The organism is Burkholderia sp. 28_3, from assembly GCF_003253915.1.
GTDB classification, from domain to species: Bacteria; Pseudomonadota; Gammaproteobacteria; order Burkholderiales; family Burkholderiaceae; genus Burkholderia; species Burkholderia cenocepacia.
The window spans coordinates 1-111984 of record NZ_QKZF01000013.1; the positions used below are offsets into that span (position 1 = coordinate 1).

Below are 111984 nucleotides of genomic sequence, written 5' to 3' on the forward strand. Positions count from 1 at the left end.
CGAACAGGACCGTGAAACGACTCTACGCCGATGATAGTGCGGATTCCCGTGTGAAAGTAGGTAATCGTCAGGCTCCCTAAGCCAGAAACCCCCGCCCGACAAGGCGGGGGTTTTTGCATTGGCGCGCCAAAAAAGCATGCGGCGAAGCGCCGTGTGGCACGAGTTGGGTGTCGAAGGCGTTGGCTCAAATCGAAATCGTCTCCTCGAGATTGGCCAACTGCATCTCGCCCGTCGGGATGCCTGTACGTCAGCAACTGATGTTGCTGAAATCCCGAACCTTCTATTTTTCGTTTGTGTCGGCGGCCATCAGGTCCGCGGCGAGAAATCGCCTTGGGCAACTTCGCCAGAGTAATCTTCCGTCCGGCCTTGCTCGACACAGGCGCCCGCCAGGTCTGGCTAACTCCCGTCACCCGATAATCGATCAACGCGCCTTGATCGCCGGTGTATCGAGCGCGTCTTCTGCCTCGGTGCGCTGCGTATATCGCGTGGCAGCGGATGCGCCCTGCGCTCGCTCTATCTCCCGCGGGTTGGTGGCAAGAACGGGCGGGATGTCCGCGCGTCCGGCTCTCTTGTCGCAAGCGCCAAATGTGCGTGCGTTCCTCGCGAAACCACGCAACCGGGCTGCGTCGCGCCAGGGAGGCGCGGCGTTGCTATTAGGCGGCATTTCCGTTCTAACTCGCCATATCTCCGCCTGAAATAACCCTATCGGGCCGCGACCTACGCTTGAGTCGCGGCCGACGGTCCGCCGAGCCGTGTGCGTATCGCGGGGCCAAAGAAGATCAAAAAGCGGTGCGATTCTTCTCGACGGTCACCCCTTGATCGTTCGGGAACGCGTAAATTTCCCCGATAAGCGGATAGGTAGCCTCACCTCCGTGGCCTCGCCCTTTTCCCATCGATGTGAAGGATGTGCTGTCGGCGTCGACGCCTAGAGCGCATTTTGTGCGCACCGTATTCGGATCGCCGGGCAGAGAGTCTCCCGCAGATGGAGGCTGCAGCGTCGTGTTCCGGTCGTGAGTCCGGGGCAGCTCGAACACTGCCGGACAGCGCACGTCGGATGTCGACGCTCCTGCGCCATCTATACGCTTTCCAATGTCTTTGGGAGCGTGTGGCGTGACGGCGGCTCATCCGTGGAGCGCGGCGCCGACATTGGCGGCGCAGTTGGACGTGGCGGGCACCATACGAACAGCTGTGATGTCTCGGTGTACGCCGAAGATTCGCCGCGATGCCGATTCGATGCTGACGCTGAGCGGTTTGCACGACGAGACACAGCGATGCCGACCGGCGGAACGTTCGACGCGGCGGTAGCAAGGCCAGAGAGAGGCCTGGACCAGGGCACGCGTCGCCTGCAGTGCCCGCAAGCAGGGCAGCGGGACGTGCAGAACCGTCGGGTTCATCCCTCGAGACGGCATCGAGCCATCGCTTCCCGATTCCGCTGTTGTGCCGCGAGAGAGCCGGCGCGTGCCGACCCACACATCAAGGAATCGAGCGCTGGCTTCAATCGTTGATGCTCCCCAACCGCGGAGCATGTCGCCGGTAACGCCGGTGCAGCCGAGAGTGCTGGCTGTCGAATCGTCCCGATCGGCCTCGAGCGGGCACCAAGTCTGCCGAAGCCGCGGCATGTCGCTGCACCACAAAGGAATGCCGTTACAGAGCAAGCGCGGCATATGAAGGAAGCAGGCTGGCGCGTGGAGATGGGCACCGGAGGGAGGCCGGCGATTCGGGACGATATCGTGCCCCCGGGAAAGTCGTCGAACGCAACAGGGTGATCGAATTCGGCAATGAGGCCGGTTCGCCCCGATTGCGGAAGGGGGCGCGAAAGCATTTGTCCCCATGTTGGCCTGGATCGGGGCAGGCAGCCTGCAGTGCTCGCTACAAAGCCGCTATTTCCTGCAAGAAGCGCTAACTAACCTCCCGTGAACCCCCGACGCCCGGCTGGCCGAACACGCCCGGCACGAAATTTGCCGAAATTTTGTGTCTACCCGCTTGGCATTGTGCGAAAGAGGCCGTATGATGGCGGTCTTTCGTTTTTAGCGCAGATGCAGATCCGCGCTGAAGGCGGAGTCTGACGAAGATGTGGCGCCGGTCGGCAACATCTCGCGCTTGCCTTAGCCGGGCAAGGGCGGGGATCGGCGGGAAGCAGGAGTCGGGAAGAAAGTGAAAATAATCTTCCGGATATGCTTGACAGGAGTGCGATGCACCCCCATAATCGTCAGTTCTCTACGGAGGGGTGCCCGAGTGGCTAAAGGGGGCAGACTGTAAATCTGTTGGCTTACGCCTACGTTGGTTCGAATCCAACCTCCTCCACCAAGATATCAGCGCAGTGAGCGGTAAGGAATCGTTAGTGGCCCGTGCGGGTGTAGCTCAATGGTAGAGCAGAAGCCTTCCAAGCTTACGACGAGGGTTCGATTCCCTTCACCCGCTCCAGACCGCTAAGTTGAAGCGTAGCGCCCATGTGGCTCAGTGGTAGAGCACTCCCTTGGTAAGGGAGAGGTCGGCAGTTCGATCCTGCCCATGGGCACCAGCAGTAAAAAGTCAGTGTCTTGTTTGCGCGCGGCGCAACCTGTGAAATTCCTTTTGGGAGTTGAAAATGGCCAAGGAAAAGTTTGAGCGGACCAAGCCGCACGTGAACGTTGGTACGATTGGTCACGTTGACCACGGCAAGACGACGCTGACGGCAGCGATCACGACGGTTCTGACGAAGAAGTTCGGCGGCGAAGCGAAGGCATACGACCAGATCGACGCGGCACCGGAAGAAAAGGCGCGCGGCATCACGATCAACACGGCGCACGTCGAGTACGAAACGGCTAACCGCCACTACGCACACGTCGACTGCCCGGGCCACGCTGACTATGTGAAGAACATGATCACGGGCGCGGCGCAGATGGACGGTGCGATCCTGGTTTGCTCGGCAGCAGACGGCCCGATGCCGCAAACGCGTGAGCACATCCTGCTGGCGCGTCAGGTTGGCGTTCCGTACATCATCGTGTTCCTGAACAAGTGCGACATGGTGGACGACGCTGAACTGCTCGAGCTGGTCGAGATGGAAGTTCGCGAACTGCTGTCGAAGTACGACTTCCCGGGCGACGACACGCCGATCGTGAAGGGTTCGGCGAAGCTGGCGCTGGAAGGCGACACGGGCGAGCTGGGCGAAGTGGCGATCATGAGCCTGGCCGACGCGCTGGACACGTACATCCCGACGCCGGAGCGTGCAGTTGACGGCGCGTTCCTGATGCCGGTGGAAGACGTGTTCTCGATCTCGGGCCGTGGTACGGTGGTGACGGGTCGTGTCGAGCGCGGCATCGTGAAGGTCGGCGAGGAAATCGAAATCGTCGGTATCAAGCCGACGGTGAAGACGACCTGCACGGGCGTTGAAATGTTCCGCAAGCTGCTGGACCAAGGTCAGGCAGGCGACAACGTGGGTATCCTGCTGCGCGGCACGAAGCGTGAAGACGTGGAGCGTGGCCAGGTTCTGGCGAAGCCGGGTTCGATCACGCCGCACACGCACTTCACGGCTGAAGTGTACGTGCTGAGCAAGGACGAAGGCGGCCGTCACACGCCGTTCTTCAACAACTACCGTCCGCAGTTCTACTTCCGTACGACGGACGTGACGGGCTCGATCGAGCTGCCGAAGGACAAGGAAATGGTGATGCCGGGCGACAACGTGTCGATCACGGTGAAGCTGATCGCTCCGATCGCGATGGAAGAAGGTCTGCGCTTCGCGATCCGCGAAGGCGGCCGTACGGTCGGCGCCGGCGTCGTCGCCAAGATCATCGAGTAAGCCAGTTATTCGTTGATCGACAGTTTTGGGGCTGGCATCAGCCGGCCCCAACATGGTTTAGGGGTATAGCTCAACTGGCAGAGCGTCGGTCTCCAAAACCGAAGGTTGGGGGTTCGATTCCCTCTGCCCCTGCCAAAAATCGCCACGTGTCCCACGTGGCATTTGTTTTAAGGTGTTATGGCGAATCCATCCGTCGAAACTGTAAATACCTCCGGCGATAAGCTGATGCTGGCCCTGGGCGTATTGCTGGTGTTGGCCGGATTCGTGGGCTTCTTCTGGCTGGCCAATCAGCAGTGGTATGTCCGCGGTGCCGCGTTAGCGGTAGGTATCATCGCCGGCGTGGCCGTCGGGCTGATGTCCGCCCCTGGCAAGAGCCTCATCGCGTTTGCCAAGGATTCGTACAAGGAAGTCCGGAAGGTCGTATGGCCCACCCGCAAGGAAGCAACGCAAACCACACTCGTCGTGTTCGGTTTCGTGCTCGTGATGGCGATTTTCCTCTGGTTGAGCGACAAATCGATCGAATGGGTGATTTTCTCGGCGATTCTGGGTTGGAAATGATATGAGCGATACTCCGGCATCCCCGAGCGGAAAGCGTTGGTACGTCGTGCACGCCTACTCCGGTATGGAGAAGAGCGTGCAACGCGCGCTTCAGGAGCGCATCGAACGTGCTGGCATGCAGGACAAATTCGGTCAGATCCTGGTCCCGACCGAAGAAGTGGTCGAAGTCAAAGGCGGCCACAAGGCAGTGACCGAGCGTCGTTTCTTCCCCGGCTACGTGCTGGTGGAAATGGAAATGACGGACGAAACGTGGCACCTCGTGAAGAACACGGCGAAGGTCACCGGTTTCGTCGGCGGTGCGCGTAACCGCCCGACCCCGATTTCCCCGAAGGAAGTCGAGAAGATCATGTCGCAGATGCAGGAAGGCGTCGAAAAGCCGCGCCCGAAGACCCTGTTCGAAGTCGGCGAGATGGTGCGCGTCAAGGAAGGCCCGTTCACGGACTTCAACGGCACCGTCGAAGAAGTCAACTACGAAAAATCGCGTGTGCGTGTGTCGGTCACGATTTTTGGCCGATCCACCCCGGTCGAACTCGAATTCGGCCAGGTCGAAAAAGTTTGATCCCGATTCGGTGGGCAGCCTCGGCTGCCCACCTTCGCGCTTACGGCCCGCGTCATGGCCGTTGAGGAGCGTCAGTAGCCAGCGGCGAAAGCGCGTTATCACTCACCGAACGCCTTCTCCGGCGTTCCAATGAGGTTTCAAATGGCAAAGAAGATTATCGGCTTTATCAAGCTGCAGATCCCTGCAGGTAAAGCCAACCCGTCGCCGCCGGTCGGTCCGGCACTGGGCCAGCGCGGCCTGAACATCATGGAGTTCTGCAAGGCGTTCAACGCGCAGACTCAAGGCATGGAGCCGGGTCTGCCGGTGCCGGTGGTCATCACGGCATTCGCTGACAAGAGCTTCACGTTCGTGATGAAGACGCCGCCGGCGACCGTCCTGATCAAGAAGGCGGCGAAGGTGGACAAGGGCTCGAGCAAGCCGCACACCGACAAGGTCGGTTCGATCACGCGCGCTCAAGCCGAAGAAATCGCGAAGACCAAGATGCCGGACCTTACGGCAGCTGATCTGGACGCAGCCGTTCGCACCATCGCTGGTAGCGCACGCTCGATGGGTATCACTGTGGAGGGCGTGTAAATGGCTAAGATCTCCAAGCGCCGTCAGGCATTTGCCGCCAAGGTCGACCGTCAGAAGCTGTACGCGATCGAAGACGCACTGAGCCTCGTGAAGGAATGCGCGAGCGCGAAGTTCGACGAGTCGATCGACGTCGCAGTCCAGCTCGGCATCGATGCGAAGAAGTCGGACCAGGTCGTTCGTGGTTCGGTCGTTCTGCCGGCAGGTACGGGCAAGTCGGTTCGCGTTGCCGTGTTCGCGCAAGGCGAAAAGGCCGAGCAGGCTCGTGCAGCAGGCGCGGAAATCGTCGGTATGGAAGACCTGGCTGAGCAGATCAAGGCTGGCCAGATGGACTTCGATATCGTGATCGCTTCGCCGGACACGATGCGTATCGTCGGTACGCTCGGCCAGATCCTCGGCCCGCGCGGCCTGATGCCGAACCCGAAGGTCGGTACGGTCACGCCGGACGTCGCCACCGCCGTCAAGAACGCGAAGGCTGGTCAGGTGCAATTCCGTGTCGACAAGGCCGGTATCATCCACGCGACCATCGGCCGTGCATCGTTCGAGCCGACCGCGCTGCGTTCGAACCTGTCGGCGCTGATCGAAGCGCTGCAGAAGGCAAAGCCGGCAACGAGCAAGGGCGTGTACCTGCGCAAGATCGCACTGTCGAGCACGATGGGCGTCGGCGTGCGTGTCGACCAGGCTACGCTGGCAGCACAGTAAGCAAGTATTCGGGCCGTTTCGTTCGCGAAGCGGCCCACATGGGCTTTGGGCGGTTGTCCGTGCAGCAGGGCGGACAACCGGTTATCAAAGACCGTTGGTGGGGCGCAGCAGTCGGGTGATCCCCTTAATTCAAGCCAACGCAGATGGCGAACCCGAAAAAGTTTTGCAGTGGTGAAGCCGCAGGCCGCGAAGCGATTCGCGGCGTGAGGTGGAAATACTCCTAACGAGGTCGGACGCCGTTGTTGAACGAGGTACGTGAGGTTTCGGCCATGCCGGCCATGCCGAACGTATCGTTTCTGGAGGCTAACCGTGCCGCTTAATAGAGAAGACAAGCAAGCCGTCGTCGCTGAGGTTTCCGCGCAAGTCGCGAAGGCCCAGACCGTTGTGCTGGCTGAGTATCGTGGAATTGCGGTTGGCGATCTGACCAAGCTGCGCGCGCAAGCGCGTGAGCAAAAGGTTTACCTGCGCGTGTTGAAGAACACGCTGGCGCGTCGCGCCGTCGAAGGTACGCCGTTTGCTCCGCTGGCAGAGCAGATGACTGGTCCGTTGATCTACGGCATCTCGGAAGATGCAATTGCTGCTGCTAAGGTCGTCAACGACTTCAGCAAGAGCAATGACAAGTTGGTCATCAAGGCTGGTTCGTTCGATGGCAAGGTGATGGACAAGGCTGGCGTGCAAGCGCTGGCAAGCATCCCGAGCCGCGAAGAACTGCTCTCGAAGCTGCTGTTCGTTATGCAAGCGCCTGTTTCGGGCTTCGCGCGTGCTCTGGCCGCGCTGGCCGAGAAGAAGCAAGCGGAAGCTGCATAAGCGAACGTGCATCAGCGTTACTGATCGCTGGCTGTATCCGAATTCAATTTAGGAGTATTTCAAATGGCAATCGCAAAAGAAGACATCCTGGCAGCAGTCGAAGGGATGACCGTTCTGGAACTGAACGAACTGGTCAAGGCGTTCGAAGAGAAGTTTGGCGTGTCGGCAGCTGCAGTGGCAGTCGCTGGCCCGGCAGGCGGCGGCGCTGCTGCTGCTGCAGAAGAGAAGACCGAATTCACGGTCGTCCTGGCTGAAGCCGGCGCCAACAAGGTTTCGGTCATCAAGGCCGTTCGCGAACTGACGGGCCTGGGCCTGAAGGAAGCGAAGGACCTGGTTGACGGTGCACCGAAGCCCATCAAGGAAGGCGTCGACAAGGCTGCTGCTGAAGAAGCCAAGAAGAAGCTGGAAGAAGCTGGCGCGAAGGTCGAAGTCAAGTAAGTTTCGGCGCGCTGTGCGAAGGCTGGCGGTATTTTCACCGCCGGCCTTTTTGTGCTTTGTGGGGACGTTATTCTGGCACTCATTCGGGAGCCCGAATAATCGGCCCCAGAAGCCAAAGAAAACCGCCTGATCGTTGTGATGAATCACGCACGATTGGCGGTTCTCTTTGTCTTCTGAAGCGACTGCAGAAGGCAAGTTTGGTCGGGTAGCGGGCAACACAGGCATCCGCTGCCGTCAGCCAGCGGTTGGTAGCGGCCAACCACCAAGCTTCTCGGCTCGTTCAAGCCGTCGAACGGCCATCGGGTCTCAGTCGGTGAACACTCGGGTTTGAAACGTCCAGGTATTCCGCCTCGATAGCACCCGCCGTGATTCGGAGATCGTATGCAATATTCCTTCACCGAGAAGAAGCGCATTCGCAAGAGTTTCGCGAAGCGCCCCATCGTTCACCAAGTTCCGTTCTTGCTGGCTACTCAGCTTGAATCATTCAGCACGTTTCTGCAAGCCGATGTGCCCGCGACGCAACGTAAGCCCGAGGGTTTGCAGGCCGCGTTCACGTCGGTATTTCCCATTGTTTCGCACAACGGTTTCGCGCGCCTCGAGTTCGTGAGCTATGCGCTGTCCTCGCCGGCATTCAACATCAAGGAATGCCAGCAGCGAGGCCTGACGTACTGCTCCGCGCTGCGCGCGAAGGTCCGCCTCGTCATCCTCGACAAGGAATCGCCGAACAAGCCGGTCGTCAAGGAAGTGAAGGAGCAGGAAGTGTACATGGGCGAAATTCCGCTCATGACGCCGACGGGCTCGTTCGTCATCAACGGCACCGAGCGTGTCATCGTCTCGCAGCTGCATCGTTCGCCTGGCGTGTTCTTCGAACACGACAAGGGCAAGACGCACAGCTCGGGCAAGCTGCTGTTCTCGGCACGGATCATTCCGTACCGCGGTTCGTGGCTCGACTTCGAATTCGATCCGAAGGACATCCTGTACTTCCGCGTCGACCGTCGCCGCAAGATGCCGGTCACGATCCTGCTGAAGGCCATCGGCCTGACGCCGGAACAGATCCTCGCGAACTTCTTCGTGTTCGACAATTTCACGCTGATGGACGAAGGCGCGCAACTCGAGTTCGTGCCCGAGCGCCTGCGTGGTGAAGTCGCGCGTTTCGACATCACGGATCGTGATGGCAAGGTCATCGTCCAGAAGGACAAGCGGATCAACGCGAAGCACATTCGCGACCTCGAAGCCGCGAAGACCAAGTTCATCTCGGTGCCGGAAGACTATCTGCTCGGCCGCGTGCTGGCGAAGAACGTCGTCGACGGCGACACCGGCGAAGTGATCGCGAGCGCGAACGACGAAGTCACGGAAAGCGTGCTCGAGAAGCTGCGCGAAGCGGGCATCAAGGACATCCAGACGCTCTACACGAACGATCTGGATCAGGGCCCGTACATCTCGTCGACGCTGCGTGTCGACGAAACGACCGACAAGACGGCCGCGCGCATCGCGATCTACCGCATGATGCGTCCGGGCGAGCCGCCGACCGAAGAAGCGGTCGAGGCCCTGTTCAACCGTCTGTTCTACAGCGAAGAAGCGTACGACCTGTCGAAGGTCGGCCGCATGAAGTTCAACCGCCGCGTCGGCCGTGACGAGATCGTCGGCCCGATGACGCTGCAGGACGACGACATCCTCGCGACGATCAAGATCCTCGTCGAGCTGCGCAACGGCAAGGGCGAAGTGGACGACATCGACCACCTCGGCAACCGTCGCGTGCGTTGCGTCGGCGAACTGGCGGAAAACCAGTTCCGCGCCGGTCTCGTGCGTGTCGAGCGCGCGGTCAAGGAACGCCTCGGCCAGGCCGAAAGCGAAAACCTGATGCCGCACGACCTGATCAACTCGAAGCCGATTTCGTCGGCGATTCGCGAGTTCTTCGGCTCGTCGCAGCTGTCGCAGTTCATGGACCAGACCAACCCGCTGTCGGAAATCACGCACAAGCGCCGTGTTTCCGCACTGGGCCCGGGCGGTCTGACGCGCGAACGCGCAGGCTTCGAAGTCCGCGACGTGCACCCGACCCACTACGGCCGCGTGTGCCCGATCGAAACGCCGGAAGGTCCGAACATCGGCCTGATCAACTCGCTCGCGCTGTACGCGCACCTGAACGAGTACGGCTTCCTCGAGACGCCGTACCGCAAGGTCGTGGACAGCAAGGTGACCGATCAGATCGACTACCTGTCGGCGATCGAGGAAGGCCGCTACATGATCGCTCAGGCGAACGCCGCGATCGACGAAGACGGCCGACTCATCGACGAACTCGTGTCGTCGCGCGAAGCCGGCGAAACGATGATGGTCACGCCGGACCGTATCCAGTACATGGACGTCGCGCCGTCGCAGATCGTGTCGGTGGCCGCATCGCTGATTCCGTTCCTCGAGCACGATGACGCGAACCGCGCGCTGATGGGCTCGAACATGCAGCGTCAGGCCGTGCCGTGTCTGCGTCCGGAAAAGCCGGTCGTCGGTACGGGCATCGAGCGCACCTGCGCGGTCGACTCGGGTACGACGGTCCAGGCGTTCCGCGGCGGTGTGGTCGACTACGTCGACGCAGGCCGTATCGTGATTCGCGTGAACGACGACGAAGCAGTCGCGGGTGAAGTTGGTGTCGACATCTACAACCTGATCAAGTACACGCGTTCGAACCAGAACACGAACATCAACCAGCGTCCGATCGTGAAGATGGGCGACAAGGTCTCGCGCGGCGACGTGCTGGCCGACGGCGCCTCGACGGACCTGGGCGAGCTCGCGCTCGGCCAGAACATGCTGATCGCGTTCATGCCGTGGAACGGCTACAACTTCGAGGATTCGATCCTGATCTCGGAGAAGGTGGTCGCGGACGATCGCTACACGTCGATCCACATCGAAGAGCTGAACGTCGTTGCACGCGACACGAAGCTCGGGCCGGAAGAAATCACGCGCGACATCTCGAACCTGGCGGAAGTCCAGCTCGGCCGTCTCGACGAATCGGGCATCGTGTACATCGGTGCTGAAGTCGAAGCAGGCGACGTGCTGGTCGGCAAGGTCACGCCGAAGGGCGAGACCCAGCTGACGCCGGAAGAGAAGCTGCTGCGCGCGATCTTCGGCGAGAAGGCTTCGGACGTGAAGGACACGTCGCTGCGCGTGCCGTCGGGCATGAGCGGCACCGTGATCGACGTCCAGGTGTTCACGCGTGAAGGCATCCAGCGCGACAAGCGTGCGCAACAGATCATCGACGACGAACTGAAGCGCTACCGTCTCGACCTGAACGACCAGCTGCGCATCGTGGAAGGCGACGCATTCCAGCGTCTCGCCCGCATGCTCGTGGGCAAGGTCGCGAACGGCGGTCCGAAGAAGCTCGCGAAGGGCACGAAGATCGACCAGGCTTACCTGGAAGATCTCGACCACTACCACTGGTTCGACATCCGCCTCGCGGACGACGAAGCAGCGGCATCGCTCGAAGCGATCAAGAACTCGATCGAAGAGAAGCGCCACCAGTTCGATCTCGCGTTCGAAGAAAAGCGCAAGAAGCTCACGCAAGGCGACGAACTGCCGCCGGGCGTGCTGAAGATGGTCAAGGTGTACCTCGCGGTGAAGCGCCGTCTGCAGCCTGGCGACAAGATGGCAGGCCGTCACGGTAACAAGGGTGTCGTGTCGAAGATCGTCCCGATCGAAGACATGCCGTACATGGCCGATGGCCGTCCGGCAGACGTCGTGCTGAACCCGCTCGGCGTGCCGTCGCGGATGAACGTGGGTCAGGTTCTGGAAGTGCACCTCGGCTGGGCCGCGAAGGGCCTCGGCTGGCGTATCGGCGAAATGCTGCAGCGTCAGGCGAAGATCGAGGAACTGCGCACGTTCCTGACGAAGATCTACAACGAGTCGGGCCGCCAGGAAGATCTGGAGAGCTTCACCGACGACGAGATCCTCGAACTCGCGAAGAACCTGCGCGAAGGCGTGCCGTTCGCGACGCCGGTGTTCGACGGTGCGACCGAGGAAGAAATGGGCAAGATGCTCGACCTCGCGTTCCCGGACGACATCGCCGAACAGCTCGGCATGAACCCGTCAAAGAACCAGGTCCGTCTGTACGACGGCCGCACGGGTGAAATGTTCGAACGTCGCGTGACGCTCGGCTACATGCACTACCTGAAGCTGCACCACCTGGTCGACGACAAGATGCACGCGCGTTCGACCGGCCCGTACTCGCTCGTCACGCAGCAGCCGCTGGGTGGTAAGGCGCAGTTCGGTGGCCAGCGTTTCGGTGAAATGGAAGTGTGGGCACTCGAAGCGTACGGCGCGTCCTACGTGCTGCAGGAAATGCTGACGGTGAAGTCGGACGACGTGACCGGCCGGACGAAGGTGTACGAAAACCTCGTCAAGGGCGACCACGTGATCGATGCAGGCATGCCGGAATCCTTCAACGTGCTCGTGAAGGAAATCCGCTCGCTCGGTATCGATATCGATCTCGACCGCAATTAATCGGACTACGGAGAGAAAGCAATGAAAGCTCTGCTCGATCTATTCAAGCAAGTCCAACAGGAAGAAGTTTTCGACGCGATCAAGATCGGTCTGGCCTCGCCCGACAAGATCCGTTCGTGGTCGTTCGGCGAAGTGAAGAAGCCGGAGACCATCAACTACCGTACGTTCAAGCCGGAACGCGATGGTCTGTTCTGCGCGAAGATCTTCGGGCCGATCAAGGACTACGAGTGCCTGTGCGGCAAGTACAAGCGCCTGAAGCACCGCGGCGTGATCTGCGAGAAGTGCGGCGTCGAAGTGACGCTGGCGAAGGTGCGTCGCGAACGGATGGGCCACATCGAGCTGGCCTCGCCGGTCGCGCACATCTGGTTCCTGAAGTCGCTGCCGTCGCGTCTGGGCATGGTGCTCGACATGACGCTGCGCGACATCGAACGCGTGCTGTACTTCGAAGCGTACGTGGTGATCGAACCGGGCATGACGCCGCTGAAGGCGCGGCAGATCATGACCGAGGAGGATTACTACAACAAGGTCGAGGAATACGGCGACGAATTCCGTGCCGAAATGGGCGCGGAAGGCGTGCGTGAACTGCTGCGCGCGATCAACATCGACGAGCAGGTCGAGACGCTGCGCACCGAGCTGAAGAACACGGGCTCGGAAGCGAAGATCAAGAAGTACGCGAAGCGCCTGAAGGTCCTCGAGGCATTCCAGCGTTCGGGCATCAAGCCCGAGTGGATGATCCTCGAAGTGCTGCCGGTGCTGCCGCCGGAACTGCGTCCGCTCGTGCCGCTGGACGGCGGCCGTTTCGCGACGTCGGACCTGAACGACCTGTATCGCCGCGTGATCAACCGTAACAACCGGTTGAAGCGTCTGCTCGAGCTGAAGGCGCCTGAAATCATCGTCCGCAACGAAAAGCGGATGCTGCAGGAAGCCGTCGACTCGCTGCTCGACAACGGTCGTCGCGGCAAGGCGATGACGGGCGCGAACAAGCGTCCGCTGAAGTCGCTCGCCGACATGATCAAGGGCAAGGGCGGTCGTTTCCGTCAGAACCTGCTGGGCAAGCGCGTCGACTACTCGGGCCGTTCGGTCATCGTGGTCGGCCCGACGCTGAAGCTGCACCAGTGCGGCCTGCCGAAGCTGATGGCGCTCGAGCTGTTCAAGCCGTTCATCTTCAACAAGCTGGAAGTGATGGGGGTAGCTACGACCATCAAGGCTGCGAAGAAGGAGGTCGAGAACCAGACGCCGGTGGTGTGGGACATCCTCGAAGAGGTGATCCGCGAGCACCCGGTGATGCTGAACCGTGCGCCGACGCTGCACCGTCTTGGTATCCAGGCGTTCGAGCCGGTGCTGATCGAAGGCAAGGCAATCCAGCTGCACCCGCTCGTCTGCGCGGCGTTCAACGCCGACTTCGACGGTGACCAGATGGCCGTTCACGTGCCGCTGTCGCTCGAAGCGCAGATGGAAGCGCGCACGCTGATGCTCGCGTCGAACAACGTGCTGTTCCCGGCCAACGGCGATCCGTCGATCGTGCCGTCGCAGGATATCGTGCTGGGTCTGTACTACGCGACCCGCGAAGCGATCAACGGCAAGGGCGAAGGCCTGTCGTTCACGGGCGTGTCGGAAGTCATCCGCGCGTACGAGAACAAGGAAGTCGAGCTGGCCTCGCGCGTCAACGTGCGGATCACCGAAATGGTCCGCAACGAGGACACGTCGGAAGGCGCGCCGGAATTCGTGCCGAAGATCACGCTGTACGCGACGACCGTCGGCCGCGCGATCCTGTCGGAGATCCTGCCGCACGGCCTGCCGTTCTCGGTGCTGAACAAGCCGCTGAAGAAGAAGGAAATCTCGCGCCTGATCAACACGGCATTCCGCAAGTGCGGTCTGCGCGCGACGGTGGTGTTCGCCGACCAGCTGATGCAGTCGGGTTTCCGTCTCGCGACGCGTGCCGGCATCTCGATCTGCGTGGACGACATGCTCGTGCCGCCGCAGAAGGAAACGATCGTCGGCGACGCCGCGAAGAAGGTGAAGGAGTACGACCGCCAGTACATGTCGGGTCTCGTCACCGCGCAGGAACGCTACAACAACGTGGTCGACATCTGGTCGGCGACGTCGGAAGCGGTCGGCAAGGCGATGATGGAGCAGCTGTCGACGGAGCCGGTGATCGATCGCGACGGCAACGAGACGCGCCAGGAGTCGTTCAACTCGATCTACATGATGGCCGACTCGGGCGCCCGGGGTTCGGCGGTTCAGATTCGTCAGCTGGCCGGTATGCGAGGCCTGATGGCGAAGCCGGACGGCTCGATTATCGAGACGCCGATTACCGCGAACTTCCGCGAAGGTCTGAACGTGTTGCAGTACTTCATCTCGACCCACGGTGCACGTAAGGGTCTGGCTGATACGGCACTGAAGACCGCGAACTCGGGTTACCTGACGCGTCGTCTCGTCGACGTCACGCAGGATCTGGTCGTGGTGGAAGACGATTGCGGCACGTCGAACGGCGTGGCGATGAAGGCGCTGGTCGAAGGCGGTGAAGTCGTCGAAGCGCTGCGCGACCGTATCCTCGGCCGCGTCGCGGTCGCGGACGTCGTGAATCCGGAAACGCAGGAAACGCTGTACGAATCGGGCACGCTGCTCGACGAAACGGCGGTCGAGGAAATCGAACGCCTCGGCATCGACGAAGTGCGCGTGCGCACGCCGCTGACCTGCGAAACGCGTTACGGCCTGTGCGCAGCCTGCTACGGCCGCGACCTAGGCCGCGGCTCGCTCGTGAACGTCGGCGAAGCAGTCGGCGTGATCGCGGCGCAGTCGATCGGTGAACCGGGCACGCAGCTGACGATGCGTACGTTCCACATCGGTGGTGCGGCATCGCGTGCGGCAGTGGCTTCGTCGGTCGAAGCGAAGAGCAACGGTATCGTCCGCTTCACGGCGACGATGCGCTACGTCACGAACGCGAAGGGCGAGCAGATCGTCATTTCCCGTTCGGGCGAAGCGATGATCACCGACGACTTCGGTCGCGAGCGCGAGCGTCACAAAGTGCCGTACGGCGCGACGCTGCTGCAGCTCGACGGCGCGACCATCAAGGCCGGCACGCAGCTCGCCACGTGGGATCCGCTGACGCGCCCGATCATCACCGAGTACGGTGGTACGGTGAAGTTCGAGAACGTCGAGGAAGGCGTGACCGTCGCGAAGCAGATCGACGACGTGACCGGCCTGTCGACGCTGGTCGTGATCGACGTGAAGCGCCGCGGTTCGCAGGCTTCGAAGAGCGTGCGTCCGCAGGTGAAGCTGCTCGACGCGAACGGCGAGGAAGTGAAGATTCCGGGCACGGAGCACGCAGTGCAGATCGGCTTCCAGGTCGGCGCACTGATCACCGTGAAGGATGGTCAGCAGGTGCAGGTCGGTGAAGTGCTCGCACGTATCCCGACGGAAGCGCAGAAGACGCGTGACATTACCGGCGGTCTGCCGCGGGTGGCGGAACTGTTCGAAGCGCGTTCGCCGAAGGATGCCGGCATTCTCGCGGAAGTCACCGGTACGACGTCGTTCGGCAAGGACACGAAGGGCAAGCAGCGTCTCGTCATCACGGACCTCGAGGGCAACCAGCACGAGTTCCTGATCGCGAAGGAAAAGCAGGTTCTGGTTCACGATGCACAGGTCGTCAACAAGGGCGAAATGATCGTGGACGGTCCGGCCGATCCGCACGACATCCTGCGTCTGCAGGGTATCGAGGCGCTGTCGCGCTACATCGTCGACGAAGTGCAGGACGTGTACCGTCTGCAGGGCGTGAAGATCAACGACAAGCACATCGAGGTGATTGTTCGCCAGATGCTGCGTCGTGTGCAGATCACCGACAACGGTGATACGCGCTTCATCCCGGGCGAACAGGTCGAACGTTCCGACATGCTGGACGAGAACGATCGCATGATCGCCGAGGGCAAGCGCCCGGCTTCGTACGACAACGTGCTGCTCGGTATCACGAAGGCATCGCTGTCGACCGACTCGTTCATCTCCGCGGCATCGTTCCAGGAAACGACCCGCGTGCTGACCGAAGCGGCGATCATGGGCAAGCGCGACGATCTGCGCGGCCTGAAGGAAAACGTGATCGTCGGCCGTCTGATTCCGGCCGGTACGGGTCTCGCGTTCCACAAGGCACGCAAGGCGAAGGAATCGTCGGATCGCGAGCGTTTCGACCAGATCGCAGCGGAAGAGGCATTCGACTTCGGCACGCCGAGCGCGCCGGCGGAAGAGCCGCAACACCCGGCAGCCGAGTAAGCGCGGGGCGGCGCAAGCCGCGTTGCCTTGCTATCATCGCTGTCACCGAAACCGCCCGGTTCTGCCGGGCGGTTTTTTTTCATCCTTCGTTCACGCGCATCACGTGCCTGCGCAGCGCCGCGGCACATGCCCGGCGATCGCGTCCGATCCGGCCGCGGCAGGCCCGTGATGCACGCGAACGAACCCTGACCGAACGGCCAACATCGCGCGATTCGCCACGCGTCGCGCGAGCGGGTTGTTAAAATTGCGGTCATCGCTTAGCCGTCCCAGTTCTCATTCATGTCCCGCGCCCTCGAAATACTCGACGAAGTCTTTGGTTATTCCGCCTTTCGCGGCCAGCAGGGCGAGATCGTCGAGCACGTCGCCGGCGGCGGCGATTGCCTCGTGCTGATGCCGACCGGCGGCGGCAAGTCGCTGTGCTACCAGATTCCCGCGCTGCTGCGCCGCGAGGCCGGGCAGGGCGCCGGCATCGTCGTGTCGCCGCTGATCGCGCTGATGCAGGACCAGGTCGCCGCGTTGAGCGAAGTCGGCGTGCGCGCGGCCTACCTGAATTCGACGCTGTCGGGCGCCGAGGCCGCGGCCACCGAGCGCGCGCTGCGCGAAGGCGAAATCGACCTGCTGTACGTCGCGCCGGAGCGCTTGATGACGGGGCGCTTCCTCGAGCTGCTCGAGCGCGCGAAGATCGGCCTGTTCGCAATCGACGAAGCGCACTGCGTGTCGCAATGGGGGCACGATTTCCGCCCGGAATACATCCAGCTGTCGGTGCTGCACGAGCGCTTCCCGTCCGTGCCGCGCATCGCGCTGACCGCCACGGCCGATGCGATCACGCGCGACGAGATCATCCATCGTCTCGCGCTCGACGACGCGCGCGTGTTCGTGTCGAGCTTCGACCGTCCGAACATCCGTTACCGGATCGTCGAAAAGGACAACGCGCGCGCGCAGCTGCTCGACTTCATCCGCGCCGAGCACACGAATGCCGACGGCACGACCGATGCGGGTGTCGTCTATTGCCTGTCGCGCCGCAAGGTCGAGGAAACGGCTGAATGGCTGAAGGCGCAGGGCGTGCGCGCGCTGCCGTATCACGCGGGGATGGAATTCGAGGTGCGGCAGAAGCACCAGGAAATGTTCCAGCGCGAGGAAGGCATCGTGATGTGCGCGACGATCGCGTTCGGCATGGGCATCGACAAGCCCGACGTGCGCTTCGTCGCGCACCTCGATTTGCCGAAGAGCGTCGAAGGCTATTACCAGGAAACCGGCCGCGCCGGCCGCGACGGGATGCCCGCGAACGCGTGGATGGCGTATGGCCTGGGCGACGTCGTCCAGCAACGCAAGATGATCGACGAGTCCGATGCGGACGACGCGCACAAGCGCGTGCAGACGTCGAAGCTCGATGCGCTGCTCGGGTTGTGCGAGACGATCTCGTGCCGCCGCGTGCGGCTGCTGAATTACTTCGGCGAGGCGAGCCAGCCGTGCGGCAACTGCGACACGTGCCTCGAGCCGCCCGCGTCGTGGGATGCGACGCGCGAGGCGCAGATGGCGCTGTCGTGCGTGTTCCGCGCGCAGCGCGCGAGCGGCTTCAATTTCGGCTCGAGCCACCTGATCGAGATCCTGCGCGGCGGGCGTACCGAAAAGGTGTTGCAGCGCGGCCACGACCAGCTCAGCACGTTCGGCATCGGCGCGGCGCTGTCCGAACCCGAGTGGCGCGCGATTTTCCGGCAGCTCGTCGCGTACGGCTACCTGGCGGTCGACCATGGCGGCTTCGGCGCGCTGATGCTGACCGAGGCCGCGAAGCCCGTGCTGAAGAACGAGGAAAAAGTCACGCTGCGCCGCTACGTGAAGCCGCAGCGCACCCGCCAGTCGTCGAGCCGCAGCGGCACGCGCGTCGACCCGACGGCCGGCATGGGCGCCCGCGAGCGTGCGCGGTGGGACGCGCTGCGCGCATGGCGCGCGGAAACCGCGAAGACGGACGGCGTGCCGGCCTACGTGATCTTCCACGACGCGACGCTCGCCGAAATCGCACGCAACGCGCCGGAGACGATCGACGACCTGCGCCACATTCCCGGTATGGGCGTGCGCAAGCTCGAGCGCTTCGGCGACGAGATCATCGACGTCGTCGAATCGGCCTGACACAGCGTTCCGACCCCTCACGTAAACCGCGCGATCGGCCGGCAGATCACGCAAGCCGTTGACTTAGTTGGCATTTCCGGAATATCATGCTGGGTTCCGGTATTCGGTGGGCCGAGTCGCGTTCAATAGTTCGCGCCCGATTCGCCGGTTCGGAAGTCAACTGTGCGTCGATTCTCGCTTTGCCCGAAATCGGCGTGCAGATTTTGTTCAATTTCAGGAATAAACAATGCCAACCATCAACCAACTGGTTCGCAAAGGCCGTCAGTCGGAAACGACGAAGAGCAAGAGCCCGGCCCTGCAGGACTGCCCCCAGCGTCGCGGCGTGTGCACCCGTGTGTACACGACGACGCCGAAGAAGCCGAACTCGGCACTCCGTAAGGTCGCCAAGGTTCGTCTGACGAACGGCTTCGAAGTGATTTCGTACATCGGCGGTGAAGGCCACAACCTGCAGGAACACTCGGTTGTGCTGATCCGCGGCGGCCGTGTGAAGGACTTGCCGGGTGTGCGTTACCACATGGTTCGCGGCTCGCTGGATACCCAGGGCGTCAAGGACCGTAAGCAAGCGCGCTCGAAGTACGGCGCGAAGCGTGCAAAGGCTGCCAAGTAAGCAGTTTTTGATCAGGGATCGCCGCAGGGCGGTCAAGGCGGGAGTGCCGGATTGCCGGTGCTGTCGAGTAAGTGGTCACCCGGCCAAGCTGGTTAGTCGTGAAGATGTGATCGGGTTTGTTGGTGGCCGCGGAGCTGAATCCAGCTCCAACTGAACAAGTAAAGGAAGAATCATGCCGCGTCGTCGCGAAGTCCCCAAGCGGGAAGTGTTGCCGGATCCGAAGTTCGGCAACGTTGATGTTGCCAAGTTCATGAACATGCTGATGCTGTCCGGCAAGAAGTCGGTCGCAGAGCGCATCGTTTATGGCGCATTCGAACAAATCCAGACCAAGGGTGGCAAGGACCCGCTGGAAGTGTTCACGGTTGCGCTCAACAACGTGAAGCCGGTGGTCGAAGTGAAGAGCCGTCGCGTTGGTGGTGCCAACTATCAAGTTCCGGTCGAAGTGCGCCCGTCGCGTCGTATGGCATTGGCGATGCGCTGGCTGCGTGAGGCTGCGAAGAAGCGTAGCGAGAAGTCGATGGCCCTGCGCCTGGCAGGTGAACTCTCCGAAGCGGCCGAAGGCCGTGGCGGCGCGATGAAGAAGCGCGACGAAGTTCACCGCATGGCAGAAGCCAACCGCGCGTTCTCGCATTTCCGTTTCTAAGCGCCTGGCTGGGCTGTTTGCGGAAATAAATTCCGGGCGGGTGCGCTTTTCAGGCGCCTCGCCCGTTTGTGTTGAGGCGTGATGCAGCAGGGCTGCGTCACGTCATCCCAGTAGAGGATCAAAGTGGCTCGCAAGACTCCTATCGAGCGCTACCGCAATATCGGTATTAGCGCTCACATCGACGCCGGCAAAACGACGACGACCGAGCGCATTCTGTTTTACACCGGTGTGAACCACAAGATCGGTGAAGTCCACGACGGCGCAGCCACGATGGACTGGATGGAGCAGGAACAGGAACGTGGCATCACGATCACGTCCGCTGCTACCACGGCCTTCTGGAAGGGCATGGGCGGCAACTATCCGGAACACCGCATCAACATCATCGACACCCCGGGCCACGTCGACTTCACGATCGAAGTGGAGCGTTCGATGCGCGTGCTCGACGGCGCGTGCATGGTGTACTGCGCAGTGGGCGGCGTGCAGCCGCAGTCGGAAACGGTGTGGCGTCAGGCGAACAAGTACAAGGTGCCGCGTCTCGCGTTCGTCAACAAGATGGACCGTACCGGCGCGAACTTCTTCAAGGTCTACGACCAGCTCCGTCTGCGCCTGAAGGCGAACCCGGTTCCGGTCGTGGTGCCGATCGGCGCGGAAGAAAACTTCAAGGGCGTCGTCGACCTGATCAAGATGAAGGCGATCATTTGGGACGAAGCGTCGCAAGGCACGAAGTTCGACTACGTCGACATCCCGGCCGAGCTCGCGGAGACCTGCAAGGAATGGCGCGAAAAGATGGTCGAAGTGGCTGCCGAAGCCAGCGAAGACCTGATGAACAAGTACCTGGAAGAAGGCGATCTGCCGGAAGCCGACATCGTCAAGGCGCTGCGTGATCGTACGATCGCGTGCGAAATCCAGCCGATGCTGTGCGGTACCGCGTTCAAGAACAAGGGCGTGCAGCGTATGCTCGACGCCGTGATCGACTTCCTGCCGTCGCCGGTCGACATCCCGCCGGTCAAGGGCGAACTCGAAAACGGTGAAGAAGCAGAGCGCAAGGCATCGGACGAAGAGAAGTTCTCGTCGCTCGCGTTCAAGATCATGACCGACCCGTTCGTCGGCCAGCTGATCTTCTTCCGTGTGTACTCGGGCGTCGTCAACTCGGGCGACACGCTGCTGAACTCGACCAAGGGCAAGAAGGAACGCCTCGGTCGTATTCTGCAGATGCACGCGAACCAGCGTGAAGAAATCAAGGAAGTCCGCGCAGGCGACATCGCTGCAGCGGTCGGCCTGAAGGAAGCAACCACGGGCGACACGCTGTGCGACCCGGCGAACCCGATCGTTCTCGAACGCATGGTGTTCCCGGAGCCGGTGATTTCGCAGGCGGTCGAGCCGAAGACCAAGGCCGACCAGGAAAAGATGGGCCTCGCCCTGAACCGTCTGGCTCAGGAAGACCCGTCGTTCCGCGTGCAGACCGACGAAGAGTCGGGCCAGACCATCATTTCGGGCATGGGCGAGCTCCACCTCGAAATTCTGGTCGACCGGATGAAGCGTGAATTCGGCGTGGAAGCGACCGTCGGCAAGCCGCAGGTTGCGTACCGCGAAACGATCCGTTCGACGGCGAAGGATGTCGACGGCAAGTTCGTCAAGCAGTCGGGTGGTCGCGGCCAGTACGGTCACGCGGTCATCACGCTCGAGCCGAACGAACAAGGCAAGGGCTACGAGTTCTTCGACGAGATCAAGGGTGGTGTGATTCCGCGTGAATACATCCCGGCGGTCGACAAGGGTATCCAGGACACGCTGAAGTCGGGCGTGCTGGCTGGCTTCCCGGTCGTCGACGTGAAGGTTCACCTGACGTTCGGTTCGTACCACGACGTTGACTCGAACGAAAACGCGTTCCGCATGGCCGGTTCGATGGCGTTCAAGGAAGCGATGCGCAAGGCGAATCCGGTCGTCCTCGAGCCGATGATGGCTGTCGAAGTCGAGACGCCGGAAGACTACATGGGCAACGTGATGGGCGACCTGTCGGGCCGTCGCGGTATCGTCCAGGGCATGGAAGACATGGTTGGCGGCGGTAAGATCGTGCGCGCCGAAGTGCCGCTGTCGGAAATGTTCGGCTACTCGACGTCGCTGCGCTCGCTGACGCAAGGTCGTGCAACGTACACGATGGAGTTCAAGCACTACGCTGAAGCTCCGCGCAACGTTGCCGAAGCGATCATCAGCGCGAAGTCGAAGTAAATCTGTAGCTACCAACTGATTATTTTTTGAAAGAAGAGAATCATGGCAAAAGAAAAGTTTGAGCGGACCAAGCCGCACGTGAACGTTGGTACGATTGGTCACGTTGACCACGGCAAGACGACGCTGACGGCAGCGATCACGACGGTTCTGACGAAGAAGTTCGGCGGCGAAGCGAAGGCATACGACCAGATCGACGCGGCACCGGAAGAAAAGGCGCGCGGCATCACGATCAACACGGCGCACGTCGAGTACGAAACGGCTAACCGCCACTACGCACACGTCGACTGCCCGGGCCACGCTGACTATGTGAAGAACATGATCACGGGCGCGGCGCAGATGGACGGTGCGATCCTGGTTTGCTCGGCAGCAGACGGCCCGATGCCGCAAACGCGTGAGCACATCCTGCTGGCGCGTCAGGTTGGCGTTCCGTACATCATCGTGTTCCTGAACAAGTGCGACATGGTGGACGACGCTGAACTGCTCGAGCTGGTCGAGATGGAAGTTCGCGAACTGCTGTCGAAGTACGACTTCCCGGGCGACGACACGCCGATCGTGAAGGGTTCGGCGAAGCTGGCGCTGGAAGGCGACACGGGCGAGCTGGGCGAAGTGGCGATCATGAGCCTGGCCGACGCGCTGGACACGTACATCCCGACGCCGGAGCGTGCAGTTGACGGCGCGTTCCTGATGCCGGTGGAAGACGTGTTCTCGATCTCGGGCCGTGGTACGGTGGTGACGGGTCGTGTCGAGCGCGGCATCGTGAAGGTCGGCGAGGAAATCGAAATCGTCGGTATCAAGCCGACGGTGAAGACGACCTGCACGGGCGTTGAAATGTTCCGCAAGCTGCTGGACCAAGGTCAGGCAGGCGACAACGTGGGTATCCTGCTGCGCGGCACGAAGCGTGAAGACGTGGAGCGTGGCCAGGTTCTGGCGAAGCCGGGTTCGATCACGCCGCACACGCACTTCACGGCTGAAGTGTACGTGCTGAGCAAGGACGAAGGCGGCCGTCACACGCCGTTCTTCAACAACTACCGTCCGCAGTTCTACTTCCGTACGACGGACGTGACGGGCTCGATCGAGCTGCCGAAGGACAAGGAAATGGTGATGCCGGGCGACAACGTGTCGATCACGGTGAAGCTGATCGCTCCGATCGCGATGGAAGAAGGTCTGCGCTTCGCGATCCGCGAAGGCGGCCGTACGGTCGGCGCCGGCGTCGTCGCCAAGATCATCGAGTAATATCGACGATCCGCGGGTCCCGGTGGGGTCCGCGATTCCCGCGGTACGCCGTTGTACCGCCGAAACCGGGTGCCCAGCTTGTGCTGGCGCCCGGTTTTGTTTTTGCGGCCGCGCGTTGCACGGGCCGAGAAACACGCCACACTGCTCCAGAATTTCGTGTAGAATCGCGGGCTTAGCAGTGGAAGTACCGTCCGGAACCTGATGCTTCGCTCCCCGCTGGTGTCATGTTTCACGTTCTTTTAGTGTCCGGCGATGCAATATCGCCTCGCTCTTTTCAAGGAATTGTCATGCAGCAACAGAAAATCCGCATTCGCCTGAAGGCTTTCGACTATCGTCTGATCGATCAATCGGCTGCCGAAATCGTCGATACCGCGAAGCGGACTGGCGCAATCGTCCGTGGCCCGGTGCCGCTGCCGACGCGCATCCAGCGTTTTGACATCCTGCGTTCGCCGCACGTCAACAAGACGTCGCGCGATCAGCTCGAAATCCGTACCCACCAGCGCCTGATGGACATCGTCGACCCGACGGACAAGACCGTCGACGCGCTGATGAAGCTCGACCTGCCGGCTGGCGTCGACGTGGAAATCAAGCTGCAGTAAGGCTTTCGGCGCCGACCGGCGTGCCGGATGGCGCTAAGTCTTTGTATTGCTTGCGGAAATCGAGAAGTCGGGCTATACTGCTTGGCTTTTCGCGTATTCGCGTAAAAAAGTTGGGCCTTGCGTGCCCGGCATTTTGTAAATCAGCCCCGACCAATCGCAGTCGGGAATGGAGAAAATGATGAGCCTTGGACTCGTAGGTCGCAAGGTTGGCATGACCCGTATCTTCACGGCGGAAGGGGATTCGATTCCCGTCACCGTGCTGGACGTGTCGGACAACCGCGTGACGCAGATCAAGACTGTTGAAACCGACGGCTACACGGCCGTGCAGGTTGCATTCGGCTCCCGCCGCGCATCGCGCGTGACGAAGCCGCTGGCAGGTCATCTCGCCAAAGCCGGTGTCGAAGCCGGTGAAATCCTCAAGGAATTCCGCATTGACGCGGCCAAGGCAGCCGAGCTGTCGAATGGCGCCGTGGTCGGTGCAGATCTTTTCGAAGTGGGCCAGAAGGTCGACGTGCAAGGCGTGTCGATCGGTAAGGGCTACGCCGGTACGATCAAGCGTTACAACTTCTCCTCCGGCCGTGCCACGCACGGTAACTCGCGCTCGCACAACGTGCCGGGCTCGATCGGTATGGCGCAGGATCCGGGTCGTGTTTTCCCGGGTAAACGCATGACGGGTCACATGGGTGACGTGACGGTGACGGTGCAGAACCTCGAAATCGCTCGTATCGACGCAGAGCGCAAGCTGCTGCTCGTGAAGGGTGCGATTCCGGGCGCGAAGGGCGGCAAGGTCTTCGTGACGCCGGCCGTCAAGACCAAGGGGGCGAAATAATGGAACTCAAGCTCCTGAACGAAAATGGTCAGGAAGGTGCAGTGGTCAACGCATCGGACGTCGTGTTCGGTCGTGACTACAACGAAGCGCTGATCCACCAGGTCGTCGTCGCTTACCAGGCGAATGCTCGCCAGGGTAACCGCGCACAGAAGGACCGTGAGCAAGTCAAGCACACGACCAAGAAGCCGTGGCGCCAGAAGGGTACGGGCCGCGCTCGTGCCGGTATGTCGTCGAGCCCGCTGTGGCGTGGCGGTGGTCGTATCTTCCCGAATTCGCCGGAAGAAAACTTCTCGCACAAGGTCAACAAGAAGATGCATCGCGCAGGTCTCTGCTCGATCTTCTCGCAGCTGGCCCGTGAAGGCCGTCTGTCGGTCGTCGAGGACATCATCCTCGAAGCGCCGAAGACCAAGCTGCTGGCCGACAAATTCAAGACCATGGGTCTCGACTCCGTGCTGATCATCACCGACACGGTCGACGAGAACCTGTACCTGGCTTCGCGCAACCTGCCGCACGTGGCGATTGTCGAGCCGCGCTACGCTGACCCGCTGTCGCTGATCTACTTCAAGAAAGTGCTGGTCACGAAGGCTGCGGTCGCCCAGATCGAGGAGTTGCTGTCATGAGCGAGATTCGCAAGAACGATCATCGTTTGATGCAGGTCCTGCTCGCACCGGTGATCTCGGAAAAGGCGACGCTGGTTGCCGACAAGAACGAGCAAGTCGTGTTCGAAGTCGCACCGGATGCCACGAAGCAGGAAGTGAAGGCGGCTGTCGAGCTGCTGTTCAAGGTTGAAGTTGATTCCGTCAACGTGCTGGTTCAGAAGGGCAAGCAAAAGCGCTTTGGCCGTTCGATGGGCCGCCGCAAGGACGTGAAGAAGGCGTACGTCTGCCTGAAGCCCGGCCAGGAAATCAACTTTGAAGCGGAGGCCAAGTAATCATGGCAATCGTTAAAGTTAAGCCGACATCGCCGGGTCGCCGCGCGATGGTCAAGGTGGTCAACAAGAACCTGCACCAGGGCAAGCCGTTCGCGGCACTGCTCGACTCGCAGAGCTCGACCGCCGGCCGTAACAACAACGGTCGTATCACCACGCGTCACAAGGGTGGTGGTCACAAGCAGCACTACCGTATCGTCGATTTCCGTCGCACGAAGGACGGCATCCCGGCAAAGGTCGAACGTCTCGAGTACGACCCGAACCGCAGCGCGAACATCGCGCTGGTGCTCTACGCAGACGGCGAACGTCGCTACATCATCGCCCCGAAGGGCCTGACCGTCGGCCAACAGCTGATGTCGGGTTCGGAAGCGCCGATCCGTGCAGGCAACACGCTGCCGATCCGCAACATTCCGGTCGGTACGACGATCCACTGCATCGAGATGCTGCCGGGCAAGGGCGCGCAAATGGCGCGTTCGGCTGGCACGTCGGCCATGCTGCTGGCACGCGAAGGCGTCTACGCGCAGGTTCGTCTGCGTTCGGGCGAAATCCGCCGCGTGCACATCGAGTGCCGTGCAACGATCGGTGAAGTCGGCAACGAAGAGCACAGCCTGCGCCAGATCGGCAAGGCTGGCGCGAACCGCTGGCGCGGTATCCGCCCGACGGTGCGTGGCGTTGCGATGAACCCGGTTGATCACCCGCACGGTGGTGGTGAGGGCAAGACGGCTGCAGGTCGCGACCCGGTGAGCCCGTGGGGTACGCCGGCTAAGGGTTACCGCACCCGCAGCAACAAGCGCACGACGACGATGATCGTCCAGCGCCGTCACAAGCGTTAAGGAGTAGGCAATGGCACGTTCTGTAAAAAAAGGTCCGTTCTGCGACGCCCATTTGCTGAAGAAAGTTGAGGCGGCTGCAGCTTCGCGCGACAAAAAGCCGATCAAGACCTGGTCGCGTCGCTCGACGATTCTGCCGGATTTCATCGGCCTGACGATCGCTGTTCACAACGGCCGTCAACACGTTCCGGTGTACATCTCGGAAAACATGGTCGGCCACAAGCTTGGCGAGTTCGCACTGACCCGTACGTTCAAGGGTCACGCAGCCGACAAGAAGGCCAAGAAATAAGGGGCAATCAAGATGGAAGTGAAAGCAATTCATCGCGGTGCCCGCATCTCGGCGCAAAAAACGCGCCTTGTGGCTGACCAGATCCGCGGTTTGCCGGTCGACAAGGCGCTGAACGTTCTGACGTTCTCGCCGAAGAAGGCGGCTGGCATCGTGAAGAAGGTTGTGCTGTCGGCAATCGCGAATGCGGAGCACAACGAAGGCGCTGATATCGACGAGCTCAAGATCAAGAGCATCTACGTCGACAAGGCTGCATCGCTCAAGCGTTTCACCGCGCGCGCAAAGGGCCGCGGTAACCGCATCGAGAAGCAATCCTGTCACATCACTGTGACGGTCGGGAATTAAGGAGCCATACGATGGGACAGAAAATTCATCCGACTGGCTTCCGCCTGGCTGTCAGCCGCAATTGGGCTTCGCGTTGGTACGCGAACAACAACAATTTCGCGGCGATGCTGCAGGAAGACATCGGTGTTCGTGAATACCTGAAGAAGAAGCTGAAGAACGCTTCGGTCGGTCGGGTCGTCATCGAGCGTCCGGCGAAGAACGCGCGCATCACGATTTACAGCTCGCGTCCGGGCGTGGTCATCGGCAAGAAGGGCGAGGATATCGAACAGCTGAAGACGGAACTGCAACGCCGCATGGGCGTGCCGGTTCACGTCAACATCGAAGAAATCCGCAAGCCGGAAACCGATGCTCAGCTGATCGCTGACTCGATCACGCAACAGCTCGAGCGCCGGATCATGTTCCGTCGCGCGATGAAGCGTGCGATGCAGAACGCGATGCGTCTGGGTGCCCAAGGCATCAAGATCATGAGCGCAGGCCGTCTGAACGGTATCGAAATCGCTCGTACGGAGTGGTATCGCGAAGGTCGCGTGCCGCTTCACACGCTGCGTGCTGATATCGACTACGCGACTTCGGAAGCGAAGACGACTTACGGGATCATCGGCGTCAAGGTGTGGGTCTACAAGGGCGATACGCTCGGCCGCAACGACGCACCGGTGGTGGAAGAAGTAGCCGAAGACAAGCGTCCGCGTCGCAATGCGCGTCCGGGCGACCGTCGTCCGCGCCGTGACGGCGAAGGCGGCGCTCCGGGTGCTCGTCGTGGCGCACCGCGCCGTGGCGCCGGCAAGCCCGAAGACGGCAAGACTGGAGAATAACGATGCTGCAACCGAAACGCAGAAAGTATCGTAAAGAGCAGAAGGGTCGTAACACCGGCAAGGCGACGCGCGGCAACGCAGTGTCGTTCGGTGAATTCGGCCTGAAGGCGATCGGTCGCGGTCGTTTGACCGCACGTCAGATTGAAGCGGCGCGTCGTGCAATGACGCGTCACATCAAGCGTGGCGGCCGTATCTGGATCCGGATCTTCCCGGACAAGCCGATTTCGCAGAAGCCGGCCGAAGTGCGTATGGGTAACGGTAAGGGTAACCCGGAGTACTACGTCGCCGAGATTCAGCCGGGCAAGATGCTCTATGAAATGGACGGCGTAACCGAAGAACTGGCACGCGAAGCGTTCCGTCTGGCTGCAGCCAAGCTGCCGCTGAAGACGGCATTCATCGTGCGCCAGCTCGGCGCCTAAGGAGAAAACATGAAGGCTTCCGAACTTCTCCAGAAAGACCAGGCCGCGCTCAACAAGGAGCTGGCGGACCTGCTGAAGGCGCAATTCGGCCTGCGCATGCAACTCGCGACCCAGCAGCTCACGAACACGAGCCAGCTGAAGAAGGTTCGTCGCGACATCGCACGTGTGCGGACCGTCATGACTCAGAAGGCGAACCAGAAATGAACGATAGCGTGAAAACCTCGCTGAAGCGGACGCTGGTCGGTCGGGTCGTCAGCAACAAGATGGACAAGACCGTCACCGTGCTGATCGAGCACCGCGTCAAGCACCCGATCTACGGCAAGTATGTCGTGCGTTCGAAGAAGTACCACGCGCACGATGAAGCGAACACCTACAACGAAGGCGATCTCGTCGAAATTCAGGAAACGCGTCCTGTTTCGAAGACGAAGGCCTGGACGGTGTCGCGCCTCGTCGAAGCCGCTCGCGTCATCTAAGCGGGCAGCGCAGTAGGCAGTAACGGGCACTTCTCCACGAAGTGCTTGAAATCGCAAAGTTTTTGCTTGCGTGACCGGGATTATTTGTTATAATCCCGGTCTTCCCTCTTTATGGGAGCCCCGTCGCGGGCGAAGTTGGTGGGGGAAGCGGACTGGCGCCTGCCTGTCCGAAAGATTCACCGAATTGCGATGGCGGGTTTCGTTTGCCGTCGCTGCTGTTCCAACCCAAGCAGCCGATTGGCTGACGGGACCAAGACTGACCGAATGCATCATGGTGGTGCATCCGGATTAAGTTGGGAAAGACAAACCATGATCCAGACCGAATCTCGGCTCGAAGTAGCCGACAACACGGGTGCACGTGAAGTCCTGTGCATCAAGGTGCTCGGCGGCTCGAAGCGTCGTTATGCCGGCATTGGCGACATCATCAAGGTGAGCGTCAAAGAGGCAACGCCGCGCGGGCGCGTGAAGAAAGGCGAAATTTACAACGCCGTGGTGGTCCGCACCGCCAAGGGCGTGCGCCGTCAAGACGGCTCGCTGATCAAGTTCGACGGCAACGCCGCTGTGCTTTTGAATAACAAGCTCGAGCCGATCGGCACCCGTATTTTCGGGCCGGTGACGCGTGAGCTGCGTAGCGAACGATTCATGAAGATCGTTTCGCTGGCGCCGGAAGTGCTGTAAGGAGTCGCGATGAACAAGATTCGCAAAGGTGACGAAGTCATCGTCGTCACTGGCAAGGACAAGGGCAAGCGCGGCGTCGTGCTGGCTGTCGGTGCTGAACATGTGACGGTTGAAGGTATCAACCTCGTCAAGAAGCATGTGAAGCCGAACCCGATGAAGGGTACGACGGGCGGCGTGGAAGCGAAGACGATGCCCCTGCATATTTCGAACGTCGCACTGGTCGACGCGAATGGCAAGGCGTCGCGTGTTGGCATCAAGGTCGAGGAAGGCAAGAAGGTTCGCTTCCTGAAGACGACCGGTGCCGTACTGAGCGCCTGACGCAGCGGAGTAAAAAATGGCTCGTTTTCAAGAGTTTTACAAAGAAAAGGTTGTGCCCGGCCTGATCGAGAAGTTCGGTTACAAGTCGGTCATGGAAGTGCCGCGCATCACCAAGATCACGCTGAACATGGGTCTTGGCGAAGCGATCGCTGACAAGAAGATCATCGAGAACGCCGTTGGCGACCTCACGAAGATCGCCGGCCAGAAGCCGGTCGTCACGAAGGCCCGCAAGGCAATCGCAGGCTTCAAGATCCGCCAGGGTTACCCGATCGGCGCGATGGTGACGCTGCGTGGCCGCGCGATGTACGAATTCCTCGACCGTTTCGTGACGGTTGCCCTGCCCCGCGTGCGTGACTTCCGCGGCGTGTCGGGTCGTGCTTTCGATGGCCGTGGCAACTACAACATCGGTGTGAAAGAGCAGATCATTTTCCCCGAAATCGATTACGACAAGATCGACGCACTGCGTGGGCTGAACATCAGCATCACGACGACTGCGAAGACCGACGACGAAGCAAAGGCTCTGCTCGCCAGCTTCAAGTTCCCGTTCAGAAACTGAGGTTACCGTGGCTAAACTGGCACTGATCGAACGTGAAAAGAAGCGCGCCCGCCTGGTCGCGAAGTTCGCAGCAAAGCGCGAAGCGCTGAAGGCGATCGTCGAAGACCAAAGCAAGTCGGAAGAAGAGCGCTACGAAGCACGCCTGGAGCTGCAGCAACTGCCCCGCAACGCAAACCCGACCCGCCAGCGTAACCGCTGCGCGATCACGGGCCGTCCGCGTGGCACGTTCCGTAAATTCGGCCTCGCGCGTAACAAGATTCGTGAAATCGCATTCCGTGGCGAGATTCCTGGCCTGACCAAGGCGAGCTGGTAATAGGAGAAACGTAAATGAGCATGAGTGATCCTATCGCCGATATGCTGACTCGCATCCGCAACGCGCAGATGGTCGAGAAGGTATCGGTCGCGATGCCCTCGTCGAAGGTCAAGGTTGCAATCGCGCAAGTCCTGAAGGACGAAGGTTATATCGACGATTTCGCCGTGAAGGCGGAAGGTGCGAAGTCCGAACTGAATATCGCGCTGAAGTACTACGCAGGTCGCCCGGTCATCGAACGCCTCGAGCGCGTGTCGAAGCCTGGTCTGCGCGTGTACCGCGGCCGTAACGACATTCCGCAGGTCATGAATGGCCTCGGTGTGGCAATCGTGTCGACGCCGAAGGGCGTGATGACCGACCGCAAGGCGCGCGCTACCGGCGTCGGCGGCGAAGTCATCTGCTACGTCGCTTAAAGCCGAGGAGAGAGAAACATGTCTCGAGTAGGTAAGAGCCCGATCGCGCTGCAAGGCGCGGAAGTCAAGCTGGCCGACGGTGCAATCACCGTCAAGGGCCCGCTGGGCACCATCACGCAAGCGATCAATCCGCTCGTGAACGTGGCGAACAACGACGGCACGCTGAATCTGTCGCCGGTCGACGAAAGCCGCGAAGCAAATGCACTGTCGGGCACGATGCGCGCGATCATCGCGAATGCCGTGCACGGCGTGACCAAGGGTTTCGAGCGCAAGCTGACGCTGGTTGGCGTCGGTTACCGTGCGCAAGCGCAAGGCGACAAGCTGAACCTGTCGCTGGGTTTCTCGCACCCGGTGGTGCACCAGATGCCGGAAGGCGTCAAGGCTGAAACCCCGACGCAAACCGAAATCGTGATCAAGGGGATCAACAAGCAACAAGTCGGTCAAGTGGCTGCGGAAGTCCGCGGTTACCGTCCGCCGGAGCCGTACAAGGGCAAGGGCGTGCGTTATGCCGACGAGGTTGTGATCCTCAAAGAAACGAAGAAGAAGTAAGGGTGCGCAATCATGGATAAGACTCAATCTCGCCTGCGCCGCGCTCGCCAGACGCGTATCAAGATCGCTGAGCTGCAGGTCGCGCGTCTCGCCGTGCATCGCACGAACACGCACATCTACGCTCAAGTGTTCTCGCCCTGCGGCACCAAGGTGCTGGCCAGCGCGTCGACGCTCGAAGCGGAAGTGCGCGCAGAACTGGCCGACAAGTCGGGCAAGGGCGGCAACGTCAATGCCGCGACGCTGATCGGCAAGCGTATTGCCGAAAAGGCAAAGGCTGCCGGCATCGAATCCGTCGCCTTCGACCGCTCGGGCTTCCGCTACCACGGCCGCGTCAAGGCGCTGGCTGAGGCAGCTCGCGAAGCTGGGCTCAAGTTCTAAGGAAGGAATTCGTCATGGCAAAGATGCAAGCGAAAGTTCAGGCTGACGAGCGCGACGACGGCCTTCGCGAAAAGATGATTTCGGTCAACCGCGTGACCAAGGTCGTGAAGGGTGGCCGTATTCTCGGCTTCGCCGCACTGACCGTGGTTGGCGACGGTGATGGCCGCATCGGTATGGGCAAGGGCAAGGCGAAGGAAGTGCCGGTCGCTGTCCAGAAGGCAATGGAACAAGCTCGCCGCAACATGTTCAAGGTGCCGCTCAAGAACGGCACGCTGCAACACGAAGTGCACGGCAAGCACGGCGCATCCGCTGTCCTCCTCGCTCCGGCGAAGGCAGGTACGGGCGTGATCGCCGGCGGCCCGATGCGCGCAGTGTTCGACGTGATGGGCGTTCAGAACGTCGTGGCGAAGAGCCACGGTTCGACGAACCCGTACAACCTCGTTCGCGCCACGCTGGACGGCCTGCGCAAGCAGTCGACCCCGGCAGACATCGCGGCGAAGCGCGGCAAGTCCGTCGAAGAAATTTTGGGCTAAGCCCGGGTGGTCACCATGTCTGAAAAAACTGTCAAGGTTCAGCTCGTCAAGAGCCTGATCGGGACCCGCGAATCGCACCGCGCGACCGTGCGTGGCCTGGGCCTGCGCCGACTCAACTCGGTTAGCGAGCTGCAGGACACGCCGGCGGTCCGCGGCATGATCAACAAGGTCTCGTACCTCGTTAAGGTCATCGCGTAAGCGGCCCTACGGATCAAGGAGTTGATATGGAATTGAATAACCTGAAGCCGGCAGCTGGCGCCAAGCACGCCAAGCGTCGCGTCGGTCGTGGCATCGGTTCGGGCCTCGGCAAGACGGCTGGCCGTGGTCACAAGGGTCAGAAATCGCGTTCGGGCGGCTTCCACAAAGTCGGTTTCGAAGGCGGTCAGATGCCGCTGCAACGTCGTCTGCCGAAGCGCGGCTTCACGTCGCTGACGAAGGAATTCGTCGGTGAAGTGCGCCTGGGCGACCTCGAGAAGCTGCCGGTCGACGAGATCGATCTGCTCGCACTGAAGCAAGCCGGCCTGGTCGGCGAGCTGACGAAGAGCGCAAAGATCATCGCGACGGGCGAACTGAAGCGCAAGATCGTCGTGAAGGGTCTCGGTGCCACCAAGGGTGCGCGCGCTGCGATCGAAGCGGCTGGCGGTTCGTTCGCCGAGTGACACGCGTAGCGCGTCGTCACTTGCATTCATCGGAGAAGGTACTTGGCTAACAGCCCGAGTCTTGCAAAACCCGGTCGAAGCACGGCGAAATTCGGCGATCTGCGCCGGCGAGCGATGTTCCTGCTCCTGGCGCTGATCGTCTATCGCATCGGCGCGCACATTCCCGTGCCGGGCATCGATCCGGATCAACTGGCAAAGCTGTTCCAGAGCCAGGCGGGCGGCATCCTGGGCATGTTCAACATGTTCTCGGGTGGCGCGCTTTCCCGCTTCACGATCTTTGCGCTGGGGATCATGCCGTACATCTCGGCGTCGATCATCATGCAGTTGCTGGCGATCGTTTCGCCGCAGCTCGAGGCGCTGAAGAAGGAAGGGCAGGCAGGGCAACGGAAGATCACGCAGTACACGCGGTATTTCACCGTGGTGCTCGCGACCTTCCAGGCATTCGGTATCGCGGCTGCGCTGGAAAACCAGCCGGGCCTCGTCACCGATCCCGGCATGCTGTTCCGTCTGACGACGGTCGTGACGCTGGTAACGGGCACGATGTTCCTGATGTGGCTCGGTGAGCAGATTACCGAGCGTGGTCTGGGCAACGGTATCTCGATCATCATCTTCGGCGGGATCGCAGCAGGGTTCCCGAATGCCGTGGGTGGGTTGTTCGAGCTGGTGCGTACGGGTTCGATGAGCATCATTTCGGCGATCATCATCGTCGTTCTGATCGCCGCGGTGACTTACCTGGTCGTGTTCATCGAACGCGGTCAGCGCAAGATCCTCGTGAACTACGCAAAGCGTCAGGTCGGCAACAAGATCTACGGTGGGCAGTCGTCGCATCTGCCGCTGAAGCTGAACATGTCGGGCGTGATTCCGCCGATCTTTGCATCGTCGATCATTCTGTTCCCGGCAACGATTCTCGGCTGGTTCAGTACCGGTCAGCCGACAGGAAGCTGGATTTCCAATACGTTGCATAACGTTGCGGAAGCGCTGAAGCCGGGCCAGCCGGTCTATGTGCTGCTGTACACGCTGGCAATCGTGTTTTTCTGCTTCTTCTACACCGCACTGGTGTTCAACAGCAGGGAGACCGCAGACAACCTGAAGAAGAGCGGCGCGTTTGTTCCGGGCATCCGTCCGGGCGATCAGACCGCACGATATATCGACCGCATCCTCACGCGTCTGACGCTGGCCGGTGCGATCTACATCGTCTTCGTGTGTCTGCTGCCGGAATTCCTGGTGCTGCGCTGGAACGTGCCGTTTTATTTTGGTGGAACGTCGCTGCTGATCATTGTCGTCGTCACGATGGACTTTATGGCGCAGGTGCAGTCGTACGTTATGTCGCAACAGTATGAGTCACTGCTCAAGAAGGCTAACTTCAAGGGCGGCAACATCCCGATGCGTTGAAAGGACTATGGCCAAAGACGATGTAATCCAGATGCAGGGTGAGGTGATTGAAAACCTCCCGAATGCGACCTTCCGCGTGAAGCTGGAAAACGGCCATGTCGTGTTGGGGCATATTTCCGGGAAGATGCGGATGCACTACATCCGCATCCTGCCGGGCGACAAGGTGACGGTTGAATTGACGCCTTACGATCTGTCTCGTGCGCGGATCGTGTTCCGGGCGAAGTGATTTGAAAAAAGGGTATTATCATGAAAGTGATGGCATCGGTTAAGCGCATTTGCCGCAATTGCAAGATCATCAAGCGCAAAGGCGTCGTTCGCGTGATCTGCAGCTCGGATCCGCGCCACAAGCAGCGCCAAGGCTGACCGCGCGTTTGTTTGCGCTTTTTGTTTGAGGAAAAACAATGGCTCGTATCGCAGGGGTTAACATCCCGAATCACCAGCATACCGAGATCGGCCTGACGGCTATCTTCGGTATCGGCCGCACCCGTTCGCGCAGCATCTGCGTGGCAGCTGGCGTCGATTTTTCGAAGAAGGTCAAGGATCTGACCGACGCAGACCTGGAAAAGCTGCGTGAAGAAGTAGGCAAGTTTGTCGTCGAAGGCGATCTGCGCCGTGAAGTGACGATGAACATCAAGCGCCTGATGGACCTCGGTTGCTACCGCGGCGTCCGTCATCGCAAGGGCCTGCCGATGCGCGGTCAGCGTACGCGTACGAACGCACGTACCCGCAAGGGTCCGCGTCGTGCAGCGCAAGCGCTGAAGAAGTAAGCGGAACTGACAGTTACAGGAAAACGTAATGGCTAAGGCTTCGAACACCGCGGCGCAACGCGTTCGCAAGAAGGTTAAGAAGAACGTCGCTGAAGGCGTGGTTCACGTTCACGCGTCGTTCAACAACACGATCATCACGATCACCGATCGCCAAGGCAACGCTCTGGCATGGGCGACGTCGGGCGGTCAGGGCTTCAAGGGCTCGCGCAAATCGACGCCGTTCGCTGCTCAGGTCGCAGCCGAGTCGGCTGGCCGCGTCGCGATGGAATACGGCGTGAAGAATCTGGAAGTGCGGATCAAGGGCCCGGGCCCGGGTCGCGAGTCGGCAGTGCGCGCACTGCACGGCCTCGGCATCAAGATCACCGCGATTTCGGACGTCACCCCGATTCCGCACAACGGCTGCCGCCCGCCGAAGCGTCGTCGTATCTAAGGATGTGCTGGCACGTTCGTGCTAGCGCATTGCCTGTCGCCGCTCAGCGTCGACGGGCGTTGCTTTTTTGATTGACTAAGCCCACCGTTCGCCCCAAAGGGAGCGGACTAGCGCGGATTTCGATCCGCGTGACTGATTGATAAAGGAATGCAAAGTGGCACGTTATATCGGCCCCAAAGCCAAGCTGTCCCGCCGTGAAGGCACCGACCTGTTCCTGAAGAGCGCACGCCGCTCGCTCGCCGACAAGTGCAAGCTCGACAGCAAGCCGGGTCAGCACGGCCGTACCTCGGGCGCACGTACGTCCGACTACGGTACGCAGCTGCGCGAAAAGCAGAAGGTCAAGCGTATCTACGGCGTGCTGGAGCGTCAGTTCCGTCGTTACTTCGCCGAAGCCGATCGCCGCAAGGGCAACACGGGTGAAAACCTGCTGCAACTGCTCGAGTCGCGCCTCGACAACGTCGTGTATCGCATGGGCTTCGGCTCGACCCGCGCTGAAGCGCGTCAGCTGGTGAGCCACAAGTCGATCACCGTGAACGGCGTCGTCGCGAACGTCCCGTCGCAGCAAGTGAAGGCGGGTGACGTCGTCGCGATCCGCGAAAAGGCGAAGAAGCAGGCGCGTATCGTCGAAGCGCTGTCGCTGGCCGAGCAAGGCGGGATGCCGAGCTGGGTTGCAGTCGATGCGAAGAAGTTCGAAGGCACGTTCAAGCAAATGCCGGAACGCGCTGAAATCGCAGGCGACATCAACGAAAGCCTGATCGTCGAATTGTATTCGCGTTAATCCGATTGACGGCCGAGGTACCCCGATTGCGTTGCGCAAGGAGGGGCCTCGGCTGTTTATTTTCTGGTTGTTACCGGTCAGCCTTATCGGTGTAACGAGCCGAGGGTATTGAAAAGGAAAGCCCATGCAAACCAGTTTGCTGAAACCCAAGATCATCGCCGTGGAATCGCTGGGCGAGAACCACGCGAGGGTGGTCATGGAACCGTTCGAACGCGGTTACGGCCACACCTTGGGCAATGCGCTTCGCCGCGTGCTGCTGTCGTCGATGGTAGGCTACGCGCCGACCGAAGTCACGATCGCAGGCGTGGTGCACGAGTACTCGACGCTGGATGGCGTGCAGGAAGACGTCGTCAACCTGCTGCTGAACCTGAAGGGCGTGGTGTTCAAGCTGCATAACCGTGACGAAGTGACGGTTACGCTGCGCAAGGAAGGCGAAGGCGTCGTGACGGCCGGCGATATCGAGCTGGCTCATGATTGCGAAGTCATCAACCCGAATCACGTGATTGCGCACCTGTCGAAGGGTGGCAAGCTCGACGTTCAGATCAAGATCGAAAAGGGTCGCGGCTACGTGCCCGGCAACGTCCGTCGCTACGGCGAAGACACGGCCAAGATCATCGGCCGCATCGTCCTCGACGCCTCGTTCTCGCCGGTTCGCCGCGTGAGCTACGCGGTTGAAAGCGCACGTGTCGAGCAGCGTACCGACCTCGACAAGCTCGTGATGAACATCGAGACGAGCGGCGTGATCACGCCGGAAGAAGCGATCCGCCAGTCGGCCCGCATCCTGGTCGACCAGCTGTCCGTGTTCGCGGCGCTGGAAGGCACGGAAACGGCAGCCGAAGCGCCGTCGCGTGCACCGCAGATCGATCCGATCCTGCTGCGTCCGGTGGACGATCTCGAGCTGACGGTTCGTTCGGCGAACTGCCTGAAGGCCGAGAACATCTACTACATCGGCGATCTGATCCAGCGCACGGAAAACGAGCTGCTGAAGACGCCGAACCTCGGTCGCAAGTCGCTCAACGAGATCAAGGAAGTGCTCGCTTCGCGCGGTCTCACGCTGGGCATGAAGCTCGAGAACTGGCCGCCGGCTGGTCTCGACAAGTAAGCCCGGTTGTTGCTGTAGTTGGCAAAGATGCGGATTTTCCTTTAAAATCCGCATCTTGCTTTTTTTCGTTACCGGCCCGTGCACCCTCCGAGGTGCGATAGAAGAGCTGGATCAAAACTTTGAATCAAGGAAACTGAAATGCGCCATCGTCATGGTCTGCGGAAACTGAACCGCACGAGCAGCCACCGTCTGGCTATGCTCCGTAACATGTCCAACTCGCTGATCGAGCACGAAGTCATCAAGACGACGCTGCCGAAGGCGAAGGAACTCCGTAAAGTCGTCGAGCCGCTGATCACGCTCGGCAAGAAGCCGTCGCTGGCAAACCGTCGCCTGGCGTTCAACCGCCTGCGCGATCGTGACTCGGTGGCGAAGCTGTTCGACGTGCTCGGTCCGCGTTTCGCGAACCGTCCGGGCGGCTACCTGCGCGTGCTGAAGTTCGGCTTCCGCGTGGGCGACAACGCACCGATGGCACTGGTCGAACTGCTCGACCGTCCGGAAGTCGACGAAACGGAAAACGTGCAAGAAGCTGAGTAAGCTTCCGGTACGCAGCAGGATCTGAAAGGGGCCGAGCGAATGCTTGGCCCTTTTTGTTTTGGGATGTCGGCTGCGATCGATTGTCGCAGGCCGACGCCGGCAGCGTCGCGCGGGCTGCGCTACGATACGGGGCAACCGGTGCGGCCCCTGAACGGGGGTGACCGGCGCCGGCAGGAGCCGGCAGACCAGCGAGGAGGGCGCGGATGATAGTGGTGCTGATGCTGACGACGGTGCCCGATGCGGCGACGGCTGCGGCGCTTGCCGACGGCGCGCTCGACGCGCGGCTGGCCGCATGCGTATCGGAGCTCGGCACGATCAAGTCGCGCTATCACTGGCAGGGCAAGGTCGAAACGGCCGAAGAGATCCAGTTGCTGTTCAAGACGAGTCCCGTGCGGGCGCTCGAACTGGAGCGATTTATTGTCGCGCATCATCCTTACGAGACGCCTGAAATCGTCTCGTGGCAAACGACGGCATCGGCCGCGTATGGCCAGTGGGTGACCAACGAAACTCAACGTCTATTTCATGTTTAACGGTATGGCGCTTTCGGTGCGCGTGCGCGCGCTGCGGTTTCTTGCGGTCCTGTTGTCGTTCGTGTTCGTGCTGGGCGGTCTGTCCGTCGCGCGCGCGGCCGACGATTTCCTCGATCCGTCGGTCGCGTTCAAGTTCAGCGCGAGCGAATCGCCGGGACAGGTGGACGTCCGCTTCAAGATCGCCAGCGGCTATTACATGTATCGCGAGCGGTTCGCGTTCGCGGTGAAGAGTGGCCAGGCGACACTCGGCGAGCCGCAGTTCCCGGCCGGCCACGTGAAGTTCGACCAGACGTTCCAGAAGGACGTCGAGACCTATCGCGACGAAGTCGTCGTTCACGTGCCGGTGAAGCAGGCAGCCGGGCCGTTCGAGCTCGCGGTGACGTCGCAAGGCTGCGCGGACGAAGGGATCTGCTATCCGCCGGCCGAGCACGTGATGAAGGTCGATGGCGCCGCGCTCGGCGCCGCATCGTCGTCCGGCGACACGGCTGCCGCGGGTAGCTGGTTCGACAAGGTCACGAGCGCCGATTTCGCGCAGTCGCTGCTCGAAGGCCACGGCTTCTTCACGATCGTCGCGCTCTACTTCGTCGCGGGCGTCGTGCTGAGCCTGCTGCCGTGTTCGTATCCGATGATTCCGATCGTGTCCGCGATCATCATCGGCCAGGGCACGCGCGCGACGCATGCGCGTGGCTTTGCGTTGTCGTTGACCTACGTGGTCGGCATGGCGCTGGTCTACACGGTGCTCGGCATCGCCGCCGCGCTGGTTGGCCAGAGCCTCGGCGCGTGGCTGCAGAATCCGTGGGTGCTTGGCGCGTTCGGCGTGCTGCTGACCGCGTTTGCAGTGTCGCTGATCTCGGGCAAGGACATCGCGTTGCCGGAGCGCTGGCAGAACGGCGCGGCCGAGGCATCGAGCGCGCGCCAGGGCGGCCACTTCGTCGCGGTCGCGGCGATGGGCGCGTTGTCGGCGCTGGTCGTCGGCGCGTGCATGACGGCGCCGCTGTTCGCGGTGCTCGCGTTCATCGCGCATACCGGCAACGCGTTGCTCGGCGGCGCGGCGCTGTTCGCGATGGGGCTCGGCCTCGGCGTGCCGCTGCTGGTGGTCGGCGTCGGGGCCGGGACGGTGCTGCCGCGCGCCGGCGCGTGGATGGACGGCGTGAAGGTGTTCTTCGGCATCGTGCTGCTCGCGGCCGCGCTGTGGATCGTGTGGCCGGTGCTGGCCGGCGGGCTGAAGATGGTGCTCGCGGCGTTGTGGCTGCTGATCGCGGCGGCGGCGCTCGGCCTGTTCACGCCGAACGCCGGCGCCGCGTCGATCTGGCGTCGCCTGGGCCGCGGCGTGGGCGCCGCGCTCGCGATCTGGGCCGCGACGCTGCTCGTGGGCCTGGCTGCGGGCTCGACCGATCCCGTCAAGCCGCTGGCCGTGCTGGCGGCGCGTACGGCGGCGTCCGGCGGTGCGGCGACGGCCGGTGCGGCTGCCGCGGACGGCCCCGCGTTCGCGCCGGTGCGCTCCAGCGGCGAACTCGACGCGTTGCTGAAGACGTCGGGCCGGCCCGTGATGCTCGACTTCTATGCCGACTGGTGCGTGAGCTGCAAGGAGATGGAGCATCTGACGTTCACCGACGCGCGCGTGCAGGCGCGGCTCGCGCGGCTTCACCTCGTGCGCGCGGACGTCACCGCGAACAACCCGGACGATCAGGCGCTGCTCAAGCGCTTCAACCTGTTCGGGCCGCCGGGCATCATCTTTTTCGATCGCAACGGCAACGAGATCGGCCGGGTGGTCGGCTATCAGGCGGCCGACACGTTCCTGCGCAGCCTCGATCGGGCGGCCGTGCCGACGGTATGACGATGGCTTGCCGGGGCGAACCGGCGAATCGCAGATTCGGGCCGGCTGACAGCTTCGATCGGCGATAAACAAAAAACGGCGGGACACCGAAGTGTCCCGCCGTTTTTGCTGATGCGCGCCGGTGCGCGATCAGCGCTGCGCTTTCAGCAGACGCGCGGCATCGAGCGCGAAGTACGTGAGCACGCCGTCGGCGCCCGCGCGCTTGAACGCGAGCAGCGATTCGAGCACGACCTTGTCGTGGTCGAGCCAGCCGTTCATCGCGGCGGCCTTCAGCATCGCGTATTCACCGCTCACCTGGTACACGTAGGTCGGGAAGCGGAACTCGTCCTTCACGCGGCGCACGATGTCGAGATACGGCATGCCGGGCTTGACCATCACCATGTCGGCGCCTTCGTCGATGTCGAGGCGTACTTCGCGCAGCGCTTCGTCGCTGTTCGCCGGATCCATCTGGTAGGTCATCTTGTTGCCCTTGCCCAGATTGGATGCCGAACCGACCGCGTCGCGGAACGGGCCGTAGAACGCCGATGCGAACTTCGCCGAATAGGCCATGATCCGCGTATGGATATGACCGTCGCTTTCCAGCATCTCGCGGATCGCGCCGATGCGGCCGTCCATCATGTCCGACGGCGCGACGATGTCGACGCCGGCTTCCGCCTGCGCGCGCGCCTGTTCGATCAGGATTTCGATCGTGTCGTCGTTGATCACGTAGCCGTTCTCGTCGAGCACGCCGTCCTGGCCGTGGCTCGTGTACGGATCGAGCGCGACGTCGGTCAGCACGCCGAGCTCGGGGAAGCGCTTCTTCAGCTCGCGCACGGCGCGCGGAATCAGGCCTTCGGGATTGGCCGCCTCGCGGCCGTCGGGCGTCTTCAGCGATGGCTCGATGGCCGGGAACAGCGACAGCACGGGCACGCCGAGTTCGACGCACTGCTCGGCGACCTGCATCAGCAGGTCGACCGACACGCGCTCGACGCCGGGCATCGACGGGATGGGCTGGCGTTGCTGGGTGCCTTCGACGACGAACACCGGGTAGATCAGGTCGTCGGTGGTCAGGCGGTTTTCGCGCATCAGGCGGCGGGAGAAGTCGTCGCGGCGCATCCGGCGCGGACGATGAAGCGGATGGAAGCTCATGGCGATTTGGCAGAAATCAGGGCAAGAAGACCTTACGGAACCCTTAGGTCATTTTCGAGATCGTTGGTATATGATAGCGATCGAGCGGCACGCGTTGCGTGCAGCTCCCCGCTTCTCCTCCCTGAGCGGGTGCCTGTCGTTTTTCGATTAGGCTGTTTGACCCGCCGTTCAACGGCGGGTTTTTTTATGAGCCGGCCGAATCCGCAGGTACCGTCAGGTGCGCACAGCCGATCCCAGCCGCGCGTTGCCCGCTCATTGTGCTACAGGCTCGCTTTTTTCGTCGGCGACGGACGGCCGCAGCCAGCTCTCGATCAGTTCATGGGCCTCGTCGAGCCCCGTACGCTTCAGCGCCGAGAACAGCTGGACCGTCAGCTTGCCCTTCACGCCCTGGTCGCGATACGCGTCGAGCCCCTTCTGCGTGTTGCGCAGCGCATTGATGCTTTCCTGGCGCGTCAATTTGTCGCACTTCGTCAGCAGCGTGTGGATCGGCTTGCCGGTCGGCGCGAACCACTCGATCATGCGTCGATCGAGATCGGTCAGCGGACGGCGCGAATCCATCATCAGGATCAGGCCGCAAAGCTGCGAGCGCGTCGCGAGATAGGACGACAGCAGCATTTCCCAGTGCGCCTTCGCGGCACCGGGCACTTCCGCGTAGCCGTAGCCGGGCAGGTCGACGAGGTTCGCGACGGGCTCGGCGGCCGGGCCGACGGAGAAGTAGTTGATATGCTGCGTGCGGCCGGGCGTCTTGGACGCAAAGGCCAGCCGTTTCTGGTTGCACAGCACGTTGATCGCCGTCGACTTGCCGGCATTCGAGCGGCCCGCGAACGCGATTTCCGGCTGGACCGTCGGCGGCAGGTCGCGCAGATGGTTGACGGTCGTGTAGAAGCGGGCTTGATGGAGCAGAAAGGCCATGGGAACCGGAAGGACGGGCGGCGCGAGCCGCTTGGTGGAGGCGGGGTAGCCCCGATAGGCGCGGGAGCTTTCAGCACGATATTGTACAATACGGCGGTTTTACCGAAGGCCAACGGGCGCCTGCCTCGCGCTTTTATGTGGCTTCTGCGGTAGACTGAACGCCGTCGTTTTTTGCAGAACCTCAAATTCCCACAAGACGAAACAGGGTGTGCGAATGAATCGACTGTGCAAGTCTCTGATGGTGCTTCAGGTTGCAGCAGGGTTCGTAGGTTTCGTAGCGGAGGCAAACGCGGCAGATGCGGCGAAGCCGGATCTGGACCGCGGCAAGGCGATTGCCGGGCAGGTCTGCGCGTCGTGTCACGGCGCCGACGGCAATAGTGCGTCGGGCAGTTTCCCGAAGCTCGCCGGCCAGCATCCCGAATATCTGGTCAAGCAGTTGAACGACTTCAAGACGCAGCCGGGCGCGAAGGGGCCGGTGCGTAACAACGCGGTGATGGTCGGATTCGCGAGCGCGTTGAGCGCGGACGACATGCGCAACGTCGCCGCGTACTACGGGTCGCAGACGACGAAGCTCGGTACCGCACGCAATGCGGCGACCGTGCCGGTCGGCCAGAAGATCTATCGCGGCGGCATCGCGGAGAAGGGCGTACCGGCCTGCGCGAGCTGCCACGGGCCGACGGGGCAGGGGATCCCGGTCCAGTACCCGCGTCTGTCGGGGCAATGGGCCGATTACACGGTCGCGCAGTTGACCGCGTTCCAGCAGGGTGCCGGCGCGCGCAACAACAACGAGGCGATGCATCAGATCGCGTCGCGGCTGTCGGATACCGAGATCAAGGCCGTCGCCGATTACATCGCGGGTCTGCGTTGAGCGGTCAACCGCGCATGGAATGACCGGCCGCCCGAAGGGCGGCCGGAGTCAGAACAAGAAAAGGGTGGGGCGCCGCTGTTCGCGGTCGCCTTGCCCTTTTTTGTTGGCACTCGCCGGGCCGTCCCGAGCGTGCCGATCGCCCGTTGGGGCGCAGCGAACATAGTGAGTGTGGGGGCTGTTTCCCCTGAGTCGGAGTTTGAATGAGCGTTACCACGTCGGGGTTGCAGTCGAAGTCGAGTCAGGGTGCGTCGAAACGCGCGGTCGAGCTGCTCAGCTCGATGCGCTTCGCGATCGCGCTGCTGGTGGTGCTGTCGATCGCGAGCATCATCGGCACGGTCCTGACCCAGGACGATCCGTATCCGAACTACGTGAATCAGTTCGGGCCGTTCTGGGCGGACATCTTCCGCTCGCTGGGCCTGTACAACGTGTACAGCGCGTGGTGGTTCATGCTGATCCTGATCTTCCTCGTCGTGTCGATCTCGCTGTGCGTGATCCGCAATGCGCCGAAGATGCTCGCCGATGCGAAGAGCTGGAAGGACAAGGTCCGCGAAGGCAGCCTGCGCGCGTTCCACCACAAGGCCGAGTACACGGCGTCGGGCACGCGCGCGACGGTCGCGGCGACGCTCGCCACGCTCGTCACGAAGGCCGGCTACAAGCACGTCGTGCGTGAAACCGACGGCGCGACGCTGATCTCCGCGAAGCGCGGCGCGATGACCAAGTGGGGCTACATTTCCGCCCACCTCGCGATCGTCGTGATCTGTATCGGCGGCCTGCTCGACAGCAACCTGCCGATCAAATTCCAGATGTGGATGTTCGGCAAGAGCCCGGTCAACACGAGCGCGACGATCAGCGAGATTTCGCCCGACCATCGCCTGTCCGCGTCGAACCCGACGTTCCGCGGCTATGCGTGGGTGCCCGAGGGCCAGTTCGTGTCGACCGCGATCCTGAACCAGCCGAGCGGCTCGTTGATCCAGGACCTGCCGTTCTCGATCCAGCTCGACAAGTTCATCGTCGATTACTACACGACGGGCATGCCGAAACTGTTCGCGAGCGACATCGTCGTGATCGATCGCGAGACCGGCCGGAAGATCCCGGCGCGGGTCGAGGTCAACAAGCCGTTCACGTACAAGGGCGTGTCGATCTACCAGTCGAGCTTCCAGGACGGCGGCTCGCAAATGCAGATGACGGCCTACCCGATGACGGGCAGCCATGCGGCGACCGTTCCCGTGAAGGGCACGATCGGCAGCTCGGCGCCGCTGCAGGTCCCGGGCGCCGACGGCGACACGATCGAGTTCTCCGATTTCCGCGCGATCAACGTCGAAAACATGGCCGACGCGAACGGCAAGCCGGACGTGCGTGGTGTCGCGACGACCAGCTCGCTGAAGGAAGTATTCGACGAGCGGCTCGGCTCGGGCGCGAAGACGTCGAAGCCGACGCAGCTCCACAACATCGGCCCGTCGGTGCAGTACAAGATTCGCGGCAAGGACGGCCAGGCGCGCGAATTCAACAACTACATGCTGCCCGTCGACATGAACGGCGAACGCGTGTTCCTCGCCGGCGTGCGCGCGAACCCGAACGATCCGTTCCGTTACATGCGGATCCCGGCCGACAGCCAGGATTCGATCGGCGAATGGATGCGCCTGCGCGCCGCGCTCGAGGATCCGGCCGTGCGCACCGAAGCCGCCGCGCGCTTCGCGCAGCGCTCGCTGCCGGGCGACGCGTCGCTGCGCGGCCGCCTGCAGGATAGCGCGTCGAAGGTGCTGACCCTGTTTGCGGCGAGCGACGACAGCGTCGGCCGCGGCGCGGATGGCCAGCCGGTCGGCGGATTTCAGGCGGTGGCGACCTTCATCGACCGCTCGGTGCCGAAGGGCGAGCAGGAGAAGGCCGCGAGCCTGCTGCTGCGGATGCTCGAGGGCTCGATGTGGGAGGTCTGGCAGATCGCGCGCGAGCGTGCCGGCGAGCCGGCCGCGCAGCAGGGCACCGACACGATCCGCTTCGTGCAGAACGCGATCAACGCGCTATCCGACAGCTTCTTGTATGGATCGCCGGTCTATTTGCAGCTTGATTCCTTCAAGCAGGTGCAAGCTTCGGTATTTCAGCTGACGCGCGCACCCGGCAAGAATCTGGTGTATCTTGGCAGCCTGCTGCTGGTCGCCGGCATCTTCTCGATGTTCTACGTGCGCGAGCGGCGACTCTGGTTCTGGCTGAAGGACGCCGGTTCGGGCGTCGATGTGGTGATGGCAATGTCCACGGCCCGCAAGACCTTCGATTTCGAGAAAGAATTCGTGCAGACGCGCGACGCGGCCGGCGCCGCCTTGCGCGCCGCACCTCGCGATGCCGCGCCCGCCGGTGCGGCTTCGACGGCCCGCCCGCCTGTCGGCGGCGGTTCCGATTCCGAGAATTCCACCCGGTAACATCATGGATCTCACGCAAGTTTCCTCTTCCCGTACGGCGTCGGCCCCGGCGCCGGCATCGTCGCCGTTGTTCGACGAGCGTCCGTTCCTCGCACGCCTGTCGCTGTTCGACTGGCTGTTCGCCCTGGCGCTCGTGGCGGGCGCGGGCTATGCGCTCGTGCACTACAACGCGCACATGGATTACTACGACAAGGCGGTGATGATCGGCACCGTGCCGGCGCTCGTCGCGCTCGGCTGGCGCTGGAAGCCCGCGCGGCTGATGATGGCGTCGATCGCCGTGCTGTCGCTGTTGTCGATCCAGATCTACCAGGGCGATCTCGCCCGCGCCGATTCGGCGTTCTTCCTCAAGTACTTCCTGTCGAGCCAGTCGGCGATCCTGTGGATGAGCGCGATGTTCGTGCTCGCGACGATCTTCTACTGGATCGGGCTGCTCGCGCGCGCCGAAACGGGCGCCGCGATCGGCCAGAAGCTCACGTGGGTCGCCGTGCTGATGGGCTTCACGGGGCTGATGGTGCGCTGGTACGAGTCCTACCTGATCGGTGCGGACGTCGGGCACATCCCCGTATCGAACCTCTATGAAGTGTTCGTCCTGTTCAGCCTGATCACGGCGCTGCTTTATCTGTATTACGAAGGCCACTACGGCACGCGTTCGCTCGGCGCGTTCGTGCTGCTGGTCATCAGCGCGGCGGTCGGCTTCCTGATGTGGTACTCGGTCGCGCGCGATGCGCAGCAGATCCAGCCGCTCGTGCCGGCGCTGCAAAGCTGGTGGATGAAGATCCACGTGCCGGCGAACTTCATCGGCTACGGCAGCTTCGCGCTGTCGGCGATGGTGTCGGTCGCGTACCTGATGAAGGAGCGCGGGATCCTCGCGGATCGCCTGCCGACGCTGGAGGTGCTCGACGACGTGATGTACAAGTCGATCGCGGTCGGTTTCGCGTTCTTCACGATCGCGACGATCCTCGGCGCGCTGTGGGCGGCCGAAGCGTGGGGCGGCTACTGGAGCTGGGACCCGAAGGAAACCTGGGCGCTGATCGTGTGGCTGAACTACGCGGCGTGGCTGCACATGCGGCTGATGAAGGGCCTGCGCGGCGCGGTGGCCGCCTGGTGGGCGCTCACCGGCCTGCTGGTCACGACGTTCGCGTTCCTCGGCGTCAACATGTTCCTGTCCGGGCTGCACAGCTACGGCAAGCTGTAAGATTTCCGCCGCTCGTCCGACCATAGACCGCCGGTGCACTGCGTGCCCGGCGGTTTTCTTTTGTAATGGGCGGGCGAACCGGGCGTCGAACGGCGTGCGACGGGCCGGGTCGAACGCTGATGAAGCATGCGCGTCGCGCATGCGGGAGGAACTGCACGATGTGGATCAAACGCCCTTTGCGTAACGTACTGACCGGCGCGGATATCGCGCCGAGCGAGATCACGCCGCGCGCGGTATTCGAGAATCGGCGGCGCGTGTTGCAGGCGGCCGGCCTCGCGGCCGCGGGCGGCCTGTTCGGCACCAGCGGCGCGGCGCTCGCCGCGTATGCGTCACCCGACGCGCGGGCGGCGAAGCTCGCGGCAAAAACCAACCCGACATTCGTCGCCATCGACAAGGTGACGCCGTTCAAGGACATCACGTCCTACAACAACTTCTACGAATTCGGCACCGACAAGAGCGATCCGGCGCAGAACGCGGGCACGTTGCGGCCGCGCCCGTGGCGCGTGAGTGTCGAAGGCGAGGTGCAGCACCCGAAGGTGTTCGATCTCGACGAGTTGCTGAAGCTCGCGCCGCTCGAGGAGCGCGTGTACCGGCTGCGCTGCGTCGAGGGCTGGTCGATGGTGATCCCGTGGATCGGCGTGCCGCTGTCCGAGCTGATCAAGCGCGTGCAGCCGACTGGCAACGCGAAATACGTGCAGTTCGTCACGCTGGCCGATCCGTCGCAGATGCCGGGCCTGTCGACGCCCGTGCTCGACTGGCCGTATTCGGAAGGGCTGCGCATGGACGAGGCGATGAATCCGCTGGCGCTGCTGACGATGGGCGTCTACGGGCAGGTGCTGCCGAACCAGAACGGTGCGCCGGTGCGGATCGTCGTGCCGTGGAAATACGGGTTCAAGAGCGCGAAGTCGCTCGTGAAGATCCGCTTCGTCGACAAGCAGCCGAAGACGAGCTGGAACACGTACGCGGCGAACGAGTACGGTTTTTATTCGAACGTGAACCCGAACGTCGATCATCCGCGCTGGAGCCAGGCGACCGAGCGGCGCATCGGCGAGGACGGCTTCTTCACGCCGAAGCGCAAGACGCTGATGTTCAACGGCTACGGCGACTTGGTCGCATCGATGTATCAGGGCATGGACCTGAAAAAGAATTTCTGAGCGCGACCGTGAGAAACGACATGCATCCTTCGACGCTCACACCCGCGCGCGCCGCGGGCGCCGGGCAGGCCGCCCGCACGGCGCGGGCCGGGGCGAACCGTCCTGCCGCGCCGCGCTGGCTCGCGCCGGCCAAGGTGCTGGTGTTCGCGGCCGGCCTCTACCCGCTCGCGCGCATCGTGCTGTTCGGGCTGACCGACCGGCTCGGCGCGAACCCGATCGAATTCATCACGCGTTCGACCGGCTTGTGGACGCTTGTCCTGTTGTGCATCACGCTGGCCGTCACGCCGCTGCGGCGCATCACGGGCTTCGCGCCATTGCTGCGCTTTCGTCGGATGATCGGGCTGTTCGCGTTCTTTTACGCGACGCTGCACTTCACGACCTACCTGTGGTTCGACAAGTGGTTCGACGTCGTCGCGATCCTGAAGGATGTCGGCAAGCGCCCGTTCATCACGGTCGGTTTCGCGGCGTTCGTGCTGCTGATTCCGCTCGCCGCGACGTCGCCGCGCGCGATGGTGCGCCGGCTCGGTCGCCACTGGGCGACGCTGCACAGCGCAATCTACGCGATCGCGCTGTTCGGCGTGCTGCACTTCTGGTGGATGCGGGCGGGCAAGCACGATCTTGCGCAGCCGAAGCTCTACGCGGCGATCGTCGCCGCGCTGCTCGGCTGGCGGCTGGTGACGTGGGGCTGGCGCCGCGTGCGCGCGTGACGGCGCGGCCGCTGAAAAACAAAAGGCGATGACCGGGAAGTCATCGCCTCGTTTCGTGCGCCGCGCGGGCGGCAGTGCGTCGTTACTTCGTCGCGGCCGGGCCCGATGCCGGGGCGGGCATGTTCGATGTGCTCGACAGTTCGGGCGACAGCGTGAGCGGCGAGCCGGACGTGTCGGGCGACTCGTCGGACGACGCGTTTTCGTCGGTCGGTTTCACGTCCGACGGCGGCGTATTCTGCGGCTGGATCGGCTTGGGCATCGGAGGCACGGTGGGCAGATAGAGCGCGCCGCTTTGACCGCAGCCGGCAAGAATCGCCAAAGCCGCTACAATCGCGCTCATCCGGAAAACGACTCGCATGATCGTCCCTGAACAATTTAACCGATAGAGTTTAGCATGTCCGATACTGAATACTTGGCCCGTGCAGAGGCCGTGCTGGCGGCCGTCGAGCGTACCGTGGACGTCGCGAACGACGGCGATCACGACATCGATCTGGAACGCAATGGCAGCGTGCTGACGCTGACGTTCGAGAACGGCTCGAAGATCATCGTCAACCTGCAGCCGCCGATGAAGGAGGTGTGGATCGCCGCGAAGGCCGGCGGATTCCACTACCGTTTCATCGACGGCGAATGGCGCGATACGCGCACGGGCACCGAGTTCTTCTCGGCGCTCACCGACTACGCGACCCAGCAGGCCGGCCTGCCGATCACGTTCAGCGCGTAACGGCGGGAGCGCAGCGCTCCGCGCGTCGTGCCCAAAGAAAAAGCGCCCCGCGGGGCGCTTTTTTCATGGCCGGGCCGCGGGTCAGTGGCCGCGGAACAGGTTCATGATGTCCTGCTTCTCCTGCTCGTCGACGTGCGGCACGGCCTCGTCGACGTTCTGCGCAGCGGGCGCCTGCGGCACGCCGACCGTCGACACGAAGCCGTGGCCCGGCGTGAACTCGGTGAAGTACAACTCGCCGCCGAGCGATTCGACGCCTTCCGGCACCGTCGGCTTGAATTCCGGCACGCCCTTCAGCGCAGCGCCCATGTAGTCGATCCAGACCGGCAGCGACAGGCCGCCGCCGGTTTCGCGATCGCCGAGGCTGCGCGGATTGTCATAGCCGATCCATGCGATCGCGGCGAGCGTGTGCTGGTAGCCGGCGAACCACGCGTCGTGCGAGTCGTTCGTCGTGCCGGTCTTGCCCGCGAGATCGGTGCGCTTCAGCACGTTGGTCCGCGCGCCCGTGCCGCGCTGCGCGACGCTCTGCAGCAGGCTGTTCATCACGTAGGCGTTGCGCGCGTCGATCGCGCGCGGCGCGTTCTGCTCGGCGACGAGCGGCTGCGCGCGCGCGACGACCGCGCCGTTCGGATCGGTGACTTCGGCGATCAGGTACGGATTGACGCGATAGCCGCCGTTCGCGAAGACCGAATACGCGCCGGCCATCTGCAGCGGCGTGACCTGGCCGGCGCCGAGTGCCATCGGCAGGTAGGCCGGATGGCGCTCGGCGTCGAAGCCGAAGCGCGTGATGTATTGCTGCGCGTATTTCGTGCCGATGTGATTCAGGATCCGGATCGACACGAGGTTGCGCGAGCGCTGCAGCGCGGTGCGCATCGACATCGGGCCTTCGAAGCCGCCGCCGTAGTTCTTCGGCTCCCACGGCTGGCCGCCGGTTTCCGCGGCGCTGAAATACAGCGGGCCGTCGTTGATCACGGTGGCGGGCCCGAGGCCCTTGTCGAGCGACGCCGAGTAGATGAACGGCTTGAACGACGAACCGGGCTGCCGCCACGCCTGCGTGACGTGGTTGAACTTGTTCTTGTTGTAGTCGAAGCCGCCGACGAGCGAGCGGATCGCCCCGTCCTGCGGGACGATCGACAGGAACGCGCCTTCGACCTGCGGCAACTGCGTGATCGACCATTTGCCGGCGTCGTTCTTCACGACCCGGACGATCGCGCCGGGGCGGATGCGCCGGTTCGGCTGCGCGTTGGCCGACAGCGCGCCCGACGCGAAGCGCAGGTTGTCGCCCTCGATCGTCGCCGTGCTGCCGTCGATGAACGCCACCGTGATCTGGCGCGGGCTCGCGGCCGTCACGACCGCGGCGATCAGCTCGCCGTTGTCGGGATGCTCGAGCAGCGCGTCGTCGATCGCCTGTTCGCGATCGTCGGCGCCGGCCGGCAGTTCGATGAAGCCTTCCGGCCCGCGATAGCCGTGGCGGCGCTCGTAATCCATGATGCCCTTGCGCAGCGCGGTGTACGCGACCTGCTGGTCCGCGGAGTCGATCGTCGTGACGACGTTGAAGCCGCGCGTGTAGGTTTCCTCGCGATACTGCGCATACATCATCTGTCTGACCATTTCCGCGACGTACTCGGCGTGCACGCTGAAATCGCGGCCCGGACCCTTGACGACGAGCGGCTGCGCGGCGGCTTCGTCGTACTGTTCGCGCGTGATGAAGTTCAGCTCGAGCATCCGCTGCAGGATGTATTCCTGGCGCACCTTCGCGCGCTTCGGATTCACGACCGGGTTATACGCGGACGGCGCCTTCGGCAGCCCCGCGAGCATCGCGGCTTCCGCGAGCGTGATGTCCTTCAGATCCTTGCCGAAATAGACGCGCGCCGCGCTCGCGAAGCCGTACGCACGCTGGCCGAGATAGATCTGATTCATGTAGACCTCGAGAATCTGATCCTTCGTCAGCGCGCGCTCGATCCGGTACGCGAGCAGCATTTCGTAGATCTTGCGCGTGTAGGTCTTCTCGCTCGACAGGAAGAAGTTGCGCGCGACCTGCATCGTGATCGTGCTCGCGCCCTGCGACGCGTGGCCGTTCGTCAGCGCGACGAAGCCGGCGCGGATGATGCCGGTGAGGTCGACGCCGCCGTGATCGTAGAAGCGCGCGTCCTCGATCGCGAGGATCGCCTTCTTCAGCGAGTCGGGCACGTCCTTGAAATGAACGACGTCGCGGCGCTCCTCGCCGAATTCGCCGATCAGCACGTGATCGGACGTATAGATGCGCAGCGGTACCTTCGGCCGATAGTCGGTCAGCGCGTCGAGCGACGGCATGTTCGGCCAGGCCACGACGAGCGCATAGCCGAGCACGAGGCCGCCGGCCACGACGAGGGCCACGCACATCGCGGCGAAGCCGAGCAGGACTTTTTGCCACCAGGGCCGCTTCTTCGGCTCCGGGGCGGGAGGCGGGGACGTAGGAGTCGTGGATTGCATAGGCATACCGGAAAACAGTCCCGCGATTATAGCTGCCCGGTAAGACCGGTCCTGACGCGGGGGCCGCCCGTCGGAAAGCCGCGGGTCGGCGTGCCGTCAGCATAGTCCGCGCATGGCCACCGCGAGCGGATGCTGGCCGTTTGGCCGACTGTCGGCCGCATGCGCCGCTTTGCAGAATCAGGTCTCGGAAACGCGGCGTGGGTCGCGACGATCTCGGGAGGCTGGGATGGCAGGACGATGGGTGGCGCGGTTTGCACAGGGCAGGCACCGGTCGACGGGAATCGACGTCGGTGCGCACGAGGTGAGGGTGGCCGTGCTGAGCCGGCGCGGCAGGGACGCGGACGTGCGCGTCGAGGGGCTCGAGCGGGAGCCGGTCGGGTTGGCGGGCGGGCCGGAAGACGCACGCTGGGCGGCGGTCGCGCGATCGCTGGCGGCGGCCGTGTCGCGGCTGTCGGCGGCCGAGGTGCGGTGCGACGCGCGCGGCGTGATGGCGCTGCACGATGACGAGATGCGCACCGCGACGCTCGATCTGGCCGGGCGCGGCGACATTCCGGACGCCGCGCGGCAGGCGGCCGAACGCATCTCGGGGCTGGCGCCGGACAGTCTCGCGTTCGACTGGCGGCACTACGGCGGCGTGCGATCCGGCGAGATCGCGGTGGCGGTGGCGCCGCTGGCGTTGCTCGAGCGGCGCATCGACGTGGCCGCGCAGGCCGGTATCGACCTGACCGTGATCGACGGCGAGTCGGCCGCCGTGCTGCGTGCGCTGCGCTATGCCGCGCAGTTCGAACTCGACGCGCAGGGTGCCTACGCCGCGCTGTGGTTCTGCGACGCGGGCGTGCGCGGCTGGCGAATCGAGGGTTCGTCGGCTATCCCGGTGCTGACGCTGTCCGGCACGTTGCCGGAAGCACTGCCCGATGCGTTGCGGCGGCGCGCGCTCGGGGCCGTCCATTGCGTATTCGTCGCCGGGGACGAGCGATGTATCGCCCGCTTCGACACGTCCGTCGCCGAGATCGGCGACGTGCTCGGCACGGCGGTGGTCCCGTTCGACTGCACGGGCTGGGACGGACAGCCGTGCGCGCGCGCCGGCATGCCGGGCGGCCCGGCGTTTGCCGTCGCATTCGGGCTGGCGTTGCGCGGGGTGTGGGAATGACGGCCGCTCACGTGTCGGCAAGCGAAGGCGCGGCGGCGGCCGAGCAGGCGATACTCGGCGACTTCAACCTGCTGCCGTACCGCGAGCGATTGGCGCAGGCCTTGCGGCGTCGCCGGGTCGCGCAGTGCGGTGTGGCGATGCTGCTCGGCGTGCTCGGTGCGGGGCTGTGGACGGGCGCCGCCGTGTTGTCGCGGTGGCGGGTGGATGCCGAGCGCGCCAGCGTGGAGACGCGGCTGCGGCAGTTGCAGCCCCAGGTGGCGGCTGCGACGCGTGCGGTCGATGCCGCCGCCGCCATCGCGCGACGCGACGCACAGGCGGCTGCGCTGGCCGCGCCTTACCGGCGCATGGCGGGGCTGTTGGCGACCTTGAAGCAGGTGCGCGCCGATCGTATCCGGCTCGACGCGCTGCGCATGACGTCGACCGGCGCGGTGCTCGAAGCGCGCGCCGAGAGTTTCCGGGCCGCTGCGCGATGGCTCGCCGCGATGGCGCGCGAGCAGCGCGACTGGCGGATCGATATAGAGACGTTGAAGCCGGCCTCGGATGCGCCGGCTCCCACGGCCGGGATGCCGTTCCGCTTCTCGGTGCAGTTGCGCTGGCACGACCCGACGGCGTCGCGGACGATGTCGGGAGGCGGCGCATGACGACGCTCGTGCATCGGCCGGCGCCGGGTGGCGGCGTCGGGCCAGGCGGCATGCCGCGCGTGTCGCCGGCGGCCGCGCATGCCGCGGGTTGCGTGCTGGCATTCGCGGCCGTGCTGGGCGGCGGCATTCATCTGGCGAATGCGGCCGACTGGAGCGGGCTTGCCCATAGTCGCGCGTTGCTCGCCGCAGCGCAGGCGCGCGCGGCCGACGCGCAACGCGTGCTCGCTTCCGCTGGACAACGACGCGACGGGCATCGTGCGTTGATGCGCGACGATCGTTTGCCGCATGCGCCGGAATGGGCCGCGCTGATGCTGGAACTGGCCGATCTCGCCGCGTCGAGCGGGCTGAGCGGCGTATCGGTCGAACCGCAGCGCGCCGATGGCGCGGCACCGGACGGCCGGCGCACCGTGCACATCGCCGCCGATGGTGGTTTTCGCGCGCTGCTGCACATGGTTGGCGGCCTGGCGCGGTTCCCGGTGCTGGCCGTACCGTCGGCGCTGCGTATCGAGCGTGGCACGTCGGCGGCGCGGGTCGACATGTCCGTCGACGTGTTTTCGGCGCTGCCGGCGACCACGACCGCGGACGGCAACACGCCGGTTCGCGTCGCTGCGCCCGACGCCGATCCGTTCGGCGACGCCGGCGCGGCCGAAGCGGCGGGTCACGCAGCCCGCTTCGCCGGCACGATTCGCGACGCGCGGGCCGGCCTCGCGTTGTTCGACGACGGCGACGGCGCGTTCACGGCCGTCGCGCCTGGCGACGTACTGGGTGCCGCGCGCGTGGTGCGCATCGATCGCGCGGCCGTGACGCTTGCGACGGCGGACGGCTCGCAGCGGCTCGTCCTGGACGACGGAGGTCGGCCATGACGAAACACCGTTGTTGGGTGCTTGCCCTCTGGGCCGGCGTGACGGCGGCCGGCGCAAGCGCGTCGTTGCCGCCGCTGCCGGCGGTCTGGCCCGCCGGGTCGACGGATGTGTCGGTGCCGGGTCTGCCGCTGCGTGTGGCCGACGGCGTGGATAGTGCGGCAACGGAAGACGCCGGCCCGCCACCGTTCGATCATGCGGCGCGCGCGGCACGGCAGACGGAAACCGCCGCACCGGGCCCCGCGCTGGAGGGACCGCCGATCCCGCTGGCGCCGCCGGCCCGGATGAGCGACGCCGCGGCCCGCCAACCGGGCGATGCGGACGACGCACGGCGGATCTCGCTGAATCTGCAGGGCGTCGGGCTCGCGGCGGCATTCGACGCGATCGCGCGGTTCACCGGGCTCAATATCGTCGTCGGCGAGCAGGTGCGCGGCACGGTCACGTTGCGTCTGAACAATGTTCGCTGGCGCGAGGCGTTCGACACGCTGCTCGACATGCACGGGCTTGCGATGTCCCGGCGCGGCAACGTGATCTGGGTCACGCCGGCAGCCGAGCTGGCTGCGCGCGAACGCGAGCGCTTCGACATGCACGCGCGGGCCGCCGATCTCGAGCCGCTGGCGAGCCGTACCTTCATGCTGCACTATCCGCGCGCGCAGGACGTACAACGGCTGCTGGCCGGCGCGACCGGCCAGCGCCTGCTGTCGAAGCGCGGCGCCGCGGCGGCCGATCCGCGGACCAACCTGCTGTTCGTCACCGATCTCGCACCGCGTATCGTGCAGATCGCCGGCCTGATCGACGCGATCGACCGGCCGTCGCGGCAGGTCCGGATCGAGGCCCGCATCGTCGAAGGCGAGCAGGGTTTCTCGCGCAACCTCGGCGCACGTGTCGCGCTGCGTGCGCAGGGGCGGCCGCCGTCAGCCGAGGGCACGTCGTTCACGGCGGACGCGCGCAACGCGCTCGACCTTGCCGCGCGGCCGCTCGGCGGTTTCGACGCGGCCACCGCCGGCTTCACGCTGTTCGCCGCGCCGCTCAGCCGCGTACTCGACATCGAGCTCAGCGCGCTGGAGGCGCAGGGCCGGGGCCAGATTGTTTCGCGTCCGCGGGTGGTCACGGCCGATCGCGTCAAGGCCATCGTCGAACAGGGTTCCGAGCTGCCGTACCAGGCGAAGGTCGGCAATGGCATGAGCGGCGTGCAGTTCCGCCGCGCGACGCTCAAGCTGGAGGTCGAGCCGCAGATCACGCCGGACGGGCGCGTGGTGCTCGATCTCGACGTGACCAAGGACAGCGTCGGCGAGCCGACCGCGGCCGGCCCCGCCATCCATACGAAGCATGTGCAGACGCGCGTCGAGGTCGAGAATGGCGGGACGGTCGCGATCGGCGGTATCTATGAACAACTGAACCGGAACGATGTGACGCGCGTGCCGCTCTTGGGCAAAATACCCATTCTGGGCGCGCTTTTCCGGCACCGCGCGCAGCGCGACCAGCGCAATGAACTGGTCGTCTTCATCACGCCGACCGTCGTCGATCCGCGGTGCGGCGCACCCGGCGCGGGCGACGAGGATGCCGAGAAAACGGGGCCGGAAGCCGCCGACGCAGGCTCGACAAGGCAGCCGCTTTGCCAGTAAGCTGCGCCACACACCAGCAAGATTGAAGCAGAGGAAGCCGTTGCAAGCGCGGGACCCACATGCAAACGTATTTTTCGTCGGCCTTATGGGAGCGGGTAAGACCACCGTGGGCCGTGCGGTCGCGCGTCGTCTCGACAGGACGTTCTTCGACTCCGACCACGAAATCGAGGCCCGTACGGGCGCGCGCATCCCGGTGATCTTCGAACTGGAGGGCGAGGCCGGGTTTCGCGACCGCGAAACGCAGGTGATCGCCGATCTCACGCAGCGCGAGAACATCGTGCTCGCGACGGGCGGCGGCGCGGTGCTGCGCCCGGAAAATCGCGACAGCCTGAAAACCAACGGCATCGTCGTCTACCTGCGCGCCAATCCGCACGATCTATGGCTGCGCACGCGCAAGGACAAGAATCGCCCGCTGTTGCAGACGGACGATCCGAAGGGGCGTCTCGAAGCGCTGTACGAAGTGCGCGACCCGCTGTACCGCGAATGCGCGGATTTCGTCATCGAGACCGGCCGTCCGTCGGTCAACGGTCTCGTCAACATGGTGCTGATGCAACTCGAACTGGCCGGCGTCATCGCCAAGCCGCTACAAGCATGATTACTGTCAACGTCGATCTGGGCGACCGCGCCTATCCGATTCATATTGGCGCCGGCCTGATCGGCCGCACCGAGCTGTTCGCGCCCCACATCAAGGGTTCGTCCGTCACGATCGTCACGAACACGACGGTCGATCCGCTCTATGGCGACGCGCTGCGCGCGGCGCTCGCGCCGCTCGGCAAGCGCGTGTCGACGGTCGTGCTGCCGGACGGCGAGGCGTACAAGAACTGGGAAACGCTGAACCTGATCTTCGACGGCCTGCTGACGGACCACGCCGATCGCAAGACGACGCTCGTCGCGCTCGGCGGCGGCGTGGTCGGCGACATGACCGGTTTTGCCGCCGCGTGCTACATGCGCGGCGTGCCGTTCATCCAGGTGCCGACGACGCTGCTGTCGCAGGTCGATTCGTCCGTCGGCGGCAAGACGGGCATCAACCACCCGCTCGGCAAGAACATGATCGGCGCGTTCTACCAGCCGCAGGCCGTGATCGCGGACATCGGCGCGCTGACGACGCTGCCCGATCGCGAGCTGGCGGCCGGCGTCGCCGAAGTCATCAAGACCGGCGCGATCGCCGATGCCGAGTTCTTCGACTGGATCGAGGCGAACGTCGAGGCGCTGAACCGTCGCGAGCCCGCCGCGCTCGCGCATGCAGTGAAGCGTTCGTGCGAGATCAAGGCGAGCGTCGTCGCGGCCGACGAACGCGAAGGCGGCCTGCGCGCGATCCTGAACTTCGGCCACACGTTCGGCCATGCGATCGAGGCCGGGCTCGGCTACGGCGAATGGCTGCACGGCGAAGCGGTCGGCTGCGGGATGGTGATGGCGGGCGACCTGTCGGTGCGGCTCGGCCTCCTCGACGAAGCATCGCGGCAGCGCCTCGATGCGGTGATCGCGGCCGCACATCTGCCGACCCGCGCGCCCGCGCTCGGCGATGCGCGCTACATGGACCTGATGCGCGTCGACAAGAAGGCCGAGGCCGGCGCGATCAAGTTCATCCTGCTGAAGCGATTCGGCGATACGCTGATCACGCAGGCGCCGGACGAAGCGGTATTCGCTACACTGGCGCAGACGACCCGCTAACGGCGGCCCGGATGCGCCGGCGCCCCTGACATGGAGGAGACGTGAGCGAGACATCCAGCAGCACATTGCCCGAAGCCAGCCGCGCATCCGCTGCGCCGGTGGCCGAGCCGCCGACGCTGGCGGCGCTGGAAGCCCATCTTGCTCCGTATGCCGCGCACGCGTCGCAGTCGCGCGGCCGCCGCCATCCTGAAACGCCGCCGGCGGCGCGCACCGAATTCCAGCGTGATCGCGATCGGATCGTCCACTCGACCGCGTTTCGCCGGCTCGAATACAAGACGCAGGTCTTCGTCAATCACGAAGGCGACCTGTTCCGCACCCGCCTCACGCACAGCCTCGAAGTCGCGCAGATCGCGCGCTCGGTCGCGCGCAACCTGCGCCTGAACGAGGATCTCGTCGAAGCGATCTCGCTCGCGCACGACCTCGGCCATACGCCGTTCGGCCATGCCGGGCAGGACGCGCTGAATGCGTGCATGCGCGAGCACGGCGGCTTCGAGCACAACCTGCAGAGCCTCGCCGTGGTCGACGAGCTCGAGGAGCACTACGGCGCGTTCAACGGGTTGAACCTGTGCTTCGAGACGCGCGAAGGCATCCTGAAGCACTGCTCGCGCGAGAATGCGCGCAAGCTCGGCGCGCTCGGCGAGCGCTTCCTGCAGGGCCGCCAGCCGTCGCTCGAAGCTCAGCTCGCGAACATCGCCGATGAAATCGCGTATAACAACCACGACGTCGACGACGGCCTGCGCTCCGGCCTGATCACGATCGAGCAGCTCGCGGAAGTCGAGCTGTGGCAGCGTCACTACGAAGCGGCGCTCGCCGAATTCCCGCACCTCGAAGGCCGCCGTCTCGTGCACGAGACGGTGCGCCGCATCATCAACACGCTGATCGTCGACCTGATCGACGAGACGACGCGCAATCTTGCCCGCGTCGCGCCCGCATCGCTCGACGACGTGCGCGCCGCGCCGCCGCTCGTGTCGCACAGCCCGGCAGTCGCCGCGCAGGCCGCCGCGCTCAAGCGCTTCCTCTTCAAGAACCTGTATCGCCATTACAAGGTGATGCGCATGGCGAGCAAGGCGCAACGCGTCGTCACGGGGCTGTTCGACGCGTTCATCGACGATCCGCGCCTGCTGCCGCCGCCGTACCAGTCCGACGACGCGGCGCAGCAGCCGCGTCTCGTCGCGCACTACATCGCCGGCATGACCGACCGCTTCGCGCTGAAGGAATATCAGCGCCTGTTCGTCATCAGCGACAACTGACTGTCATAAACGATCACTAGACTTCGCCGGTTCAATGGCGACGGGAATGTTGCACACGCTGTTGGTAACGTTTTCATAGGAGAGGTCGATGAAGAAGAAGCCTGCGGGGACACTGGTTCGTTCGATCGCGCTCGGCGGCGCGCTGATGTTCGGGGCGCAGCACGTCGCGCTCGCCGCGACGGAAATTCAGTTCTGGCATGCGATGGAGGCTGCGCTCGGCGAGCGGGTCAACGCGATCGCCGACCAGTTCAACGCGTCGCAAAGCGACTACAAGATCGTGCCGGTCTTCAAGGGCACTTACGACCAGGCACTCGCGGCGGGCATCGCGGCCTATCGCAGCGGCAACGCGCCGGCGATCCTCCAGGTCTACGAAGTCGGCACGGCGACGATGATGCAGGCGAAGAAGGCGGTCGTGCCGGTCTACGACGTGTTCAAGCAGGCGGGCGTGACGCTCGACGAGAAGGCGTTCGTGCCGACCATCGCGAGCTACTACAGCGATGCGAAGACGGGCCACCTCGTGTCGATGCCGTTCAACAGCTCGACGCCGGTGCTGTACTACAACAAGGATGCGTTCAAGAAGGCGGGCCTCGATCCGAACCAGCCGCCGAAGACGTGGGCCGACGTGAAGGCCGATGCCGAGAAGCTGCGCAAGGCGGGGATGGCGTGCGGCTTCACGACCGGCTGGCAGGGCTGGATCCAGCTCGAAAACTACAGCGCGTGGCACGGGCTGCCGTTCGCGAGCCGCAACAACGGCTTCGATGGCACCGACGCCGTGCTCGAGTTCAACAAGCCGCAGCAGATCGCGCACCTCTCGTTCCTCCAGCAGATGGCGAAGGACGGCACGTTCACGTACGCGGGCCGCAAGGACGAAGCGTCGGCGAAGTTCTACAGCGGCGACTGCGGGATCCTGACGACGTCGTCCGGCGCGCTCGCGAACGTGCAGAAGTTCGCGAAGTTCAGCTACGGCACGGGGATGATGCCGTACGACGCGAACGTGAAGGGCGCGCCGCAGAACGCGATCATCGGCGGCGCGAGCCTGTGGGTGCTGGCCGGCAAGGATCCGGCGACCTACAAGGGCGTCGCGAAATTCCTCGCGTACCTGGCTTCGCCCGCCGTCGCCGCGAAGTGGCATCAGGACACCGGCTACCTGCCGGTCACGACCGCCGCGTACGACCTGACGCGCCAGCAGGGCTTCTATGCGAAGAACCCGAGCGCCGAAACCGCGATCAAGCAGATGCTGAACAAGCCGCCGCTGCCGTACACGAAGGGGCTGCGCCTGGGCAACATGCCGCAGATCCGCACGGTCGTCGACGAGGAGTTCGAACAGGTCTGGGCGCAGAAGAAGGCGCCGAAGGACGCGCTCGATTCGGCCGCGTCGCGCGGCGACGAACTGCTGCGCCGCTTCGAGAAGTCGGGCGGCTGAGCGCGCATCGCTGCGTGCCGCCGGCGGTGTCGCGCGCCAGCGCGTGCCGTCCGGCGGTGCGGTTTCCTTTCCGTTTCGCCTGACCGGATATCCGCGATGCAATCCCGTTCCCGTTTCGGTACGAGCCCGGTGCCGTACCTGCTGATCGCGCCGCAGCTCGCGATCACCGCCGTGTTCTTCCTGTGGCCGGCCGGCGTCGCGCTGTGGCAGTCCACGCAGATGCAGGACGCGTTCGGCACGTCGAGCGAATTCGTCGGCTTCGCGAACTTCACGCACCTGTTCGCCGATCCGCTGTATCTCGATTCGTTCCGCACGACCCTCGTGTTCAGTTCGCTCGTCACGGTGAGCGGGCTCGTCGTGTCGCTGCTGCTCGCCGCGTGCGCCGACCGCGTGATCCGCGGCGCGCGCGCGTACCGCACGCTGCTGATCTGGCCGTACGCGGTCGCGCCGACGATCGCCGCCGTGCTGTGGGCGTTCCTGTTCAACCCGAGCATCGGCCTGATCACGTATGCGCTCGCGAAGGGCGGCATCGTGTGGAACCACGCGCTGAACGGCGGGCAGGCGATGTTCCTCGTCGTGCTGGCGTCGGTGTGGAAGCAGGTGAGCTACAACTTCCTGTTCTTCTACGCGGGGCTGCAGGCGATTCCGCGCTCGCTGATCGAGGCGGCGGCGATCGACGGCGCGGGGCCGGTGCGGCGCTTCTTCAACATCGTGCTGCCGCTGCTGTCGCCGACGAGCTTCTTCCTGCTGGTCGTGAACCTCGTCTACGCGTTCTTCGACACGTTCCCGGTGATCGACGCGGCCACCGGCGGCGGCCCGGCGCAGAGCACCAAGACGCTGATCTACAAGATCTTCGCGGAGGGCTTCCAGGGGCTCGACATCGGCAGTTCGGGCGCGCAGTCGGTCGTGCTGATGATCATCGTCGTGGGGCTTACGGTGATCCAGTTCCGCTTCGTCGAACGCAGGGTGCAATACGCATGATCGAGAATCGCAAGGGCTTCGACCTGTTCTGCCACGCGGTGCTGATCGCGGGCGTCGTGCTGATCGTGTTCCCCGTCTACGTCGCGTTCTGCGCGGCGACGATGAACGCGCAGGAAGTGTTCACGGTGCCGCTGTCGCTGGTGCCGAGCACGCACCTGTTCGAGAACATCGCGTACATCTGGGGGCACGGCAGCGGCGGCACGACGGCGCCGTTCGGCCGCCTGCTCGTGAACAGCTTCGCGATGGCGCTCGGCATCGCGGTCGGCAAGATCGCGGTGTCGATCCTGTCCGCGTATGCGATCGTCTACTTCCGCTTCCCGTTTCGCAACACGGCGTTCTGGCTGATCTTCGTCACGCTGATGCTGCCGGTGGAAGTGCGGATCTTCCCGACCGTGCAGGTCGTGTCGACGCTGCACCTGACGAACACCTACGCGGGGCTCACGATGCCGCTGATCGCATCGGCGACCGCGACGTTCCTGTTCCGCCAGTTCTTCATGACGCTGCCCGACGAGTTGATGGACGCGGCGCGCATCGACGGCGCGGGGCCGCTGCGCTTTTTCTGGGACGTGGTGCTGCCGCTGTCGAAGACGAGCATCGCCGCGCTGTTCGTGATCACGTTCATCTACGGCTGGAACCAGTATCTGTGGCCGATCCTGATCACGACGGAGGCGTCGCTGTCGACGGCGGTGGTGGGCATCAAGACGATGATCGCGAGCGGCGACGCCGCGACCGAATGGCAATACGTGATGGCGGCGACGCTGCTGGCGATGATTCCGCCGCTCGTCGTCGTGCTGGCGATGCAGCGCTGGTTCGTGCGCGGCCTCGTCGATTCCGAGAAATGAACGACCGACGTAACCGGGAGAAGGACCAGGTATGGCTGCGCTGAGCTTGAAGGGCGTCAGGAAATCCTACGACGGCAAGCAGCACGTGCTGCATGGCATCGACGTGGAGATCGCCGACGGCGAATTCATCGTGCTGGTCGGCCCGTCGGGCTGCGGCAAGTCGACGTTGCTGCGGATGATCGCGGGTCTCGAGACCGTGACGGACGGCGAGATCGCGATCGGCGACCGGGTCGTCAACACGCTGGAGCCGAAGGACCGCGACATCGCGATGGTGTTCCAGAACTATGCGCTGTATCCGCACATGACGGTCGCGCAGAACATGGGCTACGGGCTGAAGATCCGCGGGATCGAGCGCGCGACGATCGATGCGCGGGTGGCGGCGGCCGCGAAGATCCTCGAGCTCGAGCCGCTGCTCGCGCGGCGGCCGCGCGAGCTGTCGGGCGGCCAGCGGCAGCGCGTCGCGATGGGGCGCGCGATCGTGCGCGAACCGTCGGTGTTCCTGTTCGACGAGCCGTTGTCGAACCTCGACGCGAAGCTGCGCGTGCAGATGCGGCTCGAGATCCAGCGGCTGCACGCGCGGCTCGCGACGACGAGTGTGTACGTGACGCACGACCAGATCGAGGCGATGACGCTCGCGCAGCGGGTGATCGTGATGAACCGCGGCTACGCGGAGCAGATCGGTGCGCCGGTCGACGTGTACGAGAAGCCGGCGACCGTGTTCGTCGCGGGCTTCATCGGCTCGCCCGCGATGAACCTGATGCACGGCCGGCTGTCGGAAGACGGCGCGACCTTCACGGTCGCGGGCGGCGGCCCCGCGCTGCCGGTCGCCGGCGCACCGGGCATCGGCAGCGAGATCGCCACCGGGCGCGACTGGGTACTCGGCGTGCGTCCCGAACACATGACGCCGCAGCCGGGCGTCGCGCAGGCGACGCTGCCGGTCGATTCGTGCGAGCTGCTCGGCGCGGACAATCTCGCGCACGGCCGCTGGGGCAACCACGACGTCGCGGTGCGCCTGCCGCACGCCGACCGCCCGGCGCGCGGCACGGCGCTGGCGGCGGCGCTGCCCGCGCACCGGCTGCATTTCTTCGATCCCGAAACCGGCAAGCGGGCCGGCTGAAACCGTTTGACTGCGGGAGACCGACGATGACGATCCGTACCGACTGGCCCTATCCGCGCGTCGTCGCCCATCGCGGCGGCGGCACGCTCGCACCGGAGAACACGCTGGCCGCGCTCGACGAGGGCGCGCGGCGCGGTCACCGGATGGTCGAGTTCGACGCGAAGCTGTCGGCCGACGACGTGACCTTCCTGCTGCACGACGACACGGTCGACCGGACCTCGAACGGTCACGGAGCGGCGGCGGGCATGCGTTATGCGGCGCTGGCCGCGCTCGACGCGGGCGCGTGGCGCGACGCGCGTTTCGCGGGCGAACGGATGCCGACGCTCGAGGCGGCGGCGGCGCGCTGCATCGCGCACGGGCTGGCCGCGAACGTCGAGATCAAGCCGTGCCCGGGGCGCGAGCGCGAAACCGGGCAGCGCGTGGCGGCCGATGCGGCCGCGTACTGGCGCGATGCCGCCGTGGCGCCGCTGCTGTCGTCGTTCTCGTTCGACGCGCTGCGGCAGGCGCGCGCGACGGCGCCGGCACTGCCGCGCGGGATGCTCTACGAAGTCGTGCCGGACGACTGGCATGCGCAGGTCATCGATGCGCTCGACTGCGTATCGTTGCATGCAGACCACACTCGGCTCGACGAATCCCTGGTGCGTGCGATCAAGGCCGCCGGATTGCGCATCCTGGTTTACACGGTGAATGACCTCGAACGGGCGCGCGAACTGGCGCGTTGGGGCGTCGACGCGGTCTGCACGGACCGCATCGACCTGATCGCGCCCGACGCGCTGGACGATATCGACGTCGTCTGACGGCCACGGCCGCGGCGGCGTCCGGTAAAACCCTTGCGCCGAACGTGCCTGACGCGAAAAAACGACGCCCCGACGGGATTTCCGTCGGGGCGTTTTGCATCGTGGAGACGTTACGCCAGGAAAAATCCGCTACAAATTGCAGCAGGATTAACCATTCCCCAAATATTCGACTACGCTTAGAAGCGGTAGCCGACGTTCAGGTACGTCACGATCGGGTTCAGCGAGATGTGGGCCTTCGACGTTTCCGTCAGCGTACCGACCGGGGTCCGGCGCGCCGTCGTGAAGGTCGCGGTCACGCTGACCGGGATGTACGACATCGAGAAGCCGGCGAACCAGTGCTTCGTGAAGTTGTACGTGAAGCCGGCGTTGAACACGGGCGCCCACTGGTTGCTGGTCGTGGCGCTGGTCGGGCCGCCGAGCACGCCGTTCTCGAACGTGCTGTTCGTGATCTTCGCGCCGGTGAACCAGATATACGTCGCGCCGACGCCGACATACGGACGGAACTTCGCGTTGGCGTCGTTGAAGTAGTACTTGAGGAGGAGCGCAGGGCTCCACTGGTACGCGCGGCCAAGCGTACCGAACTTCGAGAACTGGCCCTTGCCGGTGATGTCGAACTTCGGCGGGATGCCGGCGATGAACTCGGTGGCGATATGGTCGGTCACGAAGTAACCGGTCGCCAGCGCGAGCGTGTCGGCATCGCTGATGCCGGCGCCGGTGTTGGGAATCGACTGATTGACGGGCGTGCCGCCTACGCCGTAGACGAACAGCGGGTCGCTGCTGTCCTGCGGCGCAAGGTGCAGCCAGCCGGTGCTGACGTAGAAATCACCTGCGGATTGTGCATGTGCCGTACCGCCCGCGAACGTGAATGCGAGCGCTGCGGCCCCCGTAATGGCCAGTTTTCGTTTCATTGTGTCTCCTCCGATCAAAGGCGTGCTCATTATGACGACTGCGTTTAAAACCAAACAAGCTCGTAAGTTAGAGTTTTCTCCCTAGGATTCGCACGACCGTACGCTTACGCGCGCCGCTGGGGCAGGCATTCTACGCAGGTGCGCATTTTCGGACCTCCGGGTATTTCCTAACGCGTTCAAACGGACATTCAGCATGGCACGGTTAGCACGACTCTACGTTCCCGACCAGCCGCAGCACGTGATACTGCGCGGCCTGGATCAGCAACCCGCGTTCGTCGACGACCAGGACTACGAACTCTTCATCGATTGCCTGAAGGCCGCCGCACGCGATCATCACCTGGCGGTACACGCCTACGTGCTGCTGCCGCGCCAGGTGCAACTCCTCGTGACACCGAGCGACGAGGCGAGCCTGCCGAAGGCGATGCAGGCCGTCGGCCGTCGCTACGTCGCGCATTTCAACCGGCGCTATTCGCGGCGCGGCACGTTGTGGGAAGGCCGCTATCGCGCGACCGTGATCGAAGGCGAGCGCTATTTCCTGCTCGCGAGCCGCGTGGTCGAGATGAGCCCGGTGCGCTCGCAGCTCGTCGCGACGCCCGAGGCCTATCGCTGGTCGAGCTACCGGCATCACGTCGGGCTCACCGTCGACAGCCTGATCACCGACCATCCGCTCTACTGGGCGCTCGGCAACACGCCGTTCGACCGCCAGCGGGCGTACAAGGAGCTGTGCGAACAGCCGCTCGACGAGCGGCAGGCCGATCAGCTGCAGCAGGCCACGCTGAAGGGGTGGGTGCTCGGCGGCGAGAATTACCGCGAGTGGGCGGCGCGCACCGCGAACCGGCGCGTCTCGCCGTTGCCGCGCGGGCGCCCCAGAAAGGTGCGTGAAAACACGCCGCCGATCCAGCAGTAACGCCGGAAAGGCGGGCCAGAAGCGGCGCGGCGGGCGCCGCTTCTTTTTGCACCAAAACGATACGGCCCCAATAAAACAGCACCAGATCGAGGCATTCGTTTAATTGGGGTTCGATCAAGCGGTTTTTGTTGCTATTCCCTTGATTCGTCGCGTATATTCCGAATTCCGGTGGCCCGGGCGAAGCCTGCCCAACCACTGTCGGCCGTGCCGTCTCCTGTCGGGAGCGGGCTCGACGGCAACAAGAAAACGGTTCAACGGCCTCCAGGCCCCCTTTACGACGGTGTCCCCATGAACGACCACCAGCAGCCGCTCGCCGCGGTGCCCGCCGCACAAGGTCTGTACGACCCGCAAAACGAACACGACGCCTGCGGCGTCGGCTTCGTCGCTCACATCAAGGGCAAGAAGAGCCACGAGATCATCCAGCAGGGTCTGAAGATCCTCGAGAACCTCGATCACCGCGGCGCGGTCGGCGCCGATCCGCTGATGGGCGACGGCGCGGGCATCCTGATCCAGATTCCGGACGCGTTCTATCGCGAGGAAATGGCGAAGCAGGGCGTGAACCTGCCGCCGGCCGGCGAATATGGGGTCGGGATGATCTTCCTGCCGAAGGAGAACGCGTCGCGTCTCGCGTGCGAGCAGGAGCTCGAGCGTACGGTGAAGGCCGAAGGCCAGGTCGTGCTCGGCTGGCGCGACGTGCCGGTCGACCATGCGATGCCGATCTCGCCGACGGTCAAGGCGAGCGAGCCGCTGATCCGCCAGATCTTCATCGGTCGCGGCAAGGACATCATGGTGACGGACGCGCTCGAGCGGAAGCTGTACGTGATCCGCAAGACCGCGAGCCACCGCATCCAGGCGCTGAAGCTCAAGCACGGCAAGGAATACTTCGTGCCGTCGATGTCGGCGCGCACCGTCGTCTACAAGGGGCTGCTGCTGGCCGGCCAGGTCGGCGTGTACTACCGTGACCTGCAGGACGAGCGCGTCGTGTCGGCGCTCGCGCTCGTGCACCAGCGCTTCTCGACCAACACGTTCCCGGCGTGGGAACTGGCTCACCCGTACCGGATGATCGCGCACAACGGCGAGATCAACACCGTGAAGGGCAACGTGAACTGGCTGAACGCGCGTACCGGCGCGATCGCGTCGCACGTGCTCGCCGACGATCTGCCGAAGCTGTGGCCGCTGATCTACCCGGGCCAGTCGGATACCGCATCGTTCGACAACTGTCTCGAACTGCTGGTGATGGCCGGCTACCCGCTCGTGCACGCGGTGATGATGATGATCCCGGAAGCGTGGGAACAGCACACGCTGATGGACGAGAACCGCCGCGCGTTCTACGAATACCACGCCGCGATGATGGAGCCGTGGGACGGCCCGGCCGCGATCGCGTTCACCGACGGTCGCCAGATCGGCGCGACGCTCGACCGTAACGGCCTGCGCCCGGCGCGCTACATCGTCACCGACGACGACCTCGTCATCATGGCGTCGGAAGCCGGCACGCTGCCGATCCCCGAATCGAAGATCGTCAAGAAGTGGCGCCTGCAGCCGGGCAAGATGTTCCTGATCGACATGGAACACGGCCGCATCATCGACGACAAGGAACTGAAGGACAACCTCGCGAACGCGAAGCCGTACAAGAGCTGGATCGACGCGGTGCGCATCAAGCTCGACGAGATCGAGCCGAAGGCCGAGGAAGTCGCGGCCGGCCGCACGCAGGGCGCCGCGCTGCTCGACCGCCAGCAGGCGTTCGGCTATACGCAGGAAGACCTGAAGTTCCTGATGGCGCCGATGGCGGCGCAGGGTGAGGAAGCCGTCGGTTCGATGGGCAACGATTCGCCGCTCGCGGTGATGTCGAACAAGAACAAGACGCTCTATCACTACTTCAAGCAGCTGTTCGCGCAGGTCACGAACCCGCCGATCGACCCGATCCGCGAGAACATGGTCATGTCGCTCGTGTCGTTCATCGGCCCGAAGCCGAACCTGCTCGACACCAACAACATCAACCCGCCGATGCGTCTCGAAGTGTCGCAGCCGGTGCTCGACTTCAAGGACATCGCGAAGATCCGCGCGATCGACCAGTACACGGGCGGCAAGTTCAGCGCGTACGAACTGAACATCTGCTATCCGGTCGCGTGGGGCAAGGAAGGCATCGAGGCGCGCCTCGCGTCGCTGTGCGCGGAAGCCGTCGACGCGGTGAAGTCGGGCTACAACATCCTGATCGTGTCGGACCGCAAGACGGACGCCGAGCACGTCGCGATTCCGGCGCTGCTCGCCACGTCGGCGATCCACACGCACCTCGTGCAGCAAGGGCTGCGCACGAGCACGGGCCTCGTCGTCGAGACGGGTTCCGCGCGTGAGACGCACCACTTCGCGCTGCTCGCGGGCTACGGCGCGGAAGCCGTGCACCCGTACCTCGCGATGGAAACGCTCGCGAAGATGGCCGAAGGGCTGCCGGGCGACCTGTCGCCGGAGAAGGCCGTCTACAACTTCACGAAGGCGGTCGGCAAGGGCCTGCAGAAGGTGATGTCGAAGATGGGCATCTCGACGTACATGTCGTACACGGGCGCGCAGATCTTCGAAGCGCTCGGCCTGTCGAGCGACCTCGTCGAGAAGTACTTCAAGGGCACCGCGTCGAAGGTCGGCGGCATCGGCCTGTTCGAGGTCGCGGAAGAAGCGATCCGCCTGCACCGCGACGCGTTCGGCGACAACCCGGTCCTGCGCGACATGCTCGACGCGGGCGGCGAGTACGCGTACCGCGTGCGCGGCGAAGACCACATGTGGACGCCGGATTCGATCGCGAAGCTGCAGCACGCGACGCGCAGCAACTCGTACCAGACGTACAAGGAATACGCGCACCTGATCAACGACCAGACCAAGCGTCACATGACGTTCCGCGGCCTGTTCGAGTTCAAGGTCGAGCCGACCAAGGCGATCCCGATCGACGACGTCGAGCCGGCGAAGGAGATCGTCAAGCGCTTCGCGACCGGCGCGATGTCGCTCGGGTCGATCAGCACCGAGGCGCATGCGACGCTCGCGATCGCGATGAACCGGATCGGCGGCAAGTCGAACACCGGTGAAGGCGGCGAGGACGAGAAGCGCTATCGCAACGAACTGCGCGGCATTCCGATCAAGTCGGGCGAGACGCTGAAGTCGGTGATCGGCGACGAGATCGTCAGCGACATCGCGCTGAAGGACGGCGATTCGCTGCGCTCGAAGATCAAGCAGGTCGCGTCGGGGCGCTTCGGCGTCACCGCCGAGTACCTGGCATCGGCCGACCAGATCCAGATCAAGATGGCGCAGGGCGCGAAGCCGGGCGAAGGCGGCCAGCTGCCGGGCCACAAGGTGTCGGAATACATCGGCAAGCTGCGTTACTCGGTGCCGGGCGTCGGCCTGATCTCGCCGCCGCCGCACCACGACATCTACTCGATCGAGGATCTGGCGCAGCTGATCCACGACCTGAAGAACGTGAACCCGAGCGCGAGCATCTCCGTGAAGCTCGTGTCGGAAGTGGGCGTGGGCACGGTCGCGGCCGGTGTCGCGAAGGCGAAGGCCGATCACGTCGTGATCGCCGGCCACGACGGCGGCACGGGCGCATCGCCGCTGTCGTCGGTCAAGCACGCCGGCACGCCGTGGGAACTCGGCCTCGCCGAAACGCAGCAGACGCTGGTGCTGAACCGCCTGCGCGGCCGTATCCGCGTGCAGGCCGACGGCCAGATGAAGACGGGCCGCGACGTCGTGATCGGCGCGCTGCTCGGCGCGGACGAATTCGGCTTCGCGACGGCGCCGCTCGTCGTCGAGGGCTGCATCATGATGCGCAAGTGCCACCTGAACACGTGCCCGGTCGGCGTCGCGACGCAGGATCCGGTGCTGCGTGCGAAGTTCAAGGGCCAGCCCGAGCACGTCGTGAACTACTTCTTCTTCGTCGCCGAGGAAGTGCGCGAGATCATGGCGCAGCTCGGCGTCGCGAAGTTCGACGACCTGATCGGCCGCGCCGATCTGCTCGATACGCGCAAGGGCATCGAGCACTGGAAGGCGAAGGGCCTCGACTTCTCGCGTGTGTTCTACCAGCCGGAAGAGTGCGAGGACGTCGCGCCGCGTCACGTCGACGTGCAGGATCACGGCCTCGAGCGCGCGCTCGACCACGTGCTGATCGAGAAGGCGAAGGCCGCGATCGAGAACGGCGAGCATGTGTCGTTCATCCAGCCGGTGCGCAACGTGAACCGCACGGTCGGCGCGATGCTGTCGGGCGTGATCGCGAAGAAGCACGGCCACGACGGCCTGGCCGACGACGCGGTGCACATCCAGCTGAAGGGCACGGCCGGCCAGAGCTTCGGCGCGTTCCTCGCGAAGGGCGTGACGCTCGACCTCGTCGGCGACGGCAACGACTACGTCGGCAAGGGCCTGTCGGGCGGCCGGATCATCATCCGTCCGACCAACGACTTCCGCGGCAAGTCCGAGGAAAACATCATCTGCGGCAACACGGTGATGTACGGCGCGATCGAAGGCGAAGCGTTCTTCCGCGGCGTGGCCGGCGAGCGCTTCTGCGTGCGCAACTCGGGCGCGACGGCGGTCGTCGAAGGCACGGGCGACCACGGCTGCGAATACATGACGGGCGGTACGGTCGTCGTGCTCGGCGAGACGGGGCGCAACTTCGCGGCCGGCATGTCGGGCGGCCTCGCGTACATCTACGATCCGGAAGGCACGTTCGCGGCCAAGTGCAACAAGTCGATGGTCGCGCTCGAGCCGGTGCTGCAGCAGGCCGAGCAGGAGCGCACGGTCGACCGCGCACTCTGGCACGCCGGCACGACGGACGAAGCGCTGCTCAAGGGGCTCGTCGAGCGTCATTTCCAGTTCACGGGTTCGCCGCGCGCGAAGTCGCTGCTGGAAAACTGGGACGCGGCGCGCCGCCAGTTCGTGAAGGTGTTCCCGCACGAATACAAGCGCGCGCTGGGCGAGATCGGTGCGAAGAAGGCGGCGAAGGAAGTGCTGGCCGCCTGAGCGACGAACGACATAGCGAATGCCGCGCGCGCCTGATGGCCGCGCGCGGCTCCCCCACCCGATACACCGAACAGAAGAGCACCTTATGGGCAAGGCAACCGGTTTTCTGGAGTTCGAACGCCGCCACGAGGCGTACGAAGCACCGCTCACGCGCGTGAAGCACTACAAGGAATTCGTCGCGGCGCTGACCGACGCGGACGCGAAGGTCCAGGGCGCGCGCTGCATGGATTGCGGCATCCCGTTCTGCAACAACGGCTGCCCGGTCAACAACATCATCCCGGACTTCAACGATCTCGTTTACCGCCAGGACTGGCAGCAGGCGATCGAAGTCCTGCACTCGACCAACAACTTCCCGGAATTCACGGGCCGCATCTGCCCGGCGCCGTGCGAAGCGGCCTGCACGCTCGGGATCAACAACGATCCGGTCGGCATCAAGTCGATCGAGCACGCGATCATCGACAAGGCCTGGGCGGAAGGCTGGGTGAAGCCGCTGCCGGCCGAACACAAGACGGGCAAGAAGGTCGCGGTCGTCGGTTCGGGCCCCGCGGGCCTCGCTGCCGCGCAGCAGCTCGCGCGTGCGGGCCACGACGTGACGGTGTTCGAGAAGAACGACCGCATCGGCGGCCTGCTGCGTTACGGGATTCCCGACTTCAAGCTGGAGAAGTGGCTGATCGATCGCCGCATGCGCCAGATGGAAGCGGAAGGCGTGACGTTCCGTACCAGCGTGTTCATCGGCAAGGAGCCGCTGCCCGAATCGATCGGCAGCCTCGCGAAGGAAACCATCTCGCCGGACACGCTGAAGGAAGAATTCGACGCGGTCGTGATCGCCGGCGGTTCGGAAACGCCGCGCGACCTGCCGGTGCCGGGCCGCGAGCTCGCGGGCGTCCATTTCGCGATGGATTTCCTGCCGCAGCAGAACCGCGTGAACGCGGGCGACAAGCTCGCCGACCAGCTGCTCGCGAAGGGCAAGCACGTGATCGTGATCGGCGGCGGCGATACGGGTTCGGACTGCGTCGGCACGTCGAACCGTCACGGCGCGAAGCAGGTCACGCAGTTCGAGCTGCTGCCGCAGCCGCCGGAAGAGGAAAACAAGCCGCTCGTGTGGCCGTACTGGCCGATCAAGCTGCGCACGTCGTCGTCGCACGAGGAGGGCTGCGAGCGTGACTGGGCGGTCGCGACGAAGCGTCTCGAAGGCAAGAACGGCAAGGTCGAGAAGCTGATCGCGGTGCGTGTCGAGTGGAAGGACGGCAAGATGCAGGAAGTGCCGGGTTCCGAGTTCGAGATGAAGGCCGATCTCGTGCTGCTCGCGATGGGCTTCACGCAGCCGGCCGCGCCGGTGCTCGACGCGTTCGGCGTCGCGAAGGATGCGCGCGGCAATGCACGCGCGACGACCGAAGGCGACCGTTCGTACTACACGTCGGTCGACAAGGTGTTCGCGGCAGGCGACATGCGTCGCGGCCAGTCGCTCGTGGTGTGGGCGATCCGCGAAGGCCGCCAGTGCGCGCGCTCGGTCGATGCGTACCTGATGGGCCATTCGGAACTGCCGCGCTGAGCTGAATCGCGCGAGCGGGTTTCGACGAAAGCCGGGCGTCCGAGAGGGCGCCCGGTTTTTTTATGGCTGCGTGCGGTCGATATCGTTGCCGCGGCGTCGGCCCGGATGGTCGGGGCGCAAGCATTCGAAGCGCCCTGACGCTCACCGGCGGGTGCCGGGCGAGCGTGAACCGGTCGGCCGGGCCCGCAGCGGCGACGCATCGGCGCCCCGCATTTTCGCGAAGCGTCGTCTAACCTGATGACATTCGGCCTCGATTTTTCGTCATCTCAATTCCTTTCGTTTTGTAATAATCCTTGAAAACTGTCATATCATGTCGCCCCTCGGGCCGCGTTCGCGGTCGCCGCACATGACTGACCCTATTTACAAGGACTCTGGATGGAAGCATTCGTGCATGGGCTGATCGACGCCGTCAATGGCGTGTTGTGGAACTACGTGCTGATCGCGCTGCTGCTCGGCGCCGGTGCGTGGTTCACGTTGCGGTTCCGGATGATTCAGCTGAAGGCGCTGCTCCTCAGCATGAAGCTGGTCGGCAGCAAGGGCGAACCGGGCAGCATCTCGTCGTTCCAGGCGTTCGCGACCGGGCTCGCGAGCCGCGTCGGCACCGGCAACATCGCCGGCGTCGCGGTCGCGCTGACGGTCGGCGGGCCGGGCGCGATCTTCTGGATGTGGATGACCGCGCTGGTCGGGATGTCGTCCGCGTTCGTCGAGGCGACGCTCGCGCAGATCTTCAAGGTATCGCACCCGGACGGCAGCTATCGCGGCGGCCCCGCGTACTACATCCAGACGGGCCTGCGCTCGCGCGGCTTCGGTGTGCTGTTCTCGCTGTCGCTGATCCTCGCGTTCGGCTTCGTGTTCAACGCGGTACAGGCCAATGCGATCGCCGATGCATTCCATACGTCGTTCGGCTGGCGTCGCGAGACGGTCGGCCTCGGTCTCGTGCTGCTGTCCGCGCCGATCATCTTCGGCGGCATCCGCCGCATCGCGACGGTCGCGCAGGTGATCGTGCCGCTGATGGCGATCGGCTACCTCGCGCTCGCGGTCTACGCGGTCGCGACGCACATCACGCTGGTGCCCGGCGTGATCGCGTTGATCGTGAAGAGCGCGTTCGGCCTCGAGCAGGCGGCCGGCGGCCTGACCGGCTACGCGGTCAGCCAGGCGATCGCGATCGGCGTGAAGCGCGGGCTGTTCTCGAACGAGGCGGGGATGGGCAGCGCGCCGAACGCGGCCGCGACCGCGAGCACGCGCCACCCCGTCACGCAGGGGTTGATCCAGATGCTCGGCGTGTTCGTCGACACGATCGTGATCTGCAGCGCGACCGCATTCGTGATCCTGCTGTCGGGCCAGTACGAACTCGGCACCGGGATGGAGGGCGCGGCGCTCACGCAGCGCGCGATCTCGAGCCACGTCGGCGACTGGGGCGGCATCTACATGGCCGTCGCGATCTTCTTCCTCGCGTTCTCGTCGGTGATCGGCAACTACGCGTATGCGGAAGGCAACGTCGAATTCATCACGAAGCGGCGCGGCGTGCTGCCGCTGTTCCGCATCGCCGTGCTCGGCATGGTGATGTTCGGCAGCGTCGGGCAACTGCCGCTCGTGTGGGCGATGGCCGATACGAGCATGGGCTTGATGGCGATCATCAACCTGATCGCGATCCTCGCGCTCGGCAGGTACGCGCACGCCGCATGGGCCGACTATCGCCGCCAGCGCGCGGCCGGCGTCGCCGATCCGGTGTTCACGCGCAACACGATCCCCGAACTCGCGCGCGTGCTGCCGGCCGACGTGTGGGGCGAGCACGGCCCGCTGCCGCAGCGTCCGCCGTCGGCCGACGCGGTGGCCGAAGTGCGCGTGACGGTGCGCGAGTCATGAACGGCGACCGGCTCCGTGCGTTCGTCGCGCTGATGCCCGATGCGGCATCGCGCGACGCGCTGCACGCGTTGCCGGTCACCCGTGGCGCGCGGCGCCCGCCGCCCGCGCAACTGCACATGACGCTCGCGTTCATCGGCGCAATCGAGCGGGAACGGTGCGACGCGCTGGCCGCGCACCTGCCGGCGCTCGCGGCCGCGCATGCGTTGCCGCCGATGCCGGTCGAGCGGATCGCGTGGTGGCCGAGCCTGCCGCGCGCGAGGCTGATCGTCGCGGAACTCGCGGTCGATGCTGCGTGCGTCGCGCTGAATGCGGGGCTGGCCGCGCTGCTGCGCGAACTCGGCGTGCCGGCCGACCGCCGGCCGTTCCGGCCGCACGTGACGCTCGCGCGGCTGCCGCACGATGCGGTCGGCCAGCCCGCGCACGGCGGCGCGCCGGGGCGGCCCGTCGACGTGCGTGTCGAAGCGCTGACGCTGTTCGAAAGCCGGCTGTCGCATGAAGGCGTGTCGCATCGGCCGATCGTGTCGGTGCCGATCGCGCGTGCGGACGACAGCGTCGGCGCGTAGGGCGCGTCCGCAAGCCTGTCCCTGGCGCGGCCCTAGCGGTCGTAGCGCGCGAGCGTCAGGCCCGCCAGATCGATCTCCGGCGCGCGCCCGGTGACGAGATCCGCGACCACCTTTCCCGAACCCATCGACATGGCCCAGCCCGTCGAGCCGTGGCCGACGTTGAGCCAGAGGCCGTCGATGCCGCTCGCGCCGAGCAGTGGCGGTCCGTCGGGCGTCATCGGCCGGCGGCCGACCCAGAAACGCGCCGACGCGCGATCGGCCGCATGCGGAAACCAGTCGTCGAGCACCTTCATCAGCGTGTCGAGCGCCTGCTGCCGCAGCGCCGCGTGGCGATTGCCGAGCTCCGCGGTGCCGGCGACGCGCAGCGTCGGGCCGAAGCGCGTGATCGCCGTCTTCAGCGATTCGTCCATCAGCGCGGCGCATGGGGCCTTTTCATCGTCGACGACCGCGAGCGTGGCCGAGTAGCCCTTCACCGGATACAGCGGCACGTCGATGCCGAGCGGTCGCAGCAGGCCCGCGCTGTCGACGCCGAGTGCGACGACGATCGCATCGGCGGCGAGCAGCGCATCGCGTCGGGCGGCGCCCGCGTCGAGCGAGTCGATCCGCACGCCGCGCACCTCGCCGCCCGCGACATCGAGCGCTCGAATCGCGGTGCGAAACCGGAACGTCACGCCGTTCGCTTCGCACAGCGCCCGCAGTTCTCGCGTGAAGCGTGCGCAGTCGCCCGCTTCGTCGTCGGGCAGGTAGATGCCGCCGACGGGCGCCTGCCGCGCCCAGCGCAGGCCTGGCTCGATCGCGGTGCAGCCGGCCGCGTCGAGTTCGCGAAACGCGATGCCGGCATCGCGCAGCACCTTCAGCGCGGGCTGCACCATCTCGACGTCGAACGCGCTGCGCAGCAGTTGCAGGTAGCCGCGGCTCGCGCCGTAGTCGAACGGATAACGGTCGCGAAACGCATGCAGGCACGCGCGGCTGTAATACGCGATGCGCTGCATCCGCTGCTTGTTCACGCGGAACCGCTCGAATTCGCATTCGCGCAGCCAGCGCGCGATCCAGCGCCACTGCGCGGCGTCGAGCGTCGGCCGGAAGATCAGCGGCGACGCAGGCTTGAACAGGTACTTGAGGATCTTGCCGGGCATCCCGGGCGCGGCCCACGGCGTCACGTAGCCGGGCGCGATCACGCCCGCGTTGCCGAGGCTCGTCGCTTGCGCGACGTCGGCCTCGCGTTCGATCACGGTGACGTCGCAGCCTGCTTCGCGCAGGTGCCAGGCGGTGGTGACGCCGATCACGCCGGCGCCGAGAACGATCACGTGCATGCGGTGTCCGGAACGGGGCGGTGGCTCACGACGCGATGGCCGGATCGTCGGCGAGCGACTTGCCGCGCGTTTCCGGCAGCACGAGCGCCGCGACGATCACGAGCAGGTAGCCGCCGCCCGCGACGAGGCCGATCGCCTTCACGAGCGACATCGATTGCGACAGCGCGCCGACGAGGATCGGGAAGAACGAGCCGAGCCCGCGGCCGAGGTTGTAGCAGAAGCCCTGGCCCGAGCCGCGGATCGCGCCCGGATACAGCTCCGACAGATACGCGCCGACGCCCGCGAAGATGCCCTGCACGACGATGCCGAGCGGAAAGCCGAGCAGCAGCATCGCGGTATCGGTGATCGGCAGCATCGTGTACGCCATGCCGAGCGAGAACGAGCCGACCGCGAACAGGATGAACGACGCACGGCGGCCGAGCCGGTCAGAGAGCATCGCGCCGACCACGTAGCCGACGAACGAACCGACGATCAGCACGACCAGATAGCCGCTCGTGTTGAACACCGACAGATGGCGCACGGTTTTCAGATAGGTGGGCAGCCACGTCGTGATCGCGTAGTAGCCGCCGAGCATGCCGGTGCACAGCGCGCTGCCGAACAGCGTCGCGCGCAGGTGCGGCGGCGAGAAGATCTCGAGGAAGTGGCCCGACACGCGGCCTTCGTCGCGCGCGCGGCGGGTGGCCGTATAGATGTCGGGATCGCTGACGTTGCGGCGGATGTACAGGATCCACAGGGCGGGCACGATGCCGATCCAGAAGCACGCGCGCCACGCGATCTGCTCGGGCAGCAGCGCGAAGAACGCCCAGTAAAGGATCGCGGCCGCGCCCCAGCCGAACGACCAGCTGCTCTGCACGGTGCCGACGGCCTTCGCGCGATGCTCGGGCGAGCGGATCGTCTCGGCCATCATGATCGTCACGACCGACCATTCGCCGCCGAAGCCGAAACCCTGCAGCGTGCGCGTCGCGAGCAACTGCCAGAACGAATGCGTGAAGCCGGACAGGCACGTGAACAGCGCGAACGTCGCGATCGTCCACTGCAGCATGCGCACGCGGCCGTAGCGGTCGGCGAGGATGCCGGCGACCCAGCCGCCGATCGCCGACGAGATCAGCGAACTGGTCGCGATCATCCCGGCCTCGCTCTTCGTCATGCCCCAGGTGGCGATCAGCGTCGGAATCAGGAACGAATAGATCATGAAGTCGAACGCGTCGACCGCATAGCCGCCGAATCCGGCGTACAGCGTCCGGCGCTCGCGCGTCGACAATTCGTTGAACCACTGGAATGCCTGCATGCTTGTCGCCCCCTCTCGTCTTGTCTCGTCCCGCGCTGCCGCGTCGCGGTTATTTTACGGGCGCGCTCGCGCACGCCAAAAAGGCGGATGCAGGTTCGTGCGGAACGGCAGGCAGACGGGGCGACGCATCAGAGCGTCAGGCCGCCGTCGACGTGGATGACCTGGCCGGTGATCTGTCGCGCCGCGTCCGACAGCAGGAACGCGATCAGCGCGGCGACGTCGTCGGGTTCGGCGATCCGGCCGAGCGGCGTCGCCTGTTCGGCCTGCGCCCAGGCCGCGGCGTTGCCGGCGCTCGGGCCGTGGTCCTTGCGCGTGAAGCCCGGCGCGACCGCATTGACGGTGATGCCGCGCGCGGCGAATTCGGCGGCGGCGGTACGCACCAGCGATTCGAGCGCGGCTTTCGCGGCGGCGGTCGCCGCGAACGGCGCATCGGCGCGGTAGCGGTGCGCGACGAACGAACTGACCGCGACGATCCGCGGCGCGATCGATGCTTCGAGCAGCGGCCGCGCGCGGCCCGCGAGCGCGGAGAACGCACCGGGCATCGCCGCGAACGCGGACGCGAGCGCATCCGCCGAGAGTTCGGAAAAGGATTGCCGCGCGGCGAAGCCGGCGTTCGCGACGAGCTGGTCGAGCCCGCCGAAGCGGGTGGCGACGGCATCGACGAGCGTGGCAGCCACGCCGGGCTCAGCGAGATCGCCGGTCAACGTCACGCATTCCGCGCCGGCCGCCGTGCACGCCTGGGCGACTGCTGCGAGCCGCGCGCGTGCCGCATCGTCCGCGCCGCGCGCATGCAGCGCCAGCGCGACGCCGGGCGCCGCGAGCCGCCGCGCGAGCGCCGCGCCGATCCCCGACCCCGCGCCGGTGATCAGCGCGATCCGGGCGACGTGCGCGGCGCGTGCGTTCACGCGGCGACCTTGTCGTCGCTGCTCACGCGCTCGACGTTGATCGTGCCGACGTGGAACGCGGCCAGCGATTCGCGGTGCGCGATGCTGACGATCGCGGCCTTCGGCAGCCGTTCGGCGAACAGGTGATAGAGGCGGGCTTCGTTGTCGGCGTCGAGCGCGCTGGTCGCCTCGTCGAGGAACAGGAAGTCGGGCTTGTGCAGCAGCACGCGCGCGCCGGCCAGACGCTGCTGTTCGCCCGGCGACAGCACGCGGGTCCAGTGCGCGGTTTCGTCGAGGCGCTCGACGTAATCCTCGAGACGGCACGCGCGCAGCGCATCGCGGCATGCTTCATCGCTGAACGTGTCGGGCGTCGCCGGGTAGGTGAGCGCGGCCTTCAGCGTGCCGATCGGCAAATAGCTGGTTTGCGGCACGAACATCATCCGCGCACCGACCGGCGCGTCGATCGCGCCGTCGCCGAACGGCCACAGCCCCGCGAGCGCGCGCATGAACGTGCTCTTGCCGGAACCGGACTTGCCGACCACGAGCCAGCGCGAGCCGGGCTCGATCGTGACGTCGCCGATGTTCGCGAGCGCGTTGCCGTTCGGCAGCGCGAGCTTGAGCGACGACGTGGACAGCTTCGCGGCGTCGATGTAGTGCAGGTTGATGCCGCCGTGCTCGGTCGCGGGCGACAGGCTTTCCTTCAGGTGCGACGTGCCCATCACGCGCTTGAATTCGCGCAGACGGTTGACGGTGGCGCGCCATTCGACGAGGGTCGAGTAGCTGTTGATGAACCACGAGAACGAATCGCTGACGGTGCCGAACGCGGACGAGATCTGCATCAGCACGCCGAACGAGAACGCACCGGCAAAGTAGCGCGGCGCGGCGACGACGAGCGGGAAGATGATCGCGATCTGCCCGTAGAAGCTCAGCACGAACGTGAGCCGCTTCGTGTACTTCATCACGCGCCACCAGTTGTCGCGGATGCGCATGAAGAGGCTCTGCGCGTTGCCGGCCTCGGTCTTCTCGCCGTCGTAGAACGCGATCTGCTCGGCGTTCTCGCGCACGCGGATCAGCCCGAAGCGGAAATCGGCCTCGACGCGCTGCTGCTGGTAGTTGATCGACACGAGCGGATGACCGACCTTCTGGATGATCAGCGAGCCGATCACCGCGTACAGCGCGGCCGCCCACACCATGTAGCCGGGAATCGCGATCGGCGTCGCGCCGAGCGTGAACGTCAGCGCGCCGGCGAGCGACCACAGGATCGTGATGAACGACACGAGCGTGACGACCGTCGACAGCAGGTCGAGCGACAGCGCGAGCGTCGTGGTCGCGAACGACTGGAGGTCGTCGGTGATCCGCTGGTCGGGGTTGTCGGCGAGGCGGTCACGCTCGATCCTGTAGAACGCGCGATCGCCGAGCCACTGGCCGAGAAAGCGGTCGGTGAGCCACTGGCGCCAGCGGAAGCCGAGCATCTGGCGCAGGTAGCGGCCGTAGACGGCGAGGATGATGAAGCCGAACGCGAGCGCGGAGAACTGCATCAGCAGGTTCGGGAAGTCGTGGACGTCCTTCGACTGCAGCGCGTTGTAGAACTGCGCGTTCCACTTGTTCAGCTTGACGTTGATCCAGACCACGCAGAGGTTGATCGCGATGATCGTGACCAGCAACCCCCACGCGATTTTCCATTCGGACGATACCCAGTAGGGCTTGATGAGGCTCCATGCGGATACCGGGCGCTCGTCCTGCGGCGCGTCGGAGGCGGAGCGGACGGGATCGATCGATTGGGTCATGTGCTTCCTGATGATGAGCCGGCGCGCGGGCCGGGCGAAACCGGGCGCGCGCCGCGATACGGCATGCCGGGGCGCGGCGCCGACGGACGGCGGGCGTCCGGATGGTCGCCCGTGCGTCTTAAACGGCACTTAAAAACCGGCGGTGACGCGGCAACCGGCCGCTCGCGCGGCCGGCCTGCGGGCATTGTGCCAGAGCGGCGCGGCGCGCCGGCGAATTTGCCGCAAGGGGGACAGTTTGCGGCGCTTTCCGCTTTTATGGTCTAATGGCCGACGACGAAACAGGGGTGCTTCGTGGCGCGGCCGGCAGATGTTCCGGGCAGCGCGGCGAGGCTGAGAAAGACCCTTCGCACCCGATCCGGGTAATACCGGCGAGGGAAGTTTCTGATCCCGCCGGGCCGCGCTGGCCGCCATCCCATATGGTCAGCGCCCGAGTCCCGCCCGGCCGGCCTTTGCTGCCGGTTTCGTCCTTTTGGGTACGCGCATTGCGCGTTACGGAAGGAATGATGACCGCACAATCTTCAGTCTTTTGCATGGTTCCCGGCCCGATGTCGCGTGCGTTCGCATGCGGTGGCGCGTGCACGTCGACGCTCGTCGCGCGTGACCGCGCGGAGGGCGCGCGATGAACGTCCGGGATGCACGACCCGATTTCGCGGTACTCGGCGGCGGCCTCGTCGGCCGCCTGATCGCGTGGCGGCTCGCCGGTGACGGGCATCGCGTCGCGCTCTACGAGCGCGGCGGGCCGGACGGCGAGCAGTCGGCCGCGTGGATCGCGGCCGCGATGCTCGCGCCGCTCGCGGAAGCGGCGAGCGCGGAGCTGCTGATCACCGAGCTCGGTGCCGCGTCGCTCGCGCGCTGGCCGCAGTGGCTCGCGGAACTGCCCGAACCCGTCTTCTTCCAGCATCGCGGCACGCTCGTCGTCTGGCATCACGCGGACCGCGCGGAGGCGCCGCTGTTCGAGCGGCGCGTGCGCGCGAACGCGCCGGCCGAGTTGTTCGACGGCGGTTTCGTGACGCTGGCCGGTGCGCAGGTCGACGCGGCCGAACCCGCGCTCGCGGGCCGCTTCGCGCGCGGGCTGATGCTGCCGCGCGAAGGCCAGCTCGACAACCGCCAGGCGCTGCGCGCGCTCGCCGCGGGCCTCGCCGAACGCGGCGTCGCGCTGCACTGGCACGCGGCGGTCGACGACGCGAACCTGCCCGCCGCGCATGTCACGATCGATTGTCGCGGGCTCGGCGCGAAACCCGCGCTGCCCGCGTTGCGCGGCATCCGCGGCGAAGTCGCGCGCGTGCACGCGCCCGGCATCGGGCTCACGCGGCCCGTGCGGCTGCTGCATCCGCGCTACCCGCTGTACATCGCACCGAAGCAGGACGATCTCTATGTGATCGGCGCGACCGAGGTGGAGGGCGAGGACATGTCGCCCGTGAGCGTGCGTTCCGCGCTCGAACTGCTGAGCGCGGCGTTCTCCGTGCATCCGGCGTTCGGCGAGGCGCGCATCCTCGAACTCAACGCGCAGTGCCGGCCGACGCTGCCCGATCATCGTCCGGCGGTGATCTGGGACGGCGCGTCGACGCTCGCCGTCAACGGCCTGTACCGGCACGGCTTCATGATCGCGCCGGAAGTCGCGCAGGCGGCCGTCGCGTGTGCGCAGGCCGCGCTCGGCGGCACGCTCGGCGATCCCGACGCATTTGCCGCATGGCGCGCCACCGCGCGCTGGCCGACGCTTCTCCATCACCGCAACGACGCGCACCAGCCGGCCTGACGCGCGCCGCCGACCGAATTCGACCCAGCCTCATGGATATCCAGATCAATCAACAGACCCTGACGTTGCCCGACGGCGCGACGGTGGCCGACGCGCTCGCCGCGTACGGCGCGCGTCCGCCGTACGCGGTGGCGCTGAACGGCAATTTCGTCGCGCGTACGCAGCATGCGGCGCGCGCGCTCGCGGCGGGCGACCGGCTCGACGTCGTGCACCCCGTCGCGGGCGGCTGAGCGCCGCCGGTTCGTCCCCGCTCTTCCAGGAAAACGACATGACGTCCCCCACCTCCGCCGACACGCTGACGCTGTACGGCGAAACCTTCGCAAGCCGCGTGCTGCTCGGCACGTCGCGCTATCCGTCGCTGCAGTCGCTGTCCGATTCGATCGCCGCGTCGCGCCCCGGGATGGTGACGGTCGCGCTGCGCCGCCAGATGACGGGCGGCACGGCCGAAGCCGGCTTCTTCGACCTGCTCAAGCGCCACGCGGTGCCGCTGCTGCCGAACACGGCCGGCTGCCAGACCGTCGCCGAAGCCGTGACCACCGCGCACATGGCGCGCGAGGTCTTCGGCACCGACTGGATCAAGCTCGAGCTGATCGGCGACGACTACACGCTGCAGCCCGACCCGGTCGGGCTGATCGATGCCGCCGCGCAACTGGTCAAGGACGGTTTCAAGGTGCTGCCGTACTGCACCGAGGATCTCGTGATCGGCCGGCGCCTGCTCGACGTCGGCTGCGAGGCACTGATGCCGTGGGGCGCGCCGATCGGCACCGGCAAGGGCGTCGTGAATCCGTACGGCCTGCGCGTGCTGCGCGAACGGCTGCCGGACGTGCCGCTGATCGTCGACGCGGGGCTCGGCGTGCCGTCGCACGCGTGCCAGGTGATGGAGTGGGGTTTCGACGGCGTGCTGCTGAATACGGCCGTGTCGCAGGCGACGCACCCGGAGATCATGGCGCGCGCGTTTGCGCAGGGCGTCGAGGCCGGCCGTGCCGCGTATCTCGCCGGCCCGATGGATGCGCGCGAAACCGCGCACGCGAGCACGCCGGTCGTCGGGATGCCGTTCTGGCACCAGGACGGAGGCGGCGCATGAGCGCGCGCTTCGCCGATGCGTTCTGGCCGCCGGCCGACGAGCTGGCCGAAGCGGCCGAGCGGATTCGCGCGCGGCTCGGCGACTGGCCGGACGGCGCGGCGCCGTGGCGGCTCTGCGTGGCGGCGCCCGACGTGCCGGCCGACGGCGACGTGCTGATCGTGTCGGCCGGCGATCGCGCCGCGCAGGCGCGTGCGTCGGCCGTGTCGCGGCCAGCGTCGCCCGATGCGGTGGCGATCGAATTCGACGAGCGCAGCGCCGTGCTGCATGCGGCGGGCGTGCGCTACGCGCTGGACGCCGCGCATCCGCTCGCGGACGACTGGATCGCGGCGCTTGCCGCATTCCTCGATTGCGGCTTCGCACCGGTCGACGCGCTGGTTCTCGCGCTGGCGTGGCGCGACGGCGACGAGACGCACGCCGCCGACGCATGGCCGGTCGATGCCGAGCGATTCCCGTGCGTCGCCGGGCTGCCGCCCGCGCCGGAGCCGGCGTTCCCGCCGTGCCCCGCGCAACTCGGCCTCTATCCGGTCGTGCCGAGCGCCGAATGGGTCGAACGCGTGCTCGATGGCGGCGCGCGAACCGTGCAATTGCGCGTGAAAGATGCGACGCCGGACGCACTCCGTCAAGAAATCGCGCGCGCGGTCGCGGCCGGGCGCCGCTATCCCGATGCGCGCGTGTTCATCAACGATCACTGGCAGATCGCCGCAGAAGAGGGGGCGTACGGGGTACATCTCGGTCAGGAGGACCTCGAAACGGCCGATCTGGCCGCGATCGCGCGCGCGGGCCTGCGGCTCGGACTGTCGAGCCACGGTTATTACGAGATGTTGCGGGCGCTGCACGAACGGCCGAGCTACCTCGCGCTCGGCCCCGTGTACGCGACCGCGACCAAGGCCGTCGCCGCGCCGCCGCAGGGTTTGGCGCGGATTGCCCGCTACGCGCGCTTCGCCGGCGCGCGGGCGCCGCTGGTCGCGATCGGTGGGGTGGGGCTCGACGCGCTGCCGGCCGTGCTGGCGACGGGCGTCGGCAGCGTCGCGGTGGTCAGCGCGGTCACGGGCGCGGCCGACTATCGGACGGCGCTTATTGCACTGCAGCAGTGCTTTGCCGGACAATTTGACAATCGTTGACCGGAGGGCCCGGAACGGCGTCACGACATCATTCCAATGCAGGCCCTATAATTCGGCGTTCTGCGTAAAAGGACTGTCAGCTCCGTGAGCCCCACTCCTACCGAGACCCTGCTGGAACTTCGCGACGTCGACTTTGGCTACGGCGACCGCCTCGTCCTGTCCAACCTGAACCTGCGCTTCGGGCGCGGGCAGGTCGTCGCGGTCATGGGCGGCTCGGGTTGCGGCAAGACCACCGTGCTGCGCCTGATCGGCGGCCTCGTGCGCGCACGCCGCGGCCAGGTGCTGTTCGACGGCGCCGATGTCGGCGCGCAAACGCGCGACGGGCTGTATGCGTTGCGCCGCAAGATGGGCATGCTGTTCCAGTTCGGCGCGTTGTTTACCGACATGTCGGTGTTCGAGAACGTCGCGTTCGCGCTGCGCGAACATACCGATCTGCCCGAAGACCTGATCCGCGACCTCGTGCTGATGAAGCTCAACGCGGTCGGGCTGCGCGGCGCGCGCGACTTGATGCCGTCCGAGGTGTCGGGCGGGATGGCGCGCCGCATCGCGCTGGCACGCGCGATCGCGCTCGATCCGCAGCTCATCATGTACGACGAGCCGTTCGCGGGCCTCGATCCGATCTCGCTCGGCATCACCGCGAACCTGATCCGCACGCTGAACCAGGCGCTCGGCGCGACGTCGATCCTCGTCACGCACGACGTGCCGGAATCGTTCGCGATCGCCGATTACGTGTATTTTCTGGCCAATGGCGGCGTGCTCGCGCAGGGTACGCCCGACGAGCTGCGCGCGTCGACCGATCCGAGCGTGCGGCAATTCATCGACGGCGCGCCGGACGGCCCGTTCAAATTTCATTACACGAGCCCGCCGCTCGCGGCGGATTTCGGGCTCGGCGGAGGGCGCGCATGATCAGCGCGATCGGACGTTACGTCATCGGCGGCCTCGAGCGCGCGGGCTACGGCACGCGCCTGTTCGTGCGCCTCGTGCTGGAATTCTTCCCGCTGCTGCGCCGGCCGCGGCTGGTCACGAAGCAGATCCACTTCCTCGGCAACTATTCGTTCGTGATCATCGCCGTGTCGGGGCTGTTCGTCGGCTTCGTGCTCGGGCTGCAGGGCTATTACACGCTGAACCGCTACGGTTCCGAGCAGGCGCTCGGCCTGCTGGTCGCGCTGTCGCTCGTGCGCGAGCTCGGGCCGGTCGTCACCGCGCTGCTGTTCGCGGGCCGCGCGGGCACGTCGCTCACGGCCGAGATCGGCCTGATGAAGGCCGGCGAGCAGCTCACCGCGCTCGAGATGATGGCGGTCGACCCGATCAAGAACGTGATTGCGCCGCGCATGTGGGCGGGCATCATCGCGATGCCGCTGCTGGCCGCGATCTTCAACGCGGTCGGCGTGCTCGGCGGTTATTTCGTCGGCGTCGTGCTGATCGGCGTCGATCCGGGCGCGTTCTGGTCGCAGATGCAGGGCGGGGTCCAGGTCTGGGCCGACGTCGGCAACGGCGTGATCAAGAGCATCGTGTTCGGCTTCGCCGTGACCTTCATTGCGCTGTACCAGGGGTATGAAGCGAAGCCCACGCCCGAGGGCGTGTCGCGCGCGACCACCAAGACGGTCGTGTTCGCGTCGCTCGCCGTACTCGGCCTCGATTTCCTGCTGACCGCGCTGATGTTCAGCTAAGCCTCAGCCAAGCCAAATTTTGGGATGACGATGAAAAAGACTGCTCTCGACTTCTGGGTCGGCCTGTTCGTGGTGGTGGGCTTCCTTGCGGTGCTGTTCCTGGCGCTGAAGGTCGGCAACATGAGCTCGCTGTCGTTTCAGCCGACCTATTCGGTGAGAATGAAATTCGACAATATCGGCGGGCTGAAGCCGCGCGCGGCCGTGAAGAGCGCCGGCGTCGTGGTCGGCCGCGTGAAGTCGATCGGCTTCGACACGAACACGTACCAGGCGCTCGTCACGATCGACGTCGACGGCCAGTACCAATTCCCGAAGGATTCGTCGGCGAAGATCCTGACGTCGGGCCTGCTCGGCGAGCAATATATCGGCCTCGATCCGGGCGGCGACACCGAAATGCTGAAGGCGGGCGATACGATCACGATGACGCAATCTGCGATCGTGCTCGAGAACCTGATCGGCCAGTTCCTGTACAGCAAGGCCGCCGATGCGGGCGGTGCGAAGCCGGCAGCCGGCGCATCGGCCGCGCCGGCCGCGCCTGCGCCGGTGGCGGTGCCGGCGTCGGCGGTGTCCGGTTCAGCCGGCCAATAACCACACGAGAGAAAACAAGAGGGTAATGACCATGCACACGATCCGCATCAGGCACGCCGCGCTGGCGGTAGCGGCAGTCGCCGCGTTGAGCGGCTGCGCGACCGTGCAGACGCCGACCAAGGGCGATCCGCTCGAAGGCTTCAACCGGACGATGTACAAGTTCAACGACACGGTCGACACGTACGCGCTGAAACCGGTCGCGAAGGGCTACCAGTACGTGGTGCCGCAGCCGGTGCGCGACAGCGTGACGAACTTCTTCTCGAACATCGGCGACGTCTACATCGCGGCGAACAACATCGTGCAGCTGCGCATCGCGGACGGCGTCGGCGACATCATGCGCGTCGTGATCAACACGGTGTTCGGCGTCGGCGGTCTGTTCGACGTCGCGACGATCGCGAAGCTGCCGAAGCACACGGCCGACTTCGGGATTACGATGGGCCGCTACGGCATGCCGTCGGGCCCGTATCTCGTGCTGCCGCTGCTCGGCCCGAGCACGCTGCGCGACACGGCCGGCCTCGGCGTCGACTACGTCGGCAACCCGCTTACCTACGTGAAGCCGGATGGCCTGAGCTGGGGCCTGTTCGGCGTGAACCTCGTCAACACGCGTGCGAACCTGCTCGGCGCGGGCGACGTGCTGGACGCCGCGGCGCTCGACAAGTATTCGTTCGTGCGCAACGCGTACCTGCAGCGCCGTCAGGCGCTGATCAGCAACGCCCGCGGCGAGGCCGCCGTAACGTCGAACAACGACGCGCTGCCGAAGTACGACCTGCCGGAAGACGGCGCGGCACCGGCGGCAGCCGGCGCGGCCGGTACCGCGGGTGCGGCGGCGGTGGGCGGTGCGGCGCCGGCGGGCGCATCGGGCGCGGCGGTTGCTGCGCCGGCGTCGGGCACGGCCGAATCGCCGAACCCGGCCAGCGAGACGAACGTGCCGGCGATGCAGGTGGCGCCGCCGTCGCCGGGCGGGTTCCGGTTCCCGAGCATCCGGCTGCACTGACGGACTTACATTCGTTACAGCCGGAAACGATTCAGTCGGTAGCGTACGCGAACTTGCGCGTAAGCTACCTGCTCCAACCTTCGCATCGACTCATTCATGCAGGCCACTATGATGAAAAAACTGTTCCTGATCCCCGTTTTCGCGGCGCTGTTCTCGTTCGGCAGCGCAGCTCACGCGCAAGTCGACCAGTCGAACCCGCAGGCGCTGATCAAGACGGCGACGCAGCAGGTGCTCGACGAAGTCAAGCAGCAGACGATCAAGCAGGGCGACACCAACCGCATCATCTCGATCGTCAACAAGGACATCCTGCCGTACACCGATTTCCGCCGCACCACGCAGCTCGCGATGGGCCGCAACTGGCGCACGGCGACGGCCGAGCAGCAACAGCAGGTTCAGGAGCAGTTCAAGCTGCTGCTGATCCGCACGTATTCGGGCGCGCTCGCGCAGCTGAAGCCGGACCAGCAGATCCAGTACCCGCCGTTCCGTGCGGATCCGGCCGATACCGACGTCGTGGTCAAGACGGTCGCGATGAACAACGGCCAGCCGGTCCAGATCGATTACCGCCTGTACAAGACGGCGAACGGCTGGAAGGTGTATGACCTGAACGTGCTCGGCGCATGGCTGATCCAGACCTACCAGCAGCAGTTCAACGAGAAGATCCAGCAAAGCGGCGTGGAAGGGCTGATCCAGTTCCTGACGCAGCGCAACCAGCAACTTGCCGCCGGCAAGCAAGCGTCGTGAGCGGCTTCGAAGCCGGCTCCTCGCTGACCGTCGCGAGCGCGAAGTCCGCGCTCGCGGCCGGTCTTGCGCGCATCGGTGCGGGCGCAACCGCCGTCGATTGCGCGGCGCTGACGCAGTTCGACTCGTCCGCGCTCGCCGTGCTGCTCGCATGGCAACGTGCCGCCAAAGCGCGCGGCGCGACCCTCGACATCCTCAATCTCCCTCCGAAGCTCGCCAGCCTCGCGCACGCCTACGGCGTCGACGCGCTCATCGAAGGCACCGGGCGACATTGATCCTGTCCGACCGAAGCCTGCCGCGCCAGCCGGCGCGCGCATGCTTCAGGCCGCGCGCCCTCGGCGCCGGCTCCCCCAGCCGGTTTGCCCTATAATCAAGCGTTTTGCGGGGCAGCCAATCGGCGTCCGGCCCCCATTTTCTTTCGCAGCAAGCACAGAATAGGCGTCGCGGCCCTGGCGTCGCGCACAGTCATGTCAGCCATAGAAATCCGTCACGTCAAGAAGCGCTACAAGTCGCTTCAGGCGCTCAAGGGCGTCAGCCTGTCGGTCGAGGAAGGCGAGTTTTTCGGTCTGCTCGGCCCCAACGGCGCAGGCAAGACCACGCTCATCAGTATCCTCGCCGGGCTCGCCCGGGCCGACGAAGGCAGTATCTCGGTGCGCGGTCACGACGTCGTCCAGGACTTCCGCAATGCGCGCCGCGCGCTCGGCGTCGTGCCGCAGGAACTCGTTTTCGACCCGTTCTTCACCGTCCGCGAGACGCTGCGGATCCAGTCCGGCTACTTCGGGCTGCGCCGCAACGACGACTGGATCGATGAAGTGATGGCCAATCTCGATCTCACCGAGAAAGCCGACGCGAACATGCGCGCGCTGTCGGGCGGGATGAAGCGCCGCGTGCTCGTCGCGCAGGCGCTCGTGCACCGGCCGCCGGTGATCGTGCTCGACGAGCCGACCGCCGGCGTCGACGTCGAATTGCGCCAGACGCTGTGGAAATTCATCTCGCGCCTGAACCGCGAGGGTCACACGATCGTGCTGACCACCCATTACCTCGAGGAAGCCGAGTCGCTGTGCGACCGCATCGCGATGCTGCGCCGGGGCGAAGTCGTCGCGCTCGACCGCACCGACGCGCTGCTGCGCCGGTTCGCGGGCCTGCAACTGTATCTGCGGTTCGCGACCGGTGCGCTGCCGGCCGAGCTGCGCGGGCTGGAGACCGATCCGGCCGCGCGCGCGCCGGGCGAGCACCTGCTGCGTCTCGGGAGCTACGACGAGGTCGAACGCATCCTCGCGCAATGCCGCGCGGCCGGCTGCACGTTCGACGAGATCGAGGTCCGCAAGGCCGACCTCGAGGATGTGTTCGTCCAGGTGATGAACGGGGCCGAGGTGATCGAGGGGCTGGCATGAATCAACACTCCCCACGCGAACTGCGTTCGCTGACGTCCGAGGGGACGGCCCGGCGCGTGCCGGGAAGCGGGTTTCGCACGCTGTTCTACAAGGAACTGCTGCGTTTCTGGAAGGTGTCGTTCCAGACGGTGCTCGCGCCGATCGTCACCGCGCTGCTGTATCTGACGATCTTCGGCCACGCGCTGTCGGGCCGCGTCGAGGTCTATCCGGGCGTCGAGTACGTGAGCTTTCTCGTGCCGGGCCTCGTGATGATGAGCGTGCTGCAGAACGCGTTCGCGAACAGCTCGTCGTCGCTGATCCAGTCGAAGATCACCGGCAACCTCGTGTTCATGCTGCTGCCGCCGCTGTCGTACCGCGACATCTTCGGCGCGTACGTGCTCGCGTCCGTGGTGCGCGGGCTCGCGGTCGGCACCGGCGTGTTCGTCGTGACGATCTGGTTTATCCCGATGCACTTCGCGGCGCCGCTGTTCATCATTGCGTTCGCGCTGCTCGGCTCGGCAATCCTCGGCACGCTCGGCCTGATCGCCGGGATCTGGGCCGAGAAGTTCGACCAGCTCGCCGCGTTCCAGAACTTCCTGATCATGCCGCTGACGTTCCTGTCCGGCGTGTTCTATTCGACGCACTCGCTGCCGCCCGTGTGGCGCGAAGTGTCGCGTCTCAACCCGTTTTTCTACATGATCGACGGCTTCCGTTTCGGGTTCTTCGGCGCGTCCGACATCAACCCGTTCGCGAGCCTCGCGATCGTCACCGGTTTCTTCGTGCTGCTCGCGCTGATCGCGATGCGGCTGCTCGCGACCGGCTACAAACTGCGTCATTGATATCGTCAGGCCGCGGCCGCCCAGGGCGGCGCGCGCCACAGGAGCCTTACACCATGTTGCCGACTCCCGAACAGGTCAAGCAATACATCGCCGGCGGTCTCGCCTGCACGCATCTGGAAGTCGAAGGCGACGGCCAGCATTTCTTCGCGACGATCGTGTCGGCGGCCTTCGAAGGCAAGCGGCCGATCCAGCGGCACCAGCTCGTCTATGCGGCGCTCGGCGATCGCATGAAGCAGGAAATTCACGCGCTCAGCATGAAGACGCTGACGCCCGCCGAATGGCAGAACGCATAAACGGAAATCACTGAGTGCAAGTCACCGTCAACGAGCGCGACGCCGTCCAGAGCGTCGCCACGGCACACCCGGCCGCCAACGGGGAATCGCAGGGACAGGGGATGGACAAACTCGCGATCGAAGGCGGTCGCCGCCTGTCCGGCGAGATCGTCGTGTCGGGCGCGAAGAACGCCGCGCTGCCGATCCTGTGCGCGGGTCTGCTCACCGCCGACCCGGTCGATCTCGACAACGTGCCGAACCTGAAGGACGTGCGCACGACGCTGAAGGTGCTGAACCAGATGGGCGTGAAGAGCGAGACCGACGGCTGCCGCGTGCAGCTCGACGCGTCGCGCGTCGACAACCTCGTCGCGCCGTACGAGCTCGTGAAGACGATGCGCGCGTCGATCCTCGTGCTCGGGCCGCTGCTCGCGCGTTTCGGCGAGGCGAAGGTGTCGCTGCCGGGCGGCTGCGCGATCGGCGCGCGACCGGTCGACCAGCACATCAAGGGCCTGCAGGCGATGGGCGCCGAGATCAGCATCGAGCACGGCTTCATCGAGGCGCGCGCGAAGCGCCTGAAGGGCGCGCGCATCGTGACCGACATGATCACGGTGACGGGCACGGAAAACCTGCTGATGGCCGCGACGCTCGCCGACGGCGAGACGGTGATCGAAAACGCCGCGCGCGAGCCGGAAGTGAGCGATCTCGCACACTTGCTGGTCGCGATGGGCGCGAAAATCGACGGCATCGGCACCGATCGCCTCGTGATCCAGGGCGTCGAGCGGCTGCACGGCGCGCGTCATTCGGTGATCCCCGACCGGATCGAGGCCGGCACGTTCCTGTGCGCGGTCGCGGCGGCCGGCGGCGACGTGATGCTGACGGGCGTGCGCCCGCACATCCTCGACGCGGTGATCGACAAGCTGCGCGAAGCCGGCGTGTCGATCGAGGAAGGCGACAGCTGGCTGCGCGTGAAGATGGATCGCCGCCCGTCGGCGGTGACGATCCGCACGTCGGAATACCCGGCGTTCCCGACCGACATGCAGGCGCAGTTCATGGCCCTCAATACGGTCGCGACGGGCACCGCGCAGGTCGTCGAGACCATTTTCGAGAACCGCTTCATGCATGTGCAGGAGCTGAACCGGCTCGGCGCGAACATCACGATCGACGGCAACACGGCGCTCGTGACGGGCGTCGACAAGCTGTCGGGCGCGAACGTGATGGCGACCGACCTGCGTGCGTCGGCGAGCCTCGTGATCGCCGGGCTGCGCGCCGACGGCGAAACGCTCGTCGACCGCATCTATCACCTGGACCGCGGCTACGACCGCATGGAAGCCAAACTGACCGCCGTCGGCGCGAACGTGCGCCGCCTTTCCGGGAGCCAAGCATGACCGCGCCGCTGACCCTCGCCCTGTCGAAGGGCCGGATTTTCGAGGAAACCCTGCCGCTGCTGGCCGCCGCCGGCGTGCAGGTGGCCGAGGACCCGGAAACGTCGCGCAAGCTGATCCTGCCGACGACCGATCCGAACCTGCGCGTGATCATCGTGCGCGCGAGCGACGTGCCGACCTACGTCGAATACGGCGCGGCCGATTTCGGCGTGGCCGGCAAGGACGTGCTGGTCGAGCACGGCGGCTCGGGCCTGTACCAGCCGATCGATCTGAACATTGCGCGCTGCCGGATGTCGGTGGCCGTGCCGGCCGGCTTCGACTACGCGAACGCAGTGCGCCAGGGCGCGCGTCTGCGGGTCGCGACCAAATACGTCGAAACGGCGCGCGAACACTTTGCCGCGAAGGGCGTGCACGTCGACCTGATCAAGCTGTACGGCTCGATGGAGCTCGCGCCGCTGGTCGGGCTGGCCGACGCGATCGTCGACCTCGTCAGCTCGGGCGGCACGCTGAAGGCGAACAATCTGGTCGAGGTCGAGGAGATCATGGCGATCTCGTCGCGCCTCGTCGTGAACCAGGCCGCGCTGAAACTGAAGCGCGCGGCGCTCAAGCCGATCCTCGACGCGTTCGAACGCGCGTCGCAGAATGGCGGTTGAGCGCATCACCGTAACGGAACTCCCATGTCCATCACCATCCGCAAGCTCGATTCGACGAACGAAGGCTTCGGCGCCGCGCTGCGCGCCGTGCTCGCGTTCGAGGCGAGCGAAGACGAAGCGATCGAGCAATCGGTCGCGAAGATCCTCGCCGACGTGAAGTCGCGCGGCGACGCCGCGGTGCTCGAGTACACGAACCGCTTCGACCGGCTGAGCGCGAACAGCGTCGCCGCGCTCGAATTGCCGCAGGACGCGCTGCAGACGGCGCTCGACGGCCTCGCGCCGAAGGCGCGCGCGGCGCTGGAAGCGGCCGCGGCGCGGGTGCGCGCGTACCACGAGAAGCAGAAGATCGAGTGCGGCACGCATAGCTGGCAGTACACGGAAAGCGACGGCACGGTGCTCGGCCAGAAGGTCACGCCGCTCGACCGCGTCGGCCTGTACGTGCCGGGCGGCAAGGCCGCGTATCCGTCGTCGGTGCTGATGAACGCGATTCCCGCGCGCGTCGCGGGGGTCGGCGAGATCGTGATGGTCGTGCCGACGCCGGACGGCGTGAAGAACGACCTCGTGCTGGCCGCAGCGCTGCTCGGCGGCGTCGATCGCGTGTTCACGATCGGCGGCGCGCAGGCGGTCGGCGCGCTCGCATACGGCACCGAGACGGTGCCGGCCGTCGACAAGATCTGCGGCCCCGGCAACGCGTACGTCGCGTCGGCGAAGCGCCGCGTGTTCGGCACGGTCGGCATCGACATGATCGCCGGGCCGTCGGAAATCCTCGTGCTGTGCGACGGCACGACCGATCCGAACTGGGTCGCGATGGACCTGTTCTCGCAGGCCGAGCACGACGAACTCGCGCAGTCGATCCTGCTGTGCCCGGACGGTGCGTTCCTCGATCGCGTCGAAAAGGCGATCGACGAGCTGCTGCCGACGATGCCGCGCCAGGACGTGATCCGCGCGTCGCTCGAGGGCCGCGGCGCGCTGATCAAGGTGCGCGACATGGCCGAGGCGTGCCGGATCGCCAACGACATCGCGCCGGAACACCTCGAAATTTCGGCGCTGGAGCCGCAGCAATGGGGCCAGCAGATCCGCCACGCGGGCGCGATCTTCCTCGGCCGCTACACGAGCGAGAGCCTCGGCGACTACTGCGCGGGCCCGAACCACGTGCTGCCGACATCGCGCACCGCGCGCTTCTCGTCGCCGCTCGGCGTGTACGACTTCATCAAGCGCTCGAGCCTGATCGAGGTCAGCGCGGAAGGCGCGCAGACGCTCGGCGAGATCGCGTCCGAGCTCGCTTACGGCGAAGGACTGCAGGCGCACGCAAGGAGCGCCGAGTTCCGGATGAAGGGCTGACCGCGCATTTTTGGAGCGGGGCAGGAGACGAGTGCAGGGCGGCAGCCGCCGCCCTGCCGACCCTTTGACGCCGGCGCGACGCACGCCGGCTTGAGACCATGACGACGCCACAAGACATCATCCGCCGCGACGTGCTCGCGATGACCAGCTATCCGGTGCCGGACGCGAGCGGGTTCGTGAAGCTCGACGCGATGGAGAACCCGTATCCGCTGCCGGCGCCGCTCGCCGCGGCGCTCGGCGAGCGGCTCGCGCAGGTCGCGCTGAACCGCTACCCGGCGCCGCGCCCGGCCGCGCTGCTCGACAAGCTGCGCCACGCGATGCGTGTGCCGGCCGGCTGCGACGTGCTGCTCGGCAACGGTTCCGACGAAATCATCAGCATGATCTCGGTCGCGTGCGCGCAGCCGGGCGCGAAGGTGCTCGCACCGGTGCCGGGCTTCGTGATGTACGAACTGTCGGCGAAGTTCGCGCAGCTCGAATTCGTCGGCGTGCCGCTGCGGGCCGACCTGACGCTCGACGTCGACGCGATGCTCGCGGCGATCGCCGAGCACCGGCCGGCGATCGTCTATCTCGCGTACCCGAACAACCCGACCGGCACGCTGTACGACGATGCCGACGTCGAACGGATCGTCGCGGCCGCGCGCCACAGCCTGATCGTGATCGACGAGGCGTACCAGCCGTTCGCCGAGCGTTCGTGGCTGCCGCGCGCCGCCGAGTTCGACAACGTCGTCGTGATGCGCACGGTGTCGAAGCTCGGCCTCGCGGGCATCCGCCTCGGCTATCTCGTCGGCTTGCCCGCGTGGCTGAACGAGTTCGACAAGGTGCGCCCGCCGTACAACATCAACGTGCTGACCCAGGCGACCGCCGATTTTCTGCTCGATCACCTCGACGTGCTCGACGCGCAGGCGGCCGAATTGCGTGCGGAGCGCGCGCGCCTCGCGCAGGCGGTGGCCGCGCTGCCCGGAGCGACGGTGTTCCCGAGCGCCGGCAATTTCCTGCTGGTGCGGGTGCCGGACGCGGCTGCCGTGTTCGATGCGCTGCTCACCGAGCGGGTGCTGGTCAAAAACGTGAGTAAAATGCATCCATTACTGGCCGAATGCGTGCGGCTGACCGTCGGTTCTCCCGACGAAAACGCCCGCCTGCTGGCCGCCTTGAAACTCGCGCTGCCCGGTTGAGCCCAGGGCGCGGCGGCGCGCGACGATCAATCCCCATTTACATCAGACTCAATCAAGGAATTGCCATGCGTGTGGCGGAAGTCGTTCGCAATACCAGCGAAACGCAGATCCGTGTGAAGCTCGATCTCGACGGCACCGGCCAGCAGAAGCTGGCCACCGGCGTGCCGTTTCTCGACCATATGCTCGACCAGATCGCGCGACACGGTCTGGTCGATCTCGAGGTCGAAGCGCATGGCGACACGCATATCGACGATCACCACACGGTCGAGGATGTCGGCATCACGCTCGGTCAGGCCGTCGCGAAGGCGATCGGCGACCGCAAGGGCATCCGTCGCTACGGCCATTCGTACGTGCCGCTCGACGAGGCGCTGTCGCGCGTCGTGATCGACTTCTCGGGCCGGCCGGGCCTCGAATTCCACGTGCCGTTCACGCGCGCGCGGATCGGCACGTTCGACGTCGACCTGTCGATCGAGTTCTTCCGCGGTTTCGTGAACCACGCGGGCGTCACGCTGCACATCGACAACCTGCGCGGGATCAACGCGCACCACCAGCTCGAGACGGTGTTCAAGGCCTTCGGCCGGGCGCTGCGCGCGGCGGTGGAGCTCGACGAGCGGGCGGCGGGGCAGATTCCGTCGACGAAAGGCAGCCTCTGAACGTCCGGACGGACTGCGCTCGGGACAACCTCACGGCTTCGGCGCGCGGCGCCGGCTTGCGATGGATCTGCTCAAATCGTTCATTTCGCTGCTCGCGCTGATCAATCCGGTGGGCGCGGTGCCGTTCTTCCTGAGCCTGACGGCGCAGCAGACGGACGACGAGCGGCGGCGCACGATCCGGATCGCATCGGTGTCGGTGTTCTGCGTGATGACGGTGACCGCGCTGCTCGGGCAGCAGATCATCAACTTCTTCGGCATTTCGGTCGGATCGCTCGAAGTGGGCGGCGGGATCATCATGCTGCTGATGGCGATCAACATGCTGAACGCGCAGATCGGCAACACCCGATCGACGCCGGAGGAGCGTCACGAAGCCGAGCTGAAGGACAACATCGCGGTCGTGCCGCTGGCGATTCCGCTGCTCACGGGCCCCGGCTCGATCAGCACGGTGATCATCTATGCGGCGAACGCGCATCACTGGTATGAGCGGGCCGGACTGGTCGCGATCGGCGCGGTCCTGGCTTTTCTGTGTTTCGTCGCGATGCGGCTCGCCGAGCCGATCGCGAACTGGATCGGCCGCACCGGCATCAACATCGCCACGCGGCTGATGGGTCTGATGCTGTCGGCGCTGGCGGTGGAATTCATCGTCAATGGACTGAGGGCGCTACTGCCTGCACTGAGATGAAAACTTCGATTGCGATTGTGGATTATGGGATGGGCAACCTGCGCTCGGTCGCGCAGGCGCTCAAGAAGGCCGAACCGGCCGCCGACGTGGCGATCGTCGACACGCCGGCCGCGATTCGCGCGGCCGACCGCGTCGTGCTGCCCGGCCAGGGTGCGATGCCGGACTGCATGCGCTGCCTCGGCGAATCGGGCCTGCAGGAGGCCGTGATCGAGGCGTCGCGCACGAAGCCGCTGCTCGGCGTATGCGTCGGCGAGCAGATGCTGTTCGACTGGAGCGCGGAAGGCGACACGAAGGGCCTCGGCCTCCTGCCCGGCAAGGTCGTGCGTTTCGAGCTCGACGGCCGCGTGCAGGACGACGGCTCGCGCTTCAAGGTGCCGCAGATGGGCTGGAACCGCGTGCGCCAGGCGCAGCCGCACCCGCTGTGGGATGGCGTGCCCGACGACGCGTATTTCTACTTCGTGCACAGCTATTACGTGACGCCGGACAACCCGGCGCACACGGTCGGCGAAACGGCCTACGGCGCGCCGTTTACGTCCGCGGTCGCGCGGGACAACCTCTTCGCGACCCAATTCCACCCGGAGAAAAGCGCGGAGGTCGGGTTGCGTCTGTATCGCAACTTCGTACACTGGAAACCGTAAACGTGGTGCGCGAGCCACAGTCGCCCTGGCCGAAAGGCCTGTCGCACGGGGCTTGCCCGCCTAAGCGCCGAAAGAGTTGTACTAAACTAGCGAGACGGCGCGGCACCGGTTTGGCCGGTACGCGCCGGATTCTTTTCTTTTTCCACGACGACACCCGATTGCTATGTTGCTGATTCCGGCCATCGACCTCAAAGACGGTCAGTGTGTGCGCCTCAAACAGGGCGATATGGACCAGGCCACGATTTTTTCCGAGGACCCGGCGGCGATGGCCCGCAAGTGGGTCGATCTCGGCGCCCGGCGGCTCCATCTCGTCGACCTGAACGGCGCATTCGCCGGCAAGCCGAAGAATCTCGAGGCGATCGAAGCGATCCTCGACGAAGTCGGCGACGAAATTCCCGTCCAGCTCGGCGGCGGCATCCGCAGCCTCGAGACGATCGAGAAGTATCTCGACGCCGGCCTGTCCTACGTGATCATCGGCACGGCGGCCGTGAAGAACCCGGGCTTCCTGCAGGACGCGTGCACCGCGTTCTCCGGCAGCATCATCGTCGGGCTGGACGCGAAGGACGGCAAGGTCGCGACCGACGGCTGGAGCAAGCTGACCGGTCACGAGGTGATCGATCTCGCGAAGAAGTTCGAGGATTACGGCGTCGAATCGATCGTCTACACGGACATCGGCCGCGACGGGATGCTGCAGGGCATCAACATCGACGCGACGGTGAAGCTCGCGCAGGCGGTCGGCATCCCGGTGATCGCCAGCGGTGGCCTGTCGAACCTCACGGACATCGAGAGCCTGTGCGAAGTGGAAGAGCACGGCGTCGAAGGCGTGATCTGCGGCCGTGCGATCTACTCCGGCGATCTCGATTTCGCGGCCGCGCAAAAGCGCGCGGACGAACTGAACGGCGAACTCGACAACGCGTAACCGCGGTTGTCCCGTTCGCCGGGGCTGCCCGCAGGCGGCCCCGACCGGAAGCCTCGCGCGAGGCTTCCGCAACCGGCCGTCCCAGCGCGGCATTTGGCGCAACATCATGGCTCTAGCTAAACGCATCATCCCCTGCCTGGACGTGACCGCCGGGCGTGTCGTCAAGGGCGTCAATTTCGTCGAGCTGCGCGACGCCGGCGACCCCGTCGAAATCGCCCGCCGCTACGACGACCAGGGTGCCGACGAACTGACCTTCCTCGACATCACCGCGACGTCCGACCAGCGCGACCTGATCCTGCCGATCATCGAAGCCGTTGCGTCGCAGGTGTTCATTCCGCTGACCGTCGGCGGTGGCGTGCGCGCCGTCGAGGACGTGCGGCGCCTGCTGAACGCGGGCGCGGACAAGGTCAGCATGAATTCGTCGGCGGTCGCGAACCCGCAGCTCGTGCGCGACGCGGCCGACAAGTACGGCTCGCAATGCATCGTCGTCGCGATCGATGCGAAGCGCGTGTCGGCCGACGGCGAGGCGCCGCGCTGGGAAGTGTTCACGCACGGCGGCCGCAAGAACACGGGCCTCGACGCGATCGAATGGGCGCGCAAGATGGCCGAACTCGGCGCCGGCGAGATCCTGCTCACGAGCATGGACCGCGACGGCACGAAGTCGGGCTTCGATCTCGCGCTCACGCGCGGCGTGTCGGATGCGGTGCCGGTGCCGGTGATCGCGTCGGGCGGCGTCGGTTCGCTGCAGCACCTGGCCGACGGCATCAAGGACGGCCGCGCCGACGCGGTGCTGGCCGCGAGCATCTTCCACTACGGCGAGCACACGGTCGGCGAGGCGAAGCGCTTCATGTCCGACCAGGGCATCGCGGTGAGGCTGTGATGAATACGGAAACGAAATCCCTGCCCGCGTGGCTCGACAAGGTCCGCTGGGACGACAACGGCCTCGTGCCGGTGATCGCGCAGGAAGCGTCGACCAACGACGTGCTGATGTTCGCGTGGATGAATCGCGAGGCGCTCGCGAAGACGGTCGAGACGCAGCGCGCGGTCTACTATTCGCGTTCGCGCAAGCGCCTGTGGTTCAAGGGCGAGGAATCGGGCCACGTGCAGCACGTGCACGAAGTGCGGCTCGACTGCGACGAAGACGTCGTGCTGCTGAAGGTCGAGCAGGTGTCGGGCATCGCATGCCACACCGGCCGGCATTCGTGCTTCTTCCAGAAATTCGAAGGCAACGTGGACAGCGGCGACTGGGTCGCGGTCGAACCGGTGCTGAAAGACCCCGAACACATCTACAAATGACGCAATCGACCGAAGACACGCTGCTGCGCCTCGCGGCCGTGATCGATAGCCGCAAGGGCGGCGACCCCGACCAATCGTACGTGTCGCGCCTGTTCCACAAGGGCGACGACGCGGTGCTGAAGAAGATCGGCGAAGAGGCGACGGAAGTCGTGCTGGCCGCGAAGGACGTGCGGCAGGGCGGCGCGCCGACCGCGCTCGTCGGCGAGGTGGCCGACCTGTGGTTCCACTGCCTCGTGATGCTGTCGCATTTCGACCTGAGCCCGGCTGACGTGATCGCCGAACTCGAGCGTCGCGAAGGCTTGTCGGGCATCGAGGAAAAGGCGCTGCGCAAGCGTCGCGAGCGCGAGGAAAACGGCGGGTGACGGGCATGCCCCGCCGCGGTGGCAACAGTGCGGTAAGCTGTAAGAATTGTCATCTAACGGGGGTAGCATCATGAACGATACGTCGAACCAGTTTCCGACGCCGGCGGTGCCGGGAGCCGCGGATGCCGAACGCCTGAACGGGCTGCGCACGCTGACCCACGTGCTGTACGGCCTCTATGCGATTCACTGGCTGACGGGTGGCGTCACGGGCATCGTCGCGATCATCATCAACTACGTGAAGCGCGGCGACGTGGCCGGCACGCCGTACGCCGATCACTTCGAGTGGCAGATCCGCACGTTCTGGCGCGCGCTGATCGCATACGTGATCGGCATCGCGCTGTTGTTCGTGGGGGTGGGATTCGTGATCATGTTTGTCACATGGATTTGGACGCTGTACCGTATCATCAAGGGTTGGCTGTACCTGAACGACAACAAGGCGCTCGATCCGCAGGCATGGTTCTGACCGGCCGCGCGCGGGCGTCTGCAGGAGCAACATGAGTCACGATCCGAATTGCCTGTTCTGCAAGATCGCGGCAGGCGAGATCCCGAGCACGAAGGTGCACGAGGACGACGAATTCGTCGCGTTCCGCGACATCCGCCCGGCGGCCGACACGCACGTGCTCGTGATTCCGCGCCAGCACCTGCCGACGCTGTCGGCGGCGAGCGACGCCGATGCGCCGATGCTCGGCCGGCTGATGCTGCTCGTCGCGCGTCTGGCCGACCAGCTCGGCGTCGCGTATACGGGCGGCGAAACCGGTTTCCGTACGGTGATCAACACGGGCCCGGGCGGCGGGCAGGAGGTCTACCACCTGCACGCGCATATCCTGGCCGGCCCGCGCCCGTGGCAGCGAATGGGTTGACGCAGCGGGGCGTTTCCCCGCATCGATAGTCGAAGCCGGCGTGCCGCCGGCGATTTGCGCCGCGACGCGGCGTGGTTGAGGAGAGGTTTCATCATGGGTGGATTGAGCATTTGGCACTGGCTGATCGTGCTGCTGATCGTCGCGCTGGTTTTCGGTACGAAGAAGCTGCGCAACATCGGCAACGACCTCGGCAGCGCCGTGAAGGGTTTCAAGGACGGCATGAAGGAAGGCGAAACGCCGGCGGATGCGCAGCAACTGCCGCGTTCGGGTGCGGTCGACGTCAACGCGAAGGAAACGACGCGTTCCGATTCGAACAAGGCGTAACGCCGGCACGCTGACAGGCATTCGCGATGCTGGATCTCGGTCTTTCGAAGATGGCGCTGATCGGCGTCGTCGCGCTCGTGGTGCTCGGCCCCGAGCGCCTGCCGCGCGTCGCGCGCACGGCAGGCGCGCTGTTCGGCCGCGCGCAGCGGTACATCAACGACGTGAAGGCCGAGGTCTCGCGCGAAATCGAACTCGACGCGCTGCGGACGATGAAGACCGATTTCGAATCGGCCGCGCGCAATGTCGAGACGACGATTCACGACAACTTGCGCGAGCACGAGAAGGCACTGAACGACACGTGGCATTCCGCGGTCGGCGGTCTTGACGGGGCTGCCGGCGACGCCGGGTCCGTCGGTTCCGCTGGTTCCGATACGCCCGCGGCGCCGTCGTGGCGCGGCAGTTCGGCCGCGCTTGCGCCGAAGCGCCGCAACTGGCGCATCAAGCAGGCGGCGACGCCCGTCTGGTACAAGCGCGCGACGACCCGTCGCACGCACGTGCAGTCGGGCGCCGCGCGTGTCGCGCGTCATCAGCCGGCCAGCCTGCGCCGGCCGACGCGCTTCTTCTGAGTCGAGCGCATGCTCGCTCGTCAATCCTACCGAGGGCCGGTGTGAGCGACCCCCAGCAGAACCCGGGCGACGCCCCGGAAGAAACCTTCATTTCCCATCTCGTCGAGCTTCGCGATCGCATCATTCGCGCGGGGTTGGCCGTGATCGTCGTGTTCCTCGGGCTCGTCTACTGGGCGCCGGACATCTTCAAGCTGCTCGCGCGGCCGCTGATGGACAACCTGCCGAAAGACGGCAAGATGATCGTCACCGACGTCACCGGCTCGTTCTTCGTGCCGATGAAGGTCACGATGCTCGTCGCGCTCGTGATCGCGCTGCCGATCGTGCTGTACCAGATCTGGGCGTTCGTCGCGCCGGGGCTGTACCAGCACGAGAAGAAGCTCGTCGCGCCGCTCGTCGGCAGCAGCTACTTCCTGTTCCTGTGCGGGATGGCGTTCGCGTACTTCCTCGTGTTCCCGACGATCTTCCGCGTGATGGCGCACTACAACGCGCCGCTCGGGGCCGAGATGACGACCGACATCGACAACTACCTGAGCTTCGTGCTCGGGATGTTCATCGCGTTCGGGGTCACGTTCGAGGTGCCGATCGTCGTCGTGCTGCTCGTCCGGATGGGCGTGCTGTCCCTGAAGAAGCTGAAGGAGATGCGGCCGTACGTGATCGTCGGCGCATTCGTGGTCGCGGCGGTCGTCACGCCGCCGGACGTGTTTTCGCAACTGATGCTGGCGCTGCCGCTCGTCGTGCTGTTCGAGATCGGGCTGCTGGCCGCACGGTTCTTCGTGCCGAAGAAGCCGGCCGAAGAGGGCGAGGCGGGGAACGGCGAAGCCGCGGGTTGACGGCGCGGCGCCGGGCGGCTTTCCGGTCAAGCTGGGGGGGCCGGTACCTGCTGCGGTTGGCTCCGGCCAGCGCGTGCCCACGCCGCTTTCGCGGCACCCGACATCGTTTTGAAGCAAAGCAAAAGGGCAGCCAGCCGGCTGCCCTTTTCCATTTCCGCGGCGCATCACGACGCGTCGCAACCGGCAGGCGGCGCGCCGCCTGCCCAGCCTCATTCGCTATCGCTGTCCTGCTCGTCGAGCGTCTGCTTCGGCGGCGGCGGGCGCTTGCCGATCACGACGTTCACGTCGAACTGCTTGCCCTTGCGTACGACGTGCACCTTGGTCGGCGTGCCCGGCTTGATCTGCGCGACGACGTTCAGCAGCTTCGTGGTGTCGGTGATGTCCTCGCCGTTGACGCTCACCAGGATGTCGCCCGGCTTGATGCCGGCCTTGTCGGCCGGGCCGCCCTGCAGCACGCCCGCGACGATCGCGCCCGATTTCTGCTGGAGCCCGAACGACTCGGCGATCTCCGGCGTGACGTCCTGCGGCTCGACGCCGATCCAGCCGCGCGTGACCGAGCCCGTCGTGATGATGCTTTCGAGCACCGTGCGCGCGGTCGAAACCGGAATCGCGAAACCGATGCCGAGCGAGCCGCCGGAGCGCGAGTAGATCGCCGTGTTGATGCCGAGCAGGTTGCCGTTCACGTCGACCAGCGCGCCGCCGGAGTTGCCGGGGTTGATCGGCGCGTCGGTCTGGATGAAGTTCTCGAACGTGTTGATGCCGAGGTGGTTGCGGCCGAGCGCGCTGATGATCCCCATCGTGACCGTCTGGCCGACGCCGAACGGGTTGCCGATCGCAAGCACGACGTCGCCGACGCGCGACTGGTCGGAGCGGCCGAGCGTGATCGTCGGCAGGTTCGTCATGTTGATCTTGAGCACGGCGAGATCGGTTTCGGGATCGCTGCCGATCACCTTCGCGGTGGCCGTGCGGCCGTCGGCGAGCGCGACTTCGATCTGGTCGGCGCCGTCCACGACGTGCTGGTTCGTTAGAATGTAACCTTCCGGGCTCACGATAACGCCCGAGCCGAGGTTGGCGGCCGGCTCGTCCTGCTGCTTGCGGGCGTTGCGGTCGCCGAAGAAGTAACGGAACAGCGGATCCTTCGCGCGCGGGTCGGGCGGCAGCGAGCCGTCCTTGCTGGAGAACACGTTGACGACGGCCGGCATCGCCTTCTGCGCGGCTTCGGCATACGACGTGGTCGCCGGTGCGCCGCCGATGCCCGGCGCGACTTCCCGCAGCGCGACGATCGGCGTGGCAAGCTGCTTGCCGAGCTGTCCTTGCCGTTGCAGCCATTGCGGCTTGAGCGTCACGACGATGAACATCAGCGCGAGCAGTACGGTTACCGCCTGCGCGAAGAACAGCCAGAAGCGTCTAAGCATCTGAATGGATTAGAGGTTTATATGGATCGGATCGAACTTGAATTGTACTTGAACAATACCCTTGAAACCGCGCGCTTCAAGGACTATTGCCCGAACGGCCTGCAGGTCGAGGGGCGCCGCAAGATCGAGAAGATCGCCACCGGCGTGACGGCGTCGGTCGCCTTCCTCGAAGCCGCGCTCGAATGGGGTGCGGATGCCGTGCTCGTCCATCACGGCTATTTCTGGCGCAACGAGGCGCCGCAGATCACCGGCCGCAAGTATCAGCGCCTGAAGCTGCTGCTCGCGAACGACCTGAACCTGTTCGCGTTCCACCTGCCGCTCGACGCGCATCCCGAATTCGGCAACAACGCGCAGCTTGGCGAAAAGCTCGGCCTGATCGGCGAGCAGCGGTTCGGCGAAGGCGATCTCGGCTGGATGGCGACGCTGCCGATGCCCGTCACGCTCGAGCACTTCGTCGCGAAGGTCGAGAACACGCTGGGCCGCACGCCGCTCGTGCTCGGCGATCCGGACACGCAGTTGCGCCGCATCGCGTGGTGCACGGGCGCCGCGCAGAGCTATTTCGACGCGGCGATCGACGCCGGCGCGGACGTGTTCCTGACCGGCGAGGTGTCCGAGTCGACCACCCACGCGGCGGCGGAGAGCGGCGTCGCGTTCGTTGCGGCGGGGCACCATGCGACCGAGCGCTACGGGATCCAGGCGCTTGGGCGCCATTTGTCCGAAGAATTCGATCTCGAACACCTTTTTATCGATATTCATAATCCGGTCTGAGCGCCGGATTTGCGGCAGTGCATCGAAATTTCACAATGTAGCGTCCGCTTAAAAGTGAAATGATTTAATCGCTCCGATAGTGGGGGATAACCCTTAACTATCAATCACTTCGAAGGGATTTTCATCTCCGGGCCTTGTAAATGGCGACTCCATTCGAGCAAACTAGCGGCGGAATGGAAAGTCGTGACGGAAAATCCAACTCAGAAGTGGGGCGTGTGATGCGAGACAAGGAAGAGAAACGCGTCGACAGCGGCCGCCGTACCTGGCTGATTGCGACATCCGTAGCAGGTGGCGTAGGAGGCGTAGCCACCGTCATACCTTTCGCGGCGTCGCTTGCGCCGTCCGCGAAAGCGAAAGCGGCCGGTGCGCCGGTCGAGGTCGACATCAGCGGCCTGAAGCCCGGCGAAATGGTCACCGTGCCGTGGCGCGGCAAGCCGGTCTGGATCCTGAATCGCACCGATTCGATGCTGGCCGACGTGGTCAAGGCCGACAAGGAAGTGGCCGATCCGGCCACGAAATCCCCGTATTCGATGCCGTTGCCCGCGTATTGCGCCAACGAATATCGGTCGCGGGCCGATCGCAAGAACATTCTCGTCGTGATGGCCGTGTGTACGCACCTCGGCTGCACGCCTAGCCAACGCTTCACGCCGGGTCCGCAGCCGAACCTGCCGGACGACTGGCCGGGCGGTTTCCTGTGCCCGTGCCACGGTTCGACCTACGACCTCGCCGGCCGTGTGTTCAAGAACAAGCCGGCGCCTCAGAATCTCGACATCCCGCCCTACATGTTCACGTCGGCGACGACCCTCGTGATCGGCAAGGACGAGAAAGGAGAAGCGTGATGGCCGCCGACAACAAGGAAGTCTCCACCACAGGTTTCACCGGCTGGATCGACCAGCGCTTCCCGCTCACGTCCACCTGGAAGAAGCACGTATCCGAGTATTACGCGCCGAAGAACTTCAACTTCTGGTACTTCTTCGGCTCCCTCGCGCTGCTGGTGCTCGTCAACCAGATCGTCACGGGCATCTTCCTGACGATGAACTACAAGCCCGACTCGATGCTCGCGTTCGCGTCGGTCGAGTACATCATGCGCGAGGTGCCGTGGGGCTGGCTGATCCGCTACATGCACTCGACCGGTGCATCGATGTTCTTCGTGGTCGTCTACCTGCACATGTTCCGCGGGCTGCTGTACGGTTCGTACCGCAAGCCGCGCGAGCTCGTGTGGATCTTCGGCTGCGCGATCTTCCTGTGCCTGATGGCCGAAGCGTTCTTCGGCTACCTGCTGCCGTGGGGCCAGATGTCGTTCTGGGGCGCGCAGGTGATCGTGAACCTGTTCTCGGCGATCCCGTTCGTCGGCCCGGACCTGTCGCTGTGGATTCGCGGCGACTACGTCGTGTCCGACGTCACGCTGAACCGCTTCTTCGCGTTCCACGTGATCGCGATTCCGCTGGTGCTGGTCGGCCTCGTCGTCGCCCACTTGGTCGCGCTGCACGAAGTGGGGTCGAATAACCCCGACGGCATCGAGATCAAGGCGAAGAAGGACGAGAACGGCATTCCGCTCGACGGCATCCCGTTCCACCCGTACTACTCGGTCCACGATTTCCTCGGCGTGTGCGTGTTCCTGATGGTGTTCGCGCTGATCGTGTTCTTCTCGCCGGAGATGGGCGGCTACTTCCTCGAGGCGAACAACTTCGTCCCGGCGAACCCGCTGCAGACGCCGCCCGAGATCGCGCCGGTCTGGTACTTCACCGCGTTCTACGCGATGCTGCGCGCGACCACCGACCCGTTCAAGATCGTGCTGATGATCGTGATCGCGCTGCTCGGCGTGCTCGCGCTGATCCGCGCGCGCGGCAAGTGGAAGGTCGGGCTGCCGGTGCTGGCGGCCGCGATCGTCGTGTTCATGTACCTGACGGAGTCGAAGTTCTGGGGCGTCGTCGTGATGGGCTCGGCGGTGATCTCGCTGTTCTTCCTGCCGTGGCTCGACCGCAGCCCGGTGAAGTCGATCCGCTACCGGCCGCTGTTCCACAAGGTGTTCCTCGGGATCTTCGTCGCGGCGTTCCTGACCCTCGCGTTCCTCGGCACGCGGCCGCCCTCGCCGGCGGCGACGCTGATCGCGCAGTTCTGCGCGTTGATCTATTTCGCGTTCTTCCTCGGCATGCCCGTCTGGACGCCGCTTGGCACGTTCAAGCAGCCGCCGGAGCGGGTGCGCTTCAAGCCCCATTAACGTGAGCGAGGAGAGAACGACATGAAGAAACTGCTTTCGACACTCGCGCTGATCGGGGCGACCGCCTGTGCGCTGCTGGCGGCGCCGGCCGTGCGGGCGGAAGGTAATTTTCCGCTCGACCGGGCGCCCGATAACACGGAAAATCTCGTTTCGCTTCAGCACGGCGCGCAATTGTTTGTAAACTATTGCCTGAACTGCCACAGCGCGAACCTGATGCGCTACAACCGTCTGACGGATCTGGGCATATCCCAGAAGGAGATCGAAACGAATCTCCTGTTCACGACCGACAAGGTCGGGAACACGATGTCCGTTGCGATGCGGCCCGACGACGCGAAGAACTGGCTCGGCACCACGCCGCCCGACCTGTCGGTCGAGGAGCGCGCGCGCGGCCGCGACTGGCTGTACACGTATCTGCGGAGCTTCTACCGCGACGATACGCGGCCGACTGGCTGGAACAACGCGGTGTTCGAGAACGTCGGCATGCCCCATGTGTTGTGGCAGCTGCAGGGGCAGCGCGTTGCCAAATTCGAAGACAAGACGGACGAGGAGACGGGCGAGAAGGCCCACGTGCTCGTCGGCTTCCAGCAGGTCACGCCGGGCACGCTCTCGTCGCCCGACTACGATGCTGCGGTCGCCGACCTGGTGGCCTATATGACATGGATGTCCGAGCCGGCCCAGCAGACCCGCAAGCGCCTCGGCGTGTGGGTGCTGATCTTTCTCGGTGTCCTGACTTTCCTGGCCTGGCGGCTGAATGCCGCGTACTGGAAAGATATCAAGTAAACACGCCTGACCGGCGTGGGGCCGGCGCAAGGCGGAACCCGTGAAAGGGGTTGCGCCGCGTGCCGGCCCTCGGCTTTTTTGAGGAAACGCAAATATGATGGTTCTGTATTCCGGCACAACTTGCCCGTTCTCCCAGCGTTGCCGGCTGGTGCTGTTCGAGAAGGGCATGGACTTCGAAATCCGCGACGTCGACCTGTTCAACAAGCCGGAAGACATTTCGGTGATGAACCCGTACGGTCAGGTGCCGATCCTGGTCGAGCGCGACCTGATCCTGTACGAATCGAACATCATCAACGAGTACATCGACGAGCGCTTCCCGCATCCGCAACTGATGCCGGCCGACCCGGTGCAGCGCGCCCGTGCGCGCCTGTTCCTGCTCAACTTCGAGAAGGAATTGTTCGTCCACGTCAGCACGCTCGAGAACGAGAAGGGCAAGGCGGCGGAGAAGAATCACGAGAAGGCCCGCCTCGCGATCCGCGATCGCCTGACGCAACTCGCGCCGATCTTCGTGAAGAACAAGTACATGCTCGGCGAAGAGTTCTCGATGCTCGACGTCGCGATCGCACCGCTGCTGTGGCGCCTGGATCACTACGGCATCGAGCTGTCGAAGAACGCCGCGCCGCTGATGAAGTACGCCGAACGGATCTTCAGCCGTCCGGCCTACATCGAAGCACTGACGCCGTCCGAAAAGGTCATGCGTCGTTAATGTTGCAATGAAGGCATGACGGAGCGGGTGGCGCGGCGTGCCGCGCGCCCGCTCCGGGTTCGAGGATTGTGATGCAAGAGATTTCAACGAAGCCTTATCTGCTGCGCGCGTTGTACGAGTGGTGCACCGATAACGGTTACACGCCGCATATCGCGGTGAGGGTCGACAACTCGACGCGCGTGCCGCGTCAGTTCGTGCGTGACGGCGAGATCGTGCTCAACATCAGCTTCGAGGCGACGAGCCAGTTGCAGATGGGCAACGAGTGGATCGAGTTCACGGCCCGGTTCTCCGGGAAGGCGCACAAGATCGAGATTCCGGTGGCCAACGTGCTCGCGATCTATGCGCGCGAGAACGGGCAGGGCATGGCGTTCCAGGTCGATGCGGTCGCGGGCGAAGGCGAGGATTCGGGCGCGTTCGACGATGATGCCGCGCAAGCCGATGACGCGCAGCGCGACGAGTCCGTCTCGCCGTTGGCGCCGGTCGCCGATAGCGGTGCGAACGAGGAGCCGTCCGAAGGGGCCGACGAACCGCCGAAAACCGACGGCGACGGCTCGAAAGGCGGCAGCAGACCTCGCCTCAAGATCGTGAAATGAGGTAGAATCTCGCGCTACGCCGGCTTAGCTCATCTGGTAGAGCAGTTGATTTGTAATCATCAGGTGGCGGGTTCGAGTCCTGCAGCCGGCACCAAACACTAGTTTCAAGTAGTACCCGGAAGTCCCAAAACCCGCGTCCAGCCTAGCGCTGACGCGGGTTTTTTGTTTCAGGACGTCCCGTGAGGGGCCGGGGCATCCCCAAAATTTGGGGGTAAGATTCGGGGTATAACTTCCGGGATTTGGGGGTATGCCGTACCCCGACGAATAATGAAAACCAAACCTCTTACCGACGCCAAGTGCCGCAACGCTAGATTCGATGAGGCCGGGGGAAACAAACTCTTCGACGGCGGCGGCCTGTATCTCGATCTGCGTTCCAGTGGTTCGAAGAAATGGCGGCTCAAATACCGGTTCAATGGCAAAGAAAACCTGCTGACGTTCGGCGACTATCCCTCGACGTCGCTCGCTGATGCTCGGTCGAGGCGTGACGAAGCGAAGCGGCTGTTAGCGGAAGGGAAGAACCCTGCGTTCGAGCGTGACGTCGAGAAGCAGACTCGCGCCATTGCCGCACAGAACACCTTCGAGGCCGTCGCGCTGGAGTGGTACGAGGCGCAGCAAGCGACATGGAGCGCTTCGCACGCGAACCGAGTCAAGAAACAGCTCGATCGCGAGGTGTTTCCCCTGATCGGCCAGCGCCCGATTTCTTCGATCGGCGCCCCGGATTTGCTCGCGGTCATTCGACGAATCGAAGGACGAGAGGCGTTCGAGACGGCGCGCAAGACGTTGCAGACATGCGGCCAAGTCTTTCGCTATGCCGTTGCAACGAGCCGTGCCGAGCGAGATCCGTCGCCGGACCTGCGAGGCGCATTGAAGGCGGTGCCCGTCAAGCATATGGCGCGAGTCGGCGAAAGCGAGCTGCCGGAGTTGCTTCGCTCGATCGCTTCCTATGAAGGCGAGCCCGAGACCCGGCTCGCTTTGCGATTCCTGGCATTGACGTTCGTTCGCACCATCGAGCTGCGGCAGGCCGAGTGGACGGAGATCGACTTGGAGCGCCGAGAGTGGCGCATTCCGGCCGAGAAGATGAAGATGCGCCGCGTGCATATCGTGCCGCTCGCCGAGCAGACGATCGCGCTGCTTTCCGAGCTGCGCGCGCTGACGGGCCATCGTCGCTGGCTGTTCCCGAATAGCCGCAGACCGTTGCAGCAGATGAGCGAGAACACGATCCTGTACGCGCTCTATCGAATGGGCTATCGCAGTCGCATGACCGGGCACGGGTTCCGTGGTCTTGCCTCAACGATCTTGAACGAGAAGGGCTTCAATTCCGACTGGATCGAGCGTCAGCTCGCGCACTCCGAGCAGGACGGTGTGCGGGCGGCATACAACCACGCCGAGTATCTGTCCGAGCGCCATCGCATGATGCAGTGGTGGGCGGACTATCTCGACAAACAGGGTGGGGCGAAGATCATCCCGATCGCGGCTGCAAGATAGACCCGTGCCACCACGCGTATGACCCCCTTGCCGCGCACCTCCCACCGATTTTTCGGAGTTGGCACCGCACTGTCGGTCCCCTGCATGTCGGTATGAATATGACCCCCCTTAGGCGCGCCGGGAGTAGGAAAAACACGCGGGTGTGAGCCCCCGCGTCTTTGCCCTAGACGCAGGGTCCCCCGCTTTCCCGCCACCCCGACACTTGCGACCGGCGCAACAATGCCCGATCGGGGCGCGTCGCGGACACCCCCTCGAAAACACGTCATCGACGCCCTTCGAATCCCGGAGAGCCGCGCCCCGTCTGGCTACGCGGTCGACGCAGACGGTCGACGCCTGTCCGCTCAGTGCAAAACGAGTTGGAGATTTGGAGATAAACGTCCGAATCGGCCGCAAAGCCTTATGGGGTAAGGCTTCGCGTGTCTCCAAACGATTTGGAGAACGCTGGAGATACTGGAGATAAACCGGGCTGGATTGTTACGGTTGCGGCAAGATTCGCCGCCATCGCCGGCCCAGTTCCGTCTGGAGCGTATCGCTCAAAGTAACTTTGACGCACGGGCCAAAAATGCCGCGCAAAGGAATGCCCGCCACCGCCCTCCCGGACGGCGGCGGTGCATTTCACAGCTCAAGCGTGAAGATGGACGGCAACACGCGATAGACCATGAACTTGCCGTGACCGGGGATGTATTCCTGCCGGTATGGGTAGCCGTCGCTACGCGGCATCAGCACGCCCCGCTTCATCAGTGCCTTGGCGACGATCTTGTGATCGAAGCCGGCGCACACGTCCTTCCGAAACACGGCCGCTTCGATCAGGTATTCCGTCTCGACGCTTTCCGCATCGTCGGCGCTCATCTTGCCGCCGAACTCGGCGTAATACTCGCGATCGGAGGCGATGGGCGTGCGCCGCTCGTCGCGCTTCACGTGCTGCTTGAAGCCCGCTCGATGCGGCACGTTCGGCCGATGGTCGTCCTGCGCCCGGTTCATCCACACGAAACGGTTGTCACCGTGCGCGGCGAGGAAATGCTGTACCTGCCGCACGGCTTCGGCCTCGTCCGAGTTGCCGGTGCCGCCGCGTAGTTCGAGCCAGCCTTCGAAGCAGCGACGCGCAGCCTCGACCGCTTCGCCCTGCGGCCAGCCGGTCAGTCCGTGCGCCGTCGCCAACTCGCCGGCCACCGCAACGAGGCAGAACCGCTTGGCGACGCGCGCGACCTGCGAATGCGAACCGTCCGGCACCCATTGCCCGACCAGCTCGTCGACGCGCATGCGCAGATGCTCGGCCAGCTCGCCGGCCTGCGACGACGCCCACTCGATGAATGCGGGGCCGGCCGTGCCGTAGTGCATGCCGGCGTGCCGCTCAAGATGCTCGATCAGCGCGGCCGGCGTCGGGAAGCCGTGCAGGTTTTCTACGACGCCCATTTCGCCAACCTCGGCGGGAATCGCGGGCAAGCGCACCTCGATACCGCCTTTCATCGGCTTGTTGCCTTCGGCCATCAGCGCGGACACGCTCTTTTCGCCGTTCGACAGGAACAGCAGCCGCCACGTGAGTACGGGCTTGGCCGAGCCGCTACGCGACGCGCGGGCCTTGCCCGACTCGTTCGCGAGCATGTAGATCACATCGCCAACCAAGCGCGGCTCGACCT

The 111984-nt window shown here is 64.9% G+C and carries 115 protein-coding genes, 5 tRNA genes and 1 riboswitch (1 of these 121 only partly in view); of the genes, 109 read left to right on the top strand and 11 right to left on the bottom strand.

Annotated elements, in window-relative coordinates:
- Positions 1–2221 precede the first annotated feature (2221 nt).
- The 49 genes from DFS13_RS24260 to dsbD all read left to right on the top strand — a co-directional run bounded on the left by DFS13_RS24260 (position 2222) and on the right by dsbD (position 40284).
- Positions 2222–2307, top strand: a tRNA-Tyr gene (locus DFS13_RS24260).
- 43 nt (positions 2308–2350) lie between these two features.
- Positions 2351–2424: transfer RNA gene (locus DFS13_RS24265), tRNA-Gly, on the top strand.
- A 22-nt stretch (positions 2425–2446) separates the two neighbouring features.
- Positions 2447–2521 (top strand) — tRNA-Thr (locus DFS13_RS24270).
- 66 nt (positions 2522–2587) lie between these two features.
- Positions 2588–3778, top strand: coding sequence for an elongation factor Tu (tuf, locus tag DFS13_RS24275; RefSeq protein ID WP_006482910.1), 1191 nt, complete (start codon positions 2588–2590; stop codon positions 3776–3778).
- A 59-nt stretch (positions 3779–3837) separates the two neighbouring features.
- Positions 3838–3913: transfer RNA gene (locus DFS13_RS24280), tRNA-Trp, on the top strand.
- Positions 3914–3955: 42 nt separating this feature from the next.
- Positions 3956–4336 (top strand): preprotein translocase subunit SecE, encoded by a 381-nt coding sequence (secE, locus tag DFS13_RS24285; protein ID WP_006482892.1) that lies wholly within the window; start codon positions 3956–3958, stop codon positions 4334–4336.
- 1 nt (position 4337) lies between these two features.
- On the top strand, positions 4338–4895 hold the full coding sequence (nusG, locus tag DFS13_RS24290; RefSeq protein ID WP_006400672.1) for a transcription termination/antitermination protein NusG: 558 nt from the start codon (positions 4338–4340) through the stop codon (positions 4893–4895).
- Positions 4896–5036: 141 nt separating this feature from the next.
- Positions 5037–5468, top strand: a complete 432-nt coding sequence (gene rplK, locus DFS13_RS24295) for a 50S ribosomal protein L11 (RefSeq protein ID WP_006477201.1) — start codon at positions 5037–5039, stop codon at positions 5466–5468.
- Positions 5469–6167: a 50S ribosomal protein L1 gene (gene rplA, locus DFS13_RS24300; RefSeq protein WP_006482906.1), complete on the top strand. Its 699-nt coding sequence runs from the start codon at positions 5469–5471 to the stop codon at positions 6165–6167.
- Between the two features lie 309 nt (positions 6168–6476).
- Entirely contained in the window at positions 6477–6974 is a 498-nt protein-coding gene (gene rplJ / locus DFS13_RS24305; RefSeq protein ID WP_006482916.1) for a 50S ribosomal protein L10, read from the top strand.
- Between the two features lie 63 nt (positions 6975–7037).
- The gene (rplL, locus tag DFS13_RS24310; RefSeq protein ID WP_006482911.1) at positions 7038–7412 is read left to right on the top strand and encodes a 50S ribosomal protein L7/L12; all 375 of its coding nucleotides are present in this window, start codon (positions 7038–7040) and stop codon (positions 7410–7412) included.
- A 381-nt stretch (positions 7413–7793) separates the two neighbouring features.
- Complete coding sequence (rpoB, locus tag DFS13_RS24315; protein WP_006482874.1) at positions 7794–11900, top strand: DNA-directed RNA polymerase subunit beta; 4107 nt, start codon at positions 7794–7796, stop codon at positions 11898–11900.
- Positions 11901–11921: 21 nt separating this feature from the next.
- A complete protein-coding gene (gene rpoC, locus DFS13_RS24320; RefSeq protein WP_006482896.1) occupies positions 11922–16163 on the top strand; it encodes a DNA-directed RNA polymerase subunit beta' in 4242 nt (1413 codons plus the stop codon).
- Between the two features lie 279 nt (positions 16164–16442).
- Positions 16443–18290 carry a DNA helicase RecQ gene (recQ, locus tag DFS13_RS24325; RefSeq protein ID WP_006493356.1) on the top strand — a complete coding sequence of 616 codons (1848 nt, stop codon included), beginning with the start codon at positions 16443–16445 and terminating at the stop codon, positions 18288–18290.
- Between the two features lie 226 nt (positions 18291–18516).
- A complete protein-coding gene (rpsL, locus tag DFS13_RS24335; RefSeq protein WP_006400662.1) occupies positions 18517–18897 on the top strand; it encodes a 30S ribosomal protein S12 in 381 nt (126 codons plus the stop codon).
- A 172-nt stretch (positions 18898–19069) separates the two neighbouring features.
- On the top strand, positions 19070–19540 hold the full coding sequence (rpsG, locus tag DFS13_RS24340; protein ID WP_006477195.1) for a 30S ribosomal protein S7: 471 nt from the start codon (positions 19070–19072) through the stop codon (positions 19538–19540).
- 123 nt (positions 19541–19663) lie between these two features.
- Positions 19664–21766, top strand: a complete 2103-nt coding sequence (gene fusA / locus DFS13_RS24345) for an elongation factor G (protein ID WP_006482929.1) — start codon at positions 19664–19666, stop codon at positions 21764–21766.
- Between the two features lie 42 nt (positions 21767–21808).
- Positions 21809–22999 carry an elongation factor Tu gene (gene tuf / locus DFS13_RS24350; protein ID WP_006482910.1) on the top strand — a complete coding sequence of 397 codons (1191 nt, stop codon included), beginning with the start codon at positions 21809–21811 and terminating at the stop codon, positions 22997–22999.
- A 287-nt stretch (positions 23000–23286) separates the two neighbouring features.
- Positions 23287–23598: a 30S ribosomal protein S10 gene (gene rpsJ, locus DFS13_RS24355; RefSeq protein ID WP_004199280.1), complete on the top strand. Its 312-nt coding sequence runs from the start codon at positions 23287–23289 to the stop codon at positions 23596–23598.
- Positions 23599–23776: 178 nt separating this feature from the next.
- Entirely contained in the window at positions 23777–24427 is a 651-nt protein-coding gene (rplC, locus tag DFS13_RS24360) for a 50S ribosomal protein L3 (RefSeq protein WP_006482922.1), read from the top strand.
- Positions 24427–25047, top strand: a complete 621-nt coding sequence (gene rplD, locus DFS13_RS24365) for a 50S ribosomal protein L4 (protein WP_006477192.1) — start codon at positions 24427–24429, stop codon at positions 25045–25047. Before rplC ends, rplD begins: the two co-directional genes overlap by 1 nt.
- Positions 25044–25358 (top strand): 50S ribosomal protein L23, encoded by a 315-nt coding sequence (rplW, locus tag DFS13_RS24370; protein WP_004199275.1) that lies wholly within the window; start codon positions 25044–25046, stop codon positions 25356–25358. The genes rplD and rplW overlap by 4 nt, the downstream gene beginning before the upstream one ends.
- A gap of 2 nt (positions 25359–25360) precedes the next feature.
- Positions 25361–26188, top strand: a complete 828-nt coding sequence (gene rplB, locus DFS13_RS24375; protein ID WP_006482900.1) for a 50S ribosomal protein L2 — start codon at positions 25361–25363, stop codon at positions 26186–26188.
- A gap of 10 nt (positions 26189–26198) precedes the next feature.
- Positions 26199–26474, top strand: a complete 276-nt coding sequence (gene rpsS, locus DFS13_RS24380; RefSeq protein WP_004199273.1) for a 30S ribosomal protein S19 — start codon at positions 26199–26201, stop codon at positions 26472–26474.
- A 12-nt stretch (positions 26475–26486) separates the two neighbouring features.
- Positions 26487–26816 carry a 50S ribosomal protein L22 gene (gene rplV / locus DFS13_RS24385; protein WP_004199272.1) on the top strand — a complete coding sequence of 110 codons (330 nt, stop codon included), beginning with the start codon at positions 26487–26489 and terminating at the stop codon, positions 26814–26816.
- An 11-nt stretch (positions 26817–26827) separates the two neighbouring features.
- The gene (gene rpsC / locus DFS13_RS24390; RefSeq protein WP_006482899.1) at positions 26828–27628 is read left to right on the top strand and encodes a 30S ribosomal protein S3; all 801 of its coding nucleotides are present in this window, start codon (positions 26828–26830) and stop codon (positions 27626–27628) included.
- A 2-nt stretch (positions 27629–27630) separates the two neighbouring features.
- The gene (gene rplP, locus DFS13_RS24395; protein ID WP_006482873.1) at positions 27631–28047 is read left to right on the top strand and encodes a 50S ribosomal protein L16; all 417 of its coding nucleotides are present in this window, start codon (positions 27631–27633) and stop codon (positions 28045–28047) included.
- A gap of 9 nt (positions 28048–28056) precedes the next feature.
- Positions 28057–28251 carry a 50S ribosomal protein L29 gene (gene rpmC, locus DFS13_RS24400; RefSeq protein WP_006400652.1) on the top strand — a complete coding sequence of 65 codons (195 nt, stop codon included), beginning with the start codon at positions 28057–28059 and terminating at the stop codon, positions 28249–28251.
- Positions 28248–28520, top strand: a complete 273-nt coding sequence (gene rpsQ / locus DFS13_RS24405; protein WP_006477189.1) for a 30S ribosomal protein S17 — start codon at positions 28248–28250, stop codon at positions 28518–28520. The genes rpmC and rpsQ overlap by 4 nt, the downstream gene beginning before the upstream one ends.
- 309 nt (positions 28521–28829) lie before the next feature.
- The gene (gene rplN / locus DFS13_RS24410) at positions 28830–29198 is read left to right on the top strand and encodes a 50S ribosomal protein L14 (RefSeq protein WP_006482918.1); all 369 of its coding nucleotides are present in this window, start codon (positions 28830–28832) and stop codon (positions 29196–29198) included.
- Between the two features lie 9 nt (positions 29199–29207).
- On the top strand, positions 29208–29516 hold the full coding sequence (gene rplX / locus DFS13_RS24415; protein ID WP_006477187.1) for a 50S ribosomal protein L24: 309 nt from the start codon (positions 29208–29210) through the stop codon (positions 29514–29516).
- A 16-nt stretch (positions 29517–29532) separates the two neighbouring features.
- Positions 29533–30072 carry a 50S ribosomal protein L5 gene (gene rplE / locus DFS13_RS24420; RefSeq protein WP_006482882.1) on the top strand — a complete coding sequence of 180 codons (540 nt, stop codon included), beginning with the start codon at positions 29533–29535 and terminating at the stop codon, positions 30070–30072.
- Between the two features lie 7 nt (positions 30073–30079).
- On the top strand, positions 30080–30385 hold the full coding sequence (gene rpsN, locus DFS13_RS24425; RefSeq protein WP_006482884.1) for a 30S ribosomal protein S14: 306 nt from the start codon (positions 30080–30082) through the stop codon (positions 30383–30385).
- A 14-nt stretch (positions 30386–30399) separates the two neighbouring features.
- The gene (rpsH, locus tag DFS13_RS24430) at positions 30400–30795 is read left to right on the top strand and encodes a 30S ribosomal protein S8 (RefSeq protein WP_006477185.1); all 396 of its coding nucleotides are present in this window, start codon (positions 30400–30402) and stop codon (positions 30793–30795) included.
- An 18-nt stretch (positions 30796–30813) separates the two neighbouring features.
- Positions 30814–31344, top strand: coding sequence for a 50S ribosomal protein L6 (gene rplF, locus DFS13_RS24435; protein WP_006477184.1), 531 nt, complete (start codon positions 30814–30816; stop codon positions 31342–31344).
- Between the two features lie 12 nt (positions 31345–31356).
- On the top strand, positions 31357–31722 hold the full coding sequence (gene rplR / locus DFS13_RS24440; RefSeq protein WP_006477183.1) for a 50S ribosomal protein L18: 366 nt from the start codon (positions 31357–31359) through the stop codon (positions 31720–31722).
- A gap of 14 nt (positions 31723–31736) precedes the next feature.
- On the top strand, positions 31737–32255 hold the full coding sequence (gene rpsE, locus DFS13_RS24445) for a 30S ribosomal protein S5 (protein ID WP_006482895.1): 519 nt from the start codon (positions 31737–31739) through the stop codon (positions 32253–32255).
- 15 nt (positions 32256–32270) lie between these two features.
- A complete protein-coding gene (gene rpmD, locus DFS13_RS24450; protein ID WP_006400644.1) occupies positions 32271–32453 on the top strand; it encodes a 50S ribosomal protein L30 in 183 nt (60 codons plus the stop codon).
- A gap of 26 nt (positions 32454–32479) precedes the next feature.
- Complete coding sequence (gene rplO / locus DFS13_RS24455) at positions 32480–32914, top strand: 50S ribosomal protein L15 (RefSeq protein ID WP_006482880.1); 435 nt, start codon at positions 32480–32482, stop codon at positions 32912–32914.
- A gap of 42 nt (positions 32915–32956) precedes the next feature.
- The gene (secY, locus tag DFS13_RS24460; protein WP_006482915.1) at positions 32957–34306 is read left to right on the top strand and encodes a preprotein translocase subunit SecY; all 1350 of its coding nucleotides are present in this window, start codon (positions 32957–32959) and stop codon (positions 34304–34306) included.
- Positions 34307–34313: 7 nt separating this feature from the next.
- On the top strand, positions 34314–34532 hold the full coding sequence (gene infA / locus DFS13_RS24465; protein ID WP_004521905.1) for a translation initiation factor IF-1: 219 nt from the start codon (positions 34314–34316) through the stop codon (positions 34530–34532).
- Between the two features lie 20 nt (positions 34533–34552).
- On the top strand, positions 34553–34669 hold the full coding sequence (gene rpmJ, locus DFS13_RS24470) for a 50S ribosomal protein L36 (protein WP_004199844.1): 117 nt from the start codon (positions 34553–34555) through the stop codon (positions 34667–34669).
- A gap of 38 nt (positions 34670–34707) precedes the next feature.
- Positions 34708–35073 carry a 30S ribosomal protein S13 gene (rpsM, locus tag DFS13_RS24475; protein WP_006400641.1) on the top strand — a complete coding sequence of 122 codons (366 nt, stop codon included), beginning with the start codon at positions 34708–34710 and terminating at the stop codon, positions 35071–35073.
- Positions 35074–35101: 28 nt separating this feature from the next.
- Complete coding sequence (gene rpsK, locus DFS13_RS24480; protein WP_004197937.1) at positions 35102–35503, top strand: 30S ribosomal protein S11; 402 nt, start codon at positions 35102–35104, stop codon at positions 35501–35503.
- Positions 35504–35657: 154 nt separating this feature from the next.
- Positions 35658–36281 (top strand): 30S ribosomal protein S4, encoded by a 624-nt coding sequence (gene rpsD / locus DFS13_RS24485; protein ID WP_006477177.1) that lies wholly within the window; start codon positions 35658–35660, stop codon positions 36279–36281.
- Positions 36282–36405: 124 nt separating this feature from the next.
- Positions 36406–37383, top strand: a complete 978-nt coding sequence (locus DFS13_RS24490) for a DNA-directed RNA polymerase subunit alpha (protein WP_006477176.1) — start codon at positions 36406–36408, stop codon at positions 37381–37383.
- A 138-nt stretch (positions 37384–37521) separates the two neighbouring features.
- Positions 37522–37917 carry a 50S ribosomal protein L17 gene (rplQ, locus tag DFS13_RS24495; protein ID WP_006477175.1) on the top strand — a complete coding sequence of 132 codons (396 nt, stop codon included), beginning with the start codon at positions 37522–37524 and terminating at the stop codon, positions 37915–37917.
- 203 nt (positions 37918–38120) lie between these two features.
- Positions 38121–38447 carry a divalent-cation tolerance protein CutA gene (gene cutA / locus DFS13_RS24500; RefSeq protein ID WP_006494457.1) on the top strand — a complete coding sequence of 109 codons (327 nt, stop codon included), beginning with the start codon at positions 38121–38123 and terminating at the stop codon, positions 38445–38447.
- Positions 38440–40284: a protein-disulfide reductase DsbD gene (gene dsbD, locus DFS13_RS24505; protein ID WP_111442220.1), complete on the top strand. Its 1845-nt coding sequence runs from the start codon at positions 38440–38442 to the stop codon at positions 40282–40284. The genes cutA and dsbD overlap by 8 nt, the downstream gene beginning before the upstream one ends.
- Positions 40285–40413: 129 nt before the next feature.
- Here the strand turns inward: dsbD and hemB are convergent, their stop codons facing one another.
- Complete coding sequence (gene hemB / locus DFS13_RS24510; protein WP_006482872.1) at positions 40414–41412, bottom strand: porphobilinogen synthase; 999 nt, start codon at positions 41410–41412, stop codon at positions 40414–40416.
- 252 nt (positions 41413–41664) lie between these two features.
- Positions 41665–42324, bottom strand: a complete 660-nt coding sequence (gene yihA / locus DFS13_RS24515) for a ribosome biogenesis GTP-binding protein YihA/YsxC (protein ID WP_006477171.1) — start codon at positions 42322–42324, stop codon at positions 41665–41667.
- A gap of 214 nt (positions 42325–42538) precedes the next feature.
- On the opposite strand from yihA, the gene DFS13_RS24520 reads away from it, so the two are divergent.
- From DFS13_RS24520 to msrQ, 5 genes are all read left to right on the top strand, one after another.
- On the top strand, positions 42539–43192 hold the full coding sequence (locus tag DFS13_RS24520) for a cytochrome c (RefSeq protein ID WP_012492295.1): 654 nt from the start codon (positions 42539–42541) through the stop codon (positions 43190–43192).
- Positions 43193–43392: 200 nt separating this feature from the next.
- Positions 43393–45606, top strand: coding sequence for a cytochrome c biogenesis protein ResB (locus DFS13_RS24530; protein ID WP_111442221.1), 2214 nt, complete (start codon positions 43393–43395; stop codon positions 45604–45606).
- 4 nt (positions 45607–45610) lie between these two features.
- Entirely contained in the window at positions 45611–46801 is a 1191-nt protein-coding gene (gene ccsB / locus DFS13_RS24535) for a c-type cytochrome biogenesis protein CcsB (protein ID WP_006494454.1), read from the top strand.
- 158 nt (positions 46802–46959) lie between these two features.
- The gene (gene msrP, locus DFS13_RS24540; protein ID WP_111442222.1) at positions 46960–47955 is read left to right on the top strand and encodes a protein-methionine-sulfoxide reductase catalytic subunit MsrP; all 996 of its coding nucleotides are present in this window, start codon (positions 46960–46962) and stop codon (positions 47953–47955) included.
- Positions 47956–47975: 20 nt separating this feature from the next.
- On the top strand, positions 47976–48662 hold the full coding sequence (gene msrQ / locus DFS13_RS24545; protein ID WP_006482924.1) for a protein-methionine-sulfoxide reductase heme-binding subunit MsrQ: 687 nt from the start codon (positions 47976–47978) through the stop codon (positions 48660–48662).
- Between the two features lie 82 nt (positions 48663–48744).
- On the opposite strand, the gene DFS13_RS24550 is transcribed toward msrQ, so the two are convergent.
- Positions 48745–49020 (bottom strand): lipoprotein, encoded by a 276-nt coding sequence (locus tag DFS13_RS24550; RefSeq protein ID WP_105866668.1) that lies wholly within the window; start codon positions 49018–49020, stop codon positions 48745–48747.
- A gap of 36 nt (positions 49021–49056) precedes the next feature.
- Here DFS13_RS24550 and cyaY point away from each other — a divergent pair, with 36 nt between their 5' ends.
- A complete protein-coding gene (gene cyaY / locus DFS13_RS24555; RefSeq protein WP_006482891.1) occupies positions 49057–49383 on the top strand; it encodes an iron donor protein CyaY in 327 nt (108 codons plus the stop codon).
- Between the two features lie 81 nt (positions 49384–49464).
- Here cyaY and DFS13_RS24560 read toward each other — a convergent pair whose 3' ends face one another.
- Complete coding sequence (locus DFS13_RS24560) at positions 49465–51858, bottom strand: penicillin-binding protein 1A (protein WP_034201087.1); 2394 nt, start codon at positions 51856–51858, stop codon at positions 49465–49467.
- Between the two features lie 220 nt (positions 51859–52078).
- Between DFS13_RS24560 and DFS13_RS24565 the strand changes: the two genes are divergently transcribed.
- The 12 genes from DFS13_RS24565 to ugpQ all read left to right on the top strand — a co-directional run bounded on the left by DFS13_RS24565 (position 52079) and on the right by ugpQ (position 64209).
- Positions 52079–53002, top strand: coding sequence for a competence protein ComA (locus DFS13_RS24565; RefSeq protein WP_043204534.1), 924 nt, complete (start codon positions 52079–52081; stop codon positions 53000–53002).
- Positions 52999–53643 carry a fimbrial protein gene (locus DFS13_RS24570; RefSeq protein ID WP_111442223.1) on the top strand — a complete coding sequence of 215 codons (645 nt, stop codon included), beginning with the start codon at positions 52999–53001 and terminating at the stop codon, positions 53641–53643. The genes DFS13_RS24565 and DFS13_RS24570 overlap by 4 nt, the downstream gene beginning before the upstream one ends.
- Positions 53640–54506: a pilus assembly protein gene (locus DFS13_RS24575; protein ID WP_111442224.1), complete on the top strand. Its 867-nt coding sequence runs from the start codon at positions 53640–53642 to the stop codon at positions 54504–54506. Before DFS13_RS24570 ends, DFS13_RS24575 begins: the two co-directional genes overlap by 4 nt.
- On the top strand, positions 54503–56128 hold the full coding sequence (gene pilQ / locus DFS13_RS24580; protein ID WP_111442225.1) for a type IV pilus secretin PilQ: 1626 nt from the start codon (positions 54503–54505) through the stop codon (positions 56126–56128). The genes DFS13_RS24575 and pilQ overlap by 4 nt, the downstream gene beginning before the upstream one ends.
- 40 nt (positions 56129–56168) lie before the next feature.
- Positions 56169–56723: a shikimate kinase AroK gene (gene aroK, locus DFS13_RS24585; protein ID WP_034201082.1), complete on the top strand. Its 555-nt coding sequence runs from the start codon at positions 56169–56171 to the stop codon at positions 56721–56723.
- The gene (aroB, locus tag DFS13_RS24590; protein ID WP_006481864.1) at positions 56720–57799 is read left to right on the top strand and encodes a 3-dehydroquinate synthase; all 1080 of its coding nucleotides are present in this window, start codon (positions 56720–56722) and stop codon (positions 57797–57799) included. The genes aroK and aroB overlap by 4 nt, the downstream gene beginning before the upstream one ends.
- Before the next feature lie 41 nt (positions 57800–57840).
- Positions 57841–59049, top strand: a complete 1209-nt coding sequence (locus DFS13_RS24595; RefSeq protein ID WP_006494444.1) for a deoxyguanosinetriphosphate triphosphohydrolase — start codon at positions 57841–57843, stop codon at positions 59047–59049.
- 88 nt (positions 59050–59137) lie between these two features.
- Entirely contained in the window at positions 59138–60472 is a 1335-nt protein-coding gene (ugpB, locus tag DFS13_RS24600; RefSeq protein WP_006481865.1) for a sn-glycerol-3-phosphate ABC transporter substrate-binding protein UgpB, read from the top strand.
- A 96-nt stretch (positions 60473–60568) separates the two neighbouring features.
- A complete protein-coding gene (ugpA, locus tag DFS13_RS24605; protein WP_006481867.1) occupies positions 60569–61453 on the top strand; it encodes a sn-glycerol-3-phosphate ABC transporter permease UgpA in 885 nt (294 codons plus the stop codon).
- Entirely contained in the window at positions 61450–62295 is an 846-nt protein-coding gene (ugpE, locus tag DFS13_RS24610; protein ID WP_006481859.1) for a sn-glycerol-3-phosphate ABC transporter permease UgpE, read from the top strand. The genes ugpA and ugpE overlap by 4 nt, the downstream gene beginning before the upstream one ends.
- 31 nt (positions 62296–62326) lie before the next feature.
- The gene (locus DFS13_RS24615; protein WP_006481861.1) at positions 62327–63412 is read left to right on the top strand and encodes a sn-glycerol-3-phosphate import ATP-binding protein UgpC; all 1086 of its coding nucleotides are present in this window, start codon (positions 62327–62329) and stop codon (positions 63410–63412) included.
- Between the two features lie 26 nt (positions 63413–63438).
- Positions 63439–64209, top strand: coding sequence for a glycerophosphodiester phosphodiesterase (gene ugpQ / locus DFS13_RS24620; RefSeq protein ID WP_006491785.1), 771 nt, complete (start codon positions 63439–63441; stop codon positions 64207–64209).
- Positions 64210–64385: 176 nt separating this feature from the next.
- Here ugpQ and DFS13_RS24625 read toward each other — a convergent pair whose 3' ends face one another.
- Positions 64386–65117 carry an OmpW family protein gene (locus DFS13_RS24625; protein ID WP_006490624.1) on the bottom strand — a complete coding sequence of 244 codons (732 nt, stop codon included), beginning with the start codon at positions 65115–65117 and terminating at the stop codon, positions 64386–64388.
- A gap of 193 nt (positions 65118–65310) precedes the next feature.
- Here DFS13_RS24625 and DFS13_RS24630 point away from each other — a divergent pair, with 193 nt between their 5' ends.
- The 5 genes from DFS13_RS24630 (at position 65311) to thpR (ending at position 74997) form a co-directional block, all read left to right on the top strand.
- Positions 65311–66024 (top strand): transposase, encoded by a 714-nt coding sequence (locus DFS13_RS24630; protein ID WP_006494443.1) that lies wholly within the window; start codon positions 65311–65313, stop codon positions 66022–66024.
- Between the two features lie 288 nt (positions 66025–66312).
- The gene (locus DFS13_RS24640) at positions 66313–71016 is read left to right on the top strand and encodes a glutamate synthase-related protein (protein WP_006490631.1); all 4704 of its coding nucleotides are present in this window, start codon (positions 66313–66315) and stop codon (positions 71014–71016) included.
- A gap of 85 nt (positions 71017–71101) precedes the next feature.
- Positions 71102–72568 carry a glutamate synthase subunit beta gene (locus tag DFS13_RS24645; RefSeq protein ID WP_060214769.1) on the top strand — a complete coding sequence of 489 codons (1467 nt, stop codon included), beginning with the start codon at positions 71102–71104 and terminating at the stop codon, positions 72566–72568.
- Between the two features lie 375 nt (positions 72569–72943).
- Entirely contained in the window at positions 72944–74434 is a 1491-nt protein-coding gene (locus DFS13_RS24650; RefSeq protein ID WP_034201079.1) for a sodium:alanine symporter family protein, read from the top strand.
- Positions 74431–74997 (top strand): RNA 2',3'-cyclic phosphodiesterase, encoded by a 567-nt coding sequence (gene thpR, locus DFS13_RS24655; protein ID WP_048986853.1) that lies wholly within the window; start codon positions 74431–74433, stop codon positions 74995–74997. The genes DFS13_RS24650 and thpR overlap by 4 nt, the downstream gene beginning before the upstream one ends.
- Positions 74998–75029: 32 nt before the next feature.
- Here thpR and DFS13_RS24660 read toward each other — a convergent pair whose 3' ends face one another.
- From DFS13_RS24660 to DFS13_RS24675, 4 genes are all read right to left on the bottom strand, one after another.
- Complete coding sequence (locus tag DFS13_RS24660) at positions 75030–76310, bottom strand: D-amino acid dehydrogenase (RefSeq protein ID WP_111442226.1); 1281 nt, start codon at positions 76308–76310, stop codon at positions 75030–75032.
- Positions 76311–76335: 25 nt separating this feature from the next.
- On the bottom strand, positions 76336–77598 hold the full coding sequence (locus tag DFS13_RS24665) for an MFS transporter (protein WP_006482644.1): 1263 nt from the start codon (positions 77596–77598) through the stop codon (positions 76336–76338).
- 128 nt (positions 77599–77726) lie between these two features.
- The gene (locus DFS13_RS24670) at positions 77727–78503 is read right to left on the bottom strand and encodes an SDR family oxidoreductase (RefSeq protein WP_012492303.1); all 777 of its coding nucleotides are present in this window, start codon (positions 78501–78503) and stop codon (positions 77727–77729) included.
- Positions 78500–80269 (bottom strand): ABC transporter ATP-binding protein/permease, encoded by a 1770-nt coding sequence (locus tag DFS13_RS24675; RefSeq protein WP_006488528.1) that lies wholly within the window; start codon positions 80267–80269, stop codon positions 78500–78502. Before DFS13_RS24675 ends, DFS13_RS24670 begins: the two co-directional genes overlap by 4 nt.
- A gap of 270 nt (positions 80270–80539) precedes the next feature.
- Positions 80540–80663, top strand: a riboswitch (TPP riboswitch).
- A 225-nt stretch (positions 80664–80888) separates the two neighbouring features.
- Between DFS13_RS24675 and DFS13_RS24680 the strand changes: the two genes are divergently transcribed.
- From DFS13_RS24680 to tatC, 29 genes are all read left to right on the top strand, one after another.
- Positions 80889–82025, top strand: coding sequence for an FAD-dependent oxidoreductase (locus DFS13_RS24680; RefSeq protein ID WP_006488532.1), 1137 nt, complete (start codon positions 80889–80891; stop codon positions 82023–82025).
- Positions 82026–82057: 32 nt separating this feature from the next.
- Positions 82058–82255 carry a sulfur carrier protein ThiS gene (thiS, locus tag DFS13_RS24685; protein WP_006488534.1) on the top strand — a complete coding sequence of 66 codons (198 nt, stop codon included), beginning with the start codon at positions 82058–82060 and terminating at the stop codon, positions 82253–82255.
- Between the two features lie 38 nt (positions 82256–82293).
- Entirely contained in the window at positions 82294–83109 is an 816-nt protein-coding gene (locus DFS13_RS24690) for a thiazole synthase (RefSeq protein WP_006488530.1), read from the top strand.
- Positions 83106–84230, top strand: coding sequence for a thiamine phosphate synthase (gene thiE, locus DFS13_RS24695; protein WP_077019890.1), 1125 nt, complete (start codon positions 83106–83108; stop codon positions 84228–84230). Before DFS13_RS24690 ends, thiE begins: the two co-directional genes overlap by 4 nt.
- An 84-nt stretch (positions 84231–84314) precedes the next feature.
- Positions 84315–85136 (top strand): ABC transporter ATP-binding protein, encoded by an 822-nt coding sequence (locus DFS13_RS24700; protein WP_006477138.1) that lies wholly within the window; start codon positions 84315–84317, stop codon positions 85134–85136.
- Complete coding sequence (mlaE, locus tag DFS13_RS24705) at positions 85133–85900, top strand: lipid asymmetry maintenance ABC transporter permease subunit MlaE (protein WP_006486220.1); 768 nt, start codon at positions 85133–85135, stop codon at positions 85898–85900. The genes DFS13_RS24700 and mlaE overlap by 4 nt, the downstream gene beginning before the upstream one ends.
- Before the next feature lie 24 nt (positions 85901–85924).
- Entirely contained in the window at positions 85925–86485 is a 561-nt protein-coding gene (gene mlaD / locus DFS13_RS24710; RefSeq protein ID WP_006486221.1) for an outer membrane lipid asymmetry maintenance protein MlaD, read from the top strand.
- A 31-nt stretch (positions 86486–86516) separates the two neighbouring features.
- Positions 86517–87479, top strand: a complete 963-nt coding sequence (locus DFS13_RS24715; protein ID WP_020979879.1) for a VacJ family lipoprotein — start codon at positions 86517–86519, stop codon at positions 87477–87479.
- Positions 87480–87590: 111 nt separating this feature from the next.
- Entirely contained in the window at positions 87591–88220 is a 630-nt protein-coding gene (locus DFS13_RS24720; RefSeq protein ID WP_012492305.1) for a phospholipid-binding protein MlaC, read from the top strand.
- Positions 88217–88492, top strand: coding sequence for a lipid asymmetry maintenance protein MlaB (locus tag DFS13_RS24725; protein WP_006485329.1), 276 nt, complete (start codon positions 88217–88219; stop codon positions 88490–88492). Before DFS13_RS24720 ends, DFS13_RS24725 begins: the two co-directional genes overlap by 4 nt.
- Positions 88493–88684: 192 nt before the next feature.
- Entirely contained in the window at positions 88685–89611 is a 927-nt protein-coding gene (locus tag DFS13_RS24730) for an ABC transporter ATP-binding protein (protein WP_006485348.1), read from the top strand.
- A complete protein-coding gene (locus DFS13_RS24735; RefSeq protein ID WP_006485346.1) occupies positions 89608–90429 on the top strand; it encodes an ABC transporter permease in 822 nt (273 codons plus the stop codon). The genes DFS13_RS24730 and DFS13_RS24735 overlap by 4 nt, the downstream gene beginning before the upstream one ends.
- Before the next feature lie 53 nt (positions 90430–90482).
- The gene (locus DFS13_RS24740) at positions 90483–90722 is read left to right on the top strand and encodes a BolA family protein (protein WP_006477131.1); all 240 of its coding nucleotides are present in this window, start codon (positions 90483–90485) and stop codon (positions 90720–90722) included.
- Between the two features lie 14 nt (positions 90723–90736).
- Positions 90737–92086 carry a UDP-N-acetylglucosamine 1-carboxyvinyltransferase gene (gene murA / locus DFS13_RS24745; RefSeq protein ID WP_048986840.1) on the top strand — a complete coding sequence of 450 codons (1350 nt, stop codon included), beginning with the start codon at positions 90737–90739 and terminating at the stop codon, positions 92084–92086.
- A complete protein-coding gene (gene hisG / locus DFS13_RS24750) occupies positions 92083–92736 on the top strand; it encodes an ATP phosphoribosyltransferase (RefSeq protein ID WP_006477129.1) in 654 nt (217 codons plus the stop codon). Before murA ends, hisG begins: the two co-directional genes overlap by 4 nt.
- Positions 92737–92760: 24 nt before the next feature.
- Entirely contained in the window at positions 92761–94077 is a 1317-nt protein-coding gene (gene hisD / locus DFS13_RS24755; RefSeq protein WP_006494431.1) for a histidinol dehydrogenase, read from the top strand.
- Between the two features lie 98 nt (positions 94078–94175).
- Positions 94176–95249, top strand: a complete 1074-nt coding sequence (gene hisC / locus DFS13_RS24760; RefSeq protein ID WP_048992134.1) for a histidinol-phosphate transaminase — start codon at positions 94176–94178, stop codon at positions 95247–95249.
- A 65-nt stretch (positions 95250–95314) separates the two neighbouring features.
- Positions 95315–95902: an imidazoleglycerol-phosphate dehydratase HisB gene (gene hisB / locus DFS13_RS24765; protein ID WP_006477126.1), complete on the top strand. Its 588-nt coding sequence runs from the start codon at positions 95315–95317 to the stop codon at positions 95900–95902.
- A 61-nt stretch (positions 95903–95963) separates the two neighbouring features.
- Positions 95964–96584, top strand: coding sequence for a YchE family NAAT transporter (locus tag DFS13_RS24770; RefSeq protein WP_006485349.1), 621 nt, complete (start codon positions 95964–95966; stop codon positions 96582–96584).
- The gene (gene hisH, locus DFS13_RS24775) at positions 96581–97222 is read left to right on the top strand and encodes an imidazole glycerol phosphate synthase subunit HisH (protein ID WP_012492306.1); all 642 of its coding nucleotides are present in this window, start codon (positions 96581–96583) and stop codon (positions 97220–97222) included. Before DFS13_RS24770 ends, hisH begins: the two co-directional genes overlap by 4 nt.
- Before the next feature lie 163 nt (positions 97223–97385).
- Complete coding sequence (gene hisA, locus DFS13_RS24780) at positions 97386–98141, top strand: 1-(5-phosphoribosyl)-5-[(5-phosphoribosylamino)methylideneamino]imidazole-4-carboxamide isomerase (protein WP_006477123.1); 756 nt, start codon at positions 97386–97388, stop codon at positions 98139–98141.
- 106 nt (positions 98142–98247) lie between these two features.
- Entirely contained in the window at positions 98248–99021 is a 774-nt protein-coding gene (gene hisF, locus DFS13_RS24785) for an imidazole glycerol phosphate synthase subunit HisF (protein WP_006485327.1), read from the top strand.
- Positions 99021–99437: a phosphoribosyl-AMP cyclohydrolase gene (gene hisI / locus DFS13_RS24790; RefSeq protein ID WP_006494429.1), complete on the top strand. Its 417-nt coding sequence runs from the start codon at positions 99021–99023 to the stop codon at positions 99435–99437. Before hisF ends, hisI begins: the two co-directional genes overlap by 1 nt.
- Entirely contained in the window at positions 99434–99799 is a 366-nt protein-coding gene (locus DFS13_RS24795) for a phosphoribosyl-ATP diphosphatase (protein ID WP_006485344.1), read from the top strand. Before hisI ends, DFS13_RS24795 begins: the two co-directional genes overlap by 4 nt.
- Positions 99800–99869: 70 nt before the next feature.
- On the top strand, positions 99870–100262 hold the full coding sequence (locus DFS13_RS24800; RefSeq protein WP_048989174.1) for a membrane protein: 393 nt from the start codon (positions 99870–99872) through the stop codon (positions 100260–100262).
- A 31-nt stretch (positions 100263–100293) separates the two neighbouring features.
- A complete protein-coding gene (locus DFS13_RS24805; RefSeq protein WP_006485352.1) occupies positions 100294–100659 on the top strand; it encodes a histidine triad nucleotide-binding protein in 366 nt (121 codons plus the stop codon).
- Positions 100660–100752: 93 nt separating this feature from the next.
- Positions 100753–100983, top strand: coding sequence for a Sec-independent protein translocase subunit TatA (gene tatA, locus DFS13_RS24810; protein WP_006477115.1), 231 nt, complete (start codon positions 100753–100755; stop codon positions 100981–100983).
- A gap of 26 nt (positions 100984–101009) precedes the next feature.
- A complete protein-coding gene (tatB, locus tag DFS13_RS24815) occupies positions 101010–101549 on the top strand; it encodes a Sec-independent protein translocase protein TatB (protein ID WP_048989173.1) in 540 nt (179 codons plus the stop codon).
- Between the two features lie 41 nt (positions 101550–101590).
- Positions 101591–102379 (top strand): twin-arginine translocase subunit TatC, encoded by a 789-nt coding sequence (gene tatC / locus DFS13_RS24820; RefSeq protein ID WP_006485341.1) that lies wholly within the window; start codon positions 101591–101593, stop codon positions 102377–102379.
- 209 nt (positions 102380–102588) lie between these two features.
- Here tatC and DFS13_RS24825 read toward each other — a convergent pair whose 3' ends face one another.
- Complete coding sequence (locus DFS13_RS24825; protein WP_006494427.1) at positions 102589–103794, bottom strand: Do family serine endopeptidase; 1206 nt, start codon at positions 103792–103794, stop codon at positions 102589–102591.
- 21 nt (positions 103795–103815) lie between these two features.
- Here DFS13_RS24825 and DFS13_RS24830 point away from each other — a divergent pair, with 21 nt between their 5' ends.
- The 8 genes from DFS13_RS24830 (at position 103816) to DFS13_RS24870 (ending at position 110347) form a co-directional block, all read left to right on the top strand.
- On the top strand, positions 103816–104562 hold the full coding sequence (locus DFS13_RS24830) for a Nif3-like dinuclear metal center hexameric protein (RefSeq protein WP_006485336.1): 747 nt from the start codon (positions 103816–103818) through the stop codon (positions 104560–104562).
- Between the two features lie 218 nt (positions 104563–104780).
- The gene (petA, locus tag DFS13_RS24835; RefSeq protein WP_006491868.1) at positions 104781–105401 is read left to right on the top strand and encodes a ubiquinol-cytochrome c reductase iron-sulfur subunit; all 621 of its coding nucleotides are present in this window, start codon (positions 104781–104783) and stop codon (positions 105399–105401) included.
- The gene (locus DFS13_RS24840) at positions 105401–106783 is read left to right on the top strand and encodes a cytochrome bc complex cytochrome b subunit (protein ID WP_006485333.1); all 1383 of its coding nucleotides are present in this window, start codon (positions 105401–105403) and stop codon (positions 106781–106783) included. Before petA ends, DFS13_RS24840 begins: the two co-directional genes overlap by 1 nt.
- A 21-nt stretch (positions 106784–106804) precedes the next feature.
- On the top strand, positions 106805–107563 hold the full coding sequence (locus DFS13_RS24845) for a cytochrome c1 (protein WP_006477108.1): 759 nt from the start codon (positions 106805–106807) through the stop codon (positions 107561–107563).
- A gap of 94 nt (positions 107564–107657) precedes the next feature.
- Positions 107658–108269 (top strand): glutathione S-transferase N-terminal domain-containing protein, encoded by a 612-nt coding sequence (locus DFS13_RS24850; RefSeq protein WP_006400565.1) that lies wholly within the window; start codon positions 107658–107660, stop codon positions 108267–108269.
- Positions 108270–108340: 71 nt separating this feature from the next.
- Positions 108341–108862, top strand: a complete 522-nt coding sequence (locus tag DFS13_RS24855; protein ID WP_006485328.1) for a ClpXP protease specificity-enhancing factor — start codon at positions 108341–108343, stop codon at positions 108860–108862.
- An 18-nt stretch (positions 108863–108880) separates the two neighbouring features.
- Positions 108881–108956: transfer RNA gene (locus tag DFS13_RS24860), tRNA-Thr, on the top strand.
- A gap of 173 nt (positions 108957–109129) precedes the next feature.
- Positions 109130–110347, top strand: coding sequence for an integrase arm-type DNA-binding domain-containing protein (locus DFS13_RS24870; RefSeq protein ID WP_111442227.1), 1218 nt, complete (start codon positions 109130–109132; stop codon positions 110345–110347).
- Between the two features lie 615 nt (positions 110348–110962).
- Here the strand turns inward: DFS13_RS24870 and DFS13_RS24875 are convergent.
- Positions 110963–111984 carry the end of a DUF927 domain-containing protein gene (locus DFS13_RS24875; protein ID WP_166677930.1) on the bottom strand. 1840 nt of this gene lie beyond the right edge of the window, so the window shows 1022 of its 2862 coding nt (coding positions 1841–2862); its start codon lies beyond the right edge, outside the window — the gene reads right to left on this strand; it ends in the stop codon at positions 110963–110965.

Bases quoted from the DNA above. Each gene is read 5' to 3' on its own strand.
- rpsJ (WP_004199280.1), top strand. From the start codon at position 23,287: ATGCAGCAACAGAAAATCCGCATTCGCCTGAAGGCTTTCGACTATCGT.
- DFS13_RS24730 (WP_006485348.1), top strand. From the start codon at position 88,685: ATGTCAGCCATAGAAATCCGTCACGTCAAGAAGCGCTACAAGTCGCTT.
- hisG (WP_006477129.1), top strand. From the start codon at position 92,083: ATGACCGCGCCGCTGACCCTCGCCCTGTCGAAGGGCCGGATTTTCGAG.
- rplO (WP_006482880.1), top strand. From the start codon at position 32,480: ATGGAATTGAATAACCTGAAGCCGGCAGCTGGCGCCAAGCACGCCAAG.
- DFS13_RS24715 (WP_020979879.1), top strand. From the start codon at position 86,517: ATGCACACGATCCGCATCAGGCACGCCGCGCTGGCGGTAGCGGCAGTC.
- msrQ (WP_006482924.1), top strand. From the start codon at position 47,976: ATGCATCCTTCGACGCTCACACCCGCGCGCGCCGCGGGCGCCGGGCAG.
- DFS13_RS24630 (WP_006494443.1), top strand. From the start codon at position 65,311: ATGGCACGGTTAGCACGACTCTACGTTCCCGACCAGCCGCAGCACGTG.
- DFS13_RS24565 (WP_043204534.1), top strand. From the start codon at position 52,079: ATGGCAGGACGATGGGTGGCGCGGTTTGCACAGGGCAGGCACCGGTCG.
- DFS13_RS24650 (WP_034201079.1), top strand. From the start codon at position 72,944: ATGGAAGCATTCGTGCATGGGCTGATCGACGCCGTCAATGGCGTGTTG.
- hemB (WP_006482872.1), bottom strand. From the start codon at position 41,412: ATGAGCTTCCATCCGCTTCATCGTCCGCGCCGGATGCGCCGCGACGAC.
- DFS13_RS24830 (WP_006485336.1), top strand. From the start codon at position 103,816: ATGGATCGGATCGAACTTGAATTGTACTTGAACAATACCCTTGAAACC.
- rplN (WP_006482918.1), top strand. From the start codon at position 28,830: ATGATCCAGACCGAATCTCGGCTCGAAGTAGCCGACAACACGGGTGCA.
- DFS13_RS24550 (WP_105866668.1), bottom strand. From the start codon at position 49,020: ATGCGAGTCGTTTTCCGGATGAGCGCGATTGTAGCGGCTTTGGCGATT.
- ugpQ (WP_006491785.1), top strand. From the start codon at position 63,439: ATGACGATCCGTACCGACTGGCCCTATCCGCGCGTCGTCGCCCATCGC.
- rpsL (WP_006400662.1), top strand. From the start codon at position 18,517: ATGCCAACCATCAACCAACTGGTTCGCAAAGGCCGTCAGTCGGAAACG.
- rplX (WP_006477187.1), top strand. From the start codon at position 29,208: ATGAACAAGATTCGCAAAGGTGACGAAGTCATCGTCGTCACTGGCAAG.
- DFS13_RS24490 (WP_006477176.1), top strand. From the start codon at position 36,406: ATGCAAACCAGTTTGCTGAAACCCAAGATCATCGCCGTGGAATCGCTG.
- rpmD (WP_006400644.1), top strand. From the start codon at position 32,271: ATGTCTGAAAAAACTGTCAAGGTTCAGCTCGTCAAGAGCCTGATCGGG.
- DFS13_RS24840 (WP_006485333.1), top strand. From the start codon at position 105,401: ATGGCCGCCGACAACAAGGAAGTCTCCACCACAGGTTTCACCGGCTGG.
- DFS13_RS24675 (WP_006488528.1), bottom strand. From the start codon at position 80,269: ATGACCCAATCGATCGATCCCGTCCGCTCCGCCTCCGACGCGCCGCAG.
- recQ (WP_006493356.1), top strand. From the start codon at position 16,443: ATGTCCCGCGCCCTCGAAATACTCGACGAAGTCTTTGGTTATTCCGCC.
- tatB (WP_048989173.1), top strand. From the start codon at position 101,010: ATGCTGGATCTCGGTCTTTCGAAGATGGCGCTGATCGGCGTCGTCGCG.
- ugpE (WP_006481859.1), top strand. From the start codon at position 61,450: ATGATCGAGAATCGCAAGGGCTTCGACCTGTTCTGCCACGCGGTGCTG.
- hisD (WP_006494431.1), top strand. From the start codon at position 92,761: ATGTCCATCACCATCCGCAAGCTCGATTCGACGAACGAAGGCTTCGGC.
- secE (WP_006482892.1), top strand. From the start codon at position 3,956: ATGGCGAATCCATCCGTCGAAACTGTAAATACCTCCGGCGATAAGCTG.
- cutA (WP_006494457.1), top strand. From the start codon at position 38,121: ATGATAGTGGTGCTGATGCTGACGACGGTGCCCGATGCGGCGACGGCT.
- DFS13_RS24870 (WP_111442227.1), top strand. From the start codon at position 109,130: ATGAAAACCAAACCTCTTACCGACGCCAAGTGCCGCAACGCTAGATTC.
- DFS13_RS24770 (WP_006485349.1), top strand. From the start codon at position 95,964: ATGGATCTGCTCAAATCGTTCATTTCGCTGCTCGCGCTGATCAATCCG.
- msrP (WP_111442222.1), top strand. From the start codon at position 46,960: ATGTGGATCAAACGCCCTTTGCGTAACGTACTGACCGGCGCGGATATC.
- pilQ (WP_111442225.1), top strand. From the start codon at position 54,503: ATGACGAAACACCGTTGTTGGGTGCTTGCCCTCTGGGCCGGCGTGACG.
- DFS13_RS24615 (WP_006481861.1), top strand. From the start codon at position 62,327: ATGGCTGCGCTGAGCTTGAAGGGCGTCAGGAAATCCTACGACGGCAAG.
- tuf (WP_006482910.1), top strand. From the start codon at position 2,588: ATGGCCAAGGAAAAGTTTGAGCGGACCAAGCCGCACGTGAACGTTGGT.
- DFS13_RS24645 (WP_060214769.1), top strand. From the start codon at position 71,102: ATGGGCAAGGCAACCGGTTTTCTGGAGTTCGAACGCCGCCACGAGGCG.
- rplL (WP_006482911.1), top strand. From the start codon at position 7,038: ATGGCAATCGCAAAAGAAGACATCCTGGCAGCAGTCGAAGGGATGACC.
- thiE (WP_077019890.1), top strand. From the start codon at position 83,106: ATGAGCGCGCGCTTCGCCGATGCGTTCTGGCCGCCGGCCGACGAGCTG.
- DFS13_RS24735 (WP_006485346.1), top strand. From the start codon at position 89,608: ATGAATCAACACTCCCCACGCGAACTGCGTTCGCTGACGTCCGAGGGG.
- yihA (WP_006477171.1), bottom strand. From the start codon at position 42,324: ATGGCCTTTCTGCTCCATCAAGCCCGCTTCTACACGACCGTCAACCAT.
- hisC (WP_048992134.1), top strand. From the start codon at position 94,176: ATGACGACGCCACAAGACATCATCCGCCGCGACGTGCTCGCGATGACC.
- DFS13_RS24680 (WP_006488532.1), top strand. From the start codon at position 80,889: ATGAACGTCCGGGATGCACGACCCGATTTCGCGGTACTCGGCGGCGGC.
- rplF (WP_006477184.1), top strand. From the start codon at position 30,814: ATGTCTCGAGTAGGTAAGAGCCCGATCGCGCTGCAAGGCGCGGAAGTC.
- rplQ (WP_006477175.1), top strand. From the start codon at position 37,522: ATGCGCCATCGTCATGGTCTGCGGAAACTGAACCGCACGAGCAGCCAC.
- thiS (WP_006488534.1), top strand. From the start codon at position 82,058: ATGGATATCCAGATCAATCAACAGACCCTGACGTTGCCCGACGGCGCG.
- petA (WP_006491868.1), top strand. From the start codon at position 104,781: ATGCGAGACAAGGAAGAGAAACGCGTCGACAGCGGCCGCCGTACCTGG.
- ugpA (WP_006481867.1), top strand. From the start codon at position 60,569: ATGCAATCCCGTTCCCGTTTCGGTACGAGCCCGGTGCCGTACCTGCTG.
- rpsS (WP_004199273.1), top strand. From the start codon at position 26,199: ATGGCACGTTCTGTAAAAAAAGGTCCGTTCTGCGACGCCCATTTGCTG.
- tatA (WP_006477115.1), top strand. From the start codon at position 100,753: ATGGGTGGATTGAGCATTTGGCACTGGCTGATCGTGCTGCTGATCGTC.
- rplE (WP_006482882.1), top strand. From the start codon at position 29,533: ATGGCTCGTTTTCAAGAGTTTTACAAAGAAAAGGTTGTGCCCGGCCTG.
- dsbD (WP_111442220.1), top strand. From the start codon at position 38,440: ATGTTTAACGGTATGGCGCTTTCGGTGCGCGTGCGCGCGCTGCGGTTT.
- mlaD (WP_006486221.1), top strand. From the start codon at position 85,925: ATGACGATGAAAAAGACTGCTCTCGACTTCTGGGTCGGCCTGTTCGTG.
- rpsH (WP_006477185.1), top strand. From the start codon at position 30,400: ATGAGCATGAGTGATCCTATCGCCGATATGCTGACTCGCATCCGCAAC.
- hisH (WP_012492306.1), top strand. From the start codon at position 96,581: ATGAAAACTTCGATTGCGATTGTGGATTATGGGATGGGCAACCTGCGC.
- tuf (WP_006482910.1), top strand. From the start codon at position 21,809: ATGGCAAAAGAAAAGTTTGAGCGGACCAAGCCGCACGTGAACGTTGGT.
- DFS13_RS24855 (WP_006485328.1), top strand. From the start codon at position 108,341: ATGCAAGAGATTTCAACGAAGCCTTATCTGCTGCGCGCGTTGTACGAG.
- rplC (WP_006482922.1), top strand. From the start codon at position 23,777: ATGAGCCTTGGACTCGTAGGTCGCAAGGTTGGCATGACCCGTATCTTC.
- rplB (WP_006482900.1), top strand. From the start codon at position 25,361: ATGGCAATCGTTAAAGTTAAGCCGACATCGCCGGGTCGCCGCGCGATG.
- DFS13_RS24800 (WP_048989174.1), top strand. From the start codon at position 99,870: ATGAACGATACGTCGAACCAGTTTCCGACGCCGGCGGTGCCGGGAGCC.
- infA (WP_004521905.1), top strand. From the start codon at position 34,314: ATGGCCAAAGACGATGTAATCCAGATGCAGGGTGAGGTGATTGAAAAC.
- mlaE (WP_006486220.1), top strand. From the start codon at position 85,133: ATGATCAGCGCGATCGGACGTTACGTCATCGGCGGCCTCGAGCGCGCG.
- ccsB (WP_006494454.1), top strand. From the start codon at position 45,611: ATGGATCTCACGCAAGTTTCCTCTTCCCGTACGGCGTCGGCCCCGGCG.
- DFS13_RS24825 (WP_006494427.1), bottom strand. From the start codon at position 103,794: ATGCTTAGACGCTTCTGGCTGTTCTTCGCGCAGGCGGTAACCGTACTG.
- rplP (WP_006482873.1), top strand. From the start codon at position 27,631: ATGCTGCAACCGAAACGCAGAAAGTATCGTAAAGAGCAGAAGGGTCGT.
- DFS13_RS24625 (WP_006490624.1), bottom strand. From the start codon at position 65,117: ATGAAACGAAAACTGGCCATTACGGGGGCCGCAGCGCTCGCATTCACG.
- hisA (WP_006477123.1), top strand. From the start codon at position 97,386: ATGTTGCTGATTCCGGCCATCGACCTCAAAGACGGTCAGTGTGTGCGC.
- DFS13_RS24530 (WP_111442221.1), top strand. From the start codon at position 43,393: ATGAGCGTTACCACGTCGGGGTTGCAGTCGAAGTCGAGTCAGGGTGCG.
- rpsK (WP_004197937.1), top strand. From the start codon at position 35,102: ATGGCTAAGGCTTCGAACACCGCGGCGCAACGCGTTCGCAAGAAGGTT.
- rpoB (WP_006482874.1), top strand. From the start codon at position 7,794: ATGCAATATTCCTTCACCGAGAAGAAGCGCATTCGCAAGAGTTTCGCG.
- ugpB (WP_006481865.1), top strand. From the start codon at position 59,138: ATGAAGAAGAAGCCTGCGGGGACACTGGTTCGTTCGATCGCGCTCGGC.
- rplD (WP_006477192.1), top strand. From the start codon at position 24,427: ATGGAACTCAAGCTCCTGAACGAAAATGGTCAGGAAGGTGCAGTGGTC.
- DFS13_RS24640 (WP_006490631.1), top strand. From the start codon at position 66,313: ATGAACGACCACCAGCAGCCGCTCGCCGCGGTGCCCGCCGCACAAGGT.
- hisF (WP_006485327.1), top strand. From the start codon at position 98,248: ATGGCTCTAGCTAAACGCATCATCCCCTGCCTGGACGTGACCGCCGGG.
- aroB (WP_006481864.1), top strand. From the start codon at position 56,720: ATGATTACTGTCAACGTCGATCTGGGCGACCGCGCCTATCCGATTCAT.
- DFS13_RS24845 (WP_006477108.1), top strand. From the start codon at position 106,805: ATGAAGAAACTGCTTTCGACACTCGCGCTGATCGGGGCGACCGCCTGT.
- rplV (WP_004199272.1), top strand. From the start codon at position 26,487: ATGGAAGTGAAAGCAATTCATCGCGGTGCCCGCATCTCGGCGCAAAAA.
- DFS13_RS24795 (WP_006485344.1), top strand. From the start codon at position 99,434: ATGACGCAATCGACCGAAGACACGCTGCTGCGCCTCGCGGCCGTGATC.
- rpsG (WP_006477195.1), top strand. From the start codon at position 19,070: ATGCCGCGTCGTCGCGAAGTCCCCAAGCGGGAAGTGTTGCCGGATCCG.
- hisI (WP_006494429.1), top strand. From the start codon at position 99,021: ATGAATACGGAAACGAAATCCCTGCCCGCGTGGCTCGACAAGGTCCGC.
- DFS13_RS24805 (WP_006485352.1), top strand. From the start codon at position 100,294: ATGAGTCACGATCCGAATTGCCTGTTCTGCAAGATCGCGGCAGGCGAG.
- rpsQ (WP_006477189.1), top strand. From the start codon at position 28,248: ATGAACGATAGCGTGAAAACCTCGCTGAAGCGGACGCTGGTCGGTCGG.
- DFS13_RS24660 (WP_111442226.1), bottom strand. From the start codon at position 76,310: ATGCACGTGATCGTTCTCGGCGCCGGCGTGATCGGCGTCACCACCGCC.
- rplW (WP_004199275.1), top strand. From the start codon at position 25,044: ATGAGCGAGATTCGCAAGAACGATCATCGTTTGATGCAGGTCCTGCTC.
- rpsM (WP_006400641.1), top strand. From the start codon at position 34,708: ATGGCTCGTATCGCAGGGGTTAACATCCCGAATCACCAGCATACCGAG.
- DFS13_RS24520 (WP_012492295.1), top strand. From the start codon at position 42,539: ATGAATCGACTGTGCAAGTCTCTGATGGTGCTTCAGGTTGCAGCAGGG.
- rpmC (WP_006400652.1), top strand. From the start codon at position 28,057: ATGAAGGCTTCCGAACTTCTCCAGAAAGACCAGGCCGCGCTCAACAAG.
- DFS13_RS24570 (WP_111442223.1), top strand. From the start codon at position 52,999: ATGACGGCCGCTCACGTGTCGGCAAGCGAAGGCGCGGCGGCGGCCGAG.
- thpR (WP_048986853.1), top strand. From the start codon at position 74,431: ATGAACGGCGACCGGCTCCGTGCGTTCGTCGCGCTGATGCCCGATGCG.
- rplA (WP_006482906.1), top strand. From the start codon at position 5,469: ATGGCTAAGATCTCCAAGCGCCGTCAGGCATTTGCCGCCAAGGTCGAC.
- DFS13_RS24850 (WP_006400565.1), top strand. From the start codon at position 107,658: ATGATGGTTCTGTATTCCGGCACAACTTGCCCGTTCTCCCAGCGTTGC.
- rpsE (WP_006482895.1), top strand. From the start codon at position 31,737: ATGGCAAAGATGCAAGCGAAAGTTCAGGCTGACGAGCGCGACGACGGC.
- DFS13_RS24560 (WP_034201087.1), bottom strand. From the start codon at position 51,858: ATGCCTATGCAATCCACGACTCCTACGTCCCCGCCTCCCGCCCCGGAG.
- DFS13_RS24665 (WP_006482644.1), bottom strand. From the start codon at position 77,598: ATGCAGGCATTCCAGTGGTTCAACGAATTGTCGACGCGCGAGCGCCGG.
- DFS13_RS24720 (WP_012492305.1), top strand. From the start codon at position 87,591: ATGAAAAAACTGTTCCTGATCCCCGTTTTCGCGGCGCTGTTCTCGTTC.
- rpsC (WP_006482899.1), top strand. From the start codon at position 26,828: ATGGGACAGAAAATTCATCCGACTGGCTTCCGCCTGGCTGTCAGCCGC.
- rplR (WP_006477183.1), top strand. From the start codon at position 31,357: ATGGATAAGACTCAATCTCGCCTGCGCCGCGCTCGCCAGACGCGTATC.
- cyaY (WP_006482891.1), top strand. From the start codon at position 49,057: ATGTCCGATACTGAATACTTGGCCCGTGCAGAGGCCGTGCTGGCGGCC.
- rpoC (WP_006482896.1), top strand. From the start codon at position 11,922: ATGAAAGCTCTGCTCGATCTATTCAAGCAAGTCCAACAGGAAGAAGTT.
- nusG (WP_006400672.1), top strand. From the start codon at position 4,338: ATGAGCGATACTCCGGCATCCCCGAGCGGAAAGCGTTGGTACGTCGTG.
- DFS13_RS24575 (WP_111442224.1), top strand. From the start codon at position 53,640: ATGACGACGCTCGTGCATCGGCCGGCGCCGGGTGGCGGCGTCGGGCCA.
- rpmJ (WP_004199844.1), top strand. From the start codon at position 34,553: ATGAAAGTGATGGCATCGGTTAAGCGCATTTGCCGCAATTGCAAGATC.
- DFS13_RS24690 (WP_006488530.1), top strand. From the start codon at position 82,294: ATGACGTCCCCCACCTCCGCCGACACGCTGACGCTGTACGGCGAAACC.
- rplK (WP_006477201.1), top strand. From the start codon at position 5,037: ATGGCAAAGAAGATTATCGGCTTTATCAAGCTGCAGATCCCTGCAGGT.
- hisB (WP_006477126.1), top strand. From the start codon at position 95,315: ATGCGTGTGGCGGAAGTCGTTCGCAATACCAGCGAAACGCAGATCCGT.
- DFS13_RS24740 (WP_006477131.1), top strand. From the start codon at position 90,483: ATGTTGCCGACTCCCGAACAGGTCAAGCAATACATCGCCGGCGGTCTC.